Source organism: Streptomyces sp. NPDC046881 (assembly GCF_040645015.1).
GTDB lineage: Bacteria > Actinomycetota > Actinomycetes > Streptomycetales > Streptomycetaceae > Streptomyces.
Genome location: NZ_JBEYXJ010000002.1, coordinates 1 through 113,915 on the forward strand (window position 1 = coordinate 1; position 113,915 = coordinate 113,915).

The window sequence follows — 113,915 nt, forward strand, 5'->3', positions numbered from 1 at the left end:
GTTGGTTTTTTCCGTTTTGTTTGTACAATTTGTGGTGTTTGGGGGCGCGCCCCCCCCCCACGCCGGTACATCCAGTGTGCGCGGTGCCCCGCGAAAGGTGACTTACTTGTTCAGACCCGCGTACAGCGGGTGCTTCTCGGCGAGCGCCTTCACGCGCGCCTTGAGGGCCTCGGCGTCGTAGGACGGCTTCAGCGCCTCGGCGATCACGTCCGCGACCTCGGCGAAGTCCTCGGCCGTGAAGCCGCGGGTGGCCAGGGCCGGCGTACCGATACGCAGACCCGAGGTGACCATCGGCGGACGCGGGTCGTTCGGGACGGCGTTGCGGTTGACCGTGATGCCGACCTCGTGGAGGCGGTCCTCGGCCTGCCGGCCGTCCAGCTCGCTCTCGCGCAGGTCGACCAGGATGAGGTGCACGTCCGTGCCGCCGGACAGCACGTTCACCCCGGCCTCACGGGCGTCGGGAGCCGTCAGGCGCTCGGCGAGGATGCGGGCGCCCTCCACCGTACGGCGCTGGCGCTCCTTGAAGTCCTCAGAGGCGGCGACCTTGAAGGAGACCGCCTTCGCCGCGATCACGTGCTCCAGGGGACCGCCCTGGAAGCCCGGGAAGACGGCCGAGTTCAGCTTCTTCGCGAAGTCCTTGCCGCGCGCCAGGATGATGCCGCCGCGCGGGCCGCCCAGCGTCTTGTGGGTGGTCGAGGTGACCACGTCGGCGTACGGCACCGGGTTCTCGTGCAGACCCGCCGCGACCAGGCCCGCGAAGTGCGCCATGTCGACCCACAGGTAGGCCTCGACCTCGTCGGCGATCCGCCGGAACTCGGCGAAGTCCAGCTCCCTCGGGTACGCCGACCAGCCCGCGATGATCACCTTGGGGCGGTGCTCCTTGGCGAGCCGCTCCACCTCGGCCATGTCGACCAGGCCGGTCTCGGCGTCCACGTGGTAGGCGACCACGTTGAACTGCTTGCCGGAGAAGTTCAGCCGCATCCCGTGGGTCAGGTGACCGCCGTGCGCCAGGTCCAGGCCGAGGATGGTGTCCCCGGGCTGGGCCAGCGCGAACAGGGCCGCCTGGTTGGCGGAGGCGCCGGAGTGGGGCTGCACGTTGGCGTACTCGGCGCCGAACAGCTCCTTGACCCGGTCGATGGCGATCTGCTCGGCGACGTCGACGTGCTCGCAGCCGCCGTAGTAACGGCGGCCCGGGTAGCCCTCGGCGTACTTGTTGGTCAGGACCGAGCCCTGGGCCTCCATCACCGCGAGCGGCGCGAAGTTCTCGGAGGCGATCATCTCCAGGGTCGACTGCTGGCGGTTCAGCTCGGCGTCGACCGCGGCGGCGATCTCCGGGTCCAGCTCGTGCAGGGGCGTGTTCAGGACAGTCATAGGGCTACGACTCCTCAGCCGGCGGAAAAGGCGGTGTACTCGTCGGCGGAGAGCAGGTCGGCCGGCTCCTCCGCGACGCGTACCTTGAACAGCCAGCCGCCCTCGAAGGGGGCGGAGTTCACCAGCGACGGGTCGTTGACGACGTCCTCGTTGACCTCGGTGACCTCGCCGGTGACCGGCGAGTACAGGTCGGAGACCGACTTCGTCGACTCCAGCTCGCCGCAGGTCTCGCCCGCGGACACGGTGGTGCCGACCTCGGGGAGCTGGACGAAGACGACGTCACCGAGCGCGTTGGCCGCGTGCTCCGTGATGCCGACCGTCGAGACGCCGTCCTCGGCGCCCGACAGCCACTCGTGCTCCTTGCTGTAGCGCAGCTGCTGGGGGTTGCTCATGGCCTGAATTCTCCTGTACGCGGGGGTGTGCTGATGAAGGGGGGACTGCTGAGAACGCGCGTGAGCAGCGCCGATGTGCCCGACGTCACGTTCCGGCACGACGTGGGGCTACGACGGTGTCACTTCCGGCGCTTGTAGAACGGCAGCGCCACGACCTCGTACGGCTCGTGGGTGCCCCGGATGTCCACGCCGACGCCCTCGGTGCCCGGCGCCGCGTACGCCGCCTCGACGTAGGCCATGGCGATCGGCTTGCCCAGGGTGGGGGAGGGGGCCCCGGAGGTGACCTCGCCGATCACCGCGCCGCCGGCGACGACGGCGTACCCGGCGCGCGGCACCCGGCGGCCCTCGGCGACCAGGCCGACCAGCACCCGCGGCGGGTTCTCCTGAGCCCGGGCGGCGGCCTCGGCGAGCGCCTCGCGGCCCACGAAGTCGCCCTCCTTCTCGAACTTCACCACCCGGCCGAGCCCGGCGTCGAAGGGGGTCAGCCCGCGGGTCAGCTCGTGCCCGTACAGCGGCATGCCCGCCTCCAGGCGCAGGGTGTCCCGGCAGGACAGCCCGCACGGGACCAGACCGGCGCCCTCGCCGGCCTTGGTCAGCGCCTGCCACAGCTCGACGGCGTGCTCCGGCTTCACGAACAGCTCGAAGCCGTCCTCGCCGGTGTAGCCGGTGCGGGCGATCAGCGCGGGGACGCCGGCGACCGTGCCGGGCAGGCCGGCGTAGTACTTCAGGCCGTCCAGGTCGGCGTCGGTGAGCGACTTCAGGATGCCGGGGGACTCGGGGCCCTGCACGGCGATCAGCGCGTACGCGTCCCGGTCGTCACGGACCTCGGCGTCGAAACCGGACGCCCGCTCGGTGAGCGCGTCCAGCACCACCTGGGCGTTGGAGGCGTTGGCCACCACCATGTACTCGGTCTCGGCCAGGCGGTAGACGATGAGGTCGTCCAGGATGCCGCCGTCGGCCTGGCAGATCATGGTGTACCGGGCGCGGCCGACGCCCACGGAGGCGATGTTGCCGACCAGGGCGAAGTTCAGCAGGGCGGCGGCCTCGGCACCGGTGACGGTGATCTCGCCCATGTGGGAGAGGTCGAAGAGACCCGCCTTCGTACGCACGGCGAGGTGCTCGTCGCGCTCGGAGCCGTAGCGCAGCGGCATGTCCCAGCCGGCGAAGTCGGTCATCGTCGCACCGAGCGAACGATGCACGGCATCGAGCGCGGTGTGGCGCAGCTCAGTGGGTTCGGTACTGCTCATCGGTCGGTCGTCTCCCAGGGCAACAGGGATGGGGCGAGGAACGTTCCTCCCCATCTGTCATCGGAACCTGAGAGGTTCGCCACGACCGCCACAGGGACGATCAGGGCTTGCACCTTGGGTGGAGCCGCCGTCACGGCGGCCCGCTTTTCAGATGTGCCTCGCCCGCGCGGTAACGGTGCCTGAGAGATTCAAGGGAGGGACTTGCTCCTTCGGCGCCCCAGCGGCACAGACGTGCGGCTGGGAACTCTCCCGCGCGGATTCAAACGGCCGGTATGCAGTTGGCGCGCACATCATTGCACGCCGCACCGCGGCCAGCCAGAGCACGCTGCTTGTGACCGACCTGTGGCACTACGCACACGAAGCGCCGACCGTTGCCCATTACCTTCTCTTTACATACAACGGGGATGGGACGACCGAGCCCACTGGGAGGACGATCACGGTGAACAGGACCTCGGCCTACGCCACCGACGCCGGCATCGCGGTGCCGAAGCCGGCCCCCGCCCTGACCCGCCGGCCCGGCGCCGGCCGGCCCGCCCCGGTCGTCCGCGACCTGCGCGACCGCGCCGGCCGCAGCCCGCACGCCCTGCTCTTCGGCCCCCGCGACCTGGTGGTGATCACCGGACTGCCCGGCAGCGGCAAGTCCACCCTGATGCACCGCGCGGTCACCGGCCACCGCATCGACTCCCAGGACGCCCGCGACCGTTGGGCGGCCCGCCTCCCCCGCCGCCTGCCCTACGCGCTGTACCGCCCCCTGGTCCGCCTCGCCCACTACGCCGCCCTGCGCCGTGCCCTGCGCACCGGCGAGGGAGTCGTCGTGCACGACTGCGGCACCCAGGCCTGGGTGCGCGCCTGGCTGGCCCGCGAGGCCCGGCGCCGGGGCGGCACCCTGCACCTGCTCCTGCTGGACGTCAGCCCCGGCACGGCCCGGCAGGGCCAGCACGAGCGCGGCCGGGGCGTCTCCCGCTACGCCTTCCGCCGCCACCGCCGCACCACCGCCCGGCTGCTGCGCGCGGTGGAGAGGGGCGAGCTGCCCGCCGGCTGCGGCGCGGCGGTGCTGCTGGACCGGGACGCGGCGGACGTCCTCAGGCGCGTGGGCTTCACTCGATGAGGGACTGTCACAGCCACCCGCTAGCCTTCATGCTCACAGCAGTGGTTCCCAGCAGGCGGTAGGCAGATGGACTTCCCGGCGGACATTCCCGCGGACTTCCCGGCACAGGCGCACCCCCAGCCGCACGGCGGCTGGCCCGGCAACGAGCTGGAGGAGGTGCTGTCGGCCTCCCTCGGCGTCCCCTCGGCGGGCGGCCGGATCATCGAGGTGCTCGGCCGCAGCTTCCTGTGGATACCGCTGCCCGGCGGCGGGGGCCCGCACAGCGGCCCGCTCGACCTGCCGACCATGGAGATCGACGGCGGGACGTACGTACCGGTGTTCAGCTCCGAGGAGCAGCTGCGCCAGGCGGCCGGTGCCCACATGTCGTACACCATCGCCCCGGCGGTCGAGTTCGCCCGCGGCCTGCCCCCGCAGGCGGGCATCGCGGTGAACCCGGGCGGTGTGGTCGGCGTCCCGCTGCCGCCCGAGGCCGTGGCCGATCTGTGCCGGGCCGGCCGCACCCCGCTGGACGGCCCCAACACCGGCGGCCGGGTCCGGCTCTTCGAGCCCGACTGGCAGGACGACCCGGTCGACTTCCTCTCCGCGGCCTCCGCCGAGTTCGCCGGCACCGGCGTGGTGCTCACCGCCCGCCGCTGCCTGGCCGCCATCGAGACGGCCGAGCCGGTCATGTTCGTCGGCGTGGAACTCTCCCAGTGGGAGGGCGACCTGCGGACCCTGCCGCTGGACGCCCTGGGCCGCGCCCTCGGCAAGGTCCCCGTCAAGTGGCCGGTCAACCTGGTCCTCATGGACGTCGCCGACGACCCGGTCTCCGACTGGCTGAAGACGAACGTCCGGCCGTTCTACCAGAACGGCCACTGAACGCACCCGAGGGGCGCGGGGCCGCATCCGGTGTGCGGCTCCGCCGCGGGGGCGCGACAACCCACCGCACACCCGGGCCCGCGCACGAACAGAGGGCCCCGGGCTGCCAGGCGCTTAAGCTGTCTCCGAACGCGGGGCACTGAAACGAAGGGCCGGTACACCAGGTGAGCGCGAGCCACAGCGGCAGCGTCGAGCACATGCTGCGCCAGGTCACGCCCGGACGCTACGACGCCTACGAGGCCCTGCTCCGCGCCCTCGCCACCCCCTCCTCCGGCCAGATCTGGATGCTCCTGTGGCACGGCCAGGCCGGCTCCCCGGACGCCCAGTACGGGAACATGGAGGTCGACGGCTGCCACTACGCCCCCTGCGTCACCTCCGCCCAGGAGCTGTCGGCCAGTGGCTGGAACCGCTCCTACGAGGTGGTCGACGGCCTGGACGTGGCCCGCACCCTCTACCCCGACCACTACGGCCTCTGGCTCAACCCGCACGCCCCGGGCGGCGGCGTCGGCATCCCCTGGCTGGATCTGCGCCGCATCGCCACCGGTCTGGACCGCCAGCCCGCCGGCCCGCTGCGCCTGTCCGAACCCGGCATCGAGATCCCGCAGTTCTACGCCCTGCTGGCGCAGAACGCGCACCGCACCCCCGCGCTCCGCTCGCTGCGCCGCGCCTGGGTGCAGCCCGCGCTCGGGGCGCCGTACCTCGCCATCGGCCTGGACGTGTACGAGACCTCGCCGGCCGCGGTGGACTCGGTGCGCGCGATGATGCAGCAGTCCGTCGGCGCGGTCCCGGAGGGGCTGCCGGTGTCGACGGTCGCGATGAGCGACGACTACGACCCGGTGGTGATGTGGATGCGGGTCAACGCGCGCCCCTTCTACGACCGCGAGGCCCACGTGCCCGCGCCGCAGCCCCAGCTCCACGTGCCGGTCCCGCCGCAGGCCCCGGCCGGCGGGTACGGCTATCCGCCGGTGCACGGCGGCTACTGAGCACCGGGTCGCGCCGGAGCCGACGAAAACGGGACCCCGCACCGGTTCGGGGTCCCGTTTCTCACGTCAGTGCGGGCGTCAGGCGTTCTCGCGCAGCCACACGTTGTTGGAGTTGCCCTTCATCGGGGTCAGCATCGTGTGCTTCCACTTCACCTTGGTCTTGGAGCAGTGGGCGACGTCCCAGATGTACTTCGTGATGATCTGCTTCTTGGCGAGGTGCCACATCCGGATGCGCTGGGTCTTGCCCCGGTCGATGTAGAGGACGTACTCCCACTCCTCCTTGTGGGACCACTTCTTCGTGAGCTTCACGCCGGCCTTGGCCTCGGCCTTGGCGATCCACTTGCCGATCTCCGCCTTGGCTTCGGCGGAGCCCTCCACGGTGGTGGCGGCCGTCTTGACGTCGTGGTACCGGGCCTCACCGGGGCCCTGCACGGCGGCGCTGGCCAGGCTGGTCTTGATCTTGCCCTTCTTCGCCGAGCTGGCCACGTACCTCGGCTTGAGGTCGTCGCCCTCGGGCTGGCAGCCGGCCGAGGCCGTACCCGCGGACACCGCGACGATGGTGAGCGAACCCGCCAGAGTGGCCAGCACTGCGCCGCTCGCGGTGAGCTTCCTGCGTGTGTTCATCGTTCCCCGTTCGAATACGCCAAGGCGCCCCGCACGGCGGGGAGTTGCCCTGACGGTCCTGTGTGACGCCGGGAAACCTAGCGGCCCCGCGTATCGGATGTCATGAACATTCCTAAGCGGAACGGGGCAATGCTCAGGTAAACCTCAAGTGATCTTGTTCAGTCTCGTTGACGGGTAAATTACGCGCTGCGAATGCCCCGACTTGTTCCGTGGACAGTTGTCACCCAGGGGCGGAAACCGGTCATGTCGTGGTGCCTGCTGTGACGTGGGTCACGGTGCCGCCACGTCCGTGTGGCTGCGGTCGACGGGTCCGCCGGCCCGTGGGTTTTGCTCCAACTTGCCGCGTTCGCGGGGCGTTACGCGCTGTCCGGATAACGGAAAACCGCAGCCGCGATCACGTTTGCGCATCCTTTCACCGTCAAGTCTGGCGACTGATCGCACAAGCGTTGAAGACTCCCCCTTCAAGGGGCTCGCCCCCGTGTACGACAGACAGATGAGAGGCCGCCACCAGCGGCAAGCGCGGGCCGGTCACCACCGGTTGAGAGGGGTCCCTGCCAGATGACGGCGCCATTGCACGACACGACCGCGGAAGCGGCCCCGACCGCGCCGCCGGAGACAGGCGGCGGCAGGAAGATCGAGGGCCGGTCCCTCAAGCAGATCGCCTGGCACCGTCTGAAGCAGGACAAGCTGGCCCTCGCGGGCGGGTGCACCGTCCTGTTCCTCGTGCTGGTCGCGGTCTTCGCTCCGCTGATCGTCTCGCTGCTCGGCCACCCGCCCAACGAGTTCCACCAGGAGCAACTGGACGAACTCACCAACCTTCCCAAGGGCGCGTGGGGAGGCGTGAGCGGCGACTTCCTCTTCGGCGCCGAGCCCAACAAGGGCAGGGACGTCTTCAGCCGCATCGTCTACGGTGCGCGCATCTCCCTGCTGGTGGCCTTCCTGGCCGCCGTGGTGGCCGTGGCGTTCGGCACCCTGTTCGGCATCATGGCCGGTTACTTCGGCGGCTGGGTGGACTCGCTGATCAGCCGCACGATGGATGTGCTGCTGTCCTTCCCGCAGCTGCTGTTCATCATCTCCCTCGTCTCCGTCCTGCCGGACGACTTGCTGGGCCTGACCGGCACGGGCGTACGCATCGCCGTGCTCGTCCTCGTCATCGGATTCTTCGGCTGGCCGTACGTCGGCCGTATCGTCCGCGGGCAGACGCTGAGCCTGAGGGAACGTGAGTACATCGAGGCCGCCCGGAGCCTGGGCGGCGGCAGCCGGCACATCCTCTTCAGGGAACTGCTGCCCAACCTGGTCGCCCCCATCCTCGTCTACGCGACGCTCATGATCCCGACCAACATCCTCACCGAGGCCGCCCTCAGCTTCCTCGGCGCGGGTGTCCGGCCGCCCACCGCGAGCTGGGGCGGCATGCTCCGGGACGCGCTGCAGACCTACGAGCACGACCCGATGTTCATGGTCTTCCCCGGCGCGACCATCTTCATCACCGTCCTTGCCTTCAACCTCTTCGGGGACGGCCTGCGCGATGCGCTGGACCCCAAGGGGACCCGCTGACCCACGACTTGCCCCTGCCGCATCGTCAGGTGGCTCTCTCCATGGTTCTCCGGCTAAGACCCGGGACCGCGAATCTCGGAGGTTACGAGAAAATGCCCACAGGTTTCCCGAAGCGGCGGCTCGCTGCTGGCGCAGCCCTCGTTGTCGCGGCGCTGGTGAGCACCACGGCGTGCGGCGGCGGTGACGATGACAGCGACGGCAAGGGCAAGGGTGCCGGTTACAACGCTGCGCTGAACAAGGTCGTCAACGCGTCCACCAAGAAGGGCGGGACGCTGAAGTTCGTCGGCAAGCAGGACTTCGACTCCCTCGACCCGCAGCGCACCTACTACGGCATGACCTGGGACTTCATGCGGTTCTTCACCCGCACCCTGGTCACCTACGACACCAAGCCGGGCGAGGCGTCCAACAAGCTGGTCGGCGACCTCGCCACCGGCCCCGCGCAGGTCTCGGCCGACGGCAAGACCTACACCTACAAGCTGCGTGACGGACTGACCTGGGAAGACGGCTCCAAGCTGACCTCCAAGGACATCAAGTACGGCATCGAGCGCATCTGGGCGACCGACGTCATCACCGGTGGTCCGGCGTACATCAAGCAGACGCTCGACCCCAAGGGCGAGTACAAGGGTCCCTACAAGGACAAGGCCAAGGACAAGCTGGGCCTGAAGGCGATCCAGACGCCCGACGACCAGACCATCGTCTTCAAGCTGCCCAAGCCCAACGGTGACTTCGAGCAGTTCCTCGCCATGCCCACGGGTGCCCCCGTGAAGGCCGACAAGGACACGGGCGCCAAGTACACCCAGCACCCCTTCTCCTCCGGCCCGTACAAGGTCCAGTCGTACAACGCCGGCAAGAGCCTGGTGCTGGTCCGCAACGGCGCCTGGAACAAGGCCTCGGACCCGATCCGTCCCGCCCTGCCGGACAAGATCACCGTGACGATCTCCGCCAACCTGGAGGAGAACGACAAGAAGCTGATGGAAGGCGACTACGACGTCGACGTCAACGGCACCGGCATGACCCAGTCGGGCCGCGTCACCGCCGTTCAGGACCACAAGGCCGACATCGACAACATCCAGACGTCGTTCGTGCGGTACGTGGCCCTGGTCCACACGGCGAAGCCGCTGGACAACGTCCACTGCCGCAAGGCCGTCTTCTACGCCACCGACTTCAAGGGCCTGCAGCAGACCCGCGGTGGTGAGATCGCCGGTGGTGAGATCGCCAACTCCGTCTTCCCGAAGAGCATCCCGGGCTACAGCGACTACGACCCGTACGGCGTCCTCGCCCGCAAGGGCAAGCCGGACGCGGCCAAGGCCAAGGACGAGCTGAAGCAGTGCGGCAAGCCCGGCGGCTTCTCCACCAAGATCACCGCCCGTACCAACAACCCGGGTGAGGTGGACGCTGCCGAGGCGCTGCAGGAGCAGCTCGCCAAGGTCGGCATCAAGATCGAGGTCGACTCGATCGACGGCGCCCAGTCCTCCAGCATCACCGGCTCGCCGAAGGTCGTGAAGGAGCGCGGCTACGGCATGACGATGAGCGGCTGGGGCCCGGACTTCCCGACCGGCCAGGGCTACGCGCAGCCGCTGTTCGACAGCCGGTTCATCTTCGAGAACGGCAACTACAACGAGTCGCAGATCAAGGACCCGAAGATCGACAAGCTCTTCGACGACGCGATCGCCACGACCGACAAGGCCAAGGCCAAGTCGCTGTACGAGCAGATGAACAAGCAGCTGATCGACAGCGCCGACTGGATGCCGTTCATCTACGAGAAGAACATCTCGTGGCGCGGTCCGCGTCTGACGAACGTCTACTCGTCCGCCGCCTACAACGGCCGCTACGACTACGTGTCCCTGGGCGTCGCGAAGTAGTCGGTCGCCGCACCCCCGAACTGATCGAACCCTTGCCGCCGCATCCCGCCAGTCCGAAGGGCAGGTGATGGCCCGGGCGGCGGCCGGGAACTCCCACAAGGAGTGCCCCGGTCGCCGCCGGGCCGCGCACAGTGCTTGCTTATCTCATCCGGCGCCTGTTCGCCGTACTCATCATGGTGCTGGTCGTCCTGCTCGCGACCTTCACCGTCTTCTACATGCTGCCCAAGTGGGCGGGCCAGGACATCGCCGTTCTCTTCGCCGGCAAGGCCACCGGAGCCGAACAGATCGAGGGCATCCGCACCAAGCTCGGTCTCGACCAACCGCTCCTCGTGCAGTTCTGGGACTTCGTCAAGGGCATCCCGCTGGGCCGTGACTACGCCAACGGCAACGACGTCACCCACTGCCCCGCCCCCTGCTTCGGCTACTCCTTCGTGACCGAGAAGCCGGTGTGGGACACCCTCAAGGAAGCCATGCCGGTGACCGGCGCCCTCGCCGCCGGCGCCTGTGTCCTGTGGCTCGCGGCCGGTGTCGCCGCCGGTATCGTCTCCGCGCTCAAGCGGGGCTCGGTCTGGGACCGCGCCGCGATGATCGGCGCGCTCGGCGGTGTCTCGCTGCCGGTCTTCTTCACCGGCATGGTGGCGATGGGCCTCTTCGTCCACAACCTCGGCTGGATCCACATCGAGGACGGTCTGAACACGGACGACTCAGTCGGCGTCTGGTTCGAGACGCTGCTGCTGCCGTGGATCGTGCTCGCCCTGCTGAACGCCGCGATGTACGCCCGTCTCACCCGGGCCACCATGCTGGACGTGCTCGGCGAGGACTACATCCGCACCGCCCGGGCCAAGGGCCTCGGGGAACGCGCGGTGATCACGCGGCACGCGCTGCGCTCCGCGATGACCCCGATCCTCACGGTCTTCGGCCTGGACCTGGGCGCGCTGCTCGGCGGCGCCGTGCTGACCGAGTCCACCTTCAACCTGCCCGGCCTCGGCCTCGCCGCGGTGCAGGCGATCAGCAGCCACGACCTGCCGGTCATCCTCGGGGTAACCCTCTTCGCCGCGCTCGCGATCGCCGTCGCCAACCTCGCCGTCGACCTTCTCTACGCCGTCATCGACCCGCGAGTGAGGCTGGGATGACCGAACTGAACAAGACCGGCGCGGCCGTCGGTGAACCCGTCGCCGCCTCGGCCGCCCCCACGGCCTTCCTCGAAGTGCGTGACCTCAAGGTGCACTTCCCCACCGACGACGGCCTGGTCAAGTCCGTCGACGGCCTCAGCTTCCAGCTGGAGAAGGGCAAGACCCTCGGCATCGTGGGCGAGTCGGGCTCCGGCAAGTCGGTGACCTCGCTCGGCATCATGGGCCTGCACACCACCGGCCAGTACGGAAAGCGCAAGCCCCAGATCTCCGGCGAGATCTGGCTGGACGGCAGGGAACTGCTGTCGGCCGACCCGGCCGAGGTGCGCAAGCTGCGCGGCCGTGAGATGGCCATGATCTTCCAGGATCCGCTGTCCGCGCTGCACCCGTACTACACGATCGGCAGCCAGATCGTGGAGGCGTACCGGATCCACCACGACGTCGACAAGAAGACCGCCCGCAGGCGGGCGATCGAGATGCTCGACAGGGTGGGCATCCCGCAGCCGGACAAGCGGGTGGACAACTACCCGCACGAGTTCTCCGGCGGTATGCGCCAGCGCGCCATGATCGCCATGTCGCTGGTCAACAACCCCGAGCTGCTCATCGCCGACGAGCCGACGACCGCCCTCGACGTGACCGTCCAGGCGCAGATCCTCGACCTCATCCGCGACCTCCAGAAGGAGTTCGGCTCCGCGGTCATCATCATCACCCACGACCTGGGTGTCGTCGCCGAGCTGGCCGACGACCTGCTGGTGATGTACGGCGGCCGGTGCGTGGAGCGCGGCCCGGCGGAGAAGGTGTTCTACGAGCCCCGCCACCCCTACACGTGGGGCTTGCTCGGTTCGATGCCGCGCCTCGACCGCGAGCAGCAGGAACGCCTGATTCCGGTCAAGGGGTCCCCGCCCTCGCTGATCAACATTCCGTCCGGCTGCGCCTTCAACCCGCGCTGCCCGTACGCCGACATCCCGAAGGACAACGTCACCCGCACGGTCCGCCCGGAGCTGAGCGAGGTCGGCAGCCGGCACTGGGCCGCCTGCCACATGTCGCAGGAGCAGCGGGAGCGGATCTGGACCGAAGAGATTGCGCCGAAGCTGTGAGTGAGAACGCAGAGGACAAGGCAGTGAAGATCCCTGCCCAGAGCGACGGCGCGGAGCCGGCATCCGCAGGCGCGGCCACCCTCACCAAGGACGCCGCGCCCGGCGAGATCCTGTTGAAGGTCACCGGACTCCAGAAGCACTTCCCCATCCGCAAGGGCCTGTTCCAGCGGCAGGTCGGCGCGGTGCGTGCGGTCGACGGCATCGACTTCGAGGTGCGGGCCGGCGAGACCCTGGGTGTCGTGGGCGAGTCCGGCTGCGGCAAGTCGACGATGGGCCGGCTGATCACCCGGCTGCTGGAGCCGACCGCCGGCACGGTCGAGTTCGAGGGCAAGGACATCACCCACCTCGGGGTGAACGGGATGCGTCCGCTGCGCCGCGACGTGCAGATGATCTTCCAGGACCCGTACTCGTCGCTGAACCCGCGCCACACCATCGGCACCATCGTGGGCGCCCCCTTCCGGCTCCAGGGTGTCACCCCCGAGGGCGGCATCAAGAAGGAAGTGCAGCGGCTGCTGTCGGTCGTCGGCCTCAACCCCGAGCACTACAACCGCTACCCGCACGAGTTCTCCGGCGGCCAGCGCCAGCGCATCGGCATCGCCCGCGCGCTGGCCCTGAAGCCGAAGCTGGTGGTCGCCGACGAGCCGGTCTCGGCGCTGGACGTGTCGATCCAGGCCCAGGTCGTCAACCTCATGGACGACCTCCAGGAGGAGCTGGGCCTGACCTATGTGATCATCGCGCACGACCTGTCCGTCGTCCGGCACGTGTCGGACCGGATCGCGGTGATGTACCTGGGCAAGATCGTGGAACTCGCCGACCGCACCTCGCTGTACGAGTCGCCGATGCACCCGTACACCAAGGCGCTGATGTCCGCGGTGCCGATCCCGGACCCGAAGCGGCGGAACGCCAAGAACGAGCGCATCCTCCTCCGCGGTGACGTGCCGTCCCCGATCGCCCCGCCCACCGGCTGCCGTTTCCACACCCGGTGCTGGAAGGCGACGCAGATCTGCAAGACGACCGAGCCGCAGCTCGTCGAGCTGAGGCCCGGCCAGCGGGTGGCCTGCCACCACCCGGAGGACTTCGAGGACCAGGCCCCGCAGGACACGGTCCTGCTGTCGGCGGCGAAGGAGGCGTCGGAGCTGGTCCCGGACGCGGTTCTCGCCGAGGGGCAGGCCGAGAAGGAACCGGCGGCGGAGAAGGCACCGGCCGCCGGGAAGAAGGCTGCTTCCGAGGAGACTGCCTCCGAGGAGCCGGCGGCCCCCGAGAAGCCGACTGCTTCCGAGAAGCCGGCTTCCGAGCAGAAGCCGGCTTCCGGAGAAGAGGCTTCCGGAGAGGCGGCCGCCTCCGAGGTGAAGACCGAGCCCGCGGCCGACGCTCCCGCGGAGGGTCCGGCCGGCACCGACTCCCAGGAGTCGACCGGCAAGTAGCACATGACGACTAGGCAAAGTCATGTACATGCCTGGACGGGAGAGTGAAGAGTCGTCCGTGTCCGACCACTGATCGGCACGCTCGAAAGGGACGACACATGACACTCTCCCGTTCGGCACGTCTGGGGGCTGTCGCCACCGCGGCAGCCTCCTTCCTCGTCATCGCCGCCTCCTCCGCCCCCACCCCCGGCGCCCCCGGCATCGGCGACCCCTACTTCCCCCGGCTGGGCAACGGCGGCTTCGACGCCCGCCACTACGACCTGGACATCGCCTACGCCCCGGACACCGGCCGCCTGGACGGCCGTACGACCCTCACGGCCCGCGCCACCCAGAAGCTCACCTCCTTCGACCTCGACCTCCAGCAGCTGGAGGTCACCGGGGTCCAGGTCGACGGCAGACCCGCGCGGTTCACGCGCGACGGCGACGAGATCACCGTCACCCCGCGCCACCCGCTCCGCGAGGGACGGGACTTCACCGTCTCGGTGACCTACGGCGGCGTACCGCAGCCCCTCGGCGGGCCGATCGTCTTCGGTTCCGACTACGGGTGGATGAAGACCCCCGACGGCGTCTTCGTCGCCTGCGAACCCAACGCCGCCTCCACCTGGTTCCCGTCCAGCGACCACCCCGCCGACAAGGCCACCTACGACATCCGGATCAAGGCTCCCCGGGGGCTCACCGGCGTCTCCAACGGCCGGCTGGTGTCGACGTACGACAAGGGCGGCTCGACGTACACCCACTGGCGGGAGTCCAAGCCGATGGCGACCTACCTCGCCACCGCCACCATCGGGAAGTTCGACGTGCGCACCGGGCGCACGCCCGGCGGCATCCCCGTCTACGTCGCCATCGACCCCGTGCTGAAGAACAGCAACAACGTCGACGTGTACGCCGTCACGGCCGCCGCCACCGACTACTGGTCGCAGGTCTTCGGGCCGTACCCCTTCGAGGAGACCGGCGCGATCGTCGACGACATGCCGGAGGCGGGGTTCTCGCTGGAGGTGCAGAGCAAGCCCGCCTACTCGGCCGTGCGCAACGAGACGACCATCGTGCACGAGCTGGCCCACCAGTGGTTCGGCGACTCGGTGAGCGTGGCGCAGTGGAAGGACATCTGGCTCAACGAGGGCTTCGCCACCTACGCCCAGTGGCTGTGGGCCGAGCACCAGGGCACCCGCACCGCCCACGACTCCTTCCTGGCCGGCTACACCGCCCGCCCGGCCGACTCCGCCTTCTGGCAGATCAAGGTCGCCGACCCGCAGCGGGACACCATGTTCGCCTCCGCCGTCTACCAGCGCGGCGCGATGACGCTCCAGATGCTGCGCGAGCGGATCGGCGACACGGCCTTCTTCAAGCTGCTCCCGGCCTGGACGAGGCTCCACCGGTACGGCAACGCGGACACCGCCGACTTCATCCGCCTCGCCGAGCGCGTCAGCGGGCAGCAGCTCGACGATCTCTTCGACACCTGGCTGTTCACCACAGGGAAGCCCGCCCTGTGAGCCTGGCTTTGTAAGGTTCACGCACTCCGGCAGGTGAGAATGTCAGGGTGCAGCTCCAGCAACTCTTCAGTCCCTCCGTCCAGCACACGCTCGATGTCATCGGCATCTTCGTGTTCGCGATCTCCGGCGCGCTGCTGGCCGTCCGGAAGAACTTCGACGTCTTCGGCATCGCCGTGCTCGCCGAGGTCACCGCGCTGGGCGGGGGGCTGTTCCGCGACCTGGTCATCGGAGCGGTGCCCCCGGCCGCCTTCACGGACCTCGGGTACTTCGTCACGCCGCTGCTCGCCGCGCTCGTCGTCTTCTTCCTGCACCCGCACGTGGAACGCATCCAGGCGGCGGTGCTCGTCTTCGACGCGGCCGGCCTCGGCCTGTTCTGTGTCAGCGGGACGACCAAGGCGTACAGCTACGGCCTCGGCCTGACCGCGTCGGCGACGCTGGGCCTGGCCACCGCCGTGGGCGGCGGCGTGCTGCGGGACGTGCTCGCCAACGAGGTGCCCTCGCTGCTGCGCTGGGACCGCGACCTGTACGCGGTCCCCGCGATCGTCGGCGCCACGATGGTCGTGCTGTGCCTCCGCTACGGCGTGCTCAACCCCCTCACCAGTGGGTTCGCGGTCGTCACGGCTTTCGTGCTGCGCCTGCTCGCGATGCGGTTCCACTGGCGAGCGCCGCGCGCGTGGAACCGCCGGTCGACGGTGACGGAGGAGTAGCGGCCCCGGCGACGGACGTGTCCCGGCCCTTGGCGTGATTCTGGCCCATCTGCAGGGTCAGCCAGCGGAAGACGGTGTCCACCTGCGGACGCCACAGCGCCATGGTGTGACCGCCCGCGCTGCGCGGCAGGAACACCACCCGCACGGTGGTCGGCGCCTTGGCCACGGACTCCAGGGCCCTGCCCGCCTGGTAGCCGTCGCCGGCCTGGCCGGAGAGGTACAGCGCGATCCGGGGCGGCTCGGCGGCCTTCCGCAGCAGCAGGTAGGGGTTGTTCGCGGCGCGCAGCGCGGGGCTCTGGGCGGCGAGGGAGTTGCGTTCGCCGATCGGGTCGTTGTAGCCGGACATGCTCACCGCGGCCCGGTAGCGGTCCGGGTGGGCCACGGCCAGCTTGACCGCGCAGTGCGCGCCCGCCGAGTAGCCGGCCACCGCCCAGCCCTGGGGCGCCGGCTGGGCCCGGAAGTTGTCCGTGACCATCTTCGGCACGTCGATGCTGAGCCAGGTGTCGGCGTTGACCTGGCCCGGGACGTTGGCGCAGCCGGTGTCCACGCCGGCCAGCAGGTTGGTGCGCGGGGCGACCAGGATGAACGGCGCCACCTGGCCGCTGCGCATCAGCGGCAGCAGCTGCTCGTGGGCCTTCATCGCGCCGAACCAGGCCTTGGCGGAGCCGGGGTAGCCCGGCAGCAGTTCCACCACCGGGAACCTGGTGTGGCGGTAGGCCGGTTCGCCGTACTGCGGCGGCAGCCAGACGTACACCTCGGCGTTCACGCCGGAGACCCGGCCCCGGAGCTGGGTGACCCGCACCCCGCCGGCCGCCCGCATGCCGGGCCCGCCGGCGGCCGTGAAGCTCTGTCTCACCTTGGGCAATCGTTTCACCGAGATACCGCCGGTGCCGTCCGGGCCGAGGTCGGCGGCCTGCTGGACGTGGTCGCCGGTGCCGAGCAGGTCGGCCCAGTTGTCGTACAGGTTGTTCTGGTTGTTGACCAGCACGAAGACCAGCGTGACGGCCGTGCCCTGGGCGAACAGCAGCATCAGCACCCGGGCCACGGCACGCAGCGGCCTGGGCCCGCGCATCCGCGACCACAGCGCGAGCGGCAGTATCAGGGCGACCACGGACAGCACGACGGTCAGGTAGAGGAACGGAGTCCCGGTCAGGCTCATGTCCTCATAGAGGGAGTTCGGCGGCCCGGGGTTGTGGACGTGTCGGGACACTTACCGAGAAATTGCCGGAGCCTCACCCGGAGGCCGGATGGCGTCATCCGGCCGTCACGTAAAAAGCTACCGCTTAGTAGTTTCCTGCTGTACCGTTCACCCATGCCAGAAGCAGCTTCCGTCCCCGCCGTACGGGCCCTGATCGGTGACAGCGAGTTCGACCGCGACACCGCGGTCACCCGGCGCGAGCCCGGCGTCTACGACATCGACCTCTCGGCCGGCTGGACCATCATCAGCGCCGTCAACGGCGGCTACCTGCTGGCCGTGCTCGGCCGGGCCCTCGCGGACAGCCTCCCGCACCCGGACCCGTTCACCATCTCCGCGCACTACCTGACCGCCTCCCAGCCGGGTCCCGCGGTCGTGCGCACCGAGACCGTGCGCACCGGCCGGACCCTCTCCACCGGCCAGGCCTCGCTCTTCCAGTACGACGACGAGGGCAACGAGGTCGAACGCATCCGCGTCCTCGCCTCCTACGGCGACCTGGGCGCCCTGCCCGACGACGTCCGTACGACGGCCACCCCGCCCCCGATCCCGCCGCTGGAGCAGTGCTTCGGCCCGGAGGACGGGCCGGCCCCGGTCGACGGCAGCTCCGCCATCACCGAACGGCTGATGCTCAAGCTGGACCCCGCCACCCTCGGCTGGGCGCTCGGCGCGCCCTCCGGCAAGGGCGAGATGCGCGCCTGGTTCGGGCTCGCCGACGGCCGCGACGCCGACCCGCTCTCGCTGCTCCTCGCCGTGGACGCCCTCCCGCCCACCGCCTTCGAACTCGGCCTCAAGGGCTGGGTGCCGACCGTGGAGCTCACCGTCCACGTCCGGCACCGCCCGGCCCCCGGCCCGCTGCGGGTGTCGATCATCACCCGCAACCTGGCCGGCGGCTTCCTGGAGGAGGACGCCGAGGTGTGGGACAGCGCGGACCGCCTGGTCGCCCAGTCCCGCCAGCTCGCCCGGGTCAGGCTCGGCTGAGCGGCTCGCGCCCCAGCCAGGCCGCCAGCCGCCCGTAGGCGTCCGCCCCCGCGGGGGCCTCGCGGCGGCTGTCGAAGGGGGTCTGCTCGTCCCGCGGACGGGAGTCGGGCAGCACCCGGCGGGCGGTGGCGAGCGCGAACTCGGCCAGTTCCGGGTCCAGTTCGTGCGGGTGGCCGACCGCCTCGGAGAGGTCCCAGGTGTGCGTCACGATCTCCATGACGTACCCGGACAGGGCCGCGTGCCCCGGCACCTCGCCCCACGGCACGCGCACCTGGCTCACCATCCGCTCGTCGCTCTCCCAGGCCTTCAGCACGCGGACGCGCACCTCGTCGTAGGCCGCCGCCCAGCCGTCGTCGGCGACGTCCTCGGCGACGGGCTCCACCGCCAGTCCGTCGCCGCCCTCGCCGACCACGGCGATCCGCCGGGTGCCGCCGACCACGTGGCTCAGCAGGCCCCGCACGTCGAACTCGGTACACGGCGTGGGGCCGGCGAGCTGTTCCGGGCGCACCGCCCGGATGAGGGCGGCCGCCTGCTCGGTGGCACGGGTGTAGAAGGGGCGCGGGTCGGTGAAACCGGTGGTGGTCATGGGATGCACCTCTCGTGAGTCGGTGCACCGAGCATCCCCGGATAACCTGACAGAACCCGTCAACATTTGCGCGGGGTCCTGGCGCGGCGGGATCCTTGCGCCGTGAAGTCCGACCGGCTGCTGTCGATCCTGCTGCTCCTGCAGACCCGGGGCCGCGTGCCCGCGCGCGAACTCGCCGACCGGCTGGAGGTGTCGGTGCGCACCGTCTACCGGGACGTCGAAGCCCTGTCCGCCGCCGGGGTCCCGGTGTACGCCGAGCGCGGCCGGCGCGGCGGCATCGCCCTCCTCCCCGGCTTCCGCACCGACGTCACCGGGCTGACCGCCGACGAGTCCCGGGCCCTGTTCGTGCTGGCCGCCCAGGGCGCCCATGCCGCGCTCGGCCTGGACGCGGCCCTCGGCTCCGCGCTGCGCAAGGTGATGGCCGCGCTCCCGGCGCCGCACCGGCCCGCCGCCGAGGTGACCAGCCGGCGCGTCCTGGTGGACGCCACCCGCTGGATGAGCGGCCCGCGGCAGGCCGCCGACCTGGAGGTGCTCCAGGGCGCGGTGTTCTCCGACCGGCGCCTGCGGCTGCGCTACCGGCACAGCGGGGAGCGGGAGCCGCGGACGTACACCGTGGATCCGTACGGCCTCGTCGCCAAGGCCGGGGTCTGGTACCTGGTCGCCGACCGGCGCGGCCGGCCGCAGCTGTTCCGCGCCGACCGGGTGCGCTCGGCCCGGCTGCTGGACGAGCCCGTACGGCGCCGGCCCGGCGTCGAACTCGCCGACGCCTGGGAGGCGCTGCGCCGGCAGGTGGAGGAGCGGGAGGACGCCGTCGAGGTCACCGTGCGAGTACGGCGCGACCGGCTCGACCTGTTCCGGCGCATGGCCGCCGCACAGCTGACGGCGGTGTCCGACGACGACGGCACGGGCGAGTGGGCCACCGCGCGGCTGGCCTACCCGGTGCTGCGCGCCGTACGCCAACTCCTCGGATTCTCCGACCAGGTGGAGGTCCTGGACCCGCCCGAGGCCCGCGCCGAGCTGCTGGCGGGCGCGCGCTCGGTCACGGCGCTGTACGAGGGGTCCCGGCCCGGGAACTGACAGCCGGCGGACGGCGCGGGCTCAAGTGCCGCCCGGGCGGGGTGGGTTGAGTGCGCCTTCAGGACTTTCCCCTCCCCGCCGGAGCCGACTCTCATGAAGCGTGCCGTCTCGTCCCCGTCGCCGTCCTGCCGGCGCTGTCCCCGCTGCCGGCCGCGTGCGGCTCGGGCGTCTCCTCCTCGTCCGGCTCGTCCGGCGGCGACTCCGGGGCCCGGCAGGGCTGCCGGGTGCCGTCCGGGATGCCGACGGGCGGCGCGCCGGGCCGGCGGCCGAGCGGTGCGCCGTCCGGGGTGCCCCCGGGGGCGTCCACGGGGAAGCCGAGCGGGGTGGCGACCGGTACGCCGAGCGGGGTGCCCTCGGGCCTGCCCGGCGGTGCGCCCGGCGGTCAGGGCGGGCCCGGCGGGGGTCGGGGCGGTGGCTACGGCGGTCCCGGGGGCGGGCAGCCGGGGCAGGCCGGGGGAGCGGCCCGGCAGGGCTGACCGGGGTCAGTCCCGCCAGTGGCTGCGGCCGATGCTGATGAGCCGCAGCTGGCGGGTGGCGAGCTGCGTCACCCGCTCCCGCTCCTCCTCCGGGGCCTCCAGCGTCTCCAGGAACAGGGAGGCGGTGATGAGCATCTGGTCGACGTAGAGGTGCGCGAGCATCAGCAGGTCGTCGTCGCTCCAGCCCGCCGCCTCCGGGTCCTTGGCCAGCTCGGCCTTCACCTCCTCGGCGAACCGCACCAGTTGGGCCCGGATGGCCTCGCGCACCGGCTGCACCCCGCCGTGCCGCTCGCGGGCGATGAAGCGGACGTGCGCGGGGTAGGCCTCCACGTGTCGGGCGATCAGCTCGACGGCACGGGTGATGCGTTCCTCGCTGTCGCCCGTGGTGGACACCGTCGTCCGCACCATCGGGTGCAGGCTGCCCAGCGCCTCGTCGACCAGGGCGACCCCGAGGTCGGCGGTCGAGCGGAAGTGCCGGTAGAAGGCGGTCGGGGCGACGCCGACGGCCCGGGTGACCTCGCGCAGGCCCAGGCTGCTCAGGCTCTGCTCCTCCAGCAGGGCGAGGGCAGCGTCGAGGAACGCCTGCCGGGTCTTCTGCTTCTGGGCCTGCCGGATGCCGAGGGTGTGACTCATGTCATCCAGTTAACAACTGTTCTCTGGAATTGAAAAGCCGTCGGGGAGCGCTAGACTCGAAGTCAGTGAACAATTGTTACTACAACTGTTCACCGAAACTTTACACCGGCTGAACACGAGGCATCCCGGAGGGGGGATTCCATCCCATGCTGTTCCTCGTCGCCGCGCTCATGCTGCTCGGAGTCGTGCTGGGCACCGTCGCCCACGCGCCGCTGGGCGTCACCGTCGTCCTGGCCGCCATCATCGCCGTCTGGCTCGGCGTGTTCGCACTCCGCGAGCGCCACGGGCGCCGCCGCACCTCGGCCAACTGACCACCGGATTGGACCTCAGGAGCTGAGCACCATGCACCTCACCGCACCGGCCCCCGGCCGCACCGACACCCGCCCGCGTGGGCGCGACGCCGACGGCATGGCCGTCGCGTCCTTCATCCTCGGCCTCCTCGGCCTGCTCGTCCTCAACGTCTTCCTCGGCCCGGTCGCCATCGTGCTGGCCGCGGCCGCCCTCTGGCGCGGCACCGCCCGCCGCGGCCGCGCCTACCTGGGCCTCGCCCTCGGACTCGCCGACCTGGCGGTCCTGGTGACGGCGATGGAGATCTCGGGGACGGTGTCCTGGAGCCTGTGACGGCCGAACGCCCCGCGGACGACGGGGCGGCCGCCACCCGGCCCGGGTGCGGCCGGCGCAGGGCGCCCAGGGCCAACCGCTGGGACCCGGCGCCGTAGAATCGGCCTCACCATGGCATACCTCGACCACGCCGCGACCACCCCGATGCTCCCGGAGGCGGCAGAGGCGCTCACCGCCCAGCTGAGCATCACGGGCAACGCCTCCTCCCTCCACGCATCCGGCCGGCAGGCCCGCCGTACGGTCGAGGAATCCCGCGAGACCCTCGCCGAAGCGCTCGGCGCCCGCCCCAGCGAGGTGGTCTTCACCTCGGGCGGCACCGAGGCCGACAACCTGGCCGTCAAGGGCCTGTACTGGTCGCGCGTCGCCGCCGACCCGACCCGCACCCGCGTCCTGGCCAGCCCCGTCGAGCACCACGCCGTCCTCGACGCCGTGCACTGGCTCGGCGAGCACGAGGGCGCCACCGTCGAGTACCTCCCCGTCGACTCCCACGGCCGCGTCCACCCCGAGGCACTGCGCGAGGCCATCGCCCGCAACCCCGACGACGTCGCCCTGGCCACCGTGATGTGGGCCAACAACGAGATCGGCACCATCATGCCGATCCGTGAACTCGCCGACGTCGCCGGCGAGTTCGGCGTCCCGCTGCACGCCGACGCGGTCCAGGCCTTCGGTCAGGTCCCGGTCGACTTCGAGGCCTCGCGCCTCGCCGCGATGACCGTCTCCGGTCACAAGATCGGCGGCCCCTACGGCATCGGCGCGCTCATCCTCGGCCGCGAGCACACCCCCGTGCCCGTCCTGCACGGCGGCGGCCAGGAGCGGCACGTGCGCTCCGGCACGCTCGACGTCCCGGCCGTCGCCTCCTTCGCCGTCGCCGGCCGGCTCGCCGCCGAGCAGCGCGCGTGGTTCGCCCGGGAGATCGGCGCCCTGCGCGACCAGCTGGTCGACGCCGTGCGCGGCGCCGTGCCCGACGCGATCCTCGGCGGCGACCCGGCACCCGGTGGCCGGCTCCCGGCCAACGCGCACTTCACCTTCCCCGGCTGCGAGGGCGACTCCCTGCTGCTCCTGCTGGACGCCCAGGGCATCGAGTGCTCCACCGGTTCGGCCTGCACCGCGGGCGTCGCCCAGCCCAGCCACGTCCTCCTCGCCACCGGCACCGACCCGGACCTGGCCCGGGGCACCCTGCGCTTCTCCCTCGGCCACACCTCCACCGAGGCGGACGTCGAGGCCGTCGCGAAGGCGATCGGCCCCGCGGTGGAACGCGCCCGGGCGGCCGGGCTCACCTAGGGCCTGTCGTCCGGATCGCGCCGGGCGCGCTCGGCGCGGACCAGGCGGAGGTACCGCTCCCAGTCCCAGAACCGCCCCGGGTCCGTGTGGTCCGTGCCCGGCACCTCCACGTGCCCGATGATGTGCTCCCGGTCCGCGGGTATGCCGTACCGCCCGCATATCGCCGCCGTCAGCCGGGCCGAGGCCGCGTACATGGCGTCCGTGAAGGAGGAGGCGTCCTCCACGAAGCCCTCGTGCTCGATGCCGACACTGCGTTCGTTGTACTCGCGGTTGCCCGCGTGGAAGGCGACGTCCAGCTCGCGGATCAACTGCGTGACCCGCCCGTCCTTGCGCACGATGTAGTGCGCCGCGGCGCCGTGCGCGGGGTCCTGGAACACCTTCACCGCCGAGGCGTAACCGCCCTGGGTGACATGGACGACCACCCGGTCCACCCGGTAGTCGGCCGGCCGGTCCGCCCGCCGGTAGTTCGCCGCCGAGGCCGCCACCCAGCGCGCGCCCCGGAAGTCCACCGCGCCCGCCACCCGCGGCTTGTCCACCCCGGGCAGCCGCCACCACAGCCGGGACAGCTCCTCGCGGGCCAGCACCGCCGTGCCCACGGCCGCCGCGGCCCCGCCGACGAGCAGCGCCCGCCGGCCCAGCCGCCCGTCCCCGTCGCCGGCCGCCGCCCCCGTGCCCGTCCCAGTCGTCGCCCCCATGTGATCGTCAACGGATATCCGGCCGACCAGGTTCCCGCGCCCCCGTACTCTGGAAGGGTTATGACTGACACCCCGCAGCGCACCCGCCCCCTCCGCGTCCTCGCCGCCATGTCCGGCGGAGTGGACTCCGCCGTCGCCGCCGCGCGGGCGGCGGAAGCCGGCCACGACGTCACCGGCGTGCACCTCGCGCTCTCCGCGAACCCGCAGTCGTTCCGCACCGGGGCGCGGGGCTGTTGCACCATCGAGGACTCGCGCGACGCCCGGCGCGCGGCCGACGTCATCGGCATCCCCTTCTACGTCTGGGACCTCGCCGACCGCTTCCGCGAGGACGTCGTCGAGGACTTCGTCGCCGAGTACGAGGCCGGCCGCACCCCGAACCCGTGCCTGCGCTGCAACGAGAAGATCAAGTTCGCCGCGCTGCTGGACAAGGCGCTGGCCCTCGGCTTCGACGCCGTCTGCACCGGTCACTACGCCCAGGTGATCGTGAACGAGGACGGCTCCCGCGAGCTGCACCGCGCCTCCGACATGGCGAAGGACCAGTCGTACGTGCTCGGCGTGCTGGACGACAAGCAGCTCGCGCACGCGATGTTCCCGCTCGGCGACACGGTCACCACCAAGGAGGAGATCCGCGCGGAGGCCGAGCGCCGGGGCCTGGCGGTGGCCAAGAAGCCCGACTCGCACGACATCTGCTTCATCGCCGACGGCGACACCCAGGGCTTCCTGGCCCGGCGGCTCGGCAGGGCCGAGGGCGACATCGTGGACGAGGCCGGCACCAAGCTGGGCACCCACGACGGGGCCTACGGCTTCACCATCGGCCAGCGCAAGGGCCTGCGGATCGGCACCCCGGCCCCGGACGGCAAGCCGCGCTACGTCCTGGACATCTCCCCGGTCACCAACACGGTCACCGTCGGCCCGGCCGCCGCCCTCGACGTCACCGCCCTCACCGCGATCAGGCCCCGCTGGTGCGGCGCCGCCCCCACCGGCCCCGGCACCTACACCGCCCAGCTGCGCGCGCACGGCGGCGAGACCGAGGTGACCGCCGAGCCGGTCGACGGCGAGCTGCGGGTGACCTTCGCCGAGCCGGTCCGCGGGGTCGCCCCCGGCCAGGCGATCGTGCTGTACGACGGCACGCGCGTGGTGGGCTCGGCGACGATCGCGTCCACCACGCGCGCGGCGGCCGCGGCGGTCTGAGCCGGTCCGCCGCCCCTACCCGGCGACGTACTCCGCCAGCACCGGCCCCAGCACGTCCGGCTCCACCATGTGGGTCTGGCCCGGCAGGATCCGGTACGTGCCCTGGGGCACGGCCTCCGCGACCGCCTGGCTCGCCCGGTGCATCCACTCCGGGCTCGCGCCGCCCGCGACCGCGAGGACGGGGACGGAGATCCCGGCCAGCCGCGCGCGGGGGAGCAGGCCGTCGCCCATCACCGCGTCGTCGTAGGCGAGGCTGGGGGCGACGGCCTCCATGCCGGCCCACATCGGGGAGTGGCGGGCGCGCTGGATCATCTCCTCGCCGAGGCCCGTCAGGCGCAGGAACAGCTCCACCGCGTCCCCGCGCCGGCCCTCGGCGAGCGCCTTGTTCAGCTGCTCCTTGTAGGTGGCCTCCCGCGTGGCGCCGTCCGCCAGGTGGTCGACGTACGGCACCTCGTACACCGCCGCCCGGCGCACCGGCAGCCCGCCGGCCGCCGCGTGCAGCACCAGCGCGCCGCCCGAGGAGACCCCGAAGAGCGCCGCGTCGCCACCCACCGCGTCGAGCAGCGCGGCCAGGTCCTCGACCTCGCGGTCGACCGCGTACGGCGGCGTGTCACCGCTCTCGCCGCGGCCCCGGCGGTCGTAGACGACGGCCGTGCAGCGCTCCGCGAGCCGCTCGGCCAGGGGCAGCACGGTACCGCCGGTGGACATCGCGCCGCTCACCAGGATCACCGTGGGCCCCTGGCCGGTCACGTGGTACGCGAGGGGGGTCCCGTCGCGCGAAGTCGTCTTCTTGTCCATGCCCGTGCAGACTGCCGTACGACACGGGACTCACCGGTCATGACACGTCGGTGTCGTAGAAGCAGTAGTGGTCCTTGATCTCCGCCACGTCCGGCTTGGGGTCCGGGTACGCCCAGACGAGGTCGGGAGCGTCCGGCAGCGACCAGTAGGACGCCGTGCCCTTGAAGGGGCAGACGGTGTGCGTGTCGGAGGGCGTCAGCAGGTCGAGGCGGACGTCCGCGGCGGGGATGTAGTACCGCACCGGACAGCCCGTCTCGCGCAGCTCCAGGGCGCGGTCGGACTCGGCGAGCACCTGGTCGCCGCGCACCGCGCGTACGTGCCGGTCGCTCTTCTCGATCGTGATCGTGTGTCCTCGGCTCATACCCGTACAGCGCCCGGAGGGGCCGTGCTTCTTCCCGCCCGGGCCGGGGACCGTACGGTGGAGGGCATGAACATCTGTGTCTTCCTGTCCGCCGCCGACCTCGACGAGCGGTACACGCGCCCCGCGCGCGAGTTCGCCGAACGGATCGGCAAGGCCGGCCACACCCTCGTCTGGGGCGGCTCCGACGTCGGGCTGATGAAGGTGGTCGCCGACGGCGTGCAGGAGGCGGGCGGCAGGCTGCTGGGCGTCTCCGTGGAGTTCCTCGCGAACAAGGCGCGCCCCGGCGCCGACGAGATGATCGTCGCGGCCGACCTCGCCGAACGCAAGAAGCTGCTGCTGGAGCAGGCCGACGCCGTGGTGATCATGGTGGGCGGCACCGGCACGCTGGACGAGGCCACCGAGATCCTGGAGCTGAAGAAGCACGGCCGCACCGAGAAGCCGGTCGTGCTGCTGAACACCGCGGGCTTCTACGACGGCCTGCGCGAGCAGTTCCGCCGCATGGAGGCCGAGGGCTTCCTGCCCCGCCCGCTGGCCGAGCTGGTCTTCTTCGCCGACGAGCCGGCCGGGGCGCTGGCCTACCTGGAGGAGCAGGCCGGGCACCACTGATGCGAGCATGGCAGGCATGGCTACTCATGTGATCACCGGGGCCGGTTCCGGCATCGGCGCGGCCGTCGCCCGCCGGCTGCACGCGCGCGGGGACGAACTCGTGCTGCACGCGCGCGACGCGGGCCGCGCGAAGGAGCTGGCGGCCGAGTTCCCCGGCGCGCGCACCCTGGTCGGCGACCTGGCGGACCCGGACCGGCTGTCCTGGGCGTTCTCGCACCAGACGCTCCCGGACCGGGTGGACTCCCTGCTGCACATCGCCGGCGTCGTCGACCTCGGTGACGTCGGCGACCTCACCCCGAAGGCCTGGCGCCACCAGCTCAACGTCAACCTGGTCGCGCCCGCCGAGCTGACCCGGCACTTCCTGCCGCAGCTGAGGGCGGCCCGCGGCCACGTGGTCTTCGTCAACTCCGGTGCCGGTCTGAACGCCCACGCCGGCTGGTCCGCGTACGCCGCCTCCAAGCACGGCCTGAAGGCCCTCGCCGACGCCCTGCGCCAGGAGGAGCACGCCGCCGGCGTCCGCGTCACCTCCGTCTACCCCGGCCGCACCGCGAGCCCCATGCAGGCCAAGGTCCACCAGCAGGAGGGCAAGGAGTACGACGCCTCCAAGTGGATCGACCCCGAGTCGGTCGCCACGACGGTCCTGATGGCCCTGGACCTGCCGCGGGACGCGGAGGTCAACGACCTGACGGTACGGCCCGGGCGGTGACCGGCGAGGCCGGGATCCGGGCCTGGCCGGCGCAGGTCTGGCCCCGGACCGAGGCCGCCTCGTCCTCGCGGGCGGTGACGTGCGCGTCCCGCTCGCCGGCCGGCCGGTCCTCGGCGAGGTCTTCGACGACGCCGGCCTCGCGGAGCTGCGCGGCCTCGCGACCGAGGGCGAGTTCACCGGCGACATCTGCCGCTGCCCGGGCAGCCTGACGGTGGCCCTGCTGGACGCGCGAGGCGCCGTCGCGGCCGCCGCCGGCCTGCACGGCGGCACGGACCTCGCCTGGGAGCGGGGCCGTTTCCGCAACAACCTCGCGGTCGCCGATCCGCAGGGGCCGTGTGCCTTCCTGCGCCGGCACGGCGCCCACTGGTTGTGAGTCCGCCGGCCGGCCTACGTACCCTGCCGGGGTGAGCGAAAACAGCCAGATCAGGTTCCCGGGAGCCACCGGCGTGGGCTCCCTGCCCGGCGGGGACACGCGGGAAGCCGCCAAGACCGTCACCGGCAGCTTCGAGGACTTCCCCTTCCTCCCGGAGCTGCCCGCGCGCGGCCCCGGGGCCGACATGATCGGCCGGACCGCCGGGATGCTGGTCGAGCTGTACGCGCGCGTGGAGCCCAGCGGCTGGCGGATCGGGGACCGGCCGGGCCGGGACACCAGGCGGGCGCGCTCCTGGCTGGGCGAGGACCTCGACGCCCTGGAGGAGTTCACGCAGGGCTACGAGGGCGACCTGAAGGTGCAGGCGGTCGGGCCGTGGACGCTGGCCGCCGCCCTGGAGCTGAAGAACGGCGAGGCCGCGCTGTCGGACCCCGGCGCCTGCCGTGACCTCGCCGCCTCGCTCGCCGAGGGGCTGCGGCTGCACCTCGACGAGGTGCGGCGCCGCGTCCCGGGCGCCCGGATCGTCCTCCAGCTCGACGAGCCCTCCCTCACCGCCGTCCTGCGCGGCCGGGTCCGTACCGCGAGCGGCTACCGCACCCACCGCGCCGTGGACCGGCAGGTCGTGGAGGCCACGCTCCGGGACGTCGTCGGCACGCACGGCGGCCCCGTGGTGGTGCACTCCTGCGCCCCGGACGTGCCCTTCGCGCTGCTGCGGCGGGCCGGCGCGGCGGCCGTCTCCTTCGACTTCGCCCTTCTCACCGAGCGTGACGACGAGGCGATCGGCGAGGCCGTAGAAGGCGGCACGCGCCTGTTCGCCGGTGTCGTGCCGGGCACGGACGTCCCGTTGTCAGACCCTGCCGGTAGCGTCATGGGTGTCAGGACGCTGTGGCGCAGGCTGGGGCTGCATCCGGGGCTGCTCGCGGAGGCGGTCACGGTGACCCCGGCATGCGGTCTCGCGGGCGCTTCACCCGCCTACGCACGCCAGGTGCTCGCCCACTGCGTCCGGGCGGCGAGATCCCTCGCGGACAACCCAGAGTAACGGGAGGACAACACGGTGGCCGGCGACAAGCAGCAGGCGGAGACGGCAGTGCCCGCCGAGGCACGTGACAAGCACGCGCAGCTCGCTGAGCAGATCGAGGAGCACCGCTTCCGGTACTACGTGAAGGACGCTCCCGTCATCAGCGACGCGGAGTTCGACCAGCTCCTGAAGTCCCTGGAGGCCCTGGAGGAGCGGTACCCGGAGCTGCGCACCCCGGACTCGCCCACCCAGAAGGTCGCGGGGTCGTACGAGACGGAGTTCACCGCGGTCGAGCACCGCCAGCGGATGCTCTCGCTCGACAACACGTTCAACGACGACGAGCTGGCCGCCTGGGCCGAGCGCATCGCGCGCGAACTCGGCGACCAGACGTACCACTTCCTGTGCGAGCTCAAGGTCGACGGCCTCGCCGTCAACCTCACGTACGAGAAGGGCCGGCTCACGCGCGCGGCCACCCGTGGCGACGGCCGCACCGGCGAGGACATCACGCCGAACGTCCGGACGATCGCGGAGATCCCCGACCGCCTCGGCGGCGGCGAGGTGCCCGACCTGGTGGAGATCCGCGGCGAGGTCTACTTCCCGATGGAGAAGTTCCTCGAACTCAACGAACGCCTGGTCGCGGCCGGCGACAAGCCCTTCGCCAACCCCCGCAACGCCGCCGCCGGTTCGCTGCGCCAGAAGGACCCGCGCGTCACCGCCACCCGGCCGCTGCACATGGTCGTCCACGGCATCGGCGCCCTGGAGGGCTACTCGGGCATGACCCGGCTCTCCCAGGCCTACGACCTGCTGAAGACCTGGGGCCTGCCCACTTCCCCGCACAACCGGGTGGTCGACGACCTCGACGGCGTACGGAAGTTCATCGCCCACTACGGCGAGAACCGCCACTCCGTCGAGCACGAGATCGACGGTGTCGTGGTCAAGCTGGACGAGATCCGCCTCCAGGGACGGCTCGGCTCCACCGCGCGTGCCCCGCGCTGGGCGATCGCGTACAAGTACGCGCCGGAAGAGGTCAACACCAAGCTGATCGACATCAAGGTGGGCGTCGGCCGCACCGGCCGTGTCACGCCGTACGCCCAGGTCGAGCCGGTCACGGTCGCCGGCAGCGAGGTCGAGTTCGCCACCCTGCACAACCAGGAGGTCGTCAAGGCCAAGGGCGTGCTCATCGGCGACACGGTCGTGCTCCGCAAGGCCGGTGACGTCATCCCGGAGATCCTCGGCCCGGTGGTCGACCTCAGGGACGGCACCGAGCGGGAGTTCGTGATGCCGGGCGAGTGCCCCGAGTGCGGCACCCCGCTGCGGCCCATGAAGGAGGGCGACATCGACCTCCGCTGCCCCAACGCCCGCACCTGCCCGGCCCAGTTGCGCGAGCGGGTCTCCTACCTCGCGGGCCGGGAGTGCCTGGACATCGAGCACTTCGGCGAGGTGGCCGCCGCCGCGCTCACCCGGCCGCTGGAGCCGGCCGAGCCGCCCCTGGTGGACGAGGGCGACCTGTTCGACCTGACGGTGGAGAAACTGCTGCCGATCAAGGCCTATGTCCTCGACCCGGCCAGCGGTCTGCCCAAGCGCGACCCGAAGACCGGCGAGGAGAAGGTCGTCACCGTCTTCGCCAACCAGAAGGGCGAGCCGAAGAAGAACACCCTCGCCCTGCTGGCGAACATCGAGGCGGCCAAGTCCCGTCCGCTCGCCCGGTTCCTGAACGGGCTGTCGATCCGGCACGTGGGCCCGGTCGCCGCGCAGGCCCTCGCGCGCGAGTTCCGCTCCGTCGACCGCATCGAACAGGCGACCGAGGCGGAGCTGGCGGCCACCGACGGCGTCGGTCCCATCATCGCCGCCGCGCTCAAGGAGTGGTTCGCCGAGGACTGGCACCGCGAGATCGTCCGCAAGTGGAAGGCCGCGGGGGTCCCGCTGGAGGAGCAGTCCACCGGCGAGGACGAGGGGCCGCGTCCGCTGGAGGGGCTCACGGTCGTCGTCACCGGCACGCTGGAGAACTTCACCCGGGACGGCGCCAAGGAGGCGCTGCAGAGCCGGGGTGCGAAGGTGACCGGTTCGGTGTCGAAGAAGACCTCGTTCGTCGTAGTGGGTGACAACCCCGGATCGAAGTACGACAAGGCCATGCAGCTGAAGGTTCCCGTTCTGAACGAGGACGGTTTCGCCGTCCTCTTGGAACAGGGCCCCGACGCGGCGGCCGAAGTCGCGCTTCCGACCGGGGAGTAGCGGTTGAAGGCCACCCGATCGGCGCATATCAGATGCATACGGGTGGCCCGGGCGCATTCGGGCAACCGTCGGAGACCGCTGCCCGTGGAAGCCTTCCGCGGCCTACTGTTGAGGTGTGCGCCTGTCGTGCCCGGCTCCGGCCGGGGCATCTCCGTGCCCTCCAGGGGCGCGGGGAAGGTTTCTTCGGCGCGGAGCTGCTGATGGTTGTCGGGCATCGGGCCGCGTGGCGTGGGCACCGCCGGCTGTGAGAGGGACGGGAATGGAACCGACCGAGAGCGCCGCCCCTGACTCACGGCTGCGTCTGCGCCGCCGCGCGGTCGCATGGCGTGGGTACCGGTGGACCGGCCGGACCGACGGGCGTACCGGCGGACAGCCGCGCCCCGCCGGACCGGGCGCCGCCGCCGAGGCCCACGCGCCCCTGCCGGCCCTCGAACCCGCCCCGGCCCTGTCGGGCGCCGACACCGAACGGCACCCCTCCTGGCCGGCGCTGCCCGGGGCCCTCGTGGCCGCCGCGGGCTTCGCCCTGGGCGCCGGCTTCTACCGCGCCTACGTCGGCCACCACGCCCTCTTCCCCGGCGGCACGGTCGGCTGGTCGCTGGCCCTGCTGACCGGCGTCATCGTCGGCCACCTCGTCATGCTGGGCCGCGCCCGCTGGTGGGGCGGCACCGGATCGGGCGCCGCCCTCACCCTCGCCGTGCTGCTGCTGTACGGCTGGGTGCCGGCCGGCCTGGTCAGCCTCACCGTCGTCGTGCTGGTCGGCGTCGCCCGCCGGCACCGCTGGCGGCAGGGCGTGCTGCACGGCGCGGTGGACGTCCTCGGCATCGGTGCCGGCGCCCTGCTGCTGGGCGCGTTCGGCCGGGTCCCGAGCGTGGAGGCGCCCTGGCGGCCCGGGACCTGGAGCATCGCCACCGCCCCGCAGGTCGTCCTGGTCGCCGTCGCCTACCTCGCCGTCAGCCGCGGCCTGCTGTGGTACCTGCACGCCCCGCGCGGCGGCGGGGTGCCCACCGTCGCCCGCACCGCCCTGGTCAGACAGGGTCTGGTCGCCGTGGCGCTGCTGGGCATCGCGCCCCTGCTGTGCGTCGTCGCCGACGCCCAGCCGATCCTGCTCCCGCTCTTCGCCATCCCGCTCATCGCCCTGGACTCCACGCTGTGGATGGCCCGCGCCCGCGCCGAGGAGCAGCTGCGCGACCCGCTGACCGGGCTGCCCAACCGGCAGTGGCTGCTGGAGCGGATCTGGACGGCCCTGGACGACGCCGAGCGCATCGGCGCCCGCGCCGCGCTCATGCTGATCGACCTCGACCGTTTCCGCTCGGTCAACGACACACTCGGTCATCTGGCCGGCGACCGGCTGCTGCTCCAGATAGCCGACCGGCTGCGGCTCGCCCTGCCGCGCGGCGCCGAGGCCGCCCGGCTCGGCGGCGACGAGTTCGCCGTCTTACTGCCCGTCGCCGACTCCACCACGTCGGCCACCCGGGTCGCCCGCGGCCTGGTCACCGCCCTCAGCTCCCCGCTCGACCTCGACGGCCTCACCCTCGTCCTGGAGGCCAGCGCCGGCGTCGCCGTCTTCCCCGACCACGCCCTCGACGCCGAGGGGCTGCTGCGCCGCGCCGACGTCGCGATGTACCAGGCGAAGCGGGACCGCACCGGTGTCGAGGTCTACGAGTCCAAGCGCGACTCCAACACCCCGGACCGCCTCGGCCTGCTGGGCGACCTGCGCCGGGCGCTGGACGCGCACGAGGTGCAGCTCCACTACCAGCCCAAGGTCCGCTTCGACGGGCAGGTCGCCGGACTGGAGGCGCTGGTGCGCTGGGTGCATCCCGAGCGTGGCAAGGTGCCGCCGGACGAGTTCATAGCGATAGCCGAGTCCTCCGGGCTGATGCCCCACCTCACCGAGTACGTGCTGGAGACCGCGCTAGGCCAGGTCGCCCGGTGGCGCGCACAGGGCCTGCGGGTGCCCGTCGCCGTCAACGTCTCCCCGCGCGACGTCCACACCCCGGGATTCGCCGGATCGGTCGCCGCGCGCCTCGCCCGGCACGGGGTCCCCGCCGGAGCGCTCCAGCTGGAGATAACGGAACACGTCCTGCTGGAGGACCCGCAGCGGGCCGCCGACACCCTCGCCGGACTCACCGGCCACGGCGTGAAGATGTCCCTGGACGACTTCGGCACCGGCTACTCCTCCCTGGTGCACCTGCGGCGGCTGCCGGTCAGCGAGCTGAAGATCGACCGCTCCTTCGTCGCCCGGCTGGCCGTCGACGCCCAGGACGCCGAGATCGTGCGCTGCACCGTCGACCTCGCCCACTCGCTGGGCCTCCTCGTCGTCGCCGAGGGCGTGGAGGACGACGAGACCTGGGAGCGGCTGCGCGATCTGGGGTGCGACGCGGTGCAGGGCTGGCTGGTGGCCGCCGCGATGCCTCCGGAGGAGGCGACCGCGTGGCTGCTGGCCCGCGGTTCCCGCGGGTGGCAGCGCCCGCCCGCCGCATTGCCGGCCGCCGAGTAGTCCCCCCGCCCGGGTGCACCGGTCCCGCGCGATCCCTGCGCCGTCTGCGGTCGCGTGCCTCAGGCCCCGGCGAAGTGGCCGATCAGCAGCGCCAGGCGCGTCTCGTGTGCGGGTTCCGGCAGTCTGCCGCTCCGCATCAGCGTCACCAGGCCGTGCAGCCCCGCCCAGAACGTCTCCGTCAGCAGCCCGGGGTCGTCGCCCTCGGCCGCGATCGGCTCCACCGCGAGGCGCAGCTCGGTGAAGGCGTCCCACAGCGGTGCCGGAGCCTCCTCCGTGGCGAACGGAAGGTCCACCCGCAGGGTGAACATCACGTCGTAGAGGGCGGGCCGGCGCCTGCCGAAGGACGTGTACGTCCGCGCCACCGCCGCCAGCGCCTCCCGCGTGCCGTGCGCCGCCGTGCGGGCCTGCCGCAGCTCCGCCGCGAGGTCGGCGCATCCCTGCACCGCGACCGCCGCCATGATCGCGTCCTTGCCCTTGAAGTGGCTGTAGAGGACCGGCTGGCTGTACTCGATCTCGGCGGCCAGCCGGCGGGTGGTCACCGCGTCCCAGCCCTCGGCCTCCGCCAGTTCCCGGGCGGCCGTGACGATCAGCCGCTCGCGTTCCGCTCGTTCGCGCTCCCGGCGCGTCTGGATCGACATGGCCGTGATTCTAGCAGCGCTAGCCATTCTGTCATCGCTCTGCTAGCTTCGCTCTCGTCCCTAGCGCTGCTAGCGAGGAGAGATGGCATGACCGTCACCGCGTACACCCTGGCCGCCCTGCTCGACCTGTTCTGCGTGTTCCTCTGGTTCCGGTTCTGGTTCCAGCCGGGCCCGGCGGCGGCCGGCTACGGCGTCCCGGCCGACCCGCGCGGCGACGCCCGCGCCTACCTGTCGGTCAAGGGACTCCGGGACGGCGCCCTCGGACTGGTGGGCCTGGCCCTGCTCGCCTTCGCCGGAGCCCGCGCCGAGGCCTGGTTCATGGTCTGCGTGGCCGTCGTGCCGTTCACGGACACGCTGATAGTCCTGCGCAACGGCGGCACGAAAGCCGTCGCCTTCGGGATCCACTTCGCCACCGCGATCGTGGTACTGATCAGTGCCGGACTGCTCTTCGCGGTCTGACCGCCCCGCACCGCGTCACACAAAGGGGGATGCCACCATGTCGCTGTTCGTGCCCAGGTTCGACGAGACCGTGCTGGTCCGGGACGCCGAGGCCGAGGTCCTCGGCGGTGCCCCCGTCGGCGTGCGGCTGCTGGCCGACAGCAGTGCCAGCGGCGGCGCGCTGTCCACCGTGCGCGTCACGCTCGCGGAGGGCGCCGACGGCGCCCGGCCGCACGTGCACCACAACTCGGCCGAGATGTTCTACCTGCTCGACGGCGAGGCCGAGGTCCTCTCCGGCGACGATGTCGTGACCGCCGGGCGCGGTGACCTGATCATCGTCCCGCCGGACCGCCCCCACGCCTTCGCCGCCGCCCCCGGCAGCACCGCCGACCTGCTCATCGTCATCGCCCCGGGCGTCGAGCGCTTCGAGTACTTCCGCCACCTCCAGCGCATCCGCCTCGGCGAGGCCACCCCGGAGAGCCTGCTGGAGGTCCAGGAGCTGTACGACAACCACTTCCTGAGGAGCCTCGCCTGGGACGGCCGGCACCGGTGAGGCCGGGGCCGGGGCAAACCGTTTCACGGGCATGGTGCCCCGCCCCATAGGATTGGGGCTAGTCGTCCCATTCCCGTCTGTCGCGCGACGCCTGGCACGCACGCTCGCCGCGTTGCCGAATCGTCCACGTGGCTCCGCCACGAGGACGCTCCGGCGCCTTGCGATCGCACGCACCAGACGCCGCGCGACCCGCCCTTCGGGCGGACGACGGGAATGGGACGACTAGCCCCCGGCCCAAACCACACACACTCACCCCAGAGGATCGCTGCATGCCTGGCATCACGCGCGAGGAGGTCGCCCACCTCGCCCGGCTGGCGCGTCTGGAGCTGAAGCCCGAAGAGCTTGAACACTTCGCCGGCCAGCTGGACGACATCATCGGCGCGGTGGCCCGCGTCAGCGAGGTCGCCGACCAAGACGTACCGCCGACCTCGCACCCGCTCCCGCTGACGAACGTCATGCGGCCGGACGAGATCCGTCCCTCGCTCACCCCCGAGCAGGCGCTCTCCGGCGCCCCGGCCCAGGAGCAGCAGCGTTTCAAGGTGCCGCAGATCCTGGGGGAGGAGTGACCGCCATGACGGACAACGCCATCATCAAGCTCACCGCGGCCGAGACCGCCGCGAAGATCGCCTCCGGCGAACTGACGGCGGTCGAGGTCGCCGAGGCCCACCTCGCGCGGATCGAGGCGGTGGACGAGAAGGTGCACGCCTTCCTCCACGTCGACCGCGAGGGCGCCCTCGCCCAGGCCCGTGCCGTGGACGAGAAGCGGGAGCGCGGCGAGAAGCTCGGCCCGCTGGCCGGCGTCCCGCTCGCGCTCAAGGACATCTTCACCACCGAGGGCGTCCCCACGACCGTCGGCTCGAAGATCCTGGAGGGCTGGATCCCGCCGTACGACGCGACGCTCACCAAGCGGCTGAAGGCCGCCGACGTGGTCATCCTCGGCAAGACCAACATGGACGAGTTCGCCATGGGGTCCTCCACCGAGAACAGCGCCTACGGCCCGACCGGCAACCCCTGGGACCTCACCAAGATCCCCGGCGGCTCCGGCGGCGGCTCCTCCGCCGCGCTCGCCTCCTTCCAGGCGCCCCTCGCCATCGGCACCGACACCGGCGGCTCCATCCGCCAGCCGGCCGCCGTCACCGGCACGGTCGGGGTGAAGCCGACGTACGGCGCGGTCTCCCGCTACGGCATGGTCGCCTTCTCCAGCTCCCTGGACCAGGGCGGCCCCTGCGCCCGCACGGTCCTGGACGCGGCCCTGCTGCACGAGGTCATCGCCGGGCACGACCCGCTCGACTCCACCTCCATCGACGCCCCGGTCCCGCCGGTCGTCGAGGCCGCCCGCAACGGCAGCGTGCAGGGCATGCGCGTCGGCGTGGTCAAGCAGTTCCGCGGCGAGGGCTACCAGGCCGGCGTCATCCAGCGCTTTGACGAGTCCGTCGAGCTGCTGAAGGAGCTGGGCGCCGAGATCGTCGAGCTGGACTGCCCGTCCTTCGACCTCGCCCTGTCGGCGTACTACCTGATCGCCCCGTCCGAGTGCTCCTCCAACCTCGCCCGCTTCGACGGCCTGCGCTACGGCCTGCGGACCGGCGACGACGGCACGCACTCCGCCGAGGAGGTCACCTCCCTCACCCGCGAGGCCGGCTTCGGCCCCGAGGTCAAGCGCCGCATCATGCTCGGCACGTACGCCCTGTCGAGCGGCTACTACGACGCCTACTACGGCAGCGCGCAGAAGGTCCGCACGCTGATCAAGCAGGACTTCGACAAGGCCTTCGAGCAGGTCGACGTGATCGTCTCCCCGACGACCCCGACCACCGCCTTCGCGATCGGCGAGCGCGCGGACGACCCGATGGCGATGTACCTCGCGGACCTGTGCACCATCCCGACCAACCTGGCGGGCAACGCGGCCATGTCCCTGCCCTGCGGCCTCGCCCCGGAGGACAACCTCCCGGTGGGCCTGCAGATCATCGCCCCGGTGATGAAGGACGACCGGCTGTACAAGGTGGGCGCCGCCGTCGAGGCCGCCTTCGTGGAAAAGTGGGGTCACCCGCTGCTGGAGGAGGCACCGTCGCTGTGAGCGCACTGACCAAGGCCAAGGGCTTCAAGAAGTCCAGGTCCGGTACGTACCTGTCCATGGCCGCCACCGCGTTCGGCGCGGTCGGCGCCGCCAAGCAGATCAAGAAGGCGCGCGCCGAGAACGACACGCTGCGGCTCGTCGACGCCGTCGTCACCGCGGCCGGCATCGTCACCGGCCTCGCCATCCTCTACCGCGAGCTGAAGCGGCTGGGCGACGACGACGTCCTGCTGGGCTGAGAGGGAAGTTTCACCGTGACCACCACGACCGACCTGGTGTCGTACGAGGACGCGCTGGCGTCCTACGACCCCGTCATGGGCCTCGAGGTCCATGTCGAACTCGGCACCAAGACGAAGATGTTCTGCGGCTGCTCGACGGCGCTCGGTGCCGACCCGAACAGCCAGACCTGCCCGGTCTGCCTCGGCCTGCCCGGCGCGCTCCCGGTCGTCAACGCGACCGGCGTCGAGTCCGCGATCAAGATCGGTCTCGCGCTGAACTGCGAGATCGCCGAGTGGTGCCGCTTCGCCCGGAAGAACTACTTCTATCCGGACATGCCGAAGAACTTCCAGACCTCCCAGTACGACGAGCCGATCGCCTTCAACGGCTACCTCGACGTGCAGCTGGAGGACGGCGAGGTCTTCCGCGTGGAGATCGAGCGCGCCCACATGGAGGAGGACACCGGCAAGTCGACGCACGTCGGCGGCGCCACCGGCCGTATCCACGGCGCGTCCCACTCCCTGCTGGACTACAACCGCGCCGGCATCCCGCTGATCGAGATCGTCACCAAGCCGATCGTGGGCGCCGGCGAGCGCGCCCCCGAGGTGGCGAAGGCGTACGTCCGTGAGCTGCGCGAGCTGATCCGCGCGCTCGGCGTGTCCGAGGCCCGCATGGAGATGGGCCAGATGCGCTGCGACGTGAACCTGTCGCTGATGCCCAAGGGCGCCGACAAGTTCGGCACGCGCTCGGAGACGAAGAACGTCAACTCCCTGCGCTCGGTGGAGCGTGCGGCCCGCTTCGAGATCCAGCGGCACGCGGCCGTCCTCTCCGGCGGCGGCACGATCGTCCAGGAGACCCGCCACTTCCACGAGGACACCGGGTCCACGACCTCGGGCCGCGTGAAGGAGGAGGCCGAGGACTACCGGTACTTCCCGGAGCCCGACCTGGTGCCGGTCGCGCCCTCGCGCGAGTGGGTCGAGGAGATCCGCGCGGCCCTGCCCGAGCTGCCGCTGGCTCGCCGCACCCGGCTGCTGGCCGAGTGGGGCATCTCCGCCACCGACATGCAGGCGATCCTCAACGCCGGTGCGCTGGAGCCGATCGTCGCCACGATCGACGCCGGTGCCGACGCGGCCGCCGCCCGCAAGTGGTGGATGGGCGAACTGGCGCGCAGCGCCAACGAGTCCGGCAAGACGCTCGACGAGCTGGCGATCACCCCGCAGCAGGTGGCCCGGGTCACCGAGCTGGTCGCGAAGGGTGACCTGAACGACAAGCTGGCCCGTCAGGTCATCGAGGGCGTCCTCGCGGGCGAGGGCACCCCGGACGAGGTCGTCGACAAGCGCGGTCTGAAGGTCGTCTCCGACGAGGGCGCGCTGACCGCCGCCGTCGAGGAGGCCATCGCCGGCAACCCGGGCATCGCGGACAAGATCCGCGGCGGCAAGGTGGCCGCGGCCGGCGCCCTGGTCGGCGCGGTCATGAAGGCCACCCGCGGCCAGGCCGACGCGGCCCGCGTCAAGGAGCTGATCCTTCAGAAGTTGGGCGTCAGCGAGGGCTGAGCCCCGAGCACGGCCGTACGGCCCCGGAGGCACGCCCTCCGGGGCCGTACCGCTAGGCACTTCCGTCCCCACGACAGGCCCTGGATGCGGCGGCCCACCACCCGGGCGAACCCGGGCAGCCGCCCGCGGTCGGCGTTCAGCAGCTCCACCGAGTCGCGGGCCGGCCCGGCCATGAACGCGCTCGGGCTCTCCTCGGCGCACACCTCGTTCCACAGCAGCCAGTCCCGCCGTCCGGCAGCCAGTCGGCGGCCTCGACGGTCACGGCGCCCGTGCGGGTCCGGTTCCGGTGCCACCACGTACTGGTAGGCGTCGACGGACACGATCGCCTCGAACGAGCCCGCGCTCCGGGCGGCAGCCGGTCCCTCGCCCTGCCCAGCAGCCGAAGGCACCGCCCCGCACCAGGTTTTCCCGGCCCGAGGAGGTACGCTCGCCCGCCATGAGTGGACGCACCGATTCCGACACCGAGCCCGTGATAGCCGAGGACACCCGGGACAGCGAAGACACCGAAGGCGTTGAAGACACCGAGGCCGCCGAGGAGTACGTCGGGGACGCCCGGCGGGCCCGGTGGGTCGCCGGCGGCACCGGAGCGCTCCTCTGCCTCGCGGGGCTCGCCGCCGCCCTGCTGCGGCTGACCGGTTCCGCGCCGGCCCGCGTCCCCGCCGCCTACGCCCTCGGTGCCGTCGTCTGCGCCCTCGCGGCGGTGCTCGGCTCCCGGGGCCGTACCCGCAGGGCCCTGTGGCTGCTGGTCGCCGGGACCATGGTCATGGCACTCGGAGACCAGTTCGACTGACGCGCCGCCTGCCGCACGTCGGCATCGAGCCGTCCGGGTCCCGGGCCGCGCATGAGAGGCTCGGCCGGGTCCCGGTGGACGAACTGCGGAAGGAAGAACGGCACGATGTACGCGACACCGCTCGATGAGGAGGGCGCCGAACTGCGGCCCCTGGAGGTCTGGCACGCCGCCGAACTGCTGGCGAACATAGACCGGGGACGGGAGTTCATCGGCCGGCACATCGGCCTGGCGGACGTGGTCCGCGACCTCGACGGCGCCCGCGGCTGGCTGAAGTCGTACGCCGACAAGCGCGGCGCCGACGCCGGCAGCGTGCACGGGATCTGGCTGGACGGCCGGCTCGTCGGCGGGCTGCTGTTCCGCGTCTGGGACACCCCGAGCGGGGTCTGCGAGGCCGGCTGCTGGCTGGAGCCGGCCGCGGCCGGGCGCGGACTGGTCACGCGCGGGATGCGGGTGCTGCTCGACTGGGCCTTCGAGGAGCGCGGCATGCACCGGGTGGAGTGGTACGCCTCCTCGGCCAACGAGCCGAGCCTCAACGTGGCCCGGCGGCTCGGCATGACCCGCGAGGGCGTGCTCCGGGAGAACCACCCGCACCGGGGGGTGCGCGCCAGCACCGAGATCTGGGCCCTGCTCCGGCCCGAGTGGCGCGCGGCCCGCGCGCGGACCGCGCACAGCGATCATTAAGAGAGCTCTCAGACAGCGTCCGTACGGTGCCGGGCATGGCAACGAAGACAGCGGAAGGCGCCGGCACCGGCACGGGGACCGGCGCCGAGGCGCACAAGGACGACGAGACGACGGCGGCGGTCGACGCCCGGGACGGCCGTGCCGGGCACGAGACCGCCGGGGAGCAGGCCCCGGAGGCGGCGCACGACGAGGCTTCCGCGGAAGCCGCGCGCAACGAGCATGGCACAGACGGCGAGGCCGGCGATGCGACGGAAGCCGCCGGCGGGAAGGCACCCTCCGGGGTCGGCCAGGGCGCCGGTGCCGTCGTCTCCGCCGCGCTGGGCCTGGTCTCGCTCAGCGGCGGCTGGATCGGCACCGTCGCCTCCGCGCGCGAGCAGCTCGTCGGCCAGCTCCGGACCTCCTCCACCGCGAGCGTCGCCCGGCAGCTCAAGGAGGTCTACGGCGACGCCTGGCACACCACCGCCCTGTGGGCCGGCCTGTTCGCGCTCGCCGCGCTGGTCACCGGCGTGGTCGTGCTGGTCCGGCCCGCGTTCGGCGCCCCCGGCCGCCCGCAGGCGCCCTGGATCAGGTCGGTGGCCTGGGCGGGTGTCTCGCTCGGTGTCATCGGACTGCTCCTGGCCGTCCTGAAGTACTCCGACGCCCTGCTCGGCCTGCCCTCGGCCGGCTGAGAAACCGCAGGCCGACAGGGGCCTTAGGGAGTCCGTGCGTACCTTACGGACGCTCTAAGGCCCCTTACGCGCGCGTGCGGCCCGCCGGCCGCGCGAAGATGCGGAACTCTCCCGATGTGGCGGACCCCCCTGGGAGACGAAGGTGGAGGCATCGCAGAAAGCGAGCACCACACCGACTCTCCGAAGGACCCGCCATGTACCAGTTCGAACTCCACCAGCTCCGCTCCGCCGAGCTGCGCCGCACCGCCCAGCAGGAGCGCCTGGCCCGCGAGGTCGTCCGCTCCCGCCGCGCCGCCCGCCGGGCGCAGTCCGCCGGCCACGGAGCCCCGGCCGCCGAGTCGCATACCGACCGGCCCCGCCGGCACCGGCTGCCGCGCACCGCGTGACGGCGGGGGCGCGGAGCGGCCGGACGGGGGTCGGCCGCTCACGGTTGCAGGGTCGTACGGCTCCCCGGCGGAGCCGTACGGCCCTTTCGGCCGAGGGCGCTGCGCTCCCGGTGCCCCTCCCGGCCGCCGGTACGACCATCACACGGGGGCTGTGGAAAACCGGTGCCGGGTCGTCCCGGCCTCGTGCCATGCTCGGGCCCGTGGAGACCAGGTCCGTCAGTCCCGTGTTCGTCGGCCGCACCGACGAGTTGGACACGCTGAACGACGCGCTCGCCCGTGCCGCCGCGGCCGAGCCGCAGGCGCTGCTGCTCGGCGGCGAGGCGGGTGTCGGCAAGACCCGCCTCGTGGAGGAGTTCGCCACGGCCGCGACCCGGCGGACAGCCGTCGTCGCCGTCGGCGGCTGCGTGGAGATCGGCGCCGACGGCCTGCCGTTCGCCCCCTTCTCCACCGCGCTGCGCGCCCTGCGCGACGCCCTGCCCAAGGAGTTCGCCGCCGCCGCGGCCGGCCAGGAGGAGGAACTGGCCCGGCTGCTGCCCGACCTCGGCGAGGCCGCCGCCGGCCGCCACGACGAACAGGGCATGGCCCGCCTGTTCGAACTCACCGCCCGGCTGCTGGAGCGGGTCGCCGCCGACCACACCGTCGTGCTCGTCCTAGAGGACCTGCACTGGGCCGACGCCTCCACCCGCCACCTCCTCGCCTACCTCTTCCGCACCCTGCGCGCCGGCCGCCTCCTCGTCCTGGCCACCTACCGCTCCGACGACATCCACCGCCGCCACCCGCTGCGCCCCCTGCTCGCCGAACTGGACCGGGTGCGCACCATCCGCCGCATCGAACTCGCCCGCTTCACCCGCGAGGAGGCCTGCCGCCAGATCGCGGGCATCCTCGCCGCCGAACCCGACCCCGCCCAGGTGGACGAGATCTACGAACGCTCCGACGGCAACGCCTTCTTCATCGAGGAGCTCGCCGTCGCCGCCGCCGAGGGTAACTGCACCGGTCTCACCGACTCCCTGCGCGACCTGCTCCTGGTCCGCGTCGAGGCACTGCCCGACAGCGCCCAGCGGGTCGCCCGCATCGTCGCCGAAGGCGGCTCCACCGTGGAGTACCGGCTGATCGCCGCAGTGGCCCGGCTCACCGAGGACGACCTCATCGAGGCGCTGCGGGCCGCCGTCGGCGCCAACCTCCTCACCGTCACCCGGGCCGGCGACGGCTACCGCTTCCGGCACTCCCTGGTCCGCGAGGCCGTCGCCGACGACCTGCTGCCCGGCGAACGCTCCCGGCTCAACCGCCGCTACGCCGAGGCCCTGGAGGCCGACCCGGCCCTCGTCCCCGCCGACGCCCGCGTGATGCGCCTGGCCAGCTACTGGTACCACGCCCACGACGCGGCCAAGGCCCTGCCCGCCGTCCTGGCCGCCGCCGTCGTCGCCCGCCGCCGGCACGCCTACACCGAACAACTCGGCCTGCTGGAACGGGCGATGGAGCTGTGGGACGACGCCCCCCAGGAGGTGCGCTCCGCCCTGCGCCCGGTCGACTACACCGAGGTCTACCCCCCGTGCGGCTGCGACCCGGCCACCACCCCGCTGCGCTACCTCGACCTCATGGCCGAGGCCGCCGTGGCCGGCCGCTTCGGCGGCGAACGCGAGCGTGCCCTGAAGATCACCAAGCGCGCCCTGCGCCTGCTGGAGGAGGAACCGGACCCCTTGCGCGCCGCCTGGTTCTGGGTGCAGCGCTCCCGGCTCGTCCAGGCCCTGGCCCGCGGCGACGGCTGGCGGGAACTGGGCACCGCCCAGGACCTGGTGCGCGGCCTGCCGCCGTCCGAGGTGCACGCCGAGGTGCTCGCGGTCGCCGCCAACTGGTCCATGCAGCGCCGGCCGGGTCCCGAGGCGCTCGCCGCCGCCGAGCGGGCGGTGGAGTACGCGCGGATGGTGGGCGCCCGCGAGACCGAACTCCACGCCCGCCTCACCCTGGGCGGCCTGACCGTGGAGTCCGGCGACCCGGAGGCCGGACTCGCGCAGATGCAGCAGGTGCTGCGGGAGACCCGCGCGGAGGGCATGCACCACGTCGCCGGCCGCGCCTACGTGAACCTGCCGTCCGCGCTGCAGAGCGTCGGCCGGGACCGGGAGGCCGTCCCGCTGCTGCGCGAGGGCATCGAGTTCTGCCGCGGGTACGGGTTGCTGGACTCCGGCGCCTGGGTGTGGGGCAACCTGTCCGAGGCGCTGTACGCGCTCGGCCAGTGGGAGGAGGCCGCCGAGGCCGCCGCGCACGCCACCCGGGTCGGCCACAGCGCCAAGCCCCGCGGCGCCGGCGCCCTGCGCCTGGCCCATCTCGCGCTGGCCCGCGGCGACCTCGCCGAGGCCGGCCGGCAACTCGCCGCCGCCCGCGCCTGGTACGGCACGCACGACCCGATGCCCCAGCAACTGCTGCCCCTGGCCCGTATCACCCTCGGGGTCGCCGCCGCCGACGGCCGGATCGCCGACGCCCGCGCGGCACTGCTCCCGGCCCTGGACGCCGGCTTCCCGCCCGGTACCCACCGCTACGGCTGGCCGCTGCTGCTGGCCGCCGCCACCGCCGAGGCCGACGCCCGCACCCTGCCCGCCGCCCGGCCCGGCCGCGCCGAGATCCTCGACCGCCTCTCGGCCGCCGTACGGACCCTCACCACCGGCGTCCCGCTCTGGCACGCCTACGGCCAGTGGACCCGCGCCGAACTGCTGCGCGCGGAGGGCCGGGACACCGTCGGCACCTGGTCCCCGGTCGTCACCGCCTTCGAGTGCCTGGACCGGCCCTACGACCTCGCCCGGGTCCGCCACCGGCTGGCCGGGGCGCTGCTGGCCGAGGGCGGCGACGACGAGCGCGACCGCGCGGTGGAACTGCTCCGGCTGGCCGCGGCGGTCGCCGCGCACCTGGGCGCCCGCCCCCTCGCCGACGCCGTCGCCCGGCTCGCCCAGCGCGCCCGCCTCACCCTGACCCGTGCTTCCCGGCAGGCTCCCGCCGACCCGGCCGCGGCGCTCGGTCTGACCAGCCGGGAGCGGGACGTCCTCGGCCTGGTCGCGGCCGGCCGCACCAACCGCCAGATAGCCGAGGTGCTGTTCATCTCCCCGAAGACCGCGAGCGTGCACGTCTCCAACATCCTCGGCAAGCTCGGCGTCTCGGGCCGCGGCGAGGCGGCGGCGGTGGCCCACCGGCTGGGACTGTTCGCGGCCGGGACGCTCGCTGCCGAAACACCGGGCTGAGACCTACGCTGGAGAAAACCGGCAGCGAGGGGGAGCCGTGTTCAACGCCTTCGAGGAACTGTTCGCACCCGGCCGCAAACACACCCGGGACGAACAGAACCGACTGGAGCTGACCCGCGAGGACGTGGGCGACAACGATCCCGGCCGCGGCCCGATCGACCTCGCCTCCGGCACGGCGGTGATACGCCTGGCGGGCCCGGCCCCGGCCGGGACGGAACCCGGCGAGGCGCCACCGGAGGAGCAGCCGGCGGAGCCGGAAGCGGGATGAGCCGGGGCCGCCGGGGCTACCGCACCCGCAGTTCCAGCACCCGGTCGTCCGCCTTGTCGGGGCTGCCCCGGCCGTCCGTGTTGCTCGTCACCAGCCACAGCCGGTCGCCGCCCGCCGGGACGACCGTACGCAGGCGGCCGTAGGTGCCGGTGAGGAACGCCTGCGGTGCGGCCGACGCCGACGTGCCGTTCAGCGGGATGCGCCACAGCCGCTCGCCCTTCAGGCCCGCCATCCAGATCGCGCCGTTCACCTGGGCGATGCCGCTGGGGGAGGCGTCGTCGGTGCGCCACTGGGCCACCGGGTTCTGCAAGGCGGGGTCGGAGGACCTGCCCTCGGCCCGCGGCCAGCCGTAGTTCCCGCCCGGCTTGATCGCGTTCAGCTCGTCCCAGGTGTCCTGGCCGAACTCCGAGGCGAACAGCCGCTGCCGGCCGTCCCAGGCCAGGCCCTGCACGTTCCGGTGGCCGTACGAGTACACCGGCGAGCCGGGGAACGGGTTGCCCGGCGCCGGTTCGCCCTCCGGGGTCAGCCGCAGGATCTTGCCGCCCAGCGACTTCCTGTCCTGCGCCAGCCCCTTCTGCCCGCTCTCGCCGGTGCCGGCGTAGAGCATGCCGTCCGGGCCGAACGCGATCCGGCCGCCGTTGTGGATGCGGCCCTTCGGGATGCCCTTGAACACGGTGTCCGGGGCGCCCAGTTGCTCACCGGCGGGCTTCCGCTCGTCGTAGCGCATGCGCACGATGCGGTTGTCCGAGGCCGAGGTGAAGTAGGCGTAGACCATGTGGTCCGACGCGTAGCCGGGGGAGAGGGCGATGCCCAGCAGGCCGCCCTCGCCGGCCGGGGAGACCCCGGAGACCGTGCCCAGCTCGGTCGTGCGGCCGGTCTTCCCGTCGATCCGGCTGATCGTGCCCTCGTCCCGGGACGACACCAGCAGCCCGCCGCCGGGCAGCGGCGCCAGTCCCCACGGCGACTTCAGGCCCTCGGCCACCGTGCGCAGCACCCGCACCGAGCCCTTGGCCGGCGGCACGGACCCGGTGGCCCGCGAGGAGGAGGCGCCCGGAGCCGCCCCGTCCGCCGTGCGCCCGGTCCGCTCCGGCCGTCCCTGCCCGCCGGAGGAGCAGCCGGCCGTCAGCACCAGGGCGGCCGCGGCCAGCACGGCCGTCACAGCTCCACGTTGCACGATCATGGTCCCTTCGACGCCGCGGTCCGAACGGCACGCTCTCGCCGTCGCTCTCCTTGTCCAACACCGCCCGCGCCCTCCCGGGTTCCCGGTCCCCGGCAACCGATCGGGGGAACCTCAGTCCCACGACCCCTGCGCGGCCGGCAGCCGGGACACCTCCGCCAGGTCCTGCGCGGTCAGCCGCAGCCCGGCGGCCGCCGCGTTCTGCGCCGCCCAGCACTCCCGCTTGGTGCCCGGCAGCGCGATCACGTGACGGCCCTGCGCCAGCACCCAGGCCAGCGCCACCTGGGCCGGGGTGACCTCCTCGCCGTGCCGGCGGGCGATGCGCCGCAGGCCCGCGACGATCGGCTGGTTGGCCGCCATCATCTCCGCGGTGAACCGGGGGTGCCGGGCGCGCACGTCGTCCGGCTCGAAGCCCTCGCCCGGCCTGAGCCTGCCGGTGAGGAAACCGTTGCCCAGCGGCATCGCCGCCAGGAAGCCCACCCCGCGCGCCTCGCACCACGGCAGCAGCGCCCGGAGCGCCTCCGGCGACCACACCGACAGCTCCGCCTGCACCGCGCTCACCGGGAACACCTGCTGGACCCGCTGCAACTGGCGCAGCGTCGCGTCGTACAGGCCGGCGCCCGTGCGGCGCCCGCCGCGCGCCCCCACCGCGCACAGGCCCAGCGCCCGCACCTTCCCGGCCCGCACCAGGTCCGCCATCGCGCCCCAGGTCTCCTCGACGGGCACCTCCGGGTCGGCGCGGTGCAGCTGGTACAGGTCGATCACGTCCGTCTGCAGCCGCCGCAGCGAGGCGTCGCACGCCCGCCGCACATAGCCGGGGCGGCCGTTGGCCACGATGTGCTGCTCGCCCACCAGCAGCCCCACCTTCGTGGACACGAAGGCGTCCCGGCGCCGCTCCTTCAGTACCCGGCCCAGCAGCAGCTCGTTGGTGAACGGGCCGTACATGTCCGCGGTGTCCAGGAGGTCGGAGCCCAGGTCCAGCGCCCGGTGCACGGTTCTGAGCGACTCGTCGCCCCGCTGCCGCGACCCGCTGTACGCCCAGCTCATCGGCATGCACCCGAGTCCGACGGCCCCCACCGCGAGTCCCCCCGCGCCGATCGTCCTGCGCTCCACCTGCTCGTGAACCTCCCTCTGCCCGGCCCCCAACCTAACCTCTGCACCCGCGGGTGCCTGACATAGCCTCCTGGCATGACTTCACAGGTGTGGCTTCCCATTCCGCCCGAGGAGATCGAGGGGCTGCCCGCCGGTCCCCGGTACCTGTTCTGGGACGGGGGAGACGACGGTGACCAGCCGTTTCCCGGCGACCCCGCGGAGTGCGCCGTGTACGTCGTGCCGTACATGAAGCGGCTGTCGGTCCGGGTCGGTCCGCTGGAGCACCTGACGAACGTCCGGGTCATCCAGACGCTCACCGCCGGCGTCGACGACGTCACCGACCGGCTGTCGGCGATCCCGCCGGGCGTCCGGCTGTGCAACGCGCGCGGGGTGCACGAGACGAGCACGGCCGAGCTGGCGCTCACGCTGACCCTCGCCGCGCTGCGCGGCATCCCCGAGTTCGTCCGCGCCCAGCAGGAGGAGCGCTGGGTGGGCGGTTTCCACCCGGCCCTCGCCGACAAGAACGTACTGATCGTCGGTTACGGGGCGATCGGTGCCGCCATCGAGGACCGGCTCGCACCCTTCGAGGTAGCGCGGGTGGCGCGCATCGCGCGCTCCGAGCGCACCACGGCGCGCGGTCTTGTGCACCCGATCACCGATGTGCTCTCACTGCTCCCCGAAGCGGACGTCGTGATCCTCTGCACCCCCCTCACGGAGACCACCAGAGGGCTCGTCGACGCCGACTTCCTCGGCCGGATGAAGGACGGCGCGCTGCTCGTGAACGTCGCGCGCGGAGCCGTCGTCGACACCAAGGCGCTCCTCGCCGAGCTGGAGCGGGGGCGGATCACGGCCGCCCTGGACGTCACCGATCCCGAGCCGCTGCCCGCCGGCCATCCCCTGTGGCAGGCGCCAGGAGTGCTGATCAGCCCGCATGTCGGCGGTCCGTCGTCGGCTTTCCTGCCCCGTGCGAAGCGACTGCTCGTGGACCAGTTGACCCGGTACGTGAACCGGGAGCCGCTGCGCAACGTGATCCTTACGACCGGACCAGGACCGGCGGGAGATACCGGGCGCTAAACCGCTTCCGGCACCCTCCGCAACCTTTCGGACGCGGCCCGTACCCGCATTCCCGCTGGTCGTCACGGAGCGTAGAGACGCTATGTCCCTGAGTGACGATCCTGGTGTATCGTCCCGACAGGGGCTGCGCCGCTGACCGTTCGGCGCCGGGGATGGACATTTCAGATTTTGTGAGGGGGGCGACGGGCGATGCACGGCCTATGGACGAACGATCCGACGCGGCGGAGCCGCCGGCGGCGACCCTGGCGCACGGCCGCGCGCAGACGCGGCCACCACACCGGCCACCACAGTCATCACCAGCGCAGGCACAGCGGCCGCCGCAGGCATGCGCACCCAGCGCACCGGGACCGTCGGGACCCGGGAGCGGCGCAGACCGGGAGGCCCCGGTGAGCGCCCCGCCCTCTGTGACGACCACCCTCGACGGAGCGGTGCGCGCACCGCACCCGCACGAGGAGCCACCGCCTCGCCGCCGGTCCGTCGCCGACGGCAACCGGCTGCTGGAGCAGCTCGTCCTCGCCCTGATCTGCGCGGCCTACGCCGGCGGAGCCGCGTTCGACTGGGGCACGAACGAAGTCGCGCTCATCATGGGCGACTTCGGTCTGAGCGCCGCGGCCGGCACCGCCGCCGTCTCCTGCTTCGTGTACGCCCGCAGCCGGCGCGTGCGCTTCCGCTCGGCCTGGCTGCTGTTCGCCCTCTCCTCGACCATGGCCGCGCTGGGCAACGCGGTCTGGGGATGGTACGAGGTGGTGCTGGACCGGGCCGTGCCCAGCCCCAGCTACGCCGACCTGTTCTTCCTGTGCTTCGCGCCGCCCGCCATCGTGGGCCTGCTGGTGCTCGCCAAGCGGCCGGTGACGCGGGCCGGCTGGATCTGCCTGGGCCTGGACGCCTGGCTGATCGGCGGCTCGCTGCTCACCCTGTCCTGGAGCCTCGCGCTCGCCCAGGCGGCCCGGATCGACGGCTCCAGCGTGGCGCACGCCGCGCTGTCGCTGGCGTACCCGCTGCTCGACATCGCGCTCGTCAGCATGGTCCTCGCGCTGCACTTCCGCCGCGCCCCGGGCAACCGCACCGCGGTGAACACCGCGATCGGCGCGCTCGCGCTGACCGTGATGTGCGACGCCCTGTTCACCTCGCCGCTGCTGCACAGCAGCTACCGCTCCGGGCAGCTGCTGGACGCGGGTTGGTTCGCCGGCTCGCTGCTGCTTGCCTACGCCCCCTGGGCCGCGCCCCGGCGCGGGAGCGCGCAGGAGGCCCGCGCGGCGGACGGGCACACGCGCGTGGTCCACGAGCACGTGCCGGGCCACCGGAGCGCGGGCCACCACCCCCCGCTGCCGCCCGCGCCCGGCGGCGAGCACACCCGGTACCCGGCCGGCCGCCCGCTCACCGGCTCCCTCGCCGCCCTCACGCCGTACCTCGCCGCGGCCGTGTGCACCCTGGGCATCCTGTACAACGTCCTCAACGGCCGCAGGCCCGACCACGTGGTGCTGATCACCGCGGGCGCCGTGGTGCTGGCGCTCGTCATGCGGCAGGGCATCATGCTGCTGGACAACATCACCCTCACCCAGGAACTGGCCCAGGCGGAGAACCACTTCCGGTCCCTGGTGCAGGGCTCCAGCGACGTCATCATGATCGCCGCGCCGAACGGCATCCTGCGGTACGTCTCCCCGGCCGCCGCCGGGGTGTACGGCCGGCCCGCCGAGGACCTGGTGGGCACCGAGCTGGCCGCGCTCATCCACCCGGAGGACCTGGGCTGCGTGGTGCACGAGGTGCGCCGCTTCCTCGCCGTCAGCCCGCTGGAGGAGCCCACCACCCGCATCGAGTGCCGGTTCCGCTCCGGCGACGGCGGCTGGCTCAACGTCGAGTCGACCGTCAACCGGCACCACGGCGGGCTGATCTTCAACAGCCGGGACGTGACCGAAAGGGTGCGCCTCCAGGCGCAGTTGCAGCACAACGCCGAGCACGACCCGCTGACCGACCTGCCCAACCGCGCGCTGTTCACCAAGCGCGTGCAGCAGGCCCTGTCCGGCCGCCGGGCCACCGACCGGGGCGCCGCCCTGCGCGGTACGGCGGTGCTCTTCATCGATCTCGACGGTTTCAAGGCCGTCAACGACACCATCGGCCACCAGGCCGGGGACGAGCTGCTCATCCAGGCCGCCCGCAGGCTCCAGGACGCGGTCCGGCAGGGCGACACCGCGTCCCGGCTCGGCGGTGACGAGTTCGCGGCCCTGATCGTCGGGGACGGCACCCGCGACCGCGCCGCCCGGGAGCGGAACATCGTGGAGCTCGCCGACCGGCTCAGGGTGACCCTCTCCCAGCCCTACGCCATCGACGGCAACGATGTCCGGGTCAACGCCTCCATCGGCGTCGCCTTCGCCGAACCCGGCCTGGGCGCGGGCGAGCTGCTGCGCAACGCGGACCTGGCGATGTACCGCGCGAAGTCGGCCGGAAAGGGCCGGGTCGAGCTGTACAGGCCGCAGATGCAGCAGGACGTCGTCCGCAAGGCGGAACTGGCCACGCGGCTGCGCTCCGCGCTGCACGACGGCGAGTTCGCGCTGCTGCACCAGCCCGTGGTGTGCCTGGAGAACGGCCGGATCACGGCGGTCTGCGCGCAGGCGCGCTGGCGCTCCTCGCAGGGGGTGCTGTTCACCCCCGCCGAGTTCCTGCGGGTGGCGGAGGACGGCGACAAGACCGCCGAGCTGGACCGCTGGATCCTCCAGGAGGCCGTGCAGCAGGCGGCCGAGCGGGCCGCGACCGGGGTCGCCGTACCGGTGGCGGTGCGGATGAGCGCGCGGCGACTGCTGGACCGTTCGACGCCGCTGGGCTCGGTGGAGGGGCTGTTGACCCGGCACGGGCTGCCGCCCGGGGCGCTGGTCGTCGAGCTGTCCGACACCGATCCGCGGGTCCCGCTGGACGAGCTGGAGCGGCGGCTGACCGCGCTCAGCCGGCTCGGCGTGCGGATCGCGCTGGACGGCTTCGGCAGCGGCTACGCGGCCATCACGGCGCTCAGGCGGCTGCCCGTGGACATCCTCAAGCTCGACCGCAGCCTGGTCGAGGGCGTGGTCGAGTCCGCGCGGCTGCACAAGATCACCAGCGGTCTGCTGCGGATCGCCGGGGACCTCGGGCTCCAGTCGGTCGCCGAGGGCGTGGACCTGCCCGAGCAGGTGGTGGCGCTGCGCGCGATGGGCTGCACCCATGGACAGGGCATGGCGTTCGCCGGTCCGCTGGACGAGTACCGGCTGCGCCGGGCGCTCGGATCCGGCCACTATCCGGTGCCGCACGCCCCGGCCGAACCAGCCTTCGCAGGGAAGGCGGCAGGGGTGTACACAGGGGGTGTTCCCGCTGTCCTCGGAGGCGGCAGTGCCCTTCGTTCACATTCTGAGACGCCCGTCCCACCCACTTGACACGTGGTGCGTGCCGGGGGGAGGGTCAGTCCCATGCGCACCCGAATTCTCGTACTTGGACAGCGCGTCGGCTGAGCTGGGACCCACCGGAGGACGATCCGGAATCCCCAGCGACCTCACCGGCGCGCTCCCCTCGCTTGCCTTCCGGCACGAGGGGTTTTTTGTTGCACGAGTGACTTTCGTGCAGCGCTCCAACTCCGCCCGAACCTCGCAAAAACCCTCAGCATCGAGAAGAGAATGCCGATGACCGAGCAGGCCACCGGGGCCCACCATCCGCAACCGCGGCCCCGTTCCGGAGGACAGCAGTCCGCCCCCGTCGAGCACGTCACGGGTGCGCAGTCCCTCATCCGCTCCCTCGAGGAGGTCGGCGCGGACACGGTATTCGGCATTCCGGGCGGTGCGATCCTGCCGGCGTACGACCCGCTGATGGACTCCACCCGGGTGCGCCACGTCCTGGTCCGGCACGAGCAGGGCGCCGGCCACGCGGCCACCGGCTACGCGCAGGCCACCGGCAAGGTCGGCGTCTGCATGGCGACGAGCGGCCCGGGCGCGACCAACCTGGTGACGCCGATCGCCGACGCGCACATGGACTCGGTGCCGCTGGTCGCGATCACCGGCCAGGTCGCCTCCAAGGCGATCGGCACGGACGCCTTCCAGGAGGCGGACATCGTCGGCATCACCATGCCGATCACCAAGCACAACTTCCTCGTCACCAAGGCCGAGGACATCCCGCGGGTCATCGCGCAGGCGTTCCACATCGCCTCCACCGGCCGCCCCGGCCCGGTCCTGGTCGACATCGCCAAGGACGCCCTGCAGGCGAAGACCACCTTCACCTGGCCCCCGGTGATGGACCTGCCGGGCTACCGTCCGGTGACCAAGCCGCACGCCAAGCAGATCCGCGAGGCCGCCAAGCTCGTCACCGCCGCCCGGCGGCCCGTCCTCTACGTCGGCGGCGGCGTCCTCAAGGCGCAGGCCACGGCCGAGCTGAAGGTCCTGGCCGAGCTGACCGGCGCGCCGGTCACCACCACCCTGATGGCGCTCGGCGCGTTCCCCGACAGCCACCCGCAGCACCTGGGCATGCCCGGCATGCACGGCAGCGTCGCCGCGGTCACCGCGCTGCAGAAGGCCGACCTGATCGTCGCCCTCGGCGCCCGCTTCGACGACCGCGTCACCGGCAAGCTGGACAGCTTCGCCCCCTACGCCAAGATCGTCCACGCGGACATCGACCCGGCCGAGATCGGCAAGAACCGCGCCGCGGACGTGCCGATCGTCGGCGACGCCCGCGAGGTCATCGCCGACCTGGTGCAGGCCGTGCAGAAGGAGCACAGCGAGGGCCACAAGGGCGACTACAGCGCCTGGTGGAGCGACCTGAACCGGTGGCGCCAGACCTACCCGCTCGGCTACGACCTGCCGGACGACGGCTCGCTCTCCCCGCAGCAGGTCATCGAGCGCATCGGTCAGCTCGCCCCCGAGGGCACCATCTTCGCGGCGGGCGTCGGCCAGCACCAGATGTGGGCCGCGCACTTCATCCAGTACGACAAGCCCGCCACGTGGCTCAACTCCGGCGGCGCCGGGACGATGGGCTACGCGGTCCCGGCCGCGATGGGCGCCAAGGCCGGTCAGCCGGGCCGGACGGTCTGGGCGATCGACGGCGACGGCTGCTTCCAGATGACCAATCAGGAACTGACCACCTGCGCCCTGAACAACATCCCGATCAAGGTCGCCATCATCAACAACGGCGCCCTCGGGATGGTCCGCCAGTGGCAGACCCTGTTCTACAACCAGCGCTACTCCAACACCGTGCTGCACAGCGGCCCCGACGACATCAACCCGGAGGCCAAGGGCACGCGCGTGCCGGACTTCGTGAAGCTGTCCGAGGCGATGGGCTGCGTGGGCCTGCGCTGCGAGCGCCCGGAGGACCTGGACAAGGTCATCGCGGAGGCCAACTCCATCAACGACCGCCCGGTCGTCGTCGACTTCATCGTCCACGAGGACGCGATGGTCTGGCCGATGGTCGCCGCCGGCACCTCGAACGACGAGATCATGGCCGCCCGGGACGTCCGCCCCGACTTCGGCGACAACGAAGACGACTGAGCGAGAGAGACGTAAAAGACCATGTCCAAGCACACGCTCTCCGTCCTGGTGGAGAACACGCCGGGCATCCTCGCCCGCATCGCCGCCCTGTTCTCCCGGCGCGGCTTCAACATCGACTCGCTCGCGGTCGGCGTCACCGAGCACCCCGACATCTCCCGCATCACCATCGTGGTGGGCGTCGAGGACCTGCCGCTGGAGCAGGTCACCAAGCAGCTCAACAAGCTCGTCAACGTGCTGAAGATCGTGGAGCTGGAGCCTGGCCAGGCCGTGCAGCGCGAACTCGTTCTGGTGAAGGTCCGCGCCGACAACGAGACGCGCTCCCAGATCGTGGAGATCGTCCAGCTGTTCCGCGCCAAGACCGTCGACGTCTCCCCGGAGGCCGTGACCATCGAGGCCACCGGTTCCAGCGAGAAGCTGTCCGCCATGCTCAAGATGCTGGAGCCGTACGGCATCAAGGAGCTGGTCCAGTCCGGCACGATCGCGATCGGCCGCGGCGCCCGTTCGATCACGGACCGCTCGCTGCGCGCTCTCGACCGGACGGCGTAAGACTGAGAACGGGCGGCCGGTGACCGACGGCCGCCCGTATGCCGAGACCCCCGAACTTCCTTCCCGCCCGCCGTCATACGGTGGGACGCACCACCTGCACACAAGGAGAGAACCCAAAGTGGCCGAGCTGTTCTACGACGCCGACGCCGACCTGTCCATCATCCAGGGCCGCAAGGTCGCGGTCATCGGCTACGGCAGCCAGGGCCACGCCCACGCGCTGTCACTGCGTGACTCCGGTGTGGACGTGCGTGTCGGTCTGCACGAGGGCTCGAAGTCCAAGGCGAAGGCCGAGGAGCAGGGCCTGCGCGTGGTGACCCCGGCCGAGGCCGCCGCCGAGGCCGACGTCATCATGATCCTGGTGCCGGACCCGATCCAGGCCCAGGTCTACGAGGAGTCCATCGCCCCGCACCTGAAGGACGGCGACGCGCTGTTCTTCGGCCACGGCTTCAACATCCGCTTCGGCTTCATCAAGCCCCCGGCCGGCGTCGACGTCGCCATGGTCGCCCCGAAGGGCCCGGGCCACCTGGTCCGCCGCCAGTACGAGGAGGGCCGCGGCGTCCCGTGCATCGCCGCCGTGGAGCAGGACGCCTCCGGCAACGCCTTCGCGCTGGCCCTGTCGTACGCCAAGGGCATCGGCGGCACCCGCGCCGGCGTCATCAAGACGACCTTCACCGAGGAGACCGAGACCGACCTCTTCGGCGAGCAGGCCGTGCTGTGCGGTGGTACCGCGGCCCTGGTCAAGGCGGGCTTCGAGACCCTGACCGAGGCCGGCTACCAGCCGGAGATCGCCTACTTCGAGTGCCTGCACGAGCTGAAGCTGATCGTGGACCTCATGTACGAGGGCGGTCTGGAGAAGATGCGCTGGTCGGTCTCCGAGACCGCCGAGTGGGGCGACTACGTCACCGGCCCGCGGATCATCACGGACGCCACCAAGGCCGAGATGAAGAAGGTCCTCGCCGAGATCCAGGACGGCACCTTCGCCCGTAACTGGATGGACGAGTACCACGGCGGTCTGAAGAAGTACAACGAGTACAAGCAGCAGGACTCCGAGCACCTGCTGGAGACCACCGGCAAGCAGCTGCGCAAGCTGATGTCGTGGGTCGACGAGGAGGCGTAAGCCTGCCGACGGGGGCCGGGGCGGACTGCCCCGGCCCCTGTTGTCCACCTCGTCCAGCCCCGGACGAGTGATCCTTCCGCGGCGGCGTAATACGGCGCCCGCCACACCACTAGACTGCTGCACAACACGCGTCAGGCCCACAGCGTCGTGCGTCTTCCGCGGCTAGCCCCCCTCCTCCGCCTGCGGCCGTCGGGACGGCCGTCCGCATCGCACATGTGAGGACTCACGTGAGCTCGAAACCCGTCGTACTCATCGCTGAAGAGCTGTCGCCTGCCACCGTCGACGCACTCGGTCCGGACTTCGAGATCCGGCACTGCAACGGCGCGGACCGCGCCGAACTGCTGCCGGCCATCGCCGACGTGGACGCGATCCTGATCCGCTCGGCCACCAAGGTCGACGCCGAGGCCATCGCCGCCGCGAAGAAGCTCAAGGTCGTCGCCCGGGCCGGTGTCGGCCTGGACAACGTCGACGTCTCCGCCGCCACCAAGGCCGGCGTGATGGTCGTCAACGCCCCCACCTCCAACATCGTGACCGCCGCCGAGCTGGCCTGCGGTCTCATCCTCTCCACGGCCCGCAACATCCCGCAGGCCAACGCCGCGCTGAAGAACGGCGAGTGGAAGCGCAGCAAGTACACCGGCGTCGAGCTGGCCGAGAAGACGCTGGGCGTGGTGGGCCTGGGCCGCATCGGTGCCCTCGTCGCGCAGCGCATGTCCGCCTTCGGCATGAAGGTCGTCGCCTACGACCCCTACGTGCAGCCCGCGCGGGCCGCGCAGATGGGCGTCAAGGTGCTGTCGCTGGACGAGCTGCTGGAGGTCTCCGACTTCATCACCGTCCACCTGCCCAAGACCCCCGAGACGCTCGGCCTGATCGGCGACGAGGCGCTGCGCAAGGTCAAGCCGACCGTGCGCGTCGTCAACGCCGCCCGCGGCGGCATCGTGGACGAGGCGGCGCTGTACGCGGCGCTGAAGGAGGGCCGGGTCGCCGGCGCCGGCCTCGACGTGTACGCCAAGGAGCCGTGCACCGACTCCCCGCTCTTCGAGCTGGACCAGGTCGTCTGCACCCCGCACCTGGGCGCGTCGACGGACGAGGCGCAGGAGAAGGCCGGTATCGCCGTCGCCAAGTCGGTCCGTCTCGCCCTCGCCGGCGAGCTGGTGCCGGACGCGGTGAACGTGCAGGGCGGTGTCATCGCCGAGGACGTCAAGCCGGGCCTGCCGCTCGCCGAGCGCCTCGGCCGCATCTTCACCGCGCTCGCCGGTGAGGTCGCGGTCCGCCTCGACGTCGAGGTGTACGGCGAGATCACCCAGCACGACGTGAAGGTGCTGGAGCTGTCCGCGCTCAAGGGTGTCTTCGAGGACGTCGTCGACGAGACGGTGTCGTACGTCAACGCCCCGCTGTTCGCGCAGGAGCGTGGGGTCGAGGTGCGGTTGACCACCAGCTCCGAGTCGGCCGACCACCGCAACGTGGTCACCGTGCGCGGCACGCTGGGCACCGGCGAGGAGGTGTCGGTCTCCGGCACGCTGGCCGGTCCGAAGCACGTCCAGAAGATCGTCGCGGTCGGCGACTTCGACGTCGACCTGGCCCTCGCCGACCACATGGTCGTCCTGCGCTACGAGGACCGCCCGGGTGTCGTCGGCACCGTCGGCCGCATCCTCGGTGAGGCGGGCATCAACATCGCCGGCATGCAGGTCGCCCGCGCGGCGGTGGGCGGTGAGGCGCTCGCCGTCCTCACCGTGGACGACACGGTGGGCTCCGGCGTGCTGGCCGAGGTCGCCGCGGAGATCGGGGCGACGTCCGCCCGCTCGGTGAACCTGGTCTGATCCGTCTGTGCGCAAACGCCGGACGGGCCGAGGTCTTCCCTCGGCCCGTCCGGCGTTCTGCGTTCCCCCTACTTCCGCGCGGCGTCGGTCCCGCGCAGCGTCACCGCCGCTCCCACCGCCGCCAGCGCCAGGATCAGCGCCCCGGCCAGCGCGGCGCCCCGCATGCCGCTGGTGAACGCCTCCCGGGCCGTGGCGAGGAGGGTGTCGCCGGCCCGGCCGGGCAGCCGGGCGGCCGTGGCGAGGGCGCCGCCCAGGGTCTCGCGGGCCTGGTCCGGCGCGGTGGCCGGCATCTCGTGGCGGTAGAGCGCCGTACCGATCGAGCCGAGGACCGCCATGCCGAGCGCACCGCCGAACTCGGCGCTGGTCTCCAGCAGGGAGGAGGCGGTGCCCGCTCGCTCCACCGCCGCGCCGGTCATGGCGAGGTCGGTCAGCTGGGACATGATCGCGACCATTCCGCAGGCGAGGACGCCGGCCCCGACGAGCACCGGCCACAGTGAGTCGGTGCCGATGAGGGCGAGCACCAGGTAACCGGCCGCCATGGCCGCGAAGCCGCCGGCGACGACGTACCCCCGGTTCACGCCCCGCTGGACGAGCGCCGCCGTGACCGGACCGGCGACCCCGATGAACACCGAGGGCAGCAGACTCCACAGGGCCGCTTCCAGCGGGCTCTTGCCGAGGACGGACTGGAGGTACTGCGTGGTGAAGATGGCCGAGCCCATCATGCCGAGGCTGGCGACGAGGTTCAGGACCAGTGCCGGGGTGAAGCCGCGGCCCCTGAGCAGGGCCGGCGGGACCAGCGGTGAGTCGGCGGTGCGCTGGCGCCGGACGAACAGGGCCGCGAAGAGCAGGCCGACGGTGATCGAGACGACGTACTGCGGGTGCCAGCCCTCGGAGGGGATCTCCTTGAGGCCGTAGATCACGGGGAGCACGGCGGCCATGGACAGCGGGACGCTCAGCCAGTCGAAGCGGCCGGGCGCGGGGTGCCTGGACTCGGGCAGCAGCACCGGGCCGAGGACGAGCAGCAGCACCATCGCGGGCAGGTTGACCAGGAAGACCGAGCCCCACCAGAAGTGCTCGACGAGGACGCCGCTCATCACCGAGCCGAGGGCGATGCCGCCGGTCATCACGCCGGACCACAGTCCGATCGCCTTCGCCCGCTGGGCCGGGTCGGTGAACATCGTGCGCAGCAGGGCCATGGTGGACGGCATCAGGGTCGCGCCGCCTATGCCGAGGATCGCGCGGGCCGCGATCAGGGTCTCGGCGCTGTCGGCGTAGGCCGCGAGGAGCGAGGCGCCGCCGAAGGCCGCGGCTCCGACGAGGAGGAGCCTGCGGCGGCCGATGTGGTCGCCGAGCGAGCCCATCGTCATCAGCAGGCCGGCCAGGACGAAGCCGTAGATGTCGAAGATCCACAGCTGCTGGGTGCCGCTCGGCCGGAGGTCGGCGCTGATCGCGGGGGTCGCGAAGTACAGGACGGAGACGTCCATGGACACCAGCAGCAGCGGCAGCATCAGCACACCGAGCGCGGTCCATTCGCGGCGCCCGGCTCGGACGGGGGCGGTGGTGCTCGTCGGGTTCGTCGTCATGCCGGAGACTGTACGAGCGTATTAAACGCTTGTCTAGAACAGGTGTATAAGTCATGCGTCTAGGACAGTTGTATGGTTCCCGGGTAGGCTGAACCGTATGGGACACCGTGAGGATCTGCTCGAAGGCGCCAAGCGCTGCCTGCTGGAGAAGGGCTTCCTGCGCACGACCGCGCGGGACATCGTCCGGGAGTCGGGTACCAACCTGGCGTCGATCGGTTACCACTACGGCTCGAAGGACGCGCTGCTGGTGCAGGCGTACATCTCGCTGATCGAGAGCGTGGGGGAGCGGTTCGACCCGGGACTCGGGACGGAGGTGACGCAGCCCGCCGGATCGCTGGAGCGGTTCCGGGAGATCTGGGCGGGCGTCATCCGTACGGTCCCCGAGTCGCGGTCGATCTGGCTGCTCAGCTTCGAGCTGATGTTCCAGGACGAGCGGCTGGAGGAGGTGCGCAAGCTCCTGGCCGAGGCCCAGCGGGAGGGCCGGGCGGGACTCGCGTCCATGTTCACCGGCGTCCCGGAGGCGGACCTCGGCCCGGACACGGTCGAGACCGAGGGCCGGCTCTACCAGACCCTCCTCAACGGGCTCATGGTCCAGTGGCTCTTCGACCCGGACACGGCGACCACCGCCGAGCAGCTCACCGAGGGGCTGCGGCGGGTGATCCGCGCCGCCACGCGGGACTGACCGCGTTTGCGCGCGGCCCACGGGAGCGGAACAGTGATCCCATGGGTCCCCAGGAGCCGCAGGTGCTGATCGTCGGCTGCGGACCGGTCGGGCTCACCGCCCGGGCCCTGCTGGCGCGCTGGGGCGTACGGAGCCTGCTGATCGAGAAACACGGCGAGCTGTCGCCCTTTCCCCGCTCGCGGCTGGTCAACGTGCGCTCGATGGAGATCTTCCGGCGGCTCGGACTCGACGGTCCCGTCGCCGCCCGTGCGTTCGCCCCGGAGTACGGCCGGGTCCGCTTCCGCGACACCCTGCACGGCCCCGACTTCGCCACGGCGGCGATGACCGGGATCCGCGAGCCGGTGCCGGAGAGCCCGGTGACCGGTGTCGTCACCTCGCAGGACCGGCTGGAGCCCACCCTGCTCGGCGCGGCGGACGCGCCGGTGCGGTTCGGGACCGAACTCGTCGGGCTGACCGAGGAAGCCGACGGGGTCGTGGCCCTGCTCGCCGACCACCGCAGCGGTGCCGAGGAACGCGTCCGGGCCGGGTACCTCCTCGCCGCCGACGGCGCGCACTCCACCGTCCGGCGGCTGCTGGGCATCGGCACCAGCGGGCCGGGGGCGCTGGGCGGCTTCACCACCGTCGTCTTCGACGCCGACCTCGGCCGCTGGTGCGCCAGGGAGCCCGCCGGGGTCTACTTCACCGCCCACGGCTCCTTCCTCCCGCTGTATCCCGAGGGCGGCTGGGCCTGGTTCGGTCCCACGCCCGAGGATCCCGCGCACGCCGACTGGTCCGGCGTCGTCGCGCGCGGTCTCGGGCCCGGCGCCGGCGTACGGCCCGAGGTGCTGCGCGTCCAGCACTGGGTGATGCACGCGTTCGTCGCCGACCGCCTCCGCGAGGGCCGGGTGCTGCTGGCCGGCGACGCCGGGCACGCGGTGCCGATCGTCGGCGGGCTCGGCATGAACGCGGGCGTCGCCGATGTGCACAACCTCTGCTGGAAACTGGCGGGGGTGCTCCACGGCTGGGCGGACCCGCGCCTGCTGGAGAGCTACGGGACGGAACGCGGCCCCGTCGCCCACGCGACCCTCCGTCAGGCGGTGGCCAACGCCGAGCTGGCGGGCCGGGTCATGAACCGGCGCCGGGAACAGCTCCGCACCGGCGCAGCGGCCTCCACGCCGGTCGACGTCCCCTGGTCCGAGCGGTTCTTCGCGCAGCTGGGGCTGATCCTCGGCGTCACCTACCGCTCCACCGCCGTCCTCACCGGCGACGGCGACGGCACCCCGCCCGAGCCCGCGGACCCGGGCACGGACTACGTCCCCACCGCCGAGCCGGGCCGCCGTCTGCCGCACCTCTGGCTCGGCCGCGACCGCTCCACGCTCGACACCTGCGGTGAGTGGTTCACCCTGCTCGCCCCGGACCCCGCCGCCTGGGCACCCCGTCCCGGCCTCCCCTGGCCGCTGCGCGTGGAGCCGCTCGCCGCGGAACACGCCGACGCCTGCGGTCTCACCCCGGACGGCGCGCTGCTCGTCCGCCCCGATGGCCACATCGCCGCCCGCTGGCCCAGACGCCCACCCACCGGCACCGCGCTGACCCACGCCCTCACCACGACCACCGGCACCCGGCCCGCCGGACGGTGACCCGTGAGCCGGTGAGCCACGACCAGGTAGGCCGGCGGCCCGGCACCCCGTGTGTCGGTGAGCCGTGAGCCGGTGAATCGTGGCCCGCTGGCCCGCTGGCCCGCTGGCCCGCTGGCCCGCTGGCCCGCTGGCCCGCTGGCCCGCTGGCCCGCTGGCCCGCTGGCCCGCTGGCCCGCAGGCCCGGTAACCCGTGTGTCGGTGAGCCGTGCCCCGTGAGCCGGTGACCCGGGGAGCCGGTGACCCGGGGAGCCGGTGACCCGGGGATTCGGTCACGGCCGCTGATTCGTCAGCCGGTCAGAGCCGGGCCCGTTTCAGCGCCATGTGCAGCAGCAGCCGGTCCTCGCCGTCGTCCAGGTCCAGGCCGGTCAGCTGTTCCACGCGGGACAGGCGGTAGTAGAGCGTCTGGCGGTGGATGCCCAGCTCGGAGGCCGTGCGGCCGGCCTGGCCCGCGCAGTCGAGGAAGACCTCGGCGGTGCGGGCCAGTTCCCGGTGGGCGGGGGAGAGCAGCGGGCCGACCACGCGGTCGTGCGCGGCCTGGGGCGGCAGCGCGGTCAGCAGCCGGTACGGCCCGATCCGCGCCCACTGCGCGACCGGCCCGAACCGCGGCTCGGCCAGCGCGGCCCGCGCGGCGGCCGTGGCCTCCTGCCAGACCGTGCCCAGCTCGGCGAGGCCGGTGCGGGGCTCGCCCACGCCGGCCGCGACGGCGGCGCCCGCGGCCCCCGCGGTGAGTCCCGCGGCGACCGCCGCCGCCACCCGGGCCCCGACCCCGCGGGCCGCGCCGCCCGCCGCCCCGCGCGCCCCCTCGGCCTCCTTCAGCAGCCGCGTGGCCGCCGCCAGCGCGGGTGCGCTCGTCTCCGTGGTCCGCAGCCGCACCAGCAGCGCCAGGCTCTGCCCGGTCGCCCCCCACGGCAGCGTGCACAGCGCGGTGGCGTGCGGGATCGTACGGGCGGCCGGGGCGTCGTCCGGGTCGGCCGACGGCCAGGGCGCGACACACACCAGGGTGTGCGGACCGTCCGCGCGGGGTCCCAGGGCGGTGCGCAGTTCGGCCACCGCCATGTCCCGCTGCCAGCCGCTCTCCGCGGTGAGCACCGCCCGCAGCTCCCGGCTGAGCCCGGCCCCGGCCTCCGCCTCGTCGGCGAGCAGCGCGCCGATCCGGCCGGCCACCCCCATCGCGGCGGCCAGCTGGGCGTCGGTCGGCCCGGGTTCGTGCTCCAGGAGCCAGACGTAGCCGAGGACGACGCCCCGGTGACGCACGGGCAGGCAGATCCGGCCGCGGTAGACGCCGGCCTCGGTGCTCGGCGGGATGCGGACCGGACCGGTCGCGCGGGTGATGCCGAAGCCCTCGAACCAGGCCCGGACCGTGGCCGTGGAGCGCCGGGTCAGGATCGAGCGGGTGCGCACCGGGTCCAGCGCGGACGGGTCCAGCTCGTCCTCGCTGTCGTAGGCACCGAAGGCGATCAGCTCGAAGTCGCGGTTCTCCAGGGTCGCGGGCACCCCGAGCAGCTCCGAGATCTCGTCCACCAGCTCCTGGTAGTCCGCCTTGAACGCCTTGAAATCCGCCGCCACTCGGGCATTCTCCCTCATTCCCCGGCCGCCTTCATACAACTGTCTGAGATCCCGGGCACGGATGCGTGACAGCTGTCGATGGCCGAGGATCGGAGAGATCCTTAGGTTTCACGGTGGTTCTCCGTGCCGTACCCGAATCGTCGGATGACGGCCGTATTTGGTGCTTGTCTGTGGAGGTGCCCCGTGCTGGGTCCCGTGATTCTCGCCGCGTCGCGCAGCGACCGGATGCGACGCCTGATCTCGGCGGCCCCGGTGACCAAGCAGGTCGTCGACCGCTTCATCCCCGGCGAGACCGTGGCCGACGTCGTCCCGATCATCGAGGACATGACGGCCAAGGGCCTGGAGCTGACGATGGACGTCGTCGGCGAGGACATCACCACCCCCGAGCAGGCGGCCCACGCCCGCGACGCCTACCTGGCGCTGATCGACCACCTCAAGGAGCTGGAGCTCGGCGAGCGCGTGGAGATGTCCGTCAAGCTGTCGATGTTCGGCCAGGCGCTGGAGAACGGCCACGAGCTGGCCCTCGCCAACGTCCGCCCGGTCGTCGAGGCGGCCGCCGCCATCGGTACGACGGTGACGCTGGACGCCGAGGACCACACCACCCTCGACTCGATGTTCGCCATCCACGAGGAGCTGCGGAAGGACTTCCCGCAGACCGGCTGCGTCATCCAGGCCTACCTCTTCCGCACCGAGGCCGACGCCCGCCGCCTCGCGGCCTCCGGCAGCCGCGTCCGCCTGGTCAAGGGCGCCTACAAGGAGCCCGCCGAGGTCGCCTACCAGCAGAAGCACGAGATAGACAAGGCGTACGTCCGGATCCTGCGGATCCTCATGGACGGCGAGGGCTACCCGATGATCGGGTCGCACGACCCACGCCTGATCGCGATCGCCCAGGAGCTGGCCCACAAGGCCGGCCGTAAGCTCGACGAGTACGAGTTCCAGATGCTCTACGGCATCCGCGGCGACGAACACCTGCGGCTGGCCGCCGAGGGCCACCGCATGCGCGTCTACACCGCCTACGGCACCGACTGGTACGGCTACTTCATGCGCCGTCTCGCGGAGAAGCCGGCCAACCTCCGGTTCTTCCTCCGTTCCATGGTCAGCAAGGGCTGAGCCCGCACACCCGCTCACGTACAAGGAGTTACGGATCTCATGGACGCTGTGACCCAGGTCCCCACCCCCGTCAACGAGCCGGTGCACGGCTACGCCCCCGGCTCGCCCGAGCGCGCCCGGCTGGAGGTCAAGCTCAAGGAGCTGGCCGAGAACCCGATCGACCTGCCGATGACCATCGGCGGGGAGAAGCGGATGGGCGGCGGCGAGACCATCCAGGTGGTCCAGCCGCACAACCACAAGTCCGTCATCGGCACCCTGCGCAACGCCACCCAGCAGGACGCGCAGGACGCCATCGACGCGGCCCTGGCCGCCGCGCCGGCCTGGCGTGCGATGTCCTTCGACGACCGCGCCGCGATCATCCTGCGCGCCGCCGAGCTGCTGGCCGGCCCCTGGCGCGAGACCCTCGCCGCCTCCACCATGCTGGGCCAGTCCAAGACCGCGCAGCAGGCCGAGATCGACACGCCCTGCGAGCTGGTCGACTTCTGGCGCTTCAACGTCCACTACGCCCGCCAGATCCTCGCCGAGCAGCCCCCGGCGAACTCCCCGGGCGTGTGGAACCGCCTGGACCACCGCCCGCTGGAGGGCTTCGTCTACGCGATCACGCCGTTCAACTTCACGGCGATCGCCGGCAACCTGCCCACCGCCCCCGCCCTGATGGGCAACGTGGTGGTCTGGAAGCCGTCCCCGACGCAGACCCACGCGGCCGTCCTCCTCATGCAGCTGCTGGAGGAGGCGGGCCTGCCCAAGGGCGTCATCAACCTCGTCACCGGCGACGGCATCGAGGTCTCCAAGGTCGCCCTGGAGCACCGGGACCTCGCGGGCATCCACTTCACCGGTTCGACCAAGACCTTCCAGTACCTGTGGAAGACGGTCGGCACCAACATCGAGAAGTACCGCTCCTACCCGCGCCTGGTCGGCGAGACCGGCGGCAAGGACTTCCTCGTCGCGCACCCGTCGGCCGACCGCGCGGTGCTGAAGACCGCCCTCACCCGGGGCGCCTTCGAGTACCAGGGCCAGAAGTGCAGCGCCACCTCCCGCGCCTACATCCCGGCCTCCATCTGGAACTCGGGCTTCAAGGAGGAGTTCGCGGCCGAGGTCGACTACCTGACCATGGGTGACGTCACCGACCTGTCGAACTTCATCGGCGCCGTCATCGACGACCGTGCGTTCGCCAAGAACAAGGCCGCGATCGACCGTGCCAAGGCGGACCCGGCGTGCACGATCGTCGCGGGCGGCACCTACGACGACTCGGTGGGTTACTTCGTCCGCCCGACCGTCATCGAGTGCACCGACCCGGAGAACGAGGTCTTCACGACCGAGTACTTCGGCCCGATCCTCGCCGTGTACGTCTACGAGGACGACCGGTACGACGAGATGCTGACCCAGATGGAGTCGGTCTCGGACTACGCCCTCACCGGCTCGGTCATCGCGGGCGACCGTGCCGCCGCCGCCCACACGATGGAGAAGCTCCGCTACGCGGCGGGCAACTTCTACATCAACGACAAGTCGACCGGCGCCGTCGTCGGCCAGCAGCCCTTCGGCGGCGGCCGCGCCTCCGGCACCAACGACAAGGCCGGTGCCCCGCAGAACCTCCAGCGCTGGACTCTGACCCGCGCCATCAAGGAGACCCTGGTCCCGCCGACCGACTACGCCTACCCGCACATGGGCTGACCCCCACCCCCCCGGACACGGGCCGGCAGGACTGACCTTCGAGGCAGGCCTGCCGGCCCGTTCCCATGCCGGGGCGCCCTTCCCGAGAATGACGCCATGGCCATCCGCATGCGTACCGCCCACACCGCCGACCTCGACCCGTCCGACCTCCGTGACGTACGCGCCCTGCTGGACGCCGCGTTCGACGGGGACTTCTCCGCCGAGGACTGGGACCACGGGCTCGGCGGGATGCACGTGCTGATCCGGGACGGGGGCGGGCTCGCCGCTCACGGGGCGTTGGTGCTGCGCCGGGTGCGGCACCGGGGACGCTGGCTGCGGACCGGGTACGTGGAGGCCGTGGCGGTGCGGGCCGACGTGCGGCGCACCGGGCTCGGCGGGCGGGTGATGGCCGAGCTGGAGCGGCTGGCCGACCGGGCCTACGACCTCGGCGCGCTCGCCGCGAGCGAGGACGGGGCCCCGCTCTACACCGCCCGGGGCTGGCAGCGCTGGCCCGGACAGGTGCACGCCCTCTCACCGGACGGGATCGTCCGGCTGCGGGAGGAGGAGGGCGGTGTGTACGTACGGCCCGCGCTCGCCGGACCACTCGATCCCGACGGCGAGCTGGTCTTCGACTGGCGCGACGGCGACGTGACCTGACCCCCCACCCGAACGCGCGAAAGCCCAGCTCAGAGCGGTGTGACGCGGCCCGCCGTCTCAGATAGTAGGAAGTCCGAGTAATTGGGCAGACAGACGCGGGCCGCTCCCTTAGTTTGAAAGGAGCCGAACGTCTCGCTCGATCCAGCGAATGGCGGTCGAGAGCCAGGCCCCGTGCAGGCAACCCCTGCGGCCGGTGCTCCCCGCCTCTTCCGGCGACTCGCAACCCTCACTGCCGTGCTCCCCGTATGCCGAAGGAGTCGATCGCCATGGCCGAGACGACCGTCCGCCGCCGAGTCCGCCACGCGTCCCACACGAGCGAGTCCGACCGCAAGAACGCCGCCGCCGCCCTCCAGCGCGCCCTGGACCGCCGGGACAACGGCGGCTCGACCGGCCACTGAGCCGGACCACCGGCCGGGAGCCGCATCCCGCGGGGTGCGGCGCGGCCTCAGCCGCCGCGCCGCACCTCGAAGTGGTCGATCCGCCGCCCGTCCAGCGCCAGCGCCGACACCGCCAGCCGCGGTGACGCGCCCGCCCGCACCTCCACCGACAGCAGCGAGAAACCGGTGTAGCGCACCCGCGACCAGTCCGCCGTCTCCGGCACGCGGTCCCTGCCCTCCGCCCAGACGAAGGTCCGCACGGCCTCGTGCCGGGTGACCCGCCCCTCGTGGCTGTCCGCGACGCCCGGGGGGAAGGCGTACAGGTCACGGCCGCCGCCGCCCGCCGTCACGTACACGGTGCCGTCCCGGGCGGGATCGGTGGAGCCGCCGACCGGCACCGCCCGGCCGACCCCTGCGGTCCCGATCGCGTCGGTGCGCTCGTACACATGGTTGTGACCGTTGATCACCAGATCCACCCGGTGCCGCGCGAACAGCGGCAGCCACTCCCGCCGGACGCCCCCGTCCGAGGCGTGCCGGGAGGTGGAGTAGGCGCAGTGGTGGAAGAAGACGACCACGAAGTCGATGCCGTCGCCCGCGCGCAGCCGGCGCAGCGTCCGGTCCAGCCAGGCCGTCTGCCGGCCGCCGCTGCGCCCGAGGTTGGCGGGGATCTCGTACGACACGTCGTTGGCGTCCAGCGCGACGAAGCCGGCGTTCCCGTACACGAAGGCGTAGGCGCCCGGTGTGCCGTGCGGGTCGAAGCCGGTCTCCGGCAGGGAGAACCGGGCCAGCTGGCCGCCGTAGCCGTCCGGCGAGTACCAGGCCTCCATGTCGTGGTTGCCGGTCGTCACCATCCACGGCACGGACCGCGCCACCGGCTCGTTCTGCTTCAGGAACAGGTCCCAGTGGGCGGGGTCGTAGCCGTCCGTGCGCTGCCCGGTGCCGTCGGCGTCCGCGTAGCAGATGTCCCCGGCGTGCAGGTGGAAGGCGGGCTCCTGGCGCAGCACCAGCGCGTCGCCGGCGCTCGCCGCCCGGCCCACCCCCTGGTCGCCGAAGGCCGTGAACACGAAGCGCTCCGGACGGGCGGGCGCCGTGCGGAAGGAGGCGATGGCCGCGCGGTGGCCGGCGGCGGCCGGGTCCCAGCCGTCGTGGCCGACGCCGTAGTGGTACGTCGTCCCGGGCGTGAGGCCGTCCACGGCCGCGTGCACGTAGTACTGCTCCAGCGCGGGCCGCACCCCGGGCACCCCGGGCGTGTGCAGCGGCCGTACCTCGGCCGCGATCCGGCGCCCGAGGTCGTCGGGGCGCAGCCCGAGCCGCACGTACGGCCGGCGCACCGGGAAGGGCGCCTGCCAGGAGATCCGCATCCGGGTGCGGGGGTCGGGGCCGAAGGCGAGATGGCGGCCGAACGGGCGCACCACCGAACCCGGCGCCCGCGAACCGGCCGGGCCCGGCCGGCCCGACGCGCTCCGGCGGCCGGCCGGCAGACCGCCCGCCACCGCGCCCGCCGTCACCAGCGTGCGGCGCGGGAGCACCCGGGTGCGCAGGTACGCGTACTGCTCGGCCATGCTCAGCCGTCCGGCGAGCGCGCGGGGGATGCCGACGTCGGGGGTGTCCATAGACGGGAACTTCCCCCTCACGGCCAACGCCCTTGCCGCACAGGGCTGAACGCCAGCCGACGGGAGCACCCCGGCCACCCGTCCGGGTGTCCGCATGGCGGACAGGGCGTGTCATCCCATGGGACGAGGAGTAGGGTGCCGACATGTCTCGCAGCATCAATCTCGCAGTGATCCCCGGTGACGGCATCGGCCAGGAGGTCGTGGCCGAGGGTCTCAAGGTCCTCTCCGCCGTCCTGCCGCAGGATGTGAAGCTGGAGACCAAGGAGTACGACTTCGGCGCCCGGCGCTACCACGCCACCGGTGAGACCCTCACCGACGCCGACCTCGACTCCCTCAAGCAGCACGACGCGATCCTGCTCGGCGCCATCGGCGACCCGAGCGTCCCGTCCGGTGTCCTGGAGCGCGGCTTCCTGCTCAAGCTCCGCTTCGCCTTCGACCACCACGTCAACCTGCGCCCCTCGAAGCTGCTCCCCGGCGTCGCCACCCCGCTCGCCGGCCAGCCGGAGATCGACTTCGTCGTCGTCCGCGAGGGCACCGAGGGCCCGTACACCGGCAACGGCGGCACCATCCGCAAGGGCACCGAGCACGAGGTCGCCACCGAGGTGTCGGTCAACACCGCCTACGGTGTCGAGCGCGTGGTCCGCGACGCCTTCGAGCGTGCCCAGGCCCGCCCGCGCAAGAAGCTCACGCTGGTCCACAAGAACAACGTGCTGACCTTCGCCGGGCACCTGTGGACGAACACCTTCAACAAGGTGGCCCAGGAGTACCCCGAGGTCACCACCGACTACATCCACGTCGACGCGGCGACGATCTACCTCGTCACCGACCCCGCCCGCTTCGACGTCATCGTCACCGACAACCTCTTCGGCGACATCATCACCGACCTCGCCGCGGCCGTCTCCGGCGGCATCGGCGTGGCCGCCTCCGGGAACATCAACCCCGGCGGCGATTTCCCGTCCATGTTCGAGCCGGTCCACGGCTCGGCCCCGGACATCGCCGGCCAGGGCAAGGCCGACCCCACCGCCACCGTCCTGTCCGTCGCCCTGCTGCTGCGCCACCTGGGCTACGACAGCGAGGCCGACCGCATCGACGCGGCGGTCACCGCCGACCTCACCGAGCGCGCCGGGCAGCCCGCCCGGAGCACCTCCGAGATCGGCGACGCGCTCGCCGTACGCGTAGCCGGCTGACCCGCCGCGCTACACCGAGCCGCCGGGTCGCAACCGCACCCGGCGGCTTTTCCTGTGCCTCGCCGGGTGCCACCATCAACCCTGGGCCACTTTCACCCCGATTCCGTCCGCTGCCGGGCCCGCGCGATAATCGAACGCGGAGCCGCGATATGAGGGAATGCTCGGACGTCCTAGCACTGGCGACCGGCAGTACAGGGGTGAGCGCGGCCCGTCACTACAACCGGTGAAGGACACCACATGACGACGCCCACGATCGAGCTCAAGCCTTCCGCCAGCCCGCTCGCCGCCGCAGAGCGCGAGGCGATCCTGGCCCACCCGGGCTTCGGCCGCCACTTCACCGACCACATGGTGACGATCAAGTGGACCGAGGGCCGCGGCTGGCACGACGGCCAGCTCGTTCCGTACGCGCCGATCCCCCTCGACCCGGCCACCCACGTCCTGCACTACGCGCAGGAGATCTTCGAGGGCCTGAAGGCGTACCGGCAGCCCGACGGCTCGGTCGCCCTCTTCCGGCCGGACCAGAACGCCCAGCGCTTCCAGCGTTCCGCCCGCCGTCTCGCCATGCCGGAGCTGCCGGTCGAGACGTTCGTCGAGGCCTGTGACGCCCTGGTCCGGCAGGACATCGACTGGGTGCCCGCGCACGGCGGCGAGGAGTCGCTGTACCTGCGTCCCTTCATGATCGCCACCGAGGTCGGGCTGGGCGTGAGGCCCGCCAACGAGTACCTCTTCGTCGTGATCGCCTCCCCGGCCGGTGCGTACTTCCCGGGCGGCGTCAAGCCGGTCTCCATCTGGGTCTCCGAGGACCGCGTCCGGGCCGTCCCCGGCGGCATGGGCGACGCCAAGACCGGCGGCAACTACGCCGCGTCCCTGCTCGCCCAGGCCGAGGCCGCCGCCAAGGGCTGCGACCAGGTCTGCTACCTCGACGCGGTCGAGCACAAGTGGGTCGAGGAACTGGGCGGGATGAACCTGTACTTCGTGTACGGCAACAAGATCATCACGCCCACCCTGACCGGCTCCATCCTGGAGGGCGTCACCCGTGACTCCCTGCTGGCCGTCGCCCGTGACCTCGGGTACGAGTCGGAGGAGGGGCGCGTCTCCGTGGACCAGTGGCAGCGCGACTCGGAGAACGGCACCCTCACCGAGGTCTTCGCGTGCGGCACCGCCGCCGTGATCACCCCGGTCGGCACCATCAAGCGGGCCGGCGCGGAGTGGCAGCAGAGCGGTGGCGAGCCGGGCGAGGTCACCCTGCGGCTGCGTGAGGCCCTGCTCGACCTGCAGCGGGGCAAGGCCGAGGACCAGCACGGCTGGATGCACCGCGTCGGCTGACGGCTCAGCGGGAACTGCGTGACAGGCCGTCGATCGTCTGCGGGTCCGTCGTGGCCTGTCGCGCAGTTCCCCGCGCCCCTCCGGGGCGCTCCTCGGCGAGCGTCAGCAGCAGGTACACCACCCCGCCGGTCAGCCCCGACAGCAGGAAGCTGCAGTCCACCCCGCCGGTCAGGGACAGCAGCGGGCCCTGGTACGACGGCAGGGAGACCGCCAGCAGGCCGACGCCGGCGCCGAGCGCCCAGGACACGGTCGCCCGCACGTTCCAGCCCGCCCGGTACCAGTAGATCCCGCCCCGGGAGCGGCGGTTGAAGACCTGGAGGGCGTCGGCGTCGTACAGCCCGCGGCAGCGGGCGAAGCCGATGAGGGTGATGACCGCCCAGGGTGTGCCGATGGCGGTGAGCAGGAGCACGAAGGACGTCATCGCCGACTGCGCGTCCCACGCGTAGTGGCCGGCGAAGACGCAGGCCGTGGCCACGATCGCCACGGTGCAGGTGGCACGGGCGCGGGAGGCGCGGGGCAGGATCGCGTCCAGGTCCAGGCCCATGGAGTACAGCATCAGCCCCGCGTTGCCGACCGAGCCCGCGGAGGCGGACAGCAGCAGCGGCACCAGGTACCAGCCGGGGGAGGCCGCGACCAGCGGGCCCGCGTAGTCGGTGGCCGAGCCGGCCGCGTACGCCGTGAACGTGCCGAAGAGCTGGGGGACCAGCAGGCCGAGGACCAGCCCGAGCCAGGTGCCGTGCAGCACGCGGCGCGAGGAGTGGCGGGCCGGGGAGATGTAGCGGGTGTAGTCGCCGAGCAGCGTGATGAAGGCGATGGGGCCGGACAGGCCCGCCGCCACCGCCGCCAGGAACCAGGTCGGCCAGAAGGAGCCCAGCAGGTAGCCGCCGGCGTCCGGCAGCGGGCCGGTGCCGAAGTGCGGGGCGTAGGCGAGGACGCCGAGCAGCAGCAGGGCCGTCATGCCGATCGCGAGGACGCGGGACATGGCGAGCAGCACCCGGTAGCCGTAGACCGCGCCGGCGACGGTCGCGGCGGCGAGCACCGCGTAGACGAGGGCGTACGACACCCCGTCCGCCGGCACCCCGAAGAGCCGGCCGAGGACCCTCAGCATCACGTCCCCGCCGATCCACACCGTCAGCGCGGTGTAGCCGAGCGCCAGCAGCAGCCCGACCACCGAGCCGACGAGCCGGCCGCGCACCCCGAACTGGGCGCCGGAGGAGGTGGACAGGTTGGTCGCGGTGCGCAGGGAGACCAGCGCGAGCGGGGCCGTGAACAGGGTGCCGACCACCGTGCCCGCCGCGATCGCGGTCACCGACGCCCACCAGCCGAGCCCGAAGGACGGCGGCAGCCAGCCGAAGATGATCACCCCGAGACAGAGGTTGGAGCCGAGCAGGATCGACACCAGGTCCCGTGGCCCGCTGGTGCGTTCCTCGTCCGGGATGGTGTCGACACCGCGCTGTTCTATCGGCATGGCTGGTCTCCTTCGGCGGCCGCCTCACTGGATTAGAGCGACGTTCAATGTGGCGTGAAGTCTGCCGACCGGTCAATGCTTCCGTGCCATGAAATCTGTGTTTAGAGTGGTGCTCTAAGTCGGGGAAGGCAAGGAGGTGCCGGGTCGTGAGACTGACCCCCACGGAACGTGACCGGCTGCTGCTGTTCGGAGCCGCCGAGCTGGCCCGGGCCCGCCGGGCGCGCGGCCTGCGGCTGAACGTGCCCGAGGCCACCGCGCTGATCGCGGACACCGTGTGCGAGGCGGCCCGGGACGGCAGGCGGCTCGCCGAGGCCGTCGAGGCGGCCCGCTCGGTGCTCGGTCCCGAGGACGTACTGCCGGGCGTCGCCGACGTCGTCACCGAGGTGATGGTGGAGGCCGTCTTCGACGACGGCTCCCGGCTCGCGGTCGTCTCCGACCCCATCGGCTGGGGGTCCCCCCGCGAAGCAGGGGGAAGCCTCGGCGAGCACGCCCCGGGCGCCCTGCTCCCCGGCCCGCAGCACGCCGACCCGGAGCCGGTCGTCCGGCTCCGCGTGACCAACACCGCGACCGTGCCGGTCTCCGTCACCTCCCACTTCCACTTCTTCGAGGCCAACCCGCGGCTCGACTTCGACCGCCGGCAGGCCTACGGCATGCGGCTCGCCGTCCCCGCCGGCTCCTCCGTCCGCTTCGGACCCGGGGAGAGCGCGGAGGTCGGGCTCGTGCCGATCGGCGGCGAGCGGATAGCGATCGGCTTCGCCGGACTGGTCGACGGGCCGCTGGACGCGCCCGGAGCCGCAGAGGAGGCACTGCGCAGGGCCGCCGCCTGCGGATACCTGGGAGTTCCCCGTGAGGAGGTCAACCGATGAGCCGACCCGGAGGGCACCCCGCCGAAGCCCGGCGGCTCACCCCCCACGAGTACGCGGCCACCCACGGCCCGCGCGCCGGCGACCGCATCCGCCTGGGCGACAGCGGGCTGACCGTCCGGGTGGAGTCCGACTCGCAGCAGTACGGCGACGAGTTCCTCGCCGGCTTCGGCAAGACGGCCCGCGACGGACTGCACCTGAAGGCCGCCGCCGTCCGCGCCACCTGTGACGTCGTGATCAGCAACGTCGTCGTGATCGACGCGGTGCAGGGGATCAGGAAGGTCTCCATCGGCATCCGCGAGGGCCGGATCTGCGCGATCGGCCGCGCCGGCAACCCCGACACCCTCGACGGCGTCGACGTCGTCGTCGGCACCGGCACCTCGATCGTCTCCGGCGAGGGGCTGATCGCCACCGCCGGGGCCGTCGACACCCACGTCCACCTGCTGTCGCCGCGGATCATGGAGGCGTCCCTCGCCTCCGGCGTCACCACGGTCATCGGGCAGGAGTTCGGCCCGGTGTGGGGCGTCGGCGTCAACTCGCCCTGGGCGCTGCGGCACGCCTTCAACGCCTTCGACGCCTGGCCGGTCAACATCGGCTTCCTCGGCCGGGGTTCCTCCTCCCACGAGGCACCGCTGATCGAGGCCCTGGCCGAGGGCGGGGCGAGCGGCTTCAAGGTGCACGAGGACATGGGCGCCCACACCCGCGCCCTGGACACCGCGCTGCGGGTCGCCGAGGAACACGACGTCCAGGTGGCCCTGCACAGCGACGGCCTGAACGAGTGCCTGTCGGTCGAGGACACCCTCAGGGTGCTGGAGGGCCGCACGATCCACGCCTTCCACATCGAGGGCTGCGGCGGCGGACACGTGCCCAACGTGCTGAAGATGGCCGGCGTGCCGAACGTCATCGGCTCCTCCACCAACCCCACCCTGCCCTTCGGCCGGGACGCGGTCGCCGAGCACTACGGCATGATCGTCTCCGTCCACGACCTCAAGCCCGACCTGCCCGGCGACGCGGCCATGGCCCGCGACCGCATCCGCGCCGGCACCATGGGCGCCGAGGACGTGCTGCACGACCTGGGCGCGATCGGCATCACCTCCTCCGACGCGCAGGGCATGGGCCGCGCCGGTGAGACGGTCCGCCGCACGTTCGCCATGGCCGGCAAGATGAAGGCCGAGCTGGGGCCCCTGCTTCCCCATGACGGGGAGGGCGGCGACCGCGAGGGCGACGACAACGCCCGCGTGCTGCGCTACATGGCCAAGCTGACCATCAACCCGGCCCTCGCGCACGGCCTCGCCCACGAGGTCGGCTCGATCGAGACCGGCAAGCTCGCCGACATCGTGCTGTGGCGCCCGGAGTACTTCGGCGCCAAGCCGCAGCTCGTCCTCAAGGCCGGCTTCCCGGCGTACGGCGTGGTCGGCGACCCCAACGCGGCCACCGACACCTGCGAACCCCTCGTACTGGGGCCGCAGTTCGGGTCGTACGGCGCCACGGCCGCGGACATCTCGGTGGCGTTCGTCGCCCGGGCGGCCGCCGACCAGGGCAACGACACCATGCCGACCCGCCGGCGCAGGGTCGCCGTGCGCGGCACCCGGGGCATCGGCCCCGCCGACCTCCGCCTGAACTCCCGTACCGGAGCGGTCGACGTCGACCAGCGCACCGGCCTGGTCACCCTCGACGGCGACCCGCTGCGCTCCGAGCCCGTCGACTCCGTCTCCCTCAACCGCCTCTACTTCCTCTAATCACCAGGGATTTCCTATGACCACCCCCGCAGCCGACGGCTTCCGCATGCCTGCCGAGTGGACCCCGCACGAGCGCACCTGGATGGCGTGGCCCAGCCCCAACCCCACCTTCGAGGACCCGGACGACCTCCGCCTCTCCCGGATGGCCTGGGCGTCGGTGGCCCGCGCCGTCCTGCGCTTCGAACCGGTGACGGTGGTGTGCGGCCCCGGCCAGTCGGCGGACGCCCAGGCCCTCCTCGGCCCCGGCGTCGACACCGTCGAGCGGGAGCTGGACGACGCCTGGATGCGGGACATCGGCCCCACCTTCCTCACCGACGGCACGGGCCGGCTGGCCGCCGTCGACTGGACGTTCAACGGCTGGGGCGCCCAGGACTGGGCCCGCTGGGAGCACGACGCCAAGATCGGCGCGTACGTCTCCGACCTCGCGGGCGCGAAGACGTACGCCTCGAAGCTGGTCAACGAGGGCGGAGCCATCCACGTCGACGGCGAGGGCACCGTGCTGCTCACCGAGACCGTGCAGCTCGGCCCCGAGCGCAACCCGCACTGGTCGAAGGAGGAGGTCGAGGCGGAGATCCACGCCCACCTCGGCACCCGCAAGGCGATCTGGCTGCCGCGCGGCCTGACCGGCGACTATCCCCCCAACGGCTTCGGCACCCTCGGCCACGTCGACATCGTCGCCGCCTTCGCCCGGCCCGGTGTCGTGGTCGCGCACCACCAGCCGGACCCGGCCCACCCCGACCACGAGGTCACCAAGGAGGTCATCGGCCTGCTGAAGTCGGCGACCGACGCGCGGGGCCGCCGCCTGGAGGTCGTGGAGGTGCCCGCGCCGACCGCCCTGGAGGCCGACGGGCACTGGGCGGACTACTCCTACATCAACCACTACCTGTGCAACGGCGGCCTGGTGCTGTGCGGCTTCGACGACCCGCGCGACGAGATCGCCGCGGGCATCTTCCGCCGGCTGTTCCCCGAACGCACGGTGACCCTGGTGGACGCGCGTACGATCTTCGCGGGCGGAGGCGGTATCCACTGCATCACGCAACAGCAGCCGAAGGTCTGACACGTACAGGAGCAGCAGATGGCCGGTGCGGGCCGGGCGCGCAGGAACGCGCCGCCGCGCGAGGAGGTCCTCGCCGCCGCCATGGACATGATCGCCGAGCGCGGTCTGGAGAAGCTCACCATGGCGGGGCTGGGCCGCGAGGTCGGCATGAGCAGCGGCCATCTCCTGTACTACTTCCGCTCCAAGGACGAGCTGCTGCTCCAGACCCTGGAGTGGAGCGAGGGCCGGCTGGGCGCGGAGCGGGGACGGCTGCTGGCCGGTTCCGGGAGCGCGCGGGAGCGGCTGTCCGCGTACGTCGACCTGTACGTCCCCGACGGGCACCGCGATCCGCACTGGACCCTGTGGCTGGAGGTCTGGAACCGCTCGCAGAACGCCGACGAGGACGCGCGGGCCCGGCAGGCCGCGATCGAGGGGGCCTGGCACCGGGACCTGGTCGCGCTGATCGCCGAGGGGATCTCACGCGGGGAGTTCCGGCACGTGGACGCGGACCGCTTCGCCTCGCGGCTGCGTGCGCTGCTCGACGGATTCTCCATCCACGTCGCGATCGGACTGCGGGGCACCGACCGGGACCAAGTGCTCCGGCACGTCCGGGAGTTCATCGAGGACGCGCTGCCGGCCGTCGCGTAGGCGCGGCACAGACAAAGGAATCGTTCGTTCCGCGGGCGGGCATGTACCCGCCCATGGGACGACAACACTGGAAGAAGATCTGGGTCGGCTCGGCCGGGAACATGGTCGAGTGGTTCGACTGGTTCGTGTACGCGAGCTTCGCCACGTACTTCGCCGGCGCCTTCTTCCCGAGCGGCAACCCCACCGCCCAGCTGATGAACACCGCCGGCATCTTCGCCGTCGGTTTCTTCATGCGCCCCGTCGGCGGCTGGCTGCTGGGCAGGGTCGGTGACCGCAAGGGCCGCAAGGCCGCGCTGACGCTGACCGTGACGCTCATGTCGGCCTCGGCGGTCCTCATCGCCGTCGCCCCCACCTACGGGGTCGCCGGCTACGGCGGCGCGCTCGTCCTGCTCGTCGCCCGCCTGCTCCAGGGCCTGTCCGTGGGCGGCGAGTACGCGGCCAGCGCCACCTATCTGACCGAAGCCTCGGACCCGAGGCGCCGCGGCTTCGCCTCCAGCTTCCAGTACGTGTCCATGACCGCCGGTCAGATCGTCGGCCTCGGCCTGCAGATCGTCCTCCAGCGCACCATGTCCGACGACGCCCTGCACAGCTACGGCTGGCGCATCCCGTTCGTCGTCGGCGCGCTCGGCGCGGCCGTCGTCTTCTACCTGCGCCGGCACATGCTGGAGACCGAGGTGTACGAGGAGGACACCTCGCACGCCGGGGAGCGCGGCACCCTGCGCGCACTGTGGCAGCACCGGCGGGAGGCGTTCCTGGTCGTCGCCCTCACCATGGGCGGCACGGTGGCCTACTACACCTACACCACCTACCTCACCAAGTACCTGTCCAACTCGGCGGGCCTGTCCAAGCAGACCGCGACCCTGGTCTCCTTCACCGCGCTGATCGTCTTCGCCTGCCTCCAGCCGCTCGCGGGCGCCCTGTCCGACCGCATCGGCCGCCGCCCGCTGCTGATCACCTTCGCCGTCGGCTCCACCTTCCTGACGGTCCCGATCATGACGCTGCTGCGGCACGCGGACGGCTACTGGTCCGCCCTCGGCCTCGCCCTGCTCGCGCTGGTCGTGGTCACCGGCTACACCTCCATCAACGCCTGTGTGAAGGCCGAGCTGTTCCCGACCGGTGTCCGCGCGCTCGGTGTCGCCCTGCCGTACGCCATCGCCAACGCCCTCTTCGGCGGCACCGCCGAGTACGTGGCGCTGTGGTTCAAGAAGGCCGGCATCGAGTCCGGCTTCTACTGGTACGTGGCCGCCTGCGCCGCCGTGTCCCTCGTGGTGTACGTCACCATGCGCGAGACGAAGGACCTGGACCTGGGCCGGGTGAAGGCCGCCGGGGGAGCCGGGGACGGATCCGCCGAGTCCACCGTGACGACCGCATCCTGAGACGGTCGGTGAGCCGGGGGCGGGGCTGTGCCAGACTGCCCCCGTGCTCTCGTTCGCCATGATTATTGGCAGCAGGCGCGCCGGTCCGCAGTGACCACCTCGTACGACCAGGTGCGGGTGGCCACCGTCGTCCTCGACCCGCGCGCAGACCTCTCGCACCCGCGAGGGGTTTTTTCGTTTTCCGGCCCACCTTCAGCCGGCGACGGAGCGCGAGGGAGCATGGAGGAACGGTGGAACCGGTCAATCCGGTACAGACCGAAGATCCACAACAGGAGCCTTGAGACCATGACCGAGACGGCAACCAGCGAGCTCGACGACTCGTTCCACGTCTTCGACACCACGCTGCGCGACGGCGCGCAGCGCGAGGGCATCAACCTCACCGTCGCGGACAAGCTCGCCATCGCCCGGCACCTGGACGACTTCGGCGTGGGCTTCATCGAGGGCGGCTGGCCCGGCGCGAACCCCCGCGACACCGAGTTCTTCGCCCGCGCGCAGGCGGAGATCGACTTCCGGCACGCGCAGCTGGTCGCCTTCGGCGCCACCCGCCGCGCCGGCGCGAAGGCCGCCGAGGACCCGCAGGTCAACGCCCTCCTGGAGTCCGGCGCCCCGGTGATCACGCTGGTCGCCAAATCGCACGACCGGCACGTGGAGCTGGCGCTGCGCACCACCCTGGACGAGAACCTGGAGATGGTCCGCGACACCGTGTCCTACCTGCGGGAGCAGGGCCGCCGGGTCTTCGTGGACTGCGAGCACTTCTTCGACGGCTACCGCGCCAACCCCGAGTACGCCAAGGCCGTCGTCCGGACGGCCGCGGAGGCCGGCGCCGACGTGGTCATCCTCTGCGACACCAACGGCGGCATGCTCCCCGCCCAGGTGCACGCGGTGGTCTCCACCGTCCTCGCCGACACCGGCGCCCGGCTCGGCATCCACGCCCAGGACGACACCGGCTGCGCGGTCGCCAACACCCTCGCCGCCGTCGACGCGGGCGCCACGCACGTGCAGTGCACGGCCAACGGCTACGGCGAGCGCGTCGGCAACGCCAACCTGTTCCCGGTGGTCGCGGCCCTGGAGCTGAAGTACGGCAAGAAGGTGCTGCCCGACGGCAAGCTCAGCGAGACGACCCGGATCTCGCACGCCATCGCCGAGGTCGTCAACCTCACCCCCTCCACCCACCAGCCGTACGTCGGCGTCTCCGCCTTCGCCCACAAGGCCGGCCTGCACGCCTCCGCCATCAAGGTCGACCCGGACCTGTACCAGCACATCGACCCGGAGCTGGTCGGCAACACCATGCGCATGCTGGTCTCCGACATGGCGGGCCGCGCCTCCGTCGAGCTGAAGGGCAAGGAGCTGGGCATCGACCTGGGCGGCGACCGCGAGACGGTCGGCCGGGTGGTCGAGCGGGTGAAGGAGCGCGAACTCCAGGGGTACACCTACGAGGCCGCCGACGCCTCCTTCGAGCTGCTGCTGCGCGCCGAGGTCGAGGGCCGCCCGCTGAAGTACTTCGACGTCGAGTCCTGGCGGGCCATCGTCGAGGACCGCCCCGACGGCACCCACGCCAACGAGGCCACGGTGAAGCTGTGGGCCAAGAGCGAGCGGATCGTCGCCACCGCCGAGGGCAACGGCCCGGTCAACGCCCTGGACCGCGCCCTGCGCGTGGCGCTGGAGAAGATCTACCCGCAGCTCGCCAAGCTGGACCTGGTCGACTACAAGGTCCGCATCCTGGAGGGCAGGCACGGCACCTCCTCCACCACCCGGGTGCTGATCTCCACCTCGGACGGCTCCGGCGAGTGGTCCACGGTCGGCGTCGCCGAGAACGTCATCGCCGCCTCCTGGCAGGCCCTGGAGGACGCCTACACGTACGGCCTGCTGCGCGCGGGCGTGGAACCGGCTCAGTAGCCCCCGCCGGTCCGGTCGCGGCGGCCGCCCGTCCCCCGAGGGGCGCTCAGGGCGCCCGCCAGATGTTGTCGAAGGCGATGTTCTCGATGCGGCGGCGTTCGCGGACGGCCTCCAGTTCGGTCACCGCGTCGCCGACCGCGACCAGGACGGTGACGACCGCCTCGTCCTCGGGCTCCGGGCCGGCCGGCCGGTCGTCCTGGACGCCCAGGGTCGCGGCGAGGCCGGTGAGGACGGGGTCGCGGGACTCCCAGCGGTCGGCCGCGTGGCGCCGGGCGGCGGTGTCGGCCGGGACGTCGTCCCGGCTCCGGCCCGGCAGCCGGCGCCGGCGCCTGCCGGTGACCTGCCCGTCGGCCTCCAGGGTGTCCCGGTAGGCCACGGCCAGCCCCTCGCCCCGCCGCCACAGCCAGTCCTCGACGGTCTCGTACGGCTCCCGCCGCACCAGCGCCGCCCCCGCCTCGTCCAGCATCCGGTCACCCGTGGTCAGTACCGGCCCGGGCACGATGCGCTCGCCGTCCAGGGTGAGCGCCCGGGCGCCGAGCAGGTCGATCAGCTCGGCGCCGGCGAGCGCCAGCGACAGGTCGCCCTGCTCGACGGGGTGGTCACCGGGCACGTCCAGGCTGACGAGGAACAGATCCTGCGGTGTGGTCATACCCCCACCATGGTCCGGCTGCGGCCGATCCGCACCACGCCACACCGCCCCCGGTCAGCAGGCGTCCGCGGCGAGCCGCTCGAACGCGCGCAGGTTCATCACCCGGTCGTCCGCCCACACCTGCCCGGGCCGCAGCCGGGCGATCTGCTCGCCGGTGAACTCCACGACCCCGTTGTAGGAGTCGCCGCCGACGTAGTGCCCGAACCCGAGGACGTAGTGGTGCCGGGGCAGCAGCTCCTGCTTGCCCCGGTGCCGGGCCCGCCACTTCGCGGGCGGGTCGAACAGGGGGAACGCGGCGTCCCCGTGCAGCCCCTCCTGCTTCGCCTCCCACCCGCTGGTGACGGGACCCTCACCGTCGCCGCGGGAGCGCCCGTCCAGGTGCGGGCCCTGGTAGCCGTCGTCACCGCACGGCCGGAACACCGCGTACGGCGTCCCGTCCGCCCCGGCCCGCACCCCCGCGAGCGGCAGGTCGACGGCGGCGCAGCCGCTCAGCAGCAGCATCCCGCCGGCGATCCCCACCGCCACGGCCCCCGTGTGTCGCATGTCCCGCCCTACCGCCTCACCGCAGTGTCCACTTCTGGTTGGCGGCCCCGGTGCACGACCAGATCTGTGCCCGGGCCCCGTTCGCCGACGAGTTGTCCGTGACGTCGAGGCACCTGTCCGCCGCCGTGTTCACCACATCACCCGTGGCCGCGTTGTACGACCACCGTTGGGCACCGCTTCCGTTGCAGTCGTACAACTGCACCTTGGCCCCGTCCGCGGTCGAACCGGACGTGACGTCCAGGCACTTGCCGAGCGCCTGAACCGACCCGTCGGCCTGCACGGTCCACTGCTGGGCCGTGCTGCCGTTGCAGTCGTAGAGCTGCACCGCCGTACCGTTGGCGCTCGAACCGCCGGCCACGTCCAGGCACTTGCCGGCCAGGCCCACGAAGGCGCCGGTCCTGCCGCCGCCGCCGGACTGGCTGCCGGACCAGGTGAAGGTGGCCGAGGTCTTGCCCGGCAGGGAGTAAGTGGCGTGCTGTGAGCCCCAGTTGATGGTGACGGTCCGGGCCGACGAGGAGTCGTTGTAGGCGATCAGCGCCTTGCTGCCGTCCGGGTTGCGCCAGGCCACGTTCGGTACCGCGGTGGAGGCGGTGGAGGCTATGCGCTGGGCGCCGGGGCGGACGAACTTGGTCAGGTGACCCATGGTGTAGTACTCGACGGTGTAGTCCACGGTCCCGCTCGCGCCGTCGCCGTTGTGCACGGTGATCAGGCCGGTGCAGGTGCCGCAGCCGCCGTTGTGCGGGCCCCTGTTCTGGTCCACGGCCAGCGACCACTTGGTCACCGACTTCGCCCAGTTGCGGGTGTAGTCGATGATGTTGGACATGTCCTCGCGCTGCTGGTTGGCGATCCAGGTGCCGCCGGAGTGCTCGGTGCCGAAGGCGTCCAGCGCGGGGTACCGGTCGTGCACGGTCGTCTGCTTGGCGATGTCACCGCCGTAGCCGTGCCAGGCGATGCCGCCGAAGTTGGGGTGGTTGCGGACGGCCGGGTCGTCCACGGTCTGGGCCGCGTAGGAGTCGTAGACGTCCCAGTTCCAGTCGTGCGCCAGCACCTTGGTGGTCAGGCCCGCCGCCTGGAGCTTGGGCAGCAGCTCGCTCTTGGTGAAGTAGGCGAGGCCGTTCGCGTTCCAGCTCATCGACGGGTAGCCGGAACAGCAGGTCGGCTCGTTCTGCGCGGTGACGTACGAGACGTCGACCCCCTGGTCCTTGTAGGCCTGGAGGTACTTCACGAAGTAGGAGGCGTACGCCCCGTAGTCCTCCGCCTTCAGCCAGCCGCCGTTGAGCGAGCCGCTGTCCTTCATCCACGCCGGTGCCGTCCACGGCGAGGCCATCACCGTCAGCGCCGGGTTCAGCCGGAGCGCCTGCTTGGTCAGCGGGACGACGTCGGCGAGGTCGTGCGCGATCGAGAACTTCGCCAGGGACGGGTCGGTCTGGCCGGCCGGCACGTCGTCGTAGGTGTAGCCGTAGCGGGCGAGGTCGGAGGCGCCCATCGGGTTGCGCAGGAACGACAGGCCGATGCCGTCCGTCGGCGAGAACAGCTTGCGCAGGGTCGCGTCCCGGGTCGCCTGGGACAGCGCCCCACTGCTGTTCATCAGCCAGGCGGCGGTGTCCGTGAAGGACGCGCCGCCGCCGGTGAACGTCTGGTAGCGGGTGTTCTCGTCGACGGTGATGTTCTCGCCGCCCCCGCCCGTCCCGGACTGGAAGGCGAACGGGGCCTGCGGCTGCAGGCCGCGTACGACGTGCCGGCCGGCGGAGTCGTCGGTGGTGGTGAGCCAGGCGGTGACCTGCTCACCGGCCGCGTGCGCGGGGGGTACGGCGGCACTGACTCCGGCTGCGGAGAGCAGTCCGGCGAGCAGCAGCCGGACCGCGCGGGGGGTTCTCCTCATGGTGCGTCGCCCTTCCTTGTCGGATCGGCAGAGCTGACGGGTCGTCTTGACGGGCGTGTGTGCCCCTAGTTAACTCACGGCGTGAGCTAAGCCCTGAGTGAATCACGAGAGCCGAGGGAAGGTCCATGCGAAGAACCGCCCTGCTCGCCTCCGCCGCACTCCTCGCCGGTCTGCTGCCCTGGGCGGCGACCGCGCGAGCCGCCGACGATCCCGCCCCCTCCCCCGTCGACCGCTTCGAGGGCGAGGTGCCGTTCGCCGCCCAGCCCGCCGAGGGCATCTTCACCTGGGGCGGCGACGCCGACGACCCGCCCGCGCTCCGCCTCGCCGACCGCGCCGACGCCCCCGAGGGCGGCAGGGTCCTCGCCGGCACCTACGACATCAGCGGCTACGGCGGCTTCACCCACGACTTCGCCGCCACCGCACCCGCCCACGACTGGTCCGGCCGCCAGGGCCTCCGCTTGTGGTGGGACGGCCGGAACAACGGCCGGAAGATCACCTTCGAGATCAAGGACGGCGGGGCGAACGGGGAGGCCTCCGAACTCTGGACCACCTCCTTCACCGACGACTTCACCGGCTGGAAGCAGATCGAGCTCCCCTTCACCGACTTCACCTACCGCACCGACTACCAACCGGTCGGCGGCATCGACCACGTCCTCGGGCTCAAGGAGATGTGGGGCTACGCCGTCACCCTCCCGGCCGGCACCAAGGGCGACTTCGCCCTGGACGACGTGGAGCTGTACGGCAGGGCCGACCAGGCGCTGCGGGCCTCCGTCACCACCGACGCCCCCGTGCACCCCATCGAGCAGGGGCGGACGGCCAAGGTGAAGGTCACCGTGGCCACCACCGGCGACCAGCCCCTCACCGACCCGGTCACCGTCACCTACGCCACGGCGGACGGCACCGCGACCCCCGGCACGGACTACACCCCCGTCTCCGGCACCCTCACCTTCCCGGCCGGCACCGCCTCCGGCACCGCGCGGACCGTCGAGGTGCCCACCCGCCGGGACCGGGCGGCCGAACCCGCCGAGACCATCCCCCTCCGGCTCACGGTCACCGGGGCGAAGGCCCCCGCCGAGACCCCGCAGATCGTGATCGACGCGCACGGACTGCCGTACCTGAACGCGAAGTTGCCGGTGCAGAAGCGGGTCGCCGACCTGCTGAGCCGGATGTCCCTGGCGGAGAAGGCCGGCCAGATGACCCAGGCCGAGCGCGGAGCCGTCGGCCAGGGCGCCGACATCGCCGCCTACGGCCTCGGCTCCCTGCTCTCCGGCGGCGGCTCGACCCCCACGCCCAACACCCCCGGGGCCTGGGCGAAGATGATCGACGCCTTCCAGCTGCGCACCCGGGCCACGCGCCTCCAGATCCCGCTGATCTACGGCGTCGACGCCGTCCACGGCCACAACAACCTCTCCGGCGCCACGGTCATGCCGCACAACGTGGGCATCGGCGCGACCCGCGATCCCCGACTGGCCTATCAGACCGGTGCCGTGACGGCCGCCGAGGTCCGCGCGACCGGCGTCCCGTGGGACTTCGCGCCCTGCCTGTGCGTGAGCCGCGACGAACGCTGGGGACGCTCCTACGAGTCCTTCGGCGAGGACCCGGCACTCGTGGAGTCCATGGAGACCGTGATCCAGGGCCTCCAGGGCCGTGCGAACGGCAAGGACCTGGCGCGCGACGACAAGGTGCTCGCCACGGCCAAGCACTTCGTGGGCGACGGCGGCACCGCGTACGGCTCCTCGACCACCGGCACGTACACCACCGACCAGGGCGTCACCACCGTCACCCGCGCGCAGCTGGAGGACATCCACCTGGCGCCCTACCGCGAGGCCGTCGACCGGGGCATCGGCACGGTCATGCCGTCGTACTCCTCCCTGGACATCACCGGGGACGGCAGGGGCGCGGTGAAGATGCACGCCCGCGGCGACATGATCAACGGCGTGCTCAAGGGCCGCATGGGCTTCGACGGGTTCGTCATCAGCGACTGGAACGCCATCGACCAGCTCCCCGGCGACTACGCGTCCCGCGTCCGCGCCTCCGTCGACGCGGGCGTCGACATGATGATGGTGCCTTACACCTACAAGGAGTTCAGCACCGCGCTCGCCGACGAGGTGAAGGCCGGACGGATCAGCGAGAAGCGGATCGACGACGCCGTCTCCCGCATCCTCACCCAGAAGTTCGAGCTCGGCCTCTTCGAGCACCCCTACGCCGACACCAGCGGCGCCGCCGCCATCGGCTCCCGGGCCCACCGGGAGGTCGCCCGCCGGGCCGCCGCCGAGTCGCAGGTGCTGCTGAAGAACACGGGCGGGCTGCTGCCGCTGAAGAAGAGCGAGAAGGTGTACGTCGCCGGGTCCAACGCCGACGACATCGGCAACCAGACCGGCGGCTGGACCCTCACCTGGCAGGGCGCCTCCGGGAACACCGTCCCCGGCACGACCGTCCTCCAGGGCCTGCGCGGGGCGGGCGGGAACGTCACCTACTCGAAGGACGCCTCCGCTCCGACGGACGGCTACGACGTGGGGGTGGTCGTCGTCGGCGAGACCCCGTACGCCGAGGGCGTCGGCGACGTCGGCAACGGCCACGATCTCCGGCTCTCCGCCGCCGACCGGGCCGCCGTCGACAAGGTCTGCGCGGCCATGAAGTGCGCGGTGCTGATCGTCTCCGGCCGCCCGCAGCTCGTCGGCGACCGGCTGGACGAGATCGACGCCCTGGTCGCCTCCTGGCTGCCCGGCACCGAGGGCGAGGGCGTCGCCGACGTCCTCTACGGCAAGCGCCCCTTCACCGGACAGCTCCCGGTCACCTGGCCCCGCTCGGAGGCCCAGCTGCCGATCAACGTGGGCGATGCGTCGTACGACCCGCAGTTCCCCTACGGCTGGGGCCTGACCACCCTCACCCCGGTCCCGAAGGGCGGCACGGCCACCCTGCGCGACCTCGCCGCCCGGGCCGCGGCGGCCGAGCGGCACGGCGACGACCGGACCGGACGCGCGCTGGTCACCCGGGCGCGGCTGCTCGTCCAGCAGAAGACGGGCGGCCACCTCACCCAGGCGGTGTCGGGGCCCTTCGCCGACGCCGACCACCTGCTGCTGACCGGCCGGTACGGAAAGGCGGTGCAGAAGCTGGCGCAGGCGTACCGGGCGGCCTGATCCCGGCGCCGGACGAATGACCGGTTTGGGGAGGCTTCGGGTAGTTTCAAGGTATGAAGGCCGTGCCGCGGACCCGAAGCCTCCCCGCCCTGCTCCTGGCCGTCCTGGCCCTGGTGCTGGCCACCCTGTACGCGCCCGGGGCGAGCGCCGACACCAGCGTCTCCGCGGTCGCCCGCGCCCTGCGCCAGAGCCCGGTCTACGTCGACCCGGCGGCCCGGGACCAGCTGTCCGCCGCGGACGCCGACACGCTCGCCACCCGGATCAAGGACGCCGACAAACCCCTGTTCATCGCCGTCCTCCCGGCCGGATACCGCACCACGAACCTCTTCGCCGACCTGCGCGCCGCGACCGGCGTCACCGGCCTGTACGGCGTCCGCCTCGGCGACCGCTTCGACGCCCGCGCCGACTCCTCCGTCATGTCGCCCACGGCCCGGCGGAACCTGGTCCGCAGCGTCCAGGGCGAGGACGCCAAGGCCCAGCTGACCGACTTCACCGACCGCGCCCTGGTCAACATGGGCGGCCACGCCCCGCGCAGCTGGGGCGGCTCGGCGGGCGGCGGTCACGGCATGTCCACCACCGGGCTGATCACCACGGTCGCGGTACTGGTGGCCGCCGGCGCGGGCGCGTACGCGCTCGTCCGCCGCACCCGCAAGCGCCGCGAGCAGGAGCAGCGGGCGGCCCTGGAGCGGCTGCGGGTGGTCGTCGACGAGGACATCACCGCGTTCGGAGAAGAACTCGACCGCCTCGACTTCCGCCCCTCGGAACCGGGCGCCGACGACGCGATGCGCGCCGACTACGAGCGGGCCCTGGACGCCTACGAGACCGCCAAACAGCGGATGGGCGCGGCCCGCAGGCCGGAGGACGTCCGCCTCGTCACCGAGGCACTGGAGGACGGCCGCTTCTCCCTCGCCCAGCTGGCCGCCCGCCGCGAACACCGCCCGCTGCCGGAACGCCGGCCCCCGTGCTTCTTCGACCCTCGCCACGGCCCCTCGGTCTCCGACGCCACCTGGACCCCGCCCGGCGGCGCCCCGCGCCAGGTCCCCGTCTGCGCCGCCGACGCCACCCGCCTGGCCGACGGCCGAGACCCCGTCATCCGCGAGGTCGACACCGACTACGGCCGCCGCCCCTACTGGGACGCGGGCCCCGCCTACGGCCCCTGGGCAGGCGGCTACTTCGGCGGCGGCCTCCTCCCCGGCCTCCTCGTCGGCACCCTGCTCGGCAGCGTGATGGCCACACCCTCGTACGCCGCCGACTACGGCACCGGGTACGGCGACTTCGGCGGCGGCGGATACGAGGGCGGCGACGTCTCCGGCACCGACTTCGACGCCGGCGACTTCGGCGGCGGCTTCGGCGACGGAGGCGGCTTCGACGGCGGGGGCGACGGGGGAGGGGACTTCGGCGGCGGCTTCTGAGCGGTCACTTCCCGTGGCGCCTGACGATCTCCCGGTGGCTGGCGTAGCGCTCCCCGGCGGCATGCCACCAGGCGGGCGGCGAGACTCCCGTCACGACCGAGGTCGGCTGCCCGGGATGCAGACCGAGCCGCCGAGCTCGGTTTCAGCGGGCGATGCCGTCAAGGAACTCGCTCCAGGTGGCGGGGGAGAGGGTGAGGGTGGGGCCGGTGGGGGTTTTGGAGTCGCGGATGTGGATGGTGGAGGCGGAGGCGGCCACTTCGAGGCAGTTGCCGCCTTCGCTGCTGCTGTAGCTGGACTTGCGCCAGGCGTACGCCGCTTCGACGCAGTCGCCGCCCTCATTGCTGCTGTAGCTGGACTTGAACCATGCCAGTGCTGCGGTGTTCATGACTCTCCTAGCAGTCCATTCAGGAGGCGCGCGCTCTCCTCTGGAGAGAGGGCCTGTGACCGCAGCATTCCATACTTGTAGTGATAGTCGCTGACCTCTTCCGGGTCATCTACGAGGAAGCTCGCGCGCTGCACTTCCAGATATACGAGACGCTCGTGCTCGGGTGTCTCCAGCAGGGTCATTGGCCCCGCGAGTCCCGCGTGGGGCATCCGGTCCATGGGCATGATCTGCACGCTCATGTGGATCGGCGCTGTGTATTCGAGGATCTGGCGGATCTGCTTTCGCATCACGGCCGGCCCACCGACCTGCCGCCGCAGGATGCTCTCCTCCATGATGAAGTGGCCGACGGGCGGTTGGTCCCGCTGCCAGATCAACTGGCGTTCCATGCGCGCGTTTACCCACTGCTCGGCCGTCTCGCTCCCGAGCGCGGGATAGCGGGAGTCGAAAGCGGCGAGGCAGTATTCCCGGGTTTGCAGCAGCCCCGGCACCATCTGGGTCTGGTACGACAGGATGCCGACCGCCTCCTGCTCATGATCCACCAGCCCCTGCGCGAACTGCACGATCCGGTCCCGTACCGGCAGTTTCGCCACCACCACCGCTAACGCCCCGCCCGTGTCGAGGAGTTCGTCGAACTGCTCGGCGCGGTCCGGCTGCAGGGCCAGCCTGCCCTGCTCGATGGACCTCACCGTGTCCACGGCGAGGTTCGCCGCCTCCGCGAACTGTTCCTGTGTGAGACGCGCCTTCTTCCGGAAGTGCGCCACCAGCGCACCGACCGCGTACCACGAACCGACCTTCTTGGGCCTCGTCGCCACGTGCATGGCCGTACCTTTCCCCCGTACGCACCCGAAGCTCTCGTAGTGGACTCGTAGCAATGAGGACTACGACTTCACTCACTGACCCAGTGTAGTGACGCACAGTGACACTCGCGTCATGAACGAGCAATCCCCACACCCCCGAACGCGCCAGGCGTTCTACCGCCGGGACCGCAGGTCGGTCCGGCCGGCGAGGGAGTTCGCCCGCGAGGCGCTGACGGACTGGGCCGCGGCCGAGCGCGGCGACGACGTGCTGCTGTGTGTGAGCGAGCTGGCGACCAACGCCCTCGTCCACGGCGTCCCCGCCGGCCGCGGCTTCCTCCTCAGGCTGACCCTGCACGACGACGGCGTCCTCCGCGTGGAGGTGCACGACAGCGGCCCGGGCGGGGTCCGCACCCCGGAGACGTCCCCGGACGCGGAACACGGCCGGGGCCTGCTGCTCGTCGCGGCGTCGGCGGACAAGTGGGGGGTGGGGGAGCGGAACCCGGGCAAGGTCGTGTGGTGTGAGTTCCACCCGTTGCCCGGCCGCGCGCCGACCGGTCAGGTGATCGCCGGCATCGTCCCGTCGGGGAGCGCGCAGGCCTCGCCGGCGTAGGGGCGTGAAACGATCTGTCCGCCGGCGGCCGTGCAGTCGTCTCTGGAGATGTCCGGGGACGAGGCGGCCCCGGCGCCGACAGCGCCGACGGCGCTCACGCCGGCAAGGGTCGCCGCGGCCAGGGCGAGGCCCAGGATTCTTCGCACGCGCATGACGTCCTCCTCTCGGGCGCCTTCGTTCGGCTTCCGGGAAGGACAGGTCTCAGGACGACGGCGCCCTCTTCCTCAGCATGGGTGCTCCGCAGGGGGCCCGCGAGGCGAGGGCCGGGCACCGCTAACGCGGTTCGTGGGCCGCCGCTCGGCAGGCACCGGTCGCGGCGCCGCTCGCCACTCCGGCCCCGGTCAGCCCGGTCACACAGCCTTGCAGGTCGCCGACCACGCCACGGCCGCAGGCCGCTGTGACGGCGTCGGAATCGGTGGCACCGGCCAGCTGGGCCATCTGTGTGCAGGCGGGGATGTCCGCCCGGACCGCGGGCGCGGCGAGGACCGCGCCGCCGAGGGTGAGGGTCAGACCGGTGAGGGCGCCGGCGATACGGGTCGAGGTGCGCATGGGAGGCACCTGCCTTCCAGGTTGGCGCGACAGGGCCGCCTGGCGACGCTCGGTGAGTGGTGCCCCGGCCGGCGGGCTCACGGACCGACCGGCCGCACGCGGGACATCGTCGCCAGGCCGAAGGAGGGGGCCCCGGACCGGAGGGCACGCTCTCGGTCCTCCACTCGCGGGCCCCTCACTCCAGCGTCGCATGCTCTCCCCCGCCCGTCCTGGGCATCACGCCTGCTTGACGGCCGAGATGTCGAAGACCAGCTTGATCTTGTCGGAGACCAGGACGCCGCCGGTCTCCAGGGCCGCGTTCCAGGTCAGGCCCCACTCGGAGCGCAGGATCTCGGCCTTGCCCTCGAAGCCGACGCGCTCGTTGCCGAAGGGGTCCTGGGCGGAGCCGTTGAACTCCAGGTCGATGGTGAGCGGCTTGGTCACGCCGAGCAGGGAGAGGTCGCCGGTGATGCGGTAGTCGTCGCCGCCGAGGGACTCCGCCTTGGTGGAGCGGAACGTCATCGTCGGGAACTCGTCGATCCGGAAGAAGTCGGAGGACTTCAGGTGGCCGTCGCGGTCGGCGTTGCCGGTGTCGATGCTCGCCATCTGGACGTCGAGCGTGGCGGTGGACTTCGCGGGATCGGCGCCGTCCAGGTGCAGCGTGCCGGTGAAGTCCTGGAAGCCGCCCTTGACGTTGGTGACCATGGCGTGCCGGGCGACGAACCCGATCGAGCTGTGCGCCGGGTCGATCGTGTAGTCGCCGGTCAGCGCGGTCAGGTCGGGGCCGGCCGTGGCCTGCGCGGCGGGGGCGGGGGTGGTGTCCTTGCGGCTGAAGATGCCCATGACGTGCTCCTGCGAATGCTTGTTGAACATTGAACGAACTGCGTGACTCCGAAGGTAGTCCCATTCGGTTCAATTTTCAACATCATCCGCAACGTGTTTCCGTCCTCACCCTCGGTCACCGTGCGCGGGCCCCCTGGTGCAGGCCCCGCGTACTCGGGCACCATCTGCCTGCACCACCTGCACAGCCGACCCCCAGCACGCACGGCCCACCGCAGGAAGGTCCCCATGAAGCCGCTGAAGCTCCGCGCGCTCCTCACCGCGCTCGCCCTCGTCGCCGCCCCGGGCGCCGCCGTCCTCGGCACCGCGACGGACGCCTTCGCCGTCACCAAGATCAGCCACGCCACCGCCACCCAGATGTTCCGCGACGTCGGCATCACCTGGTCCTCCTCCGGCAACTGCTCCGACCGCTACAACTCCACCTGTACGTCCTTCGAGCAGCTCAACCTCGCCACCGCCCAGGGCGCCCAGACCCTCAAGCGGTCCAGCGGCTGCGCCCTCAACATCACCGGCGGCACCGAGACCGGCCACGCCTCGGGCACCTACTCCCACTGGAACGGCTACAAGCTCGACTACGGCAAGAACACGTGCGTGACGTCGTACATCAAGAACAACTTCGGCTACATCGGCCTGCGCGGCGACGGCGCCCCGCAGTACCGGTCCGGCTCCGGCAACATCTACGCCGACGAGGGCAACCACTGGGACGTCCTCTACTACAACTGCGGCGGCTGCTGAGCCGGGAACCGAGGAGAGAGGGCGGTGACCGGCCCCATGGGCATGACCCGGCGCGCACTGCTGCTGGCCGCCGCCCTCGCCGCCGCGGCGCCGGGCGCCCGGGCGGCCGACGACCCGTACGACACCCTGCGCCGCCGCTGGCTCGGCATCTCCCTGGGCGCGGGGTACGACCCGGCCGCCGAGCCCTACGCCTCCCGGCTCGCCCAACTCGGCGGCCGCGCGGGGGAGTACCGGGAGAGCATGGTCCCCGCGCCCGGCTCGCTCTGGCCGGGGCACCCCTTCGACCCGCCCGCCGGCATCACCTTCAGCTACGGCCGGCTGTGGGCCATGACCCAGGCGTATGTCCAGGCCGGCACCGGCGCCACCGGCGACCCCGGCCTCCTCGCCGACGTCCTGCGCGGGCTCGACCACCTCTCCGCCACCGTCTACAACCCCGCCACCACCCGCTACGGCAACTGGTGGGAATGGCAGATCGGCAGCCCCCGGCTGCTGACGGACATCACGGCCGCCCTGTACGAGCAGCTCGGCCCGGACCGGGTCGCGGCGGCCTGTGCGGCCGTGGACCACTTCGTGCCGGTCGCGATGCTCACCGACTACTCCGGCACCTCCACCGGCGCCAACCGCGTCGACCTGTGCCGCTCGGTCGCCCTGCGCGGCATCCTCGGCCGGAACCCGGAGAAGATCTCCCTCGCCCGCGACGCCCTCTCGCCCGTCTTCCCGTACGTCACGAAGGGCGACGGCCTCTACGCCGACGGCTCCTTCGTCCAGCACACCTGGGTCGCCTACTCGGGCACCTACGGCCAGGTGCTGCTCGACGGCCTCGGGCGGCTGTTCGCGCTGCTCGCCGGGTCGGCCTGGGAGATCACCGACCCCGCCCGGCAGAACGTCCTGGACGGCGTCGAGCACGCCTACGCACCCCTGATCCACGACGGGCTCGTGGCGGACTGCGTCAACGGCCGTGCCATCAGCCGGGGTCACCTGCGCTCCGACGACTCGCACGTGCTGCGCAGCGACCACTACCACGGGCAGGCCCTGATCGCCGCCATCGCCCTCCTCGCGGCCGGCGCGAGCGAGGCCGAGCGCGCGCGCTGGCACGGCCGTATCAAGGGCTGGATCGAACGGGACACCGTCGTACCGGTGCTGACGTCGAGTCAGTTCGGGGTCGCCGATCTGGCACGGCTGCACGCCATCGCCGCCTCGCCCGGGCCCGCCGCCCCCGAGCCCCTCGGCCACCGCCTCTTCCCGGCCATGGACCGCGCCGTCCACCGCGGCCCCCGGTTCACCGCCGCCCTCGCCATGGCCAGCGACCGCATCGCCCACTACGAGTGCGGCAACGGCGAGAACCCGCGCGGCTGGCACACCGGGTCCGGCATGCTCTCCTGGTGGCCGCGGGGCCGCGGAGACCAGTACACCGACTGGTACTGGCCCACCGTCGACTGGTACCGGCTGCCCGGCACCACCGTCTCGACCAAGCGGCTCCCCGACCGGGCCGGCGGCGAGTGGGGCGCGCCCAAGCCGGACGTGCGCTGGGTCGGCGGTACCACCGACGGCACGTACGCGGCGGTCGGCCAGCACCTCAAGGGCCTCGGCTCCACCCTTCAGGCCCGCAAGTCCTGGTTCTTCCTCGACGACGCCGTGGTCTGCCTCGGCGCCGGGATCAGCTGCGCCGACGGCGTGCCCGTCGAGACCGTCGTGGACAACCGCAACCTGGGCGAGAACGGCACCCAGACCTTCGTCCGCGCCGCCCGGTGGGCCCACCTGGAGGACCACGGCGGCTGGATCCTGCCGTACGGGGGCGAGCTGCACACCCTGCGCGAGGACCGCACCGGCGCCTGGTCCGACATCAACACCACCAGCACCGACGAGCGGCGCACCCGGCGCTGGCAGACCCTCTGGCTCGACCACGGCACCGACCCGGCGGCCGCCGGCTACGCCTACGTCCTGCTGCCCGGCGCCTCCCGCGCGCAGACCGCCGCCCGGGCCGCCGACCGCCACTGGCTGTCCGTCCTCGCCAACGACACCACCGCCCAGGCCGTCGCCGTACCCCGGCTGGGCCTGACCGCGTGGAACTTCTGGCGGGCCGGTACGGTGGGAGACCTGGCCGCCTCGGCCGGCGCGAGCGTGCTCGTCGTCCGGCGGGGCCGTACGGCCACCCTCCACATCAGCGAGCCGCCCCGTGGCGGGGCCCCGCTGGAGCTGGTCTGGAACCATCCGGTGCGCGCGGTGATCCGGGCCGACGACAGCGTTCAGGTCCGGTCGGCTGACCGCCGTCTGAGGCTCCTCGTCACTCCGGGGATGGCATGTGCCACCCATGAATGTGAGGTGGCTCTCAGCTGACGACTTTGTTGCTCCCCTACAACGAGTCGGCCTCCTGAGCAGTCGGAACGGCTGCATGCCGCCAGGGTTCTGTTCACTGGTACCAGGAAAACGGGCCGGAGACTGTACAGAGTCGACGGCTCGCTTTTCTTCGTGTCCTTCGTAAGGTCGCTACATGACCGTTTTGGAAGAGACGACGGGTGAGCCGACCGGTGAGCCGACGGACGCACGCGGACGGGTCGCCGAACTGCACGAGATCCGTGCCCGGGCCGTGGCCGGCCCGAGCGAGAAGGCGACCGAGGCGCAGCACGCCAAGGGCAAGCTGACGGCGCGGGAGCGGATCGAGCTGCTCCTGGACCCCGGGTCCTTCCAGGAGGTCGAGCAGCTGCGCCGGCACCGGGCGTCCGGCTTCGGCCTGGAGGCGAAGAAGCCGTACACCGACGGTGTCATCACCGGCTGGGGCACGGTCGAGGGCCGTACGGTCTTCGTCTACGCCCACGACTTCCGGATCTTCGGCGGCGCGCTGGGCGAGGCCCACGCCACCAAGATCCATAAGATCATGGACATGGCCATCGCGGCCGGGGCCCCGCTGGTGTCGCTGAACGACGGCGCGGGCGCCCGCATCCAGGAGGGCGTCTCGGCCCTCGCCGGCTACGGCGGCATCTTCCAGCGCAACACCAAGGCGTCCGGTGTCATCCCGCAGATCTCGGTGATGCTCGGCCCGTGCGCGGGCGGCGCGGCCTACAGCCCCGCCCTCACGGACTTCGTCTTCATGGTCCGTGAGACCTCCCAGATGTTCATCACCGGCCCCGACGTGGTCAAGGCGGTGACGGGCGAGGAGATCAGCCAGAACGGCCTGGGCGGCGCCGACGTCCACGCGGAGACCTCCGGCGTCTGCCACTTCGCGTACGACGACGAGGAGACGTGCATCGCCGAGGTGCGCTACCTCCTCTCGCTGCTCCCGCAGAACAACCGCGAGAACCCCCCGCGGGCCGAGTCCGCGGACCCGGTCGACCGCCGCAGCGACGTGCTGCTGGACCTGGTCCCGGCCGACGGCAACCGGCCGTACGACATGGCCAAGGTCATCGAGGAGATCGTCGACGACGGCGAGTACCTGGAGGTCCACGAGCGCTGGGCGCGCAACATCATCTGCGCCCTGGCCCGGCTGGACGGCCAGGTCGTCGGCATCATCGCCAACCAGCCGCAGGTGCTGGCGGGCGTGCTCGACATCGAGGCCTCGGAAAAAGCTGCGCGCTTTGTCCAGATGTGTGACGCTTTCAATATCCCGATCGTCACCTTCCTGGACGTCCCCGGGTTCCTCCCCGGTGTCGACCAGGAACACGGCGGAATCATCCGCCACGGCGCGAAGCTGCTGTACGCCTACTGCAACGCGACCGTGCCGAGGATTTCGCTCATCCTGCGCAAGGCGTACGGAGGTGCCTACATCGTCATGGACTCCCAGTCGATCGGCGCCGACCTCACCTACGCCTGGCCGACGAACGAGATCGCCGTCATGGGCGCGGAGGGCGCGGCCAACGTCATCTTCCGCCGGCAGATCGCCGACGCCGAGGACCCCGAGGCCATGCGGCAGAAGATGGTCAAGGAGTACAAGGCCGAGCTGATGCACCCGTACTACGCGGCCGAGCGGGGCCTGGTCGACGACGTCATCGACCCCGCCGAGACCCGCGAGGTGCTCGTGAAGTCCCTGGCGATGCTGCACACCAAGCACGCCGACCTGCCTTCCCGCAAGCACGGCAACCCCCCGCAGTAACCCTGCGGAAACCTCTCTCACGGAGACTGACACCCATGAGCACTCCTGACATCCGCGTCGAGAAGGGCCACGCCGAGCCCGAGGAAGTCGCCGCCATCACGGCCATCCTCATGGCCCGCGCCGCCGCCCGCCCCGAGCCTTCGGCGACCCACCGGATCCGCGCGAAGGCAGGCTGGCGCCGCCTGGAGCGCGAGCCCGGCTTCCGGGCCCCGCACAGCTGGCACTGAGGTTTTTGCGCGCGACCCCGGCCCCGCCGCCCCTTGTGGGTGGCGGGGCCGTGGTGTGTTCAGACGACGGTGACGGCGACGCCGGTGAGTTCGGGTGGGGTGACGGGGCCGTCGGGAGTCCGGCAGTGCTCCAGCTCCAGTCGTCTCAGTCGGCTGAAAGCGCGCAGGCCGCCGCCCGCGTCCTCCAGAAAGCACTCGCGCAGCGTGAGATCGGTGAGCTTGGAGCGGACCGGTCCCAGTTGCCGGCGGAGATCCTCGACGTAGAAGTAGTAGAGCCCCAGGCCGCGGAGACCGGTGAGCGCGGACAGGGGGGTTAGGGCGGGCAGAGAGCTGCCAGGATCACCGAGCACGTGCAGGTATTCGACGTCCCCGAAGGGGGCTATGAAGTCCAGCCTGGTCTCCGCGGTGACTCGCGAAAGGGCCAGCCAGTACAGCTCGGGCGGGACCGGGAGACCCTCGATCCCGTCCGGATCGACGACCGGCAACTGTAGAAGGCGTAGTTCCGGCAGAGCCGTCAGGGCTTCCGGACGCCGGAGCACGGCCTGCCCGAACAGCTGGAGGTTCTCAAGCCGGGGGTGGGCTTCCAGCAGGGAGAGGTCGGCCGTACCGCGCATGTTGCAGGCCAGCTCCTGGAGCGGGGGGAGACCGATCAGGCCGGACAGGTCCTGCAACTCGAACATGATCCGCAGCGTGGTCAGCGACCTCAGCCGCATCGCACCGCGTAACTGGGCCGAGTGCGTCAGAACCACCGCATGCCGGGCCAACGGAAGCCCAGCCATCACCCGATCGGCGTAAGCGTCCGCGTCGAAATACGCCCACGCGTCGACGAGCGCGGCCACCACGTCCCGACGGCCGTCCTCCGCGTACCCCTCCAACAACCCCAGGGCCTGCTCCCCGCCGATCAGCGCCACCGTCCGTACCGTCTGCACCGCCGCCTTCGACGACAGCTCGGCCAGTGACCGCGGCAGCCTGCGCAGCAGGCTCGTGCCGACCGCCGCCAGCGCGGGCGGATCCGTCTGCCGGCGCGGTGGCAGGAGGGCGGACACCGCCTCCTCCATGCGCCCTGCCAGCCCGTCGGAGACCTCCGGCACCGTCTCCTGGCAGGCCGCCGCCAGCAGCCGCAGCTTCCTGCCGTACCGGGGTTCCTCCCGGGCCCGGTCCAGGATGCCGCCCAGCAGTTCCTCCCGCTGGGGCCGGTTCGCGTGGCCCGCGGCCATGACGATGGTCTCGCGCCACAGGTCCAGGTGGGCCCGCTCGACCAGGTTGCCGATGCGGTCCTCCTCCGTCGCCTCCTCGGCGGCCAGGTACTCCTGGAAGGTGCGGTGGACGAAGTCCAGCCGGCCCTCGGCGGGGGAGCGCAGGATGCCGGCGCGGTCGCGCAGCTGCTCCAGGACCCGCACGCCGTCCTGCTGCTCCACGTGCCGCATGCCCGCGAGCCGCTTGCCGACGTGCACGGCAGCCTGCTCCAGCCCGATCTCGCTGCGGTTGTTGTCGGACAGCCGCCACGCCAGGTCCCGGAGCAGCACCAGCTTGTCGTTGAGGCTCAGCCGGCCGTCCATCGCGCTCGGCACGTTCCGGTCCGCGTCCCGCTCGTGGACCAGCGTGTGCAGGGCGTTGCGGTACAGCTCCATCCGGTCCCGCGGCAGCCGGCTGCCCCGGTTGAGGTGCATCGCGCACAGCATGGCCGCCAGCAACGGCGTACCCGCGAGGGACTGCAGGTGCGGGCGGTCCTTGAGGCTCGTCAGCAACGACTGCTCGTAGCGCGGGAGTTCCTCCACCGTGCAGGGCAGGTCGTCGTCCAGTTCCCGTACCGCCTGGTGCCACTGCCGTACGAAGGCGACCAGGTCGGGCGGTGCCATGCGGTCCAGGTGGAGCGCCGTGAACTCCTCGCGGCGCAGCCAGTCGGCACGCGCCGCCGCCGGACGCGAGGTGACGACGACCCGGACGTCGCCGTAGGCGGCCAGCAGCCTGCGCAGCCACTCCCGTACGCCCCGCCGTTCACCGTCCAGCAGCTCGTCCACACCGTCGACCAGCAGCAGGGCCTTGCCGTCGGCGAGTTGTCGCTCCACCCACGCCTTCGGCATCACACCGGTGATCTGGCCGGCCACCGAGTCCAGCATCGCCTCCGGCCTCGGCAGCTCCCGGCCGCTGTACTCGCGCAGCTTCACGAAGACCGGTGTCAGGCCGTTCCAGTCCGCCAGCTCGCCGGTGAACGCGCCGCGCGCCGCCGTCACCGCCAGCCAGCGCAGCAGGGTCGTCTTGCCCGAACCCGCCTCGCCGCGCAGCAGCACCCGGGTGGCTCCGCCCAGGGCCGCCTCCACCCGCATCCCGGCGCTCTCGCCTCCGGGCTCCTCCCAGTCGCTCATGTCGGGCCGCAGCATCGGCAGGGAGCGGGCCGGCCGGCGCCGGCTGCCGTCGTCACCCGTGGCGCGCAGGCTGACGTACGCCACCGACAGCCGTACCTGCGCGCCCGCCCGGTCGGACGTGCGCCGGAACAGCTCCACCTCGTCCAGGGTCGTACTGACGAGCTCCAGGTAGCGGCGCCGGAAGTCCCCGTCCCGGTCCGTTCCCTCCGGTGCGAACAGGGAGCGGTCCGGCAGCCGTTCCAGCACCCGGGCAATCTCGGTGCCCAGGGACGTCGTACGGCCCAGCAGTTCGGTCAGCGCGCGTTCCTCGAAGACCGGCAACCCCCGCACGATCCGCACGTAGTACTCGACGCACTCCACGAACAGCCGCTCGTACAGCCTGCTCTCCGCCTCGCCCAGACCCACCGGCGGCCGGACCGAGGCGGTCACCCGCCGTACGACCTCCGCCGGGTTCACATCGGCCGCCAGCACCGCCTCGTCCGACAGGTCCGCCGCCGCGAACGTGTCGCACACGCCGTCGACCACGGCCTGCCGGCTGCTCTCCTCCAGACCGGGGAACTCCCGCTCCAGGAACGGCGCCAGCCGGTCGTAGACCGCGTCCGCCATCTCCTCGAACTGCCGTTGCACGCCCCGCTGGAAGCGGAGCCCCGACACCCGCAGCCGGATCAGCTCGGCCATGTCCATGCGGCGTTCCTGCTCCCGCCGCCTGCCCCCGAGCCACATCTGGGCCGCCGCCTTCGCCACGGTCGACCCCAGCCGTAACGCAGCCGCCTCGGCAACCATCGCCACCCCCTCCCGTGCGTCGTCCAGTGTGGCACCGGGGTACGACAAAGGGGCCCTCTCCGCAGGAAAGGGCCCCTCGTGACGCGGGGACCGGCTAGCGCAGCCGCGCCATCAGGGCGTGCTCCACGAGCGTGATCAGTGCGCTCTTGGCGTCCGCGCGGTGGCGGGCGTCGGTCGTGATGATCGGGGTGTCCGGTCCGATCTGCAGCGCCTCGCGCACTTCCTCCGGGGCGTAGGGCTGCTGTCCGTCGAAGCCGTTGAGGGCGATGACGAAGGGCAGGCCGCTGTTCTCGAAGTAGTCGACCGCGGGGAAGCAGTCGGCGAGCCGGCGGGTGTCGACCAGGACGATCGCGCCGATGGCGCCGCGGACCAGGTCGTCCCACATGAACCAGAAGCGGTCCTGGCCCGGCGTACCGAACAGGTACAGGATCAGGTCCTGGTCCAGGGTGATGCGGCCGAAGTCCATGGCGACCGTGGTGGTCGTCTTGTCTCCGGTGTGGGTGAGGTCGTCGATGCCGGCCGAAGCGGACGTCATGACGGCCTCTGTGCGCAGCGGGTTGATCTCCGAGACGGCGCCGACGAACGTGGTCTTGCCCACGCCGAAGCCGCCCGCCACCACGATCTTCGCGGAGGTGGTGGAGCGGGAAGGACCGCCGCTAGAGCTTGCGAAGTCCACTGAGCACCCTTTCGAGCAGTGTCACGTCTGGCTGGCCGCCGGCGTTCTCGTCGCCGCCGGGCTGATGGATGGCGACCAGGCCCGCCTCCGCCAAGTCGGCGACGAGAATCCTGGCCACGCCGAGGGGAATCGTCAGCAGGGCCGAGATCTCGGCCACCGACTTGATCTCCCGGCACAGGTTGCAGATCCGCTGATGCTCGGGCAGCTGGCCCTGCATCTGGTGCGGAGCGGCGGTGGTGTGCACCAGCGCCTCGATGGCGAGCTGGTAGCGGGGCCTGGTCCGGCCGCCGGTCATGGCGTACGGCCGCACCAAGGGGTTGTTGGACGCCGTGGCCGGGGCCGGCTCGGGGCGGCGCTGCGGCTGGACCGGCTGGATCCGCGGGGCCGGGGGCTGGTCGTACGGCGACGGGCCGGGTCCCTGCGGAGCGTACGGCTGCCGGTGGCTGGGTGCGGAGGGGAAGTTGTACGGGTTCGCCGAACCGTCGCCCCGGCCCTGGCCCTGGGCAGGGCCGTACGACCAGTTGCCCGAAGACGAACCGCCTGGGGGTGTTGCCACTTTCTCCTCCTCCGACTGCGCCGGGCACCCATCCGTGTGGAGCCGCGTCCCGAAACCTTACGGCCCCGGGACGCGAATACGCACCGTCCGATAATTAGTTGAGAAGGCTTCCCTGGAGCTCCGCGCGGAGATCCGGGGTGAGGACCGTGCCCGCGCGGTCCACCAGAAGGGCCATCTCGTACCCGATGAGACCGATGTCCGCCTCCGGGTGGGCCAGAACCGCCAGCGAGGAACCGTCGGAGATGGACATGATGAAGAGGAATCCCCGCTCCATCTCCACAACCGTCTGATTCACGCTGCCTCCCTCGAAGATCCGGGAGGCGCCTGCCGTCAGAGACGTCAGACCGGAGGCGACGGCCGCGAGCTGGTCGGCGCGGTCGCGGGGAAAGCCTTCGGACATCGCCAGAAGGAGTCCGTCGGCGGAGACCACCACCGTGTGGGACACCCCCGGGGTGTTGTCCACGAAGTTGGTGATCAACCAGTTCAGGTTCTGTGCCGCCTGGCTCATCGGGCTCACACTAACGCTCCTGGTTGTAGGTGCTGTCAGGACCGAAGCCCTGGCCGTTCGTTTCACTGCCTGCGCTGCGTCCGCGCTGGACGCCCCGGCGCAGGTTGCTCAGCCTGCCCCGGACGTCCTCCGGGGCGCGGGAGACCTGTGGGCCTCCCTGGGGGGTGGTTTCGGCGGAACCCTCGACCAGATTGGCCTTGGGCACCCGCCGCGGCAGACCGGAGGCGGTGACCCCGCCTGCCTTGGGCTTCCGGAGCTGCGAGGCCTGCTGCCACCGCTCGTCGTTGGCCGAACGCCAGCCGCTGTCGCCGCTCGCATCCGGCGCGTTGCCCGGTGCGGGAGCCGGCGCTTCCTGCTGCGCACGCGCCGTACCGTTCGCGGAGCCGGCGCCGTGGGAACCGCTCGCGGTGGACCCGCGGCGGGGCAGCCCGGCGTCGGTCAGCGCGTGTGCGGCTGGGGAGGCCGTTCCCGGACGGTCGAAGCCTACGCCGTTCCGCTCACTCGCGTCAGCGGCCTGCGAGGATTCCGTTTCCGGAGCGTACTGGGCCGGATAGCCGTTCTGGTAGCTGTCCTGCTGGGGCCAGTCGTCCTGGTACGACGACGCCTGGGCAGGCTCCGCATACGGGGCCGAGGGCTCCGGGTAGCCGCCGTTGGGGGCGTATCCGTCGTGCTGCGCGGGCTCGCCGCCCGGCGCGTAGTACTGCTCGTCGTACGACTGCTCGTACTGCTGCTCGTACGACGACGGCTGCTGCTGCTCCTCGTACGACGACGCCTCGTACGCCTGCTGAGGCTGCTCCTCGTACGTCTGCCGCTGCTGCTCCTGGTACGACGGCGGCTCGTACGCCTGCCGCTGCTGCTCGTCGTACGCCTGCTGCTGCTCGCCGGGCTGCTGGCCGTGGCTCTGGGCCTCCAGGGCCGCGCGGCGCTCCTCGCGCATCAGCGAGCGGCCGACGGGGTCCAGGTCCCGGATGTCGTCGGGGACCTCCGTGTACCGGCTGTCGTCGAAGCCCAGTTCGGCGGCCGTGCGCATCGGCTGCTGCTGGCCGAAGCTCTCACCCTGGAACTGCTGCTCCGGGATGATCTGCGAGACGGTGAACTCGTCGCGGTCCAGCGGGGCTTCGCCGCCACCGCCGTGCGTGATCGCGTCCGGCAGCATGACCAGGGAGGTCGTACCGGCCTGCTCGCCCGAGGGGCGCAGCTGGACCCGGATGCCGTGCCGGTCGGACAGCCGGCCGACCACGAACAGGCCCATGCGCTGGGAGATCGCGGCGTCCACGGTCGGCGGGTTGGCCAGCTTGTGGTTGATGTCCGCGAAGTCCTCGGCGGTCAGGCCGATGCCCTTGTCGTGGATCTCGATCATGATGCGGCCGTCGGGCAGCCGGGTCGCGGTGACGCGGACCTTGGTCTGCGGGGAGGAGAACGTGGTGGCGTTCTCCAGCAGCTCGGCCAGCAGGTGCACGAGGTCGGTGACCGCGCGGCCGTGGATCTCGGCCTCCGGGACGCCGGACAGCTCGATGCGCTCGTACTGCTCCACCTCGGAGGAGGCGGCGCGCAGCACGTCGACCAGCGGGACCGGCTGGTCCCAGCGGCGGCCGGGCTCCTCGCCGGCGAGGACCAGCAGGTTCTCGCCGTTGCGGCGCATACGGGTGGCCAGGTGGTCCAGCTTGAAGAGGTTCTCCAGCTGGTCGGGGTCGGCCTCGTTGTTCTCCAGGTCGGTGATCAGGGTCAGCTGGCCCTCGATCAGCGACTGGTTGCGGCGCGACAGGTTGGTGAAGATCGCGTTGATGTTGCCCCGCAGCAGCGCCTGCTCGGAGGCGAGCCGGACCGCCTCGCGGTGGACCTGGTCGAAGGCGCGGGCGACCTCGCCGATCTCGTCCTTGGTGGTGATCGGGATCGGCGCGACCCGGGTGTCGACCCGGCCGGGGTCGGTGCGGGAGAGCTGGTCGACCAGCATCGGCAGCCGCTGCTCGGCGATGCCGAAGGCGGCGTTGCGCAGCTGGCGCATCGAGCGGCTCATCTGGCGGGCGACCGCACCGGCCAGGATGAAGGCCAGCAGCAGGGCCACCACGACGATGGCACCGGTGATGAACGCCGAGGTCTTGGCGTCGTCGGCGATGTCCGAGGCCTCGTTCACCGCCTTGTCGGCCATGTCCGACTCGATCTGGCGGTACGCCTTGTACTTCAGCGTGTTGACCGCCCACCAGTTGTCGGCGGTGACGCCCCCGGCGGCCAGCTGGTCACGGGTGAGCGTGCTGGTGTCCTTCATGGTGGCGAGCGCGCCCACCATCTTCGTCGGATCGGCCGACGCGCTCGTGCCCTTGGACTTCTGCGCCATGGCCGCGGTGTCCGACTTGACCTTGTTCTCGAGGTCGGCCAGCTTCTGCGCGTCGGCCTCGGTGCCACCGCCGAGGTACTCCTCGCGGGCGATGCGCTCCAGGTAGGCGTACGAGGACAGGGAGACCCGCTGGGTCGCCAGGTTCGGGGCGTCCGGGCCGGGCTTGACCAGCAGGTGCGTGCCGATCGACCGCTCCAGGGACAGTGCCGCCTTGGTCAGCGAGATGGCGTAGACGGTACGGCCGTAGGAGGTGATGTTTCCGGTGCCCAGACCGAGTTCGTTGGCGAACTCCATCAGCGGGTGACTGACCTGGACGTAGCCCTCTTCGGTCTGCACGCCGGTCATCTTGGAGGTGTACGCGGCCTGCCGCAGCTGGGCCAGCTTGGGCTCGACCTCGCGGAACAGCGTCAGCCGGCGCTTCAGGCCGGCCTCGCCCGGCATGCTCTTGGCCGCCTCGTTGAAGCCGCTGGCGGCCTGGTCGGTGGCCTTGCGGGCGTCGTCGACGGTCTGCTTGCTGGCCGCGTCCTTCTTGTTCAGCAGCAGCGGCGCCGCGGTGACGTCACGCTCGCTCTCCAGCGCGTCGGCATAGGTCAGGGCGGCGCGGACCAGACGGGCGGTGTTCTCGGCGTCGCGGGCCTGCTGCCAGGTGTCGATCGAGCTCTTCACCTGGAAGCCGCCCATGACCAGGCCGACTCCCACGGGTATGAGCAGGATCGCGTTCAGCCGGGTCGGCACCCGCCAGTTGCGCGGGGAGAGACGGCCGCCGCTGGACGCGGGAGTGGCCGCCGGTTCCGTTCCGGGAACGGGGGTGGGCGCCGCAGCGCGCGGCGGCGGGGTGAAGTTGCCCCGTGCCGACGGCTCGGGACCGTTCTTGCTTCGCCTCACTCGACCAACAACCTCTCGGCGGTCGGCACCTTCGTCGTGCCGCAGTCTCTCAGAGCCCGGTTCGCCATCGACCACGAGTACGTACGCGGTACGTCCTCAGTACGTCTTCGACCATTGGGCAGTTCAGGCATTCCAGCACGTGGACCAGCGCACTTCCAAACAGTGGAAAGCCCGTGATCAAGCCGTTGTAAGCGCTAGATAAAACGGTCATAAAGAGCGAGCCCCGCCAAAAGGCGGGGCGTTCGTGCGCACAGCGGCACCACGCGACCGCGTCGCGTGGCGATACCCGGGGATTCCTCTGCCGAACTGTTATGAACGCCGGAGCCGACCGTGTCAAAGGCCACAGTCGGCTCCGCTGTCCTACGGCAACTGCCGTACGGCCCGTCGTACTTGAGTGCTACTTCAGCCGCGCCATCAGGGCGTGCTCCACCAGCGTGATCAGCGCACTCTTTGCATCCGCACGGTGTCGGGCGTCGGTCGTGATGATCGGGGTGTCCGGTCCGATCTGCAGCGCCTCGCGCACTTCCTCCGGGGCGTAGGGCTGCTGTCCGTCGAAGCCGTTGAGGGCCACGACGAAGGGCAGGCCGCTGTTCTCGAAGTAGTCGACCGCGGGGAAGCAGTCGGCGAGCCGGCGGGTGTCGACCAGGACGACGGCACCGATGGCGCCGCGGACCAGGTCGTCCCACATGAACCAGAAGCGGTCCTGGCCCGGCGTACCGAACAGGTACAGGATCAGGTCCTGGTCGAGCGTGATGCGGCCGAAGTCCATGGCCACCGTGGTGGTGGTCTTGTCCCCGGTGTGGGTGAGGTCGTCGATGCCGGCCGAAGCGGACGTCATGACGGCCTCTGTGCGCAGCGGGTTGATCTCCGAGACGGCGCCGACGAACGTGGTCTTGCCCACGCCGAAGCCGCCCGCCACCACGATCTTCGCGGAGGTGGTGGCCCGGCCCGCGTCAGAGCTTGCGAAGTCCACTGAGCACCCTTTCGAGCAGCGTCACATCCGGAGCGCCGCCGTTGTTCTCGTCGCCACCCGGCTGGTGGATGGCGACCAGGCCGGCCTCGGCGAGGTCGGCCACCAGGATCCGGGCCACACCCAGGGGCATGGCCAGCAGCGCCGAGACCTCCGCGACCGACTTGACCTCGCGGCACAGGTGGCAGATGCGCTGGTGCTCCGGAAGGAGTCCCATGAGCGCTGCCGGGTCGGCCGTGGTGCTGATCAGCGCCTCGATGGCGAGCTGGTAGCGGGGCCTGGTCCGGCCGCCGGTCATGGCGTAGGGCCTCACCAGCGGCTGGTCGCCCTCGTCCCCGTACGGCTCCGCGTACGGATCATGATGGGCGGTGGGCGGGGTCATGAATCCTCCGGGCGGGACAGCAAGTCGGTCAGTCAAGCCGTCTGACGGGGCCGGTGGGGGGATTGTGGCGGCCGGACGGTGTTTTCGTGAGGTGGGTGGTGCCGGGGGCGGTCAGTGAAGCAGACTGCCCTGGAGTTCGGCGCGCAGGTCCGGGGTGAGTACCGCACCCGCGCGGTCGACGAGCAGTGCCATCTCGTAGCCGACGAGACCGATGTCCGCATCGGGGTGGGCCAGTACCGCGAGGGACGACCCGTCCGAGATGGACATCAGGAAGAGGAAGCCGCGCTCCATCTCGACGACCGTCTGCGCCACCGCGCCGCCCTCGAAGATCCGGGACGCCCCGGCCGTCAACGAGGTCAGCCCGGACGCGACGGCCGCCAGCTGGTCGGCGCGGTCCCGCGGGAAACCTTCGGACATCGCCAGCAGAAGGCCGTCGGCGGAGACCACCACCGTGTGCGACACCCCGGGGGTGTTGTCCACGAAGTTGGTGATCAACCAGTTCAGGTTCTGTGCCGCCTGGCTCATCGGACTCAACTAACGCTCCTGCTGGTGAGTGGGGCTCGGGAAGCTGCCGGTCTGGCCGCTGCCGGCCTGACGGCCCTGAGCGATGCCCCGACGAAGATTGGTCAGCCGTCCGCGTACGTCGTCAGGCGCACGCGAGACCTGCGGACCGGTTTGGTGCTGTTGCTGCTGAGCGGTGCCCGGGACGAGGTTCGCCCGGGGCACCCGGCGCGGCAGGCCGGAGGTGGTGACCCCGCCGGCCGCGGGCTGCCGGACGCGTTCTGCCTGCCGGACGAGTTCGTCGTTCGGCGAGGTGCGCCAGGAGCCGGTGTTGGATGCGGACCGCTGGGGAGCAGGCGCGGGTGCCTGCTGCTGCGGCCGCGGTGCGGGAGCGTTCTCCTGCCGCGGTGCGGGGGAGGTCTCCTGCTGACCGCCGTGGAACCAGTTGGTCTCCAGCGTGTCGTACAGCGGGGTACGGCCGTCACCCGGGCCGCTGGCCGGCGGCAGCGCCTCCGGCTCCTGGCGGACCGGACGCTGCTGCGGCGCGGGCAGGCGCGGGGCGCCGAAGTCGCCGCGGCCGGCCGGCTGCGGGCGCTCGAACTGGCCGGTGTGGCCGGGGTTCTGGTGGCCCGGGAGGGCGTGCTGCCCGGTGGAACCGCCGTCGTAACCGCCGTCGTACGCCTGCGGGGCCTGCGGGGCCGGGAACTGGCCCGTGTTCTGCGGGTTGTTGTCCGGCCGTCCCGGCGCCGGCGTGCCGAACACGTCGGAGCGGAGGTAGGAGTCGCCGCCCTGCTGGCTGCCGGGGCCGTCGAAGGAGCCCGGCTGCCCGCCCTGCTCGGGACGCGGGAACTGCCCGGTCTGCTGCAGGTTGTCGGGGCGCGCGAACTGGCCCGTCTGCTGGGCGTTGTCCGGGCGGGCGAACTGGCCGGTGTGCGAGCCGCCGCCGTTCAGCTCGGCGCGCGGGAACTCGCCCGTCGCGGCCGGGCCCTGGGCGTCGATCCGGGGTATCTCCGAGGTCGAGCCCGGACCCTGCCGGTCGTCCACCCGCGGCATGCGCGCGGTCTGCGTCGGGTCCTGCTCGTCGTGGCCGCGCGGGGCGTCCATCGAGGCACGCGACAGCGGGGCCTCGCTCCAGTCCGGGGTGCGGGACTGCGGGGCACCACCGGGCAGCTCCGCCCGCGGGCCGCCGCGCGGCGGCAGCTGGGGCTGGCGGCCCTGGTCCGCGGGAGCGCCGGACCGCTTGCGGCCACGGCCGCCGAAGGCGTCCTGCTGCGGCCCGCCCGGGCCCGCGGCCTGCAGGCCCTGCGGGGCGCCCGGCGCCTGACCGCCGAAGCCGGCCGGCGCGGGACGGTTCTGCTGGGGGCCGCCGGGGCCGCCCTGCGGACCGCGTGCTCCGCCCGGCGCACCGGGGCGGCCGCCCTGGCCCGTGCCGGGCAGCGCGGCCCGGGGACCCTGGGCGGAGCCGACCTGGCCACGCGGGCCGGGACCGGAACCGAGCAGGCCGCCGGTCGGGGCGCCGCCGGGGTTGCCGTTCTGCCGCCGGGCCGCTGCCGCACCGGCGGCGGCCTGCGCGGCGGCGGGACCACCGGTGGAGCCGGGCGCGCCGGGCTTGCCCGGAGCGGGCTTCCGGCCGCCCTGGGCGACGTCCACGGGCAGCATGACCAGCGCGGTCGTGCCACCGGAGTCGGACGGGCGCAGCTGGATGCGGATGCCGTGGCGCTGCGACAGACGACCGACCACGAAGAGGCCCATGCGGCGGGAGACGGAGACGTCCACGGTGGGCGGCGAGGCGAGCCGCTCGTTGATCGCCGCGAGGTCCTCGGGGGAGAGGCCGATACCGGTGTCGTGGATCTCGATCAGCACGCGGCCGTCGGGCAGCGCGTGACCGGTGACCTTGACCTTGGTCTGCGGCGAGGAGAAGGAGGTCGCGTTCTCCAGCAGCTCGGCGAGCAGGTGCACGAGGTCGTTGACCACGCGGCCGGCCACCTCGGTGGTGGGCACGGCGGCCAGCTCGATGCGCTCGTACTGCTCCACCTCGGACGCGGCGGCGCGGAGCACGTCGACCAGCGGGACCGGGCGGGTCCAGCGGCGGCCGGGCTCCTCACCCGCGAGGACGAGGAGGTTCTCACCGTTACGGCGCATACGCGTCGCGAGGTGGTCGAGCTTGAACAGGGAGGACAGCTGGTCCGGGTCGGCCTCGCGGGACTCCAGCTCGGAGATCAGCGACAGCTGGCGCTGGATCAGACCCTGGGAGCGGCGCGAGAGGTTGGTGAACATCGCGTTGACGTTGCCCCGCAGCAGGGCCTGCTCGGCGGCGAGGCGGACCGCCTCGCGGTGCACGTCGTCGAAGGCCGCGGCCACCTGGCCGATCTCGTCCCGGGAGTGCACACCGACCGACTCCACGGAGGTGTCGACGTCCTGCGGGTCGGACTCGGAGAGCTGCTTGACCAGCTCGGGCAGGCGGTCCTGGGCGACCTTGGTCGCGGTCTCCTGGAGCCGGCGCAGCGAGCGGATCATGGACCGGGCCACGACGAACGCGCCGACGAGCGACACACCGAGGACGAGCAGGATCAGCGCACCGGAGATGATGGCGTCACGCTGGGTGGCGCTCTTCAGCTCACGCGCCTTCTGCTCCATCTCCTCCAGCAGCGTGTGCTCGATCTTCTTCATCTGCTCGATCTTGGTCGAGCTGTCGTCCACCCAGTCCTTGTAGGACCGCGCCGGCAGCTGCTGCAGGCCGTCGGGGGACTCGAAGGAGCGCTTGGCGTAGGTGTCGGCGGTCTCGATCGTCGGGTTGCCCTCGTCGATCGGCTTCAGCAGCTCCTCGGCGTTCTGGTCCGCGTAGATCTTCCGGAAGATCGCCAGCTCGGAGTTCTCGCTCTCGTACGCCGACTGGCCGTAGAGGCGGTCGTTCTCGGAGAGGTCGCCCTTGGTGTCGGTGGTCGCGGGCAGCGCGGCGGCGATCATCGCGCGCTGCACGGACGCGTACTCCTTGGCGGTGGAGAAGGCCGCCAGGGCACGGGTGCGGGAGATCATCTCCGGGTTGCTGGACGCCTCGGCCATGTCCTGGGAGAGGCCGATCAGCTGGCTGATGAGCCGGTGGTAGGACTCGACCGTCTGGGAGGCGTTGTCCTTGGACCCGTAGGCCTTCTGGCGGATCTTGGCCAGGTCGTCGAGCTGGTTGGCCAGACCGACGAGCGCGTCGCGCACGCCCTGCAGGTTGCCGTCCTTGCTCGCGGCGTCGATCTCCTCGGAGGAGTCGAGGAAGTTCTCGCGGGCCCGGTCCGTCTTCTGCTGGTAGGCCTTGATCTGGTAGTCGTTCTTCTTCAGACCGCCGTGGGCCAGCGGGCCGGCGGACTGGTCGCGCTCCTCCTGGAGCGCCATGGCCAGCTCGGTGGCCTGCTTGGTCATCTCCGTCAGCAGCTTCATGTTGTCGAGCTGCTGGATGTCGTTCATGTTCTCGTTGATGCGCAGCGCGCCCAGCGAGGTCGCCGCGACCACGGGCAGCGCGAGCAGCGACACCAGGCGCGTGGAGATGCGCCAGTTGCGCAGCGCCAGCCGCGAACCCGTGCTGGTCGGGCCCTGCCCGGGCTTCGCCGACGGCGTGGGGCCGGCCGAGGGCGTCGCGGTCGTGGAGGCCGACGCGGCGGAGCCGCCCGGGCGTCCGCGCTCACCGCCGTCTCCGGCCTGGGCCTGGCCCGGGTTCTGGGCGTGCTGGGGCGAGGAGCTGACGGCCTTGGGGCCAGTCCCGCCGTGCGGCTCCGGCTCCGCCGAAGCGCTGCCATCCCTCTTGAAACGTCCCTGCACTAGCGTCGCAACCTCTGGACCAGGCATCCCCCGCGCGAACGGAGGGACACGGTGTCGGCGTTGTGGAGAGCGCCCTGAATACGCCCCCCGAGTGGTCTTGAGTGACCGGCGCTGGTTCCCCCCTATCTCGCCGCCACTCGGCGCTGTGTGCGCCCCCTGTGCGCCGGCTCGATCCTGCGGCGGTCCGTGGAATTCCAGCACAGTGCAGGATCTCCAACAAGGCCAGTGAACCGAGCTGTGACCTACGTGACCGACTGTGAGGGACGGGTTACCGCTTGTGGAACCGTTTTCGGGGCACAACGGGCATACCCCGCTGAGTGGCGGCTCGATGCCCGGTGTCCCAGTCGCCATGATCAGGAGCGGAATGATGGCTTCAGGGGGTCAATGTCCGTTTCACCGGGACGGGTTGCCAGTCGGAATTGACCGAATTGTCCGTGAGGTCGTGAGCAAACTCACATGAACATCGGGGGGAGTTGGCGTCTTCGTCGGGGAATCCGATGTTTAGCCTGGCGCTTTACAAGACGGACGACTCTGCCAACCCACTCGACCAGAGGGCACAGGACGACAACGGTGAAGACGACGATGATGTTCCGCAACATAGCCAACCCGCGACGCACGACCCTGGCGCACCTGACGGACGCCGGCGAGCTGCACACGCCCGAGCTGCCGGAGCACTCCGTCGACCTCCCCGCCCAGACGGCCAACCCCCGCCGCACCGTCCTCATGGACGTCCCGGTCGGCGCGGGCGCCCCGGCCGGCGAGTAACCGCCGGAACACCGGGCCCGGCCCGGAACGGCGCCGCCGGTTCCACCGAAGCGCGGCCGAGGGGTCGGGTGACTCCCTCCGGCCGCGTTCGCGTTTTTCCCGGCCTTTTCCGCGCGGCGGCCCACAGGCTCCGGTGACCCGCCTCCGACCTGCGCCGATGCCCCCAGAAGCGAACAACTTCGCATAGCTCCGTTAACCTGAGGCGTCAGTACGCCGGTTCTCAGTGAGGGGCGCAGGATCCCGTGCGCATCGCCAGGTTCTCCATCGACGGGAACGTAGCCTTCGGCGCGGTCGAGGGCGACAAGCAGGACGAACTCGTCCTCGACATCATCAAGGGCATCCCGTTCGCGGACTACGAGCTGTCCGGTACGAAGGTGCCGCTCGGCAAGGTCAGGCTGCTCCCGCCGGTGCTCCCCAACAAGGTCGTGGCCTTCGGCCGCAACTACGCCGAGCACGCGCGCGAGCTGGGCAACGAGGTTCCGGACGCCCCCTTCGCCTTCTTCAAGCCGTCCACCTCGGTGATCGGCCCCGGCGACGACATCCAGTACCCCTCCTTCACCGAGGAACTGCACCACGAGGCCGAGCTGGCCGTCGTCATCGGCCGCATGTGCCGCGAGGTCCCGCGCGAGCGCGTCAAGGACGTGATCTTCGGCTACACCTGCGCCAACGACGTCACCGCCCGCGACGTGCAGAAGCGCGAGAAGCAGTGGGCCCGGGCCAAGGGCTTCGACACCTCCTGCCCGCTCGGCCCCTGGGTGGAGACGGACATCGACCTCGCCCGCGCGAACGACCTCACCGTGCAGCTCACCGTCAACGGCGAACAGCGCCAGCTGGGACGCACGAGCGAGATGATCCACCCCATCGAGGACTTGATCGTCAACATCTCCGAGGCCATGACGCTGCTGCCCGGCGACGTCATCCTCACCGGCACCCCCGCGGGGGTCGGCCCCCTGCACGTCGGCGACGAGGTCGCCGTCACCATCGAAGGCATCGGCACTCTCACCAACAAGGTTGTCAAGCGTGGCTAGCGCACCCGGCTCCCCCGTACGCGTCCGTTTCTGCCCCTCGCCCACCGGTAACCCCCACGTGGGCCTGGTCCGCACCGCCCTGTTCAACTGGGCGTACGCCCGGCACCACCAGGGCACCCTGGTCTTCCGCATCGAGGACACCGACGCGGCCCGCGACTCGGAGGAGTCGTACAACCAGCTGCTCGACGCGATGCGCTGGCTCGGTTTCGACTGGGACGAGGGCCCCGAGGTCGGCGGCCCGCACGCGCCGTACCGCCAGTCGCAGCGCATGGACATCTACGCGGACGTCGCCCGCAAGCTGCTGGACGCCGGCCACGCCTACCACTGCTACTGCTCCCAGGAGGAGCTGGACACCCGCCGCGAGGCCGCCCGCGCCGCCGGCAGGCCGTCCGGCTACGACGGCCACTGCCGCGACCTGAGCGCCGAGCAGGTCGAGGAGTACCAGGCCCAGGGCCGCACCCCGATCGTCCGCTTCCGGATGCCCGACGAGACGATCACCTTCACCGACCTGGTCCGCGGCGAGCTGACCTTCACGCCGGAGAACGTGCCCGACTACGGCATCGTCCGCGCGAACGGCGCCCCGCTGTACACGCTGGTGAACCCCGTCGACGACGCGCTGATGGACATCACCCACGTGCTGCGCGGCGAGGACCTGCTCTCCTCCACCCCGCGCCAGATCGCGCTGTACAAGGCGCTGACCGAGCTGGGCATCGCGCAGCGGACCCCGCAGTTCGGGCACCTGCCGTACGTGATGGGCGAGGGCAACAAGAAGCTGTCCAAGCGCGACCCGCAGTCCTCCCTCAACCTCTACCGCGAGCGGGGCTTCCTGCCCGAGGGCCTGCTGAACTACCTGTCCCTGCTGGGCTGGTCGCTCTCGGCGGACCAGGACATCTTCTCGATCGAGGAGATGGTCGCGGCCTTCGACATCTCCGACGTGAACCCCAACCCGGCGCGCTTCGACCTGAAGAAGTGCGAGGCGATCAACGCCGACCACATCCGCATGCTGGATGTGAAGGAGTTCACCGAGCGCTGCCGCCCCTGGCTGAAGGCCCCGTTCGCCCCCTGGGCGCCGGAGGACTTCGACGAGGCGAAGTGGCAGGCGATCGCCCCGCACGCCCAGACCCGCCTGAAGGTCCTGTCGGAGATCACCGACAACGTCGACTTCCTCTTCCTGCCGGAGCCGGTCTTCGACGAGGCCTCGTGGACCAAGGCGATGAAGGAGGGCTCCGACGCCCTGCTCCGCACGGCCCGCGAGAAGCTGGAGTCGGCCGACTGGTCCTCCGCCGAGTCCCTCAAGGAGGCCGTCCTGGCCGCCGGCGAGGCCCACGGCCTCAAGCTCGGCAAGGCCCAGGCCCCGGTCCGCGTGGCCGTCACGGGCCGCACGGTCGGCCTGCCGCTCTTCGAGTCCCTGGAGGTCCTGGGCAAGGAGAAGACGCTGGCCCGCGTCGACGCGGCGCTGGCCAGGCTGACGGCGTAGACGCGCGCGTTCCCGAGGGGCGGTGGCCGTACCGGCTGCCGCCCCTCGGGCATGTCGGTGGCCCGCACTAGTGTTTCGGCTCACACAGTGAGCGAGATCGAGAAGGGCGCCGCCATGCCGATGAGTCCGCGGGACTACACCTGGCTGTTCACCCCGGGCAGCACGTTCGGCTTCGAGACCGGGACCCGGGGTGTGATCCACCTGGCCGACGGCGGCGAGCTGGACCTGCCCACCGGCCGGGTCGTCGCCTGCGACCCGTTCGTCTACCTCGGCAGCGGCGACATAGAGCCCTTCACGGCCACCGTGGCGCCCGGCCGCTACCGCGTCGACGCGGCCGTCGCGACCCTCACCCGGCCCGGCGAGCCCCCGTCCGACCGCCCCCACCGGCGGGTGGCCGCGGCCCGCCTCGTCATCCGCGACGAGCCGGCCGTCACCTGGGAACTCGCCCTGTGCCCCGGCCAGGACCCCGCCGAGCTCGGGGACGACGAGTTCTTCGGGTACGGGGTCGACGCCGGCACCGGCTGCTTCTACGACGCCTCGGCCGAGGAGGCGTTCCCGGAGACCGAGGAGGAGGAAGGGCCGCTGTGGGACGCGTTCGAGCACAGCGACTGGTCGCCGGGGCCGCACCTGGTCACGTCCACCGCTGGCGGCCACACCCTGGCCGTGTTCACCTCGGGCTGGGGCGACGGCTTCTACCCCACCTGGACCGGCCGCTCGGCCTCGGGTGAGATCACCTGCTTCGTGACGGACTTCTTCGTGGCCCCGGACCCCGTGTAGTCCGGCCCCGTCCCGGCCGGTCCGGCGGTACCGTCGGACCCATGACGATCAGAGCCGTGGTCTGGGACGTGGACGACACCCTGTTCGACTACACGACCGCGGACCGTGAGGGCATGCGGGCGCACCTGGCGGCCGAGGGCCTCCTCGTCGGGTACGACAGTCCCGAGCAGGCCCTGGTGCGCTGGCGGGAGATCACCGAGCGGCAGTGGGCGCGGTACGCGGCGGGGGAGTGCACCTTCCAGGAGCAGCGGCGCGACCGCGTGCGTGTGTTCCTCGGCACGGACCTGACCGACGCCGAGGCCGACGCCTGGTTCCAGCGGTACGTCGGGCACTACGAGGCCGCCTGGAGCGTCTTCCCGGACGTCCTGCCCGCCCTGGAGGCGCTCGCCGTCAGCCACCGGCACGCGGTGCTGTCCAACTCCAGCATCACCGTCCAGGAGCACAAGCTGCGCACCCTCGGTCTGCTCGACCGCTTCGAGTCCGTGCTGTGCGCCGCCGAGCTGGGCGTCTCCAAGCCGGAGCCGGGTGCCTTCCTGGCCTCCTGCGAGGCGCTGGGGCTGCCGCCGCACGAGGTGGCGTACGTCGGCGACCACCCCGAGATCGACGGGCGGGGCGCCGCCGAGGCCGGACTGCTGTCCGTGTGGATCGACCGCGGGACGGGCGTCGTACAGGCCGTCGGGGAGGTTGTCTGCCGTCGGATCTCCACCCTCGCCGAACTCCCGGCGCTCGTCCGCGCGGATACCCGTTTTGGAGCCCCGTCCACCTTCGGGTAATGTTCTTCCTGCGCCGAGGGGAGCGGGCCGGAAGGCCGGAGCCCCGAGGAGCAGACTAGAACGAGAACCCCGCAGGGGGATTGAGTTCCAGTGGCCTATGGTGTAATTGGCAGCACGACTGATTCTGGT

102 protein-coding genes, 1 tRNA gene and 1 riboswitch (1 of these 104 running past the window's edge) are annotated in these 113,915 nt (G+C 71.9%); of the genes, 67 read left to right on the top strand and 36 right to left on the bottom strand.

Annotated elements, in window-relative coordinates:
* Positions 1-102 precede the first annotated feature (102 nt).
* The 3 genes from glyA to gcvT form a co-directional block, all read right to left on the bottom strand.
* A complete protein-coding gene (gene glyA / locus ABZ923_RS01460) occupies positions 103-1,371 on the bottom strand; it encodes a serine hydroxymethyltransferase (protein WP_361465274.1) in 1,269 nt (422 codons plus the stop codon).
* Positions 1,372-1,385: 14 nt separating this feature from the next.
* Positions 1,386-1,763 carry a glycine cleavage system protein GcvH gene (gcvH, locus tag ABZ923_RS01465; protein ID WP_361465277.1) on the bottom strand — a complete coding sequence of 126 codons (378 nt, stop codon included), beginning with the start codon at positions 1,761-1,763 and terminating at the stop codon, positions 1,386-1,388.
* Between the two features lie 119 nt (positions 1,764-1,882).
* Positions 1,883-3,010 carry a glycine cleavage system aminomethyltransferase GcvT gene (gene gcvT / locus ABZ923_RS01470; protein ID WP_361465280.1) on the bottom strand — a complete coding sequence of 376 codons (1,128 nt, stop codon included), beginning with the start codon at positions 3,008-3,010 and terminating at the stop codon, positions 1,883-1,885.
* Positions 3,011-3,167: 157 nt separating this feature from the next.
* Positions 3,168-3,272, bottom strand: a riboswitch (glycine riboswitch).
* Positions 3,273-3,443: 171 nt separating this feature from the next.
* Between gcvT and ABZ923_RS01475 the strand changes: the two genes are divergently transcribed.
* The 3 genes from ABZ923_RS01475 to ABZ923_RS01485 all read left to right on the top strand — a co-directional run bounded on the left by ABZ923_RS01475 (position 3,444) and on the right by ABZ923_RS01485 (position 5,959).
* The gene (locus ABZ923_RS01475; protein ID WP_361465783.1) at positions 3,444-4,118 is read left to right on the top strand and encodes an AAA family ATPase; all 675 of its coding nucleotides are present in this window, start codon (positions 3,444-3,446) and stop codon (positions 4,116-4,118) included.
* A gap of 66 nt (positions 4,119-4,184) precedes the next feature.
* Positions 4,185-4,976, top strand: coding sequence for an enhanced serine sensitivity protein SseB (locus ABZ923_RS01480; RefSeq protein WP_361465282.1), 792 nt, complete (start codon positions 4,185-4,187; stop codon positions 4,974-4,976).
* A 164-nt stretch (positions 4,977-5,140) separates the two neighbouring features.
* The gene (locus tag ABZ923_RS01485; protein WP_361465285.1) at positions 5,141-5,959 is read left to right on the top strand and encodes an enhanced serine sensitivity protein SseB C-terminal domain-containing protein; all 819 of its coding nucleotides are present in this window, start codon (positions 5,141-5,143) and stop codon (positions 5,957-5,959) included.
* 78 nt (positions 5,960-6,037) lie between these two features.
* Here the strand turns inward: ABZ923_RS01485 and ABZ923_RS01490 are convergent, their stop codons facing one another.
* Positions 6,038-6,583: a hypothetical protein gene (locus ABZ923_RS01490; RefSeq protein ID WP_361465288.1), complete on the bottom strand. Its 546-nt coding sequence runs from the start codon at positions 6,581-6,583 to the stop codon at positions 6,038-6,040.
* Positions 6,584-7,141: 558 nt separating this feature from the next.
* On the opposite strand from ABZ923_RS01490, the gene ABZ923_RS01495 reads away from it, so the two are divergent.
* The 7 genes from ABZ923_RS01495 (at position 7,142) to ABZ923_RS01525 (ending at position 15,847) form a co-directional block, all read left to right on the top strand.
* Positions 7,142-8,137, top strand: a complete 996-nt coding sequence (locus tag ABZ923_RS01495; protein ID WP_361465290.1) for an ABC transporter permease — start codon at positions 7,142-7,144, stop codon at positions 8,135-8,137.
* 92 nt (positions 8,138-8,229) lie between these two features.
* On the top strand, positions 8,230-9,999 hold the full coding sequence (locus ABZ923_RS01500) for an ABC transporter substrate-binding protein (RefSeq protein WP_361465293.1): 1,770 nt from the start codon (positions 8,230-8,232) through the stop codon (positions 9,997-9,999).
* A gap of 131 nt (positions 10,000-10,130) precedes the next feature.
* The gene (locus tag ABZ923_RS01505) at positions 10,131-11,132 is read left to right on the top strand and encodes an ABC transporter permease (RefSeq protein ID WP_361465296.1); all 1,002 of its coding nucleotides are present in this window, start codon (positions 10,131-10,133) and stop codon (positions 11,130-11,132) included.
* Positions 11,129-12,226 carry an ABC transporter ATP-binding protein gene (locus ABZ923_RS01510; RefSeq protein ID WP_361465298.1) on the top strand — a complete coding sequence of 366 codons (1,098 nt, stop codon included), beginning with the start codon at positions 11,129-11,131 and terminating at the stop codon, positions 12,224-12,226. The genes ABZ923_RS01505 and ABZ923_RS01510 overlap by 4 nt, the downstream gene beginning before the upstream one ends.
* A gap of 23 nt (positions 12,227-12,249) precedes the next feature.
* Positions 12,250-13,650 carry a dipeptide ABC transporter ATP-binding protein gene (locus ABZ923_RS01515; protein WP_361465301.1) on the top strand — a complete coding sequence of 467 codons (1,401 nt, stop codon included), beginning with the start codon at positions 12,250-12,252 and terminating at the stop codon, positions 13,648-13,650.
* A 98-nt stretch (positions 13,651-13,748) separates the two neighbouring features.
* On the top strand, positions 13,749-15,140 hold the full coding sequence (locus ABZ923_RS01520; RefSeq protein ID WP_361465304.1) for a M1 family metallopeptidase: 1,392 nt from the start codon (positions 13,749-13,751) through the stop codon (positions 15,138-15,140).
* A gap of 47 nt (positions 15,141-15,187) precedes the next feature.
* Positions 15,188-15,847: a trimeric intracellular cation channel family protein gene (locus ABZ923_RS01525; RefSeq protein WP_361465307.1), complete on the top strand. Its 660-nt coding sequence runs from the start codon at positions 15,188-15,190 to the stop codon at positions 15,845-15,847.
* Here the strand turns inward: ABZ923_RS01525 and ABZ923_RS01530 are convergent.
* On the bottom strand, positions 15,756-17,006 hold the full coding sequence (locus ABZ923_RS01530; protein WP_361465310.1) for an alpha/beta hydrolase-fold protein: 1,251 nt from the start codon (positions 17,004-17,006) through the stop codon (positions 15,756-15,758). The genes ABZ923_RS01525 and ABZ923_RS01530 overlap by 92 nt on opposite strands.
* Positions 17,007-17,159: 153 nt before the next feature.
* On the opposite strand from ABZ923_RS01530, the gene ABZ923_RS01535 reads away from it, so the two are divergent.
* Entirely contained in the window at positions 17,160-18,020 is an 861-nt protein-coding gene (locus tag ABZ923_RS01535) for a thioesterase family protein (protein WP_361465313.1), read from the top strand.
* Here the strand turns inward: ABZ923_RS01535 and ABZ923_RS01540 are convergent.
* A complete protein-coding gene (locus tag ABZ923_RS01540) occupies positions 18,007-18,606 on the bottom strand; it encodes a TIGR03086 family metal-binding protein (RefSeq protein WP_361465315.1) in 600 nt (199 codons plus the stop codon). The two genes, ABZ923_RS01535 and ABZ923_RS01540, sit on opposite strands and share 14 nt — an antisense overlap.
* Before the next feature lie 102 nt (positions 18,607-18,708).
* Between ABZ923_RS01540 and ABZ923_RS01545 the strand changes: the two genes are divergently transcribed.
* A complete protein-coding gene (locus tag ABZ923_RS01545; RefSeq protein WP_361465318.1) occupies positions 18,709-19,683 on the top strand; it encodes a YafY family protein in 975 nt (324 codons plus the stop codon).
* A 91-nt stretch (positions 19,684-19,774) separates the two neighbouring features.
* Here the strand turns inward: ABZ923_RS01545 and ABZ923_RS01550 are convergent, their stop codons facing one another.
* Together ABZ923_RS01550 and ABZ923_RS01555 are read right to left on the bottom strand one after the other, a co-directional pair.
* On the bottom strand, positions 19,775-19,990 hold the full coding sequence (locus ABZ923_RS01550; protein ID WP_361465320.1) for a hypothetical protein: 216 nt from the start codon (positions 19,988-19,990) through the stop codon (positions 19,775-19,777).
* Between the two features lie 175 nt (positions 19,991-20,165).
* Positions 20,166-20,792 carry a TetR family transcriptional regulator gene (locus ABZ923_RS01555; protein ID WP_361465322.1) on the bottom strand — a complete coding sequence of 209 codons (627 nt, stop codon included), beginning with the start codon at positions 20,790-20,792 and terminating at the stop codon, positions 20,166-20,168.
* Between the two features lie 146 nt (positions 20,793-20,938).
* On the opposite strand from ABZ923_RS01555, the gene ABZ923_RS01560 reads away from it, so the two are divergent.
* From ABZ923_RS01560 to ABZ923_RS01570, 3 genes are all read left to right on the top strand, one after another.
* Positions 20,939-21,103 carry a hypothetical protein gene (locus ABZ923_RS01560; protein ID WP_361465324.1) on the top strand — a complete coding sequence of 55 codons (165 nt, stop codon included), beginning with the start codon at positions 20,939-20,941 and terminating at the stop codon, positions 21,101-21,103.
* A 31-nt stretch (positions 21,104-21,134) separates the two neighbouring features.
* Positions 21,135-21,413, top strand: coding sequence for a DUF4190 domain-containing protein (locus ABZ923_RS01565; RefSeq protein WP_361465325.1), 279 nt, complete (start codon positions 21,135-21,137; stop codon positions 21,411-21,413).
* A gap of 111 nt (positions 21,414-21,524) precedes the next feature.
* Positions 21,525-22,694 carry a cysteine desulfurase family protein gene (locus ABZ923_RS01570; RefSeq protein WP_361465328.1) on the top strand — a complete coding sequence of 390 codons (1,170 nt, stop codon included), beginning with the start codon at positions 21,525-21,527 and terminating at the stop codon, positions 22,692-22,694.
* Here the strand turns inward: ABZ923_RS01570 and ABZ923_RS01575 are convergent.
* A complete protein-coding gene (locus ABZ923_RS01575) occupies positions 22,691-23,389 on the bottom strand; it encodes an N-acetylmuramoyl-L-alanine amidase (RefSeq protein ID WP_361465329.1) in 699 nt (232 codons plus the stop codon). The two genes, ABZ923_RS01570 and ABZ923_RS01575, sit on opposite strands and share 4 nt — an antisense overlap.
* A gap of 60 nt (positions 23,390-23,449) precedes the next feature.
* Here ABZ923_RS01575 and mnmA point away from each other — a divergent pair, with 60 nt between their 5' ends.
* Positions 23,450-24,580 carry a tRNA 2-thiouridine(34) synthase MnmA gene (gene mnmA, locus ABZ923_RS01580; protein ID WP_361465332.1) on the top strand — a complete coding sequence of 377 codons (1,131 nt, stop codon included), beginning with the start codon at positions 23,450-23,452 and terminating at the stop codon, positions 24,578-24,580.
* Between the two features lie 15 nt (positions 24,581-24,595).
* Here the strand turns inward: mnmA and ABZ923_RS01585 are convergent, their stop codons facing one another.
* Positions 24,596-25,378, bottom strand: a complete 783-nt coding sequence (locus tag ABZ923_RS01585) for an alpha/beta hydrolase (protein WP_361465334.1) — start codon at positions 25,376-25,378, stop codon at positions 24,596-24,598.
* A 37-nt stretch (positions 25,379-25,415) separates the two neighbouring features.
* Positions 25,416-25,739 (bottom strand): DUF427 domain-containing protein, encoded by a 324-nt coding sequence (locus tag ABZ923_RS01590; RefSeq protein WP_361465336.1) that lies wholly within the window; start codon positions 25,737-25,739, stop codon positions 25,416-25,418.
* Between the two features lie 66 nt (positions 25,740-25,805).
* Here ABZ923_RS01590 and ABZ923_RS01595 point away from each other — a divergent pair, with 66 nt between their 5' ends.
* From ABZ923_RS01595 to ABZ923_RS01620, 6 genes are all read left to right on the top strand, one after another.
* Entirely contained in the window at positions 25,806-26,345 is a 540-nt protein-coding gene (locus ABZ923_RS01595) for a TIGR00730 family Rossman fold protein (protein ID WP_361465339.1), read from the top strand.
* 7 nt (positions 26,346-26,352) lie between these two features.
* Entirely contained in the window at positions 26,353-27,051 is a 699-nt protein-coding gene (locus ABZ923_RS01600; protein WP_361465341.1) for an SDR family oxidoreductase, read from the top strand.
* 79 nt (positions 27,052-27,130) lie between these two features.
* Entirely contained in the window at positions 27,131-27,424 is a 294-nt protein-coding gene (locus ABZ923_RS01605; RefSeq protein ID WP_361465344.1) for a hypothetical protein, read from the top strand.
* Positions 27,425-27,455: 31 nt separating this feature from the next.
* Positions 27,456-28,460 (top strand): methionine synthase, encoded by a 1,005-nt coding sequence (locus tag ABZ923_RS01610; RefSeq protein WP_361465346.1) that lies wholly within the window; start codon positions 27,456-27,458, stop codon positions 28,458-28,460.
* A gap of 15 nt (positions 28,461-28,475) precedes the next feature.
* Positions 28,476-30,671: an NAD-dependent DNA ligase LigA gene (gene ligA, locus ABZ923_RS01615; RefSeq protein ID WP_361465347.1), complete on the top strand. Its 2,196-nt coding sequence runs from the start codon at positions 28,476-28,478 to the stop codon at positions 30,669-30,671.
* 259 nt (positions 30,672-30,930) lie between these two features.
* On the top strand, positions 30,931-33,168 hold the full coding sequence (locus tag ABZ923_RS01620) for a bifunctional diguanylate cyclase/phosphodiesterase (protein WP_361465350.1): 2,238 nt from the start codon (positions 30,931-30,933) through the stop codon (positions 33,166-33,168).
* A 59-nt stretch (positions 33,169-33,227) separates the two neighbouring features.
* Here ABZ923_RS01620 and ABZ923_RS01625 read toward each other — a convergent pair whose 3' ends face one another.
* On the bottom strand, positions 33,228-33,806 hold the full coding sequence (locus ABZ923_RS01625; protein ID WP_361465353.1) for a TetR/AcrR family transcriptional regulator: 579 nt from the start codon (positions 33,804-33,806) through the stop codon (positions 33,228-33,230).
* Positions 33,807-33,893: 87 nt separating this feature from the next.
* On the opposite strand from ABZ923_RS01625, the gene ABZ923_RS01630 reads away from it, so the two are divergent.
* From ABZ923_RS01630 to gatB, 6 genes are all read left to right on the top strand, one after another.
* On the top strand, positions 33,894-34,265 hold the full coding sequence (locus ABZ923_RS01630) for a DUF4267 domain-containing protein (protein WP_361465356.1): 372 nt from the start codon (positions 33,894-33,896) through the stop codon (positions 34,263-34,265).
* Positions 34,266-34,302: 37 nt separating this feature from the next.
* Positions 34,303-34,797 (top strand): cupin domain-containing protein, encoded by a 495-nt coding sequence (locus ABZ923_RS01635; protein ID WP_361465358.1) that lies wholly within the window; start codon positions 34,303-34,305, stop codon positions 34,795-34,797.
* Positions 34,798-35,066: 269 nt separating this feature from the next.
* Positions 35,067-35,363, top strand: coding sequence for an Asp-tRNA(Asn)/Glu-tRNA(Gln) amidotransferase subunit GatC (gatC, locus tag ABZ923_RS01640; RefSeq protein WP_358636145.1), 297 nt, complete (start codon positions 35,067-35,069; stop codon positions 35,361-35,363).
* A 5-nt stretch (positions 35,364-35,368) separates the two neighbouring features.
* The gene (gene gatA, locus ABZ923_RS01645) at positions 35,369-36,868 is read left to right on the top strand and encodes an Asp-tRNA(Asn)/Glu-tRNA(Gln) amidotransferase subunit GatA (protein WP_361465361.1); all 1,500 of its coding nucleotides are present in this window, start codon (positions 35,369-35,371) and stop codon (positions 36,866-36,868) included.
* The gene (locus tag ABZ923_RS01650) at positions 36,865-37,104 is read left to right on the top strand and encodes a hypothetical protein (protein ID WP_030346630.1); all 240 of its coding nucleotides are present in this window, start codon (positions 36,865-36,867) and stop codon (positions 37,102-37,104) included. Before gatA ends, ABZ923_RS01650 begins: the two co-directional genes overlap by 4 nt.
* A 15-nt stretch (positions 37,105-37,119) precedes the next feature.
* Entirely contained in the window at positions 37,120-38,634 is a 1,515-nt protein-coding gene (gatB, locus tag ABZ923_RS01655; RefSeq protein ID WP_361465364.1) for an Asp-tRNA(Asn)/Glu-tRNA(Gln) amidotransferase subunit GatB, read from the top strand.
* Here the strand turns inward: gatB and ABZ923_RS01660 are convergent.
* Positions 38,607-39,023, bottom strand: a complete 417-nt coding sequence (locus tag ABZ923_RS01660) for a hypothetical protein (protein WP_361465366.1) — start codon at positions 39,021-39,023, stop codon at positions 38,607-38,609. The two genes, gatB and ABZ923_RS01660, sit on opposite strands and share 28 nt — an antisense overlap.
* Positions 39,024-39,070: 47 nt before the next feature.
* On the opposite strand from ABZ923_RS01660, the gene ABZ923_RS01665 reads away from it, so the two are divergent.
* The 6 genes from ABZ923_RS01665 (at position 39,071) to ABZ923_RS01690 (ending at position 44,654) form a co-directional block, all read left to right on the top strand.
* Entirely contained in the window at positions 39,071-39,424 is a 354-nt protein-coding gene (locus tag ABZ923_RS01665) for a hypothetical protein (RefSeq protein ID WP_361465368.1), read from the top strand.
* A 105-nt stretch (positions 39,425-39,529) separates the two neighbouring features.
* Complete coding sequence (locus ABZ923_RS01670) at positions 39,530-40,105, top strand: GNAT family protein (RefSeq protein WP_361465370.1); 576 nt, start codon at positions 39,530-39,532, stop codon at positions 40,103-40,105.
* Between the two features lie 35 nt (positions 40,106-40,140).
* The gene (locus tag ABZ923_RS01675; protein WP_361465372.1) at positions 40,141-40,773 is read left to right on the top strand and encodes a hypothetical protein; all 633 of its coding nucleotides are present in this window, start codon (positions 40,141-40,143) and stop codon (positions 40,771-40,773) included.
* Positions 40,774-40,967: 194 nt separating this feature from the next.
* Positions 40,968-41,159 carry a hypothetical protein gene (locus ABZ923_RS01680; protein ID WP_361465375.1) on the top strand — a complete coding sequence of 64 codons (192 nt, stop codon included), beginning with the start codon at positions 40,968-40,970 and terminating at the stop codon, positions 41,157-41,159.
* A gap of 188 nt (positions 41,160-41,347) precedes the next feature.
* Positions 41,348-44,386 (top strand): AAA family ATPase, encoded by a 3,039-nt coding sequence (locus ABZ923_RS01685; protein ID WP_361465377.1) that lies wholly within the window; start codon positions 41,348-41,350, stop codon positions 44,384-44,386.
* Between the two features lie 37 nt (positions 44,387-44,423).
* Positions 44,424-44,654, top strand: coding sequence for a DUF6191 domain-containing protein (locus ABZ923_RS01690; RefSeq protein WP_361465379.1), 231 nt, complete (start codon positions 44,424-44,426; stop codon positions 44,652-44,654).
* Positions 44,655-44,670: 16 nt separating this feature from the next.
* Here ABZ923_RS01690 and ABZ923_RS01695 read toward each other — a convergent pair whose 3' ends face one another.
* Positions 44,671-45,834 carry a PQQ-dependent sugar dehydrogenase gene (locus ABZ923_RS01695; RefSeq protein ID WP_361465382.1) on the bottom strand — a complete coding sequence of 388 codons (1,164 nt, stop codon included), beginning with the start codon at positions 45,832-45,834 and terminating at the stop codon, positions 44,671-44,673.
* A 111-nt stretch (positions 45,835-45,945) separates the two neighbouring features.
* On the bottom strand, positions 45,946-46,944 hold the full coding sequence (locus ABZ923_RS01700; RefSeq protein WP_361465385.1) for an aldo/keto reductase: 999 nt from the start codon (positions 46,942-46,944) through the stop codon (positions 45,946-45,948).
* 75 nt (positions 46,945-47,019) lie between these two features.
* Here ABZ923_RS01700 and ABZ923_RS01705 point away from each other — a divergent pair, with 75 nt between their 5' ends.
* The 6 genes from ABZ923_RS01705 to serA all read left to right on the top strand — a co-directional run bounded on the left by ABZ923_RS01705 (position 47,020) and on the right by serA (position 56,969).
* A complete protein-coding gene (locus ABZ923_RS01705) occupies positions 47,020-47,997 on the top strand; it encodes a 2-hydroxyacid dehydrogenase (protein WP_361465388.1) in 978 nt (325 codons plus the stop codon).
* 386 nt (positions 47,998-48,383) lie between these two features.
* On the top strand, positions 48,384-51,395 hold the full coding sequence (locus ABZ923_RS01710) for an EAL domain-containing protein (protein ID WP_361465391.1): 3,012 nt from the start codon (positions 48,384-48,386) through the stop codon (positions 51,393-51,395).
* A 243-nt stretch (positions 51,396-51,638) separates the two neighbouring features.
* Positions 51,639-53,489, top strand: coding sequence for an acetolactate synthase large subunit (locus ABZ923_RS01715; RefSeq protein ID WP_361465393.1), 1,851 nt, complete (start codon positions 51,639-51,641; stop codon positions 53,487-53,489).
* A 21-nt stretch (positions 53,490-53,510) separates the two neighbouring features.
* Entirely contained in the window at positions 53,511-54,035 is a 525-nt protein-coding gene (gene ilvN, locus ABZ923_RS01720; RefSeq protein ID WP_030654216.1) for an acetolactate synthase small subunit, read from the top strand.
* Between the two features lie 118 nt (positions 54,036-54,153).
* Complete coding sequence (gene ilvC, locus ABZ923_RS01725) at positions 54,154-55,152, top strand: ketol-acid reductoisomerase (RefSeq protein WP_358636176.1); 999 nt, start codon at positions 54,154-54,156, stop codon at positions 55,150-55,152.
* A gap of 227 nt (positions 55,153-55,379) precedes the next feature.
* A complete protein-coding gene (gene serA / locus ABZ923_RS01730) occupies positions 55,380-56,969 on the top strand; it encodes a phosphoglycerate dehydrogenase (protein WP_361465395.1) in 1,590 nt (529 codons plus the stop codon).
* Positions 56,970-57,037: 68 nt separating this feature from the next.
* Here serA and ABZ923_RS01735 read toward each other — a convergent pair whose 3' ends face one another.
* Positions 57,038-58,552, bottom strand: coding sequence for an MFS transporter (locus ABZ923_RS01735; protein WP_361465398.1), 1,515 nt, complete (start codon positions 58,550-58,552; stop codon positions 57,038-57,040).
* A gap of 97 nt (positions 58,553-58,649) precedes the next feature.
* On the opposite strand from ABZ923_RS01735, the gene ABZ923_RS01740 reads away from it, so the two are divergent.
* Positions 58,650-59,234, top strand: coding sequence for a TetR/AcrR family transcriptional regulator (locus tag ABZ923_RS01740; protein WP_361465400.1), 585 nt, complete (start codon positions 58,650-58,652; stop codon positions 59,232-59,234).
* Positions 59,235-59,275: 41 nt separating this feature from the next.
* Positions 59,276-60,850 carry an FAD-dependent monooxygenase gene (locus tag ABZ923_RS01745; protein WP_361465403.1) on the top strand — a complete coding sequence of 525 codons (1,575 nt, stop codon included), beginning with the start codon at positions 59,276-59,278 and terminating at the stop codon, positions 60,848-60,850.
* 294 nt (positions 60,851-61,144) lie between these two features.
* On the opposite strand, the gene ABZ923_RS01750 is transcribed toward ABZ923_RS01745, so the two are convergent.
* Positions 61,145-62,434 carry a helix-turn-helix domain-containing protein gene (locus tag ABZ923_RS01750; protein ID WP_361465406.1) on the bottom strand — a complete coding sequence of 430 codons (1,290 nt, stop codon included), beginning with the start codon at positions 62,432-62,434 and terminating at the stop codon, positions 61,145-61,147.
* Positions 62,435-62,599: 165 nt separating this feature from the next.
* Here ABZ923_RS01750 and ABZ923_RS01755 point away from each other — a divergent pair, with 165 nt between their 5' ends.
* The 4 genes from ABZ923_RS01755 (at position 62,600) to ABZ923_RS01770 (ending at position 66,231) form a co-directional block, all read left to right on the top strand.
* Entirely contained in the window at positions 62,600-63,526 is a 927-nt protein-coding gene (locus ABZ923_RS01755; RefSeq protein ID WP_361465408.1) for a proline dehydrogenase family protein, read from the top strand.
* Between the two features lie 39 nt (positions 63,527-63,565).
* Positions 63,566-65,197 (top strand): L-glutamate gamma-semialdehyde dehydrogenase, encoded by a 1,632-nt coding sequence (gene pruA / locus ABZ923_RS01760; RefSeq protein WP_361465411.1) that lies wholly within the window; start codon positions 63,566-63,568, stop codon positions 65,195-65,197.
* Positions 65,198-65,293: 96 nt separating this feature from the next.
* Entirely contained in the window at positions 65,294-65,833 is a 540-nt protein-coding gene (locus ABZ923_RS01765; RefSeq protein WP_361465414.1) for a GNAT family N-acetyltransferase, read from the top strand.
* 266 nt (positions 65,834-66,099) lie between these two features.
* Entirely contained in the window at positions 66,100-66,231 is a 132-nt protein-coding gene (locus tag ABZ923_RS01770) for a hypothetical protein (protein ID WP_361465416.1), read from the top strand.
* 47 nt (positions 66,232-66,278) lie between these two features.
* On the opposite strand, the gene ABZ923_RS01775 is transcribed toward ABZ923_RS01770, so the two are convergent.
* Positions 66,279-67,823, bottom strand: coding sequence for a metallophosphoesterase family protein (locus ABZ923_RS01775; protein ID WP_361465419.1), 1,545 nt, complete (start codon positions 67,821-67,823; stop codon positions 66,279-66,281).
* Positions 67,824-67,966: 143 nt separating this feature from the next.
* On the opposite strand from ABZ923_RS01775, the gene ABZ923_RS01780 reads away from it, so the two are divergent.
* Positions 67,967-69,010 carry a 3-isopropylmalate dehydrogenase gene (locus tag ABZ923_RS01780; RefSeq protein ID WP_361465422.1) on the top strand — a complete coding sequence of 348 codons (1,044 nt, stop codon included), beginning with the start codon at positions 67,967-67,969 and terminating at the stop codon, positions 69,008-69,010.
* A gap of 237 nt (positions 69,011-69,247) precedes the next feature.
* A complete protein-coding gene (locus tag ABZ923_RS01785; protein WP_361465425.1) occupies positions 69,248-70,336 on the top strand; it encodes a branched-chain amino acid aminotransferase in 1,089 nt (362 codons plus the stop codon).
* Positions 70,337-70,340: 4 nt separating this feature from the next.
* Here the strand turns inward: ABZ923_RS01785 and ABZ923_RS01790 are convergent, their stop codons facing one another.
* Positions 70,341-71,804, bottom strand: coding sequence for a cytosine permease (locus ABZ923_RS01790; RefSeq protein WP_361465428.1), 1,464 nt, complete (start codon positions 71,802-71,804; stop codon positions 70,341-70,343).
* A 146-nt stretch (positions 71,805-71,950) separates the two neighbouring features.
* On the opposite strand from ABZ923_RS01790, the gene ureA reads away from it, so the two are divergent.
* From ureA to cimA, 6 genes are all read left to right on the top strand, one after another.
* Positions 71,951-72,670, top strand: coding sequence for an urease subunit gamma (ureA, locus tag ABZ923_RS01795; protein WP_361465430.1), 720 nt, complete (start codon positions 71,951-71,953; stop codon positions 72,668-72,670).
* A complete protein-coding gene (locus tag ABZ923_RS01800) occupies positions 72,667-74,406 on the top strand; it encodes an urease subunit alpha (protein ID WP_361465433.1) in 1,740 nt (579 codons plus the stop codon). Before ureA ends, ABZ923_RS01800 begins: the two co-directional genes overlap by 4 nt.
* 16 nt (positions 74,407-74,422) lie before the next feature.
* A complete protein-coding gene (locus ABZ923_RS01805) occupies positions 74,423-75,463 on the top strand; it encodes an agmatine deiminase family protein (RefSeq protein WP_361465435.1) in 1,041 nt (346 codons plus the stop codon).
* Between the two features lie 18 nt (positions 75,464-75,481).
* Entirely contained in the window at positions 75,482-76,090 is a 609-nt protein-coding gene (locus ABZ923_RS01810) for a TetR/AcrR family transcriptional regulator (RefSeq protein ID WP_361465438.1), read from the top strand.
* A 53-nt stretch (positions 76,091-76,143) separates the two neighbouring features.
* The gene (locus tag ABZ923_RS01815; protein ID WP_361465441.1) at positions 76,144-77,466 is read left to right on the top strand and encodes an MFS transporter; all 1,323 of its coding nucleotides are present in this window, start codon (positions 76,144-76,146) and stop codon (positions 77,464-77,466) included.
* A gap of 285 nt (positions 77,467-77,751) precedes the next feature.
* On the top strand, positions 77,752-79,362 hold the full coding sequence (gene cimA, locus ABZ923_RS01820) for a citramalate synthase (RefSeq protein WP_361465444.1): 1,611 nt from the start codon (positions 77,752-77,754) through the stop codon (positions 79,360-79,362).
* Between the two features lie 46 nt (positions 79,363-79,408).
* Here cimA and ABZ923_RS01825 read toward each other — a convergent pair whose 3' ends face one another.
* The 3 genes from ABZ923_RS01825 to ABZ923_RS01835 are packed head-to-tail and all read right to left on the bottom strand — an operon-like array spanning position 79,409 to position 82,436.
* Positions 79,409-80,011, bottom strand: coding sequence for a GPP34 family phosphoprotein (locus ABZ923_RS01825; RefSeq protein ID WP_361465447.1), 603 nt, complete (start codon positions 80,009-80,011; stop codon positions 79,409-79,411).
* Between the two features lie 54 nt (positions 80,012-80,065).
* Positions 80,066-80,554, bottom strand: a complete 489-nt coding sequence (locus ABZ923_RS01830) for a hypothetical protein (RefSeq protein WP_361465449.1) — start codon at positions 80,552-80,554, stop codon at positions 80,066-80,068.
* Between the two features lie 16 nt (positions 80,555-80,570).
* On the bottom strand, positions 80,571-82,436 hold the full coding sequence (locus ABZ923_RS01835) for a ricin-type beta-trefoil lectin domain protein (protein WP_361465450.1): 1,866 nt from the start codon (positions 82,434-82,436) through the stop codon (positions 80,571-80,573).
* Positions 82,437-82,561: 125 nt separating this feature from the next.
* On the opposite strand from ABZ923_RS01835, the gene ABZ923_RS01840 reads away from it, so the two are divergent.
* Entirely contained in the window at positions 82,562-85,576 is a 3,015-nt protein-coding gene (locus ABZ923_RS01840) for a glycoside hydrolase family 3 N-terminal domain-containing protein (RefSeq protein ID WP_361465453.1), read from the top strand.
* Between the two features lie 53 nt (positions 85,577-85,629).
* Positions 85,630-86,988 (top strand): hypothetical protein, encoded by a 1,359-nt coding sequence (locus ABZ923_RS01845; RefSeq protein ID WP_361465456.1) that lies wholly within the window; start codon positions 85,630-85,632, stop codon positions 86,986-86,988.
* Between the two features lie 142 nt (positions 86,989-87,130).
* On the opposite strand, the gene ABZ923_RS01850 is transcribed toward ABZ923_RS01845, so the two are convergent.
* A complete protein-coding gene (locus ABZ923_RS01850) occupies positions 87,131-87,373 on the bottom strand; it encodes a DUF397 domain-containing protein (protein WP_361465458.1) in 243 nt (80 codons plus the stop codon).
* Positions 87,370-88,191 (bottom strand): helix-turn-helix transcriptional regulator, encoded by an 822-nt coding sequence (locus ABZ923_RS01855; RefSeq protein ID WP_361465461.1) that lies wholly within the window; start codon positions 88,189-88,191, stop codon positions 87,370-87,372. The genes ABZ923_RS01850 and ABZ923_RS01855 overlap by 4 nt, the downstream gene beginning before the upstream one ends.
* A 112-nt stretch (positions 88,192-88,303) precedes the next feature.
* Here ABZ923_RS01855 and ABZ923_RS01860 point away from each other — a divergent pair, with 112 nt between their 5' ends.
* Positions 88,304-88,780, top strand: coding sequence for an ATP-binding protein (locus ABZ923_RS01860; protein ID WP_361465463.1), 477 nt, complete (start codon positions 88,304-88,306; stop codon positions 88,778-88,780).
* On the opposite strand, the gene ABZ923_RS01865 is transcribed toward ABZ923_RS01860, so the two are convergent.
* The 3 genes from ABZ923_RS01865 to ABZ923_RS01875 form a co-directional block, all read right to left on the bottom strand.
* A complete protein-coding gene (locus tag ABZ923_RS01865; protein WP_361465466.1) occupies positions 88,726-88,932 on the bottom strand; it encodes a hypothetical protein in 207 nt (68 codons plus the stop codon). The two genes, ABZ923_RS01860 and ABZ923_RS01865, sit on opposite strands and share 55 nt — an antisense overlap.
* 121 nt (positions 88,933-89,053) lie before the next feature.
* Entirely contained in the window at positions 89,054-89,329 is a 276-nt protein-coding gene (locus tag ABZ923_RS01870; RefSeq protein WP_361465467.1) for a hypothetical protein, read from the bottom strand.
* A gap of 216 nt (positions 89,330-89,545) precedes the next feature.
* A complete protein-coding gene (locus ABZ923_RS01875; protein ID WP_361465469.1) occupies positions 89,546-90,151 on the bottom strand; it encodes a YceI family protein in 606 nt (201 codons plus the stop codon).
* Between the two features lie 225 nt (positions 90,152-90,376).
* Between ABZ923_RS01875 and ABZ923_RS01880 the strand changes: the two genes are divergently transcribed.
* From ABZ923_RS01880 to ABZ923_RS01895, 4 genes are all read left to right on the top strand, one after another.
* Positions 90,377-90,883 carry a hypothetical protein gene (locus tag ABZ923_RS01880; RefSeq protein ID WP_361465472.1) on the top strand — a complete coding sequence of 169 codons (507 nt, stop codon included), beginning with the start codon at positions 90,377-90,379 and terminating at the stop codon, positions 90,881-90,883.
* A gap of 36 nt (positions 90,884-90,919) precedes the next feature.
* Positions 90,920-93,220, top strand: a complete 2,301-nt coding sequence (locus ABZ923_RS01885; protein ID WP_361465786.1) for a polysaccharide lyase 8 family protein — start codon at positions 90,920-90,922, stop codon at positions 93,218-93,220.
* Positions 93,221-93,374: 154 nt separating this feature from the next.
* Positions 93,375-94,970: an acyl-CoA carboxylase subunit beta gene (locus ABZ923_RS01890; protein WP_361465474.1), complete on the top strand. Its 1,596-nt coding sequence runs from the start codon at positions 93,375-93,377 to the stop codon at positions 94,968-94,970.
* 35 nt (positions 94,971-95,005) lie between these two features.
* Positions 95,006-95,197, top strand: a complete 192-nt coding sequence (locus ABZ923_RS01895; protein WP_030346572.1) for an acyl-CoA carboxylase subunit epsilon — start codon at positions 95,006-95,008, stop codon at positions 95,195-95,197.
* A gap of 59 nt (positions 95,198-95,256) precedes the next feature.
* Here the strand turns inward: ABZ923_RS01895 and ABZ923_RS01900 are convergent, their stop codons facing one another.
* The 9 genes from ABZ923_RS01900 to ABZ923_RS01940 all read right to left on the bottom strand — a co-directional run bounded on the left by ABZ923_RS01900 (position 95,257) and on the right by ABZ923_RS01940 (position 108,966).
* Positions 95,257-98,346 carry an NACHT domain-containing protein gene (locus ABZ923_RS01900; RefSeq protein WP_361465477.1) on the bottom strand — a complete coding sequence of 1,030 codons (3,090 nt, stop codon included), beginning with the start codon at positions 98,344-98,346 and terminating at the stop codon, positions 95,257-95,259.
* Positions 98,347-98,440: 94 nt separating this feature from the next.
* Positions 98,441-99,022, bottom strand: a complete 582-nt coding sequence (locus tag ABZ923_RS01905; RefSeq protein ID WP_358636250.1) for an ATP/GTP-binding protein — start codon at positions 99,020-99,022, stop codon at positions 98,441-98,443.
* A complete protein-coding gene (locus ABZ923_RS01910) occupies positions 99,003-99,578 on the bottom strand; it encodes a DUF742 domain-containing protein (RefSeq protein WP_361465480.1) in 576 nt (191 codons plus the stop codon). Before ABZ923_RS01910 ends, ABZ923_RS01905 begins: the two co-directional genes overlap by 20 nt.
* Positions 99,579-99,672: 94 nt before the next feature.
* On the bottom strand, positions 99,673-100,086 hold the full coding sequence (locus ABZ923_RS01915) for a roadblock/LC7 domain-containing protein (protein WP_004983065.1): 414 nt from the start codon (positions 100,084-100,086) through the stop codon (positions 99,673-99,675).
* 10 nt (positions 100,087-100,096) lie between these two features.
* Positions 100,097-103,306, bottom strand: coding sequence for a nitrate- and nitrite sensing domain-containing protein (locus ABZ923_RS01920; protein WP_361465482.1), 3,210 nt, complete (start codon positions 103,304-103,306; stop codon positions 100,097-100,099).
* Positions 103,307-103,703: 397 nt separating this feature from the next.
* Positions 103,704-104,279 carry an ATP/GTP-binding protein gene (locus ABZ923_RS01925; RefSeq protein WP_184970470.1) on the bottom strand — a complete coding sequence of 192 codons (576 nt, stop codon included), beginning with the start codon at positions 104,277-104,279 and terminating at the stop codon, positions 103,704-103,706.
* Complete coding sequence (locus ABZ923_RS01930; RefSeq protein ID WP_009190816.1) at positions 104,260-104,658, bottom strand: DUF742 domain-containing protein; 399 nt, start codon at positions 104,656-104,658, stop codon at positions 104,260-104,262. The genes ABZ923_RS01925 and ABZ923_RS01930 overlap by 20 nt, the downstream gene beginning before the upstream one ends.
* Before the next feature lie 111 nt (positions 104,659-104,769).
* Positions 104,770-105,192, bottom strand: coding sequence for a roadblock/LC7 domain-containing protein (locus tag ABZ923_RS01935; protein ID WP_361465484.1), 423 nt, complete (start codon positions 105,190-105,192; stop codon positions 104,770-104,772).
* A complete protein-coding gene (locus tag ABZ923_RS01940; RefSeq protein ID WP_361465486.1) occupies positions 105,193-108,966 on the bottom strand; it encodes a nitrate- and nitrite sensing domain-containing protein in 3,774 nt (1,257 codons plus the stop codon).
* Positions 108,967-109,536: 570 nt separating this feature from the next.
* Here ABZ923_RS01940 and ABZ923_RS01945 point away from each other — a divergent pair.
* The 6 genes from ABZ923_RS01945 to ABZ923_RS01970 all read left to right on the top strand — a co-directional run.
* The gene (locus tag ABZ923_RS01945) at positions 109,537-109,731 is read left to right on the top strand and encodes a hypothetical protein (RefSeq protein WP_361465488.1); all 195 of its coding nucleotides are present in this window, start codon (positions 109,537-109,539) and stop codon (positions 109,729-109,731) included.
* A gap of 242 nt (positions 109,732-109,973) precedes the next feature.
* A complete protein-coding gene (locus ABZ923_RS01950) occupies positions 109,974-110,759 on the top strand; it encodes a fumarylacetoacetate hydrolase family protein (protein ID WP_361465491.1) in 786 nt (261 codons plus the stop codon).
* Positions 110,752-112,236, top strand: coding sequence for a glutamate--tRNA ligase (gene gltX / locus ABZ923_RS01955; RefSeq protein WP_361465494.1), 1,485 nt, complete (start codon positions 110,752-110,754; stop codon positions 112,234-112,236). Before ABZ923_RS01950 ends, gltX begins: the two co-directional genes overlap by 8 nt.
* 114 nt (positions 112,237-112,350) lie before the next feature.
* Entirely contained in the window at positions 112,351-113,013 is a 663-nt protein-coding gene (locus ABZ923_RS01960; protein WP_361465787.1) for a DUF4241 domain-containing protein, read from the top strand.
* A 41-nt stretch (positions 113,014-113,054) separates the two neighbouring features.
* Positions 113,055-113,786: an HAD family hydrolase gene (locus ABZ923_RS01965; protein ID WP_361465495.1), complete on the top strand. Its 732-nt coding sequence runs from the start codon at positions 113,055-113,057 to the stop codon at positions 113,784-113,786.
* Positions 113,787-113,877: 91 nt separating this feature from the next.
* A tRNA-Gln gene (locus ABZ923_RS01970) sits at positions 113,878-113,915 on the top strand; it runs 34 nt beyond the window's last position.

What these genes read in the sequence shown, in the direction of transcription:
- glyA (WP_361465274.1), bottom strand. Translation starts at nt 1,371, where the DNA reads ATGACTGTCCTGAACACGCCCCTGCACGAGCTGGACCCGGAGATCGCC.
- gcvH (WP_361465277.1), bottom strand. Translation starts at nt 1,763, where the DNA reads ATGAGCAACCCCCAGCAGCTGCGCTACAGCAAGGAGCACGAGTGGCTG.
- gcvT (WP_361465280.1), bottom strand. Translation starts at nt 3,010, where the DNA reads ATGAGCAGTACCGAACCCACTGAGCTGCGCCACACCGCGCTCGATGCC.
- ABZ923_RS01480 (WP_361465282.1), top strand. Translation starts at nt 4,185, where the DNA reads ATGGACTTCCCGGCGGACATTCCCGCGGACTTCCCGGCACAGGCGCAC.
- ABZ923_RS01490 (WP_361465288.1), bottom strand. Translation starts at nt 6,583, where the DNA reads ATGAACACACGCAGGAAGCTCACCGCGAGCGGCGCAGTGCTGGCCACT.
- ABZ923_RS01495 (WP_361465290.1), top strand. Translation starts at nt 7,142, where the DNA reads ATGACGGCGCCATTGCACGACACGACCGCGGAAGCGGCCCCGACCGCG.
- ABZ923_RS01500 (WP_361465293.1), top strand. Translation starts at nt 8,230, where the DNA reads ATGCCCACAGGTTTCCCGAAGCGGCGGCTCGCTGCTGGCGCAGCCCTC.
- ABZ923_RS01510 (WP_361465298.1), top strand. Translation starts at nt 11,129, where the DNA reads ATGACCGAACTGAACAAGACCGGCGCGGCCGTCGGTGAACCCGTCGCC.
- ABZ923_RS01520 (WP_361465304.1), top strand. Translation starts at nt 13,749, where the DNA reads ATGACACTCTCCCGTTCGGCACGTCTGGGGGCTGTCGCCACCGCGGCA.
- ABZ923_RS01530 (WP_361465310.1), bottom strand. Translation starts at nt 17,006, where the DNA reads ATGAGCCTGACCGGGACTCCGTTCCTCTACCTGACCGTCGTGCTGTCC.
- ABZ923_RS01535 (WP_361465313.1), top strand. Translation starts at nt 17,160, where the DNA reads ATGCCAGAAGCAGCTTCCGTCCCCGCCGTACGGGCCCTGATCGGTGAC.
- ABZ923_RS01540 (WP_361465315.1), bottom strand. Translation starts at nt 18,606, where the DNA reads ATGACCACCACCGGTTTCACCGACCCGCGCCCCTTCTACACCCGTGCC.
- ABZ923_RS01555 (WP_361465322.1), bottom strand. Translation starts at nt 20,792, where the DNA reads ATGAGTCACACCCTCGGCATCCGGCAGGCCCAGAAGCAGAAGACCCGG.
- ABZ923_RS01560 (WP_361465324.1), top strand. Translation starts at nt 20,939, where the DNA reads ATGCTGTTCCTCGTCGCCGCGCTCATGCTGCTCGGAGTCGTGCTGGGC.
- ABZ923_RS01565 (WP_361465325.1), top strand. Translation starts at nt 21,135, where the DNA reads ATGCACCTCACCGCACCGGCCCCCGGCCGCACCGACACCCGCCCGCGT.
- ABZ923_RS01570 (WP_361465328.1), top strand. Translation starts at nt 21,525, where the DNA reads ATGGCATACCTCGACCACGCCGCGACCACCCCGATGCTCCCGGAGGCG.
- ABZ923_RS01575 (WP_361465329.1), bottom strand. Translation starts at nt 23,389, where the DNA reads ATGGGGGCGACGACTGGGACGGGCACGGGGGCGGCGGCCGGCGACGGG.
- mnmA (WP_361465332.1), top strand. Translation starts at nt 23,450, where the DNA reads ATGACTGACACCCCGCAGCGCACCCGCCCCCTCCGCGTCCTCGCCGCC.
- ABZ923_RS01585 (WP_361465334.1), bottom strand. Translation starts at nt 25,378, where the DNA reads ATGGACAAGAAGACGACTTCGCGCGACGGGACCCCCCTCGCGTACCAC.
- ABZ923_RS01590 (WP_361465336.1), bottom strand. Translation starts at nt 25,739, where the DNA reads ATGAGCCGAGGACACACGATCACGATCGAGAAGAGCGACCGGCACGTA.
- ABZ923_RS01595 (WP_361465339.1), top strand. Translation starts at nt 25,806, where the DNA reads ATGAACATCTGTGTCTTCCTGTCCGCCGCCGACCTCGACGAGCGGTAC.
- ABZ923_RS01600 (WP_361465341.1), top strand. Translation starts at nt 26,353, where the DNA reads ATGGCAGGCATGGCTACTCATGTGATCACCGGGGCCGGTTCCGGCATC.
- ABZ923_RS01620 (WP_361465350.1), top strand. Translation starts at nt 30,931, where the DNA reads ATGGAACCGACCGAGAGCGCCGCCCCTGACTCACGGCTGCGTCTGCGC.
- ABZ923_RS01625 (WP_361465353.1), bottom strand. Translation starts at nt 33,806, where the DNA reads ATGTCGATCCAGACGCGCCGGGAGCGCGAACGAGCGGAACGCGAGCGG.
- ABZ923_RS01630 (WP_361465356.1), top strand. Translation starts at nt 33,894, where the DNA reads ATGACCGTCACCGCGTACACCCTGGCCGCCCTGCTCGACCTGTTCTGC.
- ABZ923_RS01635 (WP_361465358.1), top strand. Translation starts at nt 34,303, where the DNA reads ATGTCGCTGTTCGTGCCCAGGTTCGACGAGACCGTGCTGGTCCGGGAC.
- gatC (WP_358636145.1), top strand. Translation starts at nt 35,067, where the DNA reads ATGCCTGGCATCACGCGCGAGGAGGTCGCCCACCTCGCCCGGCTGGCG.
- gatA (WP_361465361.1), top strand. Translation starts at nt 35,369, where the DNA reads ATGACGGACAACGCCATCATCAAGCTCACCGCGGCCGAGACCGCCGCG.
- ABZ923_RS01665 (WP_361465368.1), top strand. Translation starts at nt 39,071, where the DNA reads ATGAGTGGACGCACCGATTCCGACACCGAGCCCGTGATAGCCGAGGAC.
- ABZ923_RS01670 (WP_361465370.1), top strand. Translation starts at nt 39,530, where the DNA reads ATGTACGCGACACCGCTCGATGAGGAGGGCGCCGAACTGCGGCCCCTG.
- ABZ923_RS01675 (WP_361465372.1), top strand. Translation starts at nt 40,141, where the DNA reads ATGGCAACGAAGACAGCGGAAGGCGCCGGCACCGGCACGGGGACCGGC.
- ABZ923_RS01680 (WP_361465375.1), top strand. Translation starts at nt 40,968, where the DNA reads ATGTACCAGTTCGAACTCCACCAGCTCCGCTCCGCCGAGCTGCGCCGC.
- ABZ923_RS01685 (WP_361465377.1), top strand. Translation starts at nt 41,348, where the DNA reads ATGCTCGGGCCCGTGGAGACCAGGTCCGTCAGTCCCGTGTTCGTCGGC.
- ABZ923_RS01695 (WP_361465382.1), bottom strand. Translation starts at nt 45,834, where the DNA reads ATGATCGTGCAACGTGGAGCTGTGACGGCCGTGCTGGCCGCGGCCGCC.
- ABZ923_RS01705 (WP_361465388.1), top strand. Translation starts at nt 47,020, where the DNA reads ATGACTTCACAGGTGTGGCTTCCCATTCCGCCCGAGGAGATCGAGGGG.
- ABZ923_RS01715 (WP_361465393.1), top strand. Translation starts at nt 51,639, where the DNA reads ATGACCGAGCAGGCCACCGGGGCCCACCATCCGCAACCGCGGCCCCGT.
- ilvN (WP_030654216.1), top strand. Translation starts at nt 53,511, where the DNA reads ATGTCCAAGCACACGCTCTCCGTCCTGGTGGAGAACACGCCGGGCATC.
- ABZ923_RS01735 (WP_361465398.1), bottom strand. Translation starts at nt 58,552, where the DNA reads ATGACGACGAACCCGACGAGCACCACCGCCCCCGTCCGAGCCGGGCGC.
- ABZ923_RS01740 (WP_361465400.1), top strand. Translation starts at nt 58,650, where the DNA reads ATGGGACACCGTGAGGATCTGCTCGAAGGCGCCAAGCGCTGCCTGCTG.
- ABZ923_RS01745 (WP_361465403.1), top strand. Translation starts at nt 59,276, where the DNA reads ATGGGTCCCCAGGAGCCGCAGGTGCTGATCGTCGGCTGCGGACCGGTC.
- ABZ923_RS01750 (WP_361465406.1), bottom strand. Translation starts at nt 62,434, where the DNA reads ATGAGGGAGAATGCCCGAGTGGCGGCGGATTTCAAGGCGTTCAAGGCG.
- pruA (WP_361465411.1), top strand. Translation starts at nt 63,566, where the DNA reads ATGGACGCTGTGACCCAGGTCCCCACCCCCGTCAACGAGCCGGTGCAC.
- ABZ923_RS01765 (WP_361465414.1), top strand. Translation starts at nt 65,294, where the DNA reads ATGGCCATCCGCATGCGTACCGCCCACACCGCCGACCTCGACCCGTCC.
- ABZ923_RS01770 (WP_361465416.1), top strand. Translation starts at nt 66,100, where the DNA reads ATGGCCGAGACGACCGTCCGCCGCCGAGTCCGCCACGCGTCCCACACG.
- ABZ923_RS01775 (WP_361465419.1), bottom strand. Translation starts at nt 67,823, where the DNA reads ATGGACACCCCCGACGTCGGCATCCCCCGCGCGCTCGCCGGACGGCTG.
- ABZ923_RS01780 (WP_361465422.1), top strand. Translation starts at nt 67,967, where the DNA reads ATGTCTCGCAGCATCAATCTCGCAGTGATCCCCGGTGACGGCATCGGC.
- ABZ923_RS01785 (WP_361465425.1), top strand. Translation starts at nt 69,248, where the DNA reads ATGACGACGCCCACGATCGAGCTCAAGCCTTCCGCCAGCCCGCTCGCC.
- ABZ923_RS01790 (WP_361465428.1), bottom strand. Translation starts at nt 71,804, where the DNA reads ATGCCGATAGAACAGCGCGGTGTCGACACCATCCCGGACGAGGAACGC.
- ABZ923_RS01800 (WP_361465433.1), top strand. Translation starts at nt 72,667, where the DNA reads ATGAGCCGACCCGGAGGGCACCCCGCCGAAGCCCGGCGGCTCACCCCC.
- ABZ923_RS01805 (WP_361465435.1), top strand. Translation starts at nt 74,423, where the DNA reads ATGACCACCCCCGCAGCCGACGGCTTCCGCATGCCTGCCGAGTGGACC.
- ABZ923_RS01810 (WP_361465438.1), top strand. Translation starts at nt 75,482, where the DNA reads ATGGCCGGTGCGGGCCGGGCGCGCAGGAACGCGCCGCCGCGCGAGGAG.
- ABZ923_RS01815 (WP_361465441.1), top strand. Translation starts at nt 76,144, where the DNA reads ATGGGACGACAACACTGGAAGAAGATCTGGGTCGGCTCGGCCGGGAAC.
- cimA (WP_361465444.1), top strand. Translation starts at nt 77,752, where the DNA reads ATGACCGAGACGGCAACCAGCGAGCTCGACGACTCGTTCCACGTCTTC.
- ABZ923_RS01825 (WP_361465447.1), bottom strand. Translation starts at nt 80,011, where the DNA reads ATGACCACACCGCAGGATCTGTTCCTCGTCAGCCTGGACGTGCCCGGT.
- ABZ923_RS01830 (WP_361465449.1), bottom strand. Translation starts at nt 80,554, where the DNA reads ATGCGACACACGGGGGCCGTGGCGGTGGGGATCGCCGGCGGGATGCTG.
- ABZ923_RS01835 (WP_361465450.1), bottom strand. Translation starts at nt 82,436, where the DNA reads ATGAGGAGAACCCCCCGCGCGGTCCGGCTGCTGCTCGCCGGACTGCTC.
- ABZ923_RS01840 (WP_361465453.1), top strand. Translation starts at nt 82,562, where the DNA reads ATGCGAAGAACCGCCCTGCTCGCCTCCGCCGCACTCCTCGCCGGTCTG.
- ABZ923_RS01845 (WP_361465456.1), top strand. Translation starts at nt 85,630, where the DNA reads ATGAAGGCCGTGCCGCGGACCCGAAGCCTCCCCGCCCTGCTCCTGGCC.
- ABZ923_RS01850 (WP_361465458.1), bottom strand. Translation starts at nt 87,373, where the DNA reads ATGAACACCGCAGCACTGGCATGGTTCAAGTCCAGCTACAGCAGCAAT.
- ABZ923_RS01855 (WP_361465461.1), bottom strand. Translation starts at nt 88,191, where the DNA reads ATGCACGTGGCGACGAGGCCCAAGAAGGTCGGTTCGTGGTACGCGGTC.
- ABZ923_RS01860 (WP_361465463.1), top strand. Translation starts at nt 88,304, where the DNA reads ATGAACGAGCAATCCCCACACCCCCGAACGCGCCAGGCGTTCTACCGC.
- ABZ923_RS01865 (WP_361465466.1), bottom strand. Translation starts at nt 88,932, where the DNA reads ATGCGCGTGCGAAGAATCCTGGGCCTCGCCCTGGCCGCGGCGACCCTT.
- ABZ923_RS01870 (WP_361465467.1), bottom strand. Translation starts at nt 89,329, where the DNA reads ATGCGCACCTCGACCCGTATCGCCGGCGCCCTCACCGGTCTGACCCTC.
- ABZ923_RS01875 (WP_361465469.1), bottom strand. Translation starts at nt 90,151, where the DNA reads ATGGGCATCTTCAGCCGCAAGGACACCACCCCCGCCCCCGCCGCGCAG.
- ABZ923_RS01880 (WP_361465472.1), top strand. Translation starts at nt 90,377, where the DNA reads ATGAAGCCGCTGAAGCTCCGCGCGCTCCTCACCGCGCTCGCCCTCGTC.
- ABZ923_RS01885 (WP_361465786.1), top strand. Translation starts at nt 90,920, where the DNA reads ATGGGCATGACCCGGCGCGCACTGCTGCTGGCCGCCGCCCTCGCCGCC.
- ABZ923_RS01890 (WP_361465474.1), top strand. Translation starts at nt 93,375, where the DNA reads ATGACCGTTTTGGAAGAGACGACGGGTGAGCCGACCGGTGAGCCGACG.
- ABZ923_RS01895 (WP_030346572.1), top strand. Translation starts at nt 95,006, where the DNA reads ATGAGCACTCCTGACATCCGCGTCGAGAAGGGCCACGCCGAGCCCGAG.
- ABZ923_RS01900 (WP_361465477.1), bottom strand. Translation starts at nt 98,346, where the DNA reads ATGGTTGCCGAGGCGGCTGCGTTACGGCTGGGGTCGACCGTGGCGAAG.
- ABZ923_RS01915 (WP_004983065.1), bottom strand. Translation starts at nt 100,086, where the DNA reads ATGAGCCAGGCGGCACAGAACCTGAACTGGTTGATCACCAACTTCGTG.
- ABZ923_RS01930 (WP_009190816.1), bottom strand. Translation starts at nt 104,658, where the DNA reads ATGACCCCGCCCACCGCCCATCATGATCCGTACGCGGAGCCGTACGGG.
- ABZ923_RS01960 (WP_361465787.1), top strand. Translation starts at nt 112,351, where the DNA reads ATGCCGATGAGTCCGCGGGACTACACCTGGCTGTTCACCCCGGGCAGC.
- ABZ923_RS01965 (WP_361465495.1), top strand. Translation starts at nt 113,055, where the DNA reads ATGACGATCAGAGCCGTGGTCTGGGACGTGGACGACACCCTGTTCGAC.